This is a genomic window from Enterococcus sp. DIV1368d (assembly GCF_050542975.1).
In the GTDB taxonomy this organism is placed as follows: Bacteria; Bacillota; Bacilli; order Lactobacillales; family Enterococcaceae; genus Enterococcus_D; species Enterococcus_D casseliflavus.
Genome location: NZ_CP172939.1, coordinates 1,729,040 through 1,844,382 on the forward strand (window position 1 = coordinate 1,729,040; position 115,343 = coordinate 1,844,382).

Here is a 115,343-nt window from a genome sequence, read left to right on the forward strand (position 1 = left end):
ACGCGTCGTTGATTTCAAAAATACCGTCTTGATCATGACCAGCAACATCGGCTCTCAAGTCTTGCTAGATGGCGTGACGGCAGAAGGGACGATCCCAGAAACTGTCGCAGAAACTGTCCGTAATCTCTTGAGAGGCCATTTCAAACCAGAATTCTTAAATCGGATCGACGATACGATTTTATTCACACCGCTTAGTCTAAGCGATGTGACAGGCATCGTCGACAAGATCATCGCACAGCTTTCACAACGACTGGAAGTCCAAGATATACTGTTGACGATCACTGAAGAAGCCAAACGCTGGATCGCTGAAAATGCTTATGAGCCAGCGTATGGTGCGCGACCTCTCCGTCGGTTTATCACAAGAGAAGTCGAAACCCCATTGGCAAAAGAAATCGTTGCTGGCAGAGTCTTACCAAAGACCCAAGTCACGATCGAATTATTGAACGATCAGCTGGTTTTTGAAAATACGCCAATGACCGAGTAATAAAAAGAGAACAAATGAATAAATACAAAACGATGGTTGCCATTTCATTGGCAGCCATCGTTTTTTTGTCTCTTAACATATGACAAAAAGTTCTCCTTGCTTGTTGTTTGGAGGAAATTCGCACTTCGATTATACTGTTCTTATGGAGTAGGAGAGGAATGAAAAGATGAATACTTTTTTTGAAACGTTGAATGAGCGAAAAGGGGAATTGCTGACAGCTGTCTTTGAACATTTGTCATTGTCGATCATTGCGCTGCTCGTGGCGATCGTTATTGCTGTTCCTTTAGCTATTTGGCTGGTTAATCATAAACGGGCAGCGGAAGTCGGCCTACAAATAACGAGTGTGTTACAGACGATTCCATCACTGGCACTGTTAGGTTTATTGATTCCATTCGTGGGGATCGGAACGCCACCTGCATTGATCGCATTAGTTATTTATGCGTTATTGCCGATCTTTCAAAATACCTATATTGGCCTTTCGGAGATCGATCCATCAATCGAAGAAGCTGCTGCGGCATTTGGTATGTCTCGGATGCGCCGATTGATCAAAGTCGAGTTGCCGATTGCTTTGCCTGTCATAATTTCTGGGATTCGCACGGCGCTGGTCTTGATCATCGGAACAGCGACCTTAGCCGCTTTGATTGGCGCTGGCGGGTTAGGTTCCTTTATTTTGTTAGGGATCGATCGAAATGCGCCTGAGTTAACGTTGATTGGTGCGATCGGGTCTGCCTTGTTGGCGATTGTTTTCAGTACCCTGATCCGTTACCTGCAACATTTAAAACCGCGCTATACCTTGATCACGTTGGCAGCAATCATCTTGCTGATTGGTGGGGTTTCCTTTTCACAAAGCGGATTTTTTGCTCCCAAAACCATTACGATCGCAGGGAAACTAGGGTCTGAACCTGATATCTTGATCAACATGTACAAAGAATTGATTGAACAAGAAGACCCTGATGCCCAAGTTGAACTAGAGCCAAATTTTGGAAAAACCTCTTTCTTATTCAGCGCATTGGACAATGGTCAAGTTGATATATATCCAGAGTTTACTGGTACCGTGTTGGAGAGCTTAGTTGAGGTACCAGAAGAGCTTGCGAGTCAAAAACTTGACTCCGACGAAACCTATACCGAAGCAGTCAATCTATTGAAGGATCAGTTTGAGATGACCTTGCTTCAGCCGATGGCGTATCAAAATACCTATGCGTTGGCTGTCAAAAAAGAATTTGCTGAGGAAAATGGACTAACCACGATCTCTGATTTGAAGAAAATCGAAAATCAAATCAAAGCTGGCTTCACTCTCGAATTCATTGATCGGACGGACGGATATGCGGGGATCCAAGAACTTTATGGGCTAGATTTTCCAAGTGTCCAAAGTATGGAACCAGCATTGCGTTACCAAGCCATCAATAATGGCGATATCAATCTACTGGATGCCTATTCCACGGACAGTGAATTGCGTCAATATGGCTTAGTTATTCTAGAAGACGATCAGGAACTATTTCCACCTTATCAAGGAGCGCCTTTGATGAAAGAAGCCTTTGCCAAGGAACATCCAGAAGTCGTCCGTGCATTGGAAAAGTTGGCAGGGAAAATCACCGAAGAACAAATGAGTGAAATGAATTATCAGGTCAATGTCGAAGGAAAAAATCCAGCAGAAGTCGCACGTACCTTCCTGATAGACGAAGGATTAATTAAGGAGGGACAAGAATGACACCAATTATTGAATTTAAAAACGTCAGTAAAAAGTTTGATCAAAAACTAGTGATCGATCAATTAGATCTGAGTATCAATAAAGGAGAAATCTTTGTTTTGGTCGGTCCTTCTGGGAGTGGGAAAACAACGACTTTGAAGATGATCAACGCGTTGTCAGAACCGACAGATGGTGATATTTACTTCAAAGAAAAACGCATCAAAGAATACAATATTCAAAAGATGCGTTGGCAAATGGGGTATGTTCTCCAACAAATCGCTCTGTTTCCGACGATGGATGTCAAACAAAATATCGAAGTGATCCCAGAGATGTTAGGGTGGTCAAAAAAAGATCGCTCAGAAGCCGTGGATCGTTTGCTGACACAGGTCAAACTTGACCCAGAGCAGTACCGTCATCGAATGCCGAAAGAATTGTCTGGTGGAGAACAGCAACGGATAGGGATCTTGCGCGCATTAGCTGCCAATCCCGAAATCATTCTGATGGACGAACCCTTTAGTGCCCTTGATCCAATTTCTCGTAATTCCTTACAGGAGCTAGTCCTCGATCTGCACCAAGAGCTTGGGACGACGATTATTTTTGTCACGCATAACATGAAAGAAGCGGTAAAATTAGGGACGCGCATCGCTGTGATGAATCAAGGGAAGATCGTTCAATGCGATACACCAGAAGTCATTGTTTCACAACCGAAGACCGCTTTTGTGAAAAGCTTCTTTGAAGAAACCGGGGAAGATGAAGCAAAACTGGTTACAGCAGGAGATTTGATACGGATGAACTTTTTCAGCAATGACATCAATCAATCTGACCCGAAAATTGCAGCATCTACGCCATTAAATGAGTTGTATACTTTATTTGCGAGTCATGAGACGGTGGTGATCGAAGAAAATCACCAACTGATAGGGAGTCTACGTCGAAAAGATGTGTTTGCTTTCTTGAGTCGTGATCGAACGTAAACGATTCTTTTCTCAACGAGAAATATCATAAATTTTTTAAAATCGATGATTTCTCTTGCTCAAAGCAAAAATTCCACGTAAGATTGAGGAAGATATCTTTTGTCAAAATGGCAGAACAAGCTTTCGCTGATGACAAAAGATGCAGTAAAGGAGCGAAAGAGCAGCTATGGTAAAAATTCTCAAAGAAAATTGGTTACTGCTTTTCTTTATCGTCGCCGTGGTTCTCATCCGTCTGTTTGTCCTGACCCCTGTTCAAGTCAGTGGCCATTCTATGGACCCGACGTTGGCAGATAAACAGCGTTTGATTGCATCAAAAATCTCCTCCTATGACCGACAAGACATCGTGATATGTGTTGAACCAGATGATCCAAGTAAAATCGCTGTCAAGCGGTTGATTGGTTTACCCGGTGATACCATCGAGATGAAAGATGATGTCCTAACGATCAATGGAGAAGTATATGAAGAACCCTATTTAGATGAGTTTAAAGAGAAATTTGCAAACGATCAATTACAAGACGAATATTCTTATCGCGAAATGTTTCAGCAAATCGCCGCTGGTGCGGAACAGTTTACGGAAGATTTCTCAGTAACGGTGCCTGAAGGCAGTTATTTTGTGATGGGAGACAATCGTTTGATCTCTAGAGACAGTCGCAGTTTCGGGGTTGTAACGGAAGATCAAATGGAAGGGAAAGTGCTGCTGCGCTTTTGGCCATTGAATCAAATCAAACTATTTTAATCAAAAGAAAAAACATTCTTGCCAATGCAGCGAAAACGCCGCAACTGGCAAGAATGTTTTTTTAGATGACCCAAGCGACAAATGCAACCATTGAAAAGAACATTGTCCAAACCGCAATAATAGCTGATGCAATAAAAATAATTTTGATTGATAAAGGTTGGACAAATTTTCGGGCATCTTTAGAGAACGCATAGGTGATCGATGAAAAAATCAAGCAGCATAAAATAAAAAACACTGTTAGAACCATAAGCCTCTCCTTTACTGACGCAACGTCAAATGAATAATGTAATTATAACAGACCATGGTTTTTTGGGGAAATAAAAATGATTAAACGAGGGAATTTTTTTGTGGTTGTAATCGTTTTATAGGGAAATGTAAGAAAGGTCAAACCTTGATAGACAGCGAATCTATAAAAATAAGATGTGTTATTTAAGTATTTTTATAAATTTTTCTTTATGAATAAAAGAACAAAAGAAAAAAGCTAGTTGAAAAACGCTGGTTTCAACAAGCTTTTAAAGGTCGTTTATGATAATTTTTTAATCCGATAACTTTCAAAATAATCAGGTTTGCCTCGACCTTGCACATATGCGATCACGCCCATCAAGGCAGCACCAATCGTGTTGGTCAGTAAATCGCCCATCGTATCCATCAATGCTTCACGACCGATAAATGGGGTGCCATCTAAGGTTGCATAACGTTGGAGGTTCATTCCACCAACGGAATCGCAGATAAACTCCCAAAACTCCCAGAAGATACCACACAAGCCAGCAAAAGCAAAGCCCATCAGTAGGAATAACCAGGGAGAGACGTTTGAAACTTTGACTTCTTTCAACAGCAGACAGATCAACCCATAGCCGACAGCCGTCAAGACCATCGGGCTTACCGCATGCAGAATTTTATCCCAGAAAGCAATGGTTTCGATCAAATGTAAGATCGTCCCCATAAATACAGAGATCAGCAAGAAAAACCAATAAAAGTAGACGGTGGCATTTGGTAGCTGGATTTTCAAGAACTTTTTACTCATTTCTGGGACAAAGATCAATAAAATCCCAAGCAAGGCTTGGGCGAGGAAAATCAATCCTTGTGTTTGCGGATAGACCCCACGGAAAAATTCCCACAAAGAAAAACAAAACACGAGAATACCGAAAATAGTGAATACCTTTTGCAGTCGCTGATAATTTTGCCCCATTTAATTGTCCTCCGAAAGATAGTCGGCTAAGCCAGCTAAAAGGGCTGCTTCAGAGGAATAAATTTCCCCGTTTAGCTTGATCAAACCCACCGTATAAAGATTGACATAATGGAACTGATTTTCCGCAACGGTTTGTAATGCTGCCAGCTTTTGCTGATTGTCGGCCCCTTGTTGGCGACTATCCGTATAAAGCCCTAAAACAGGAATGCCTTTTGCATAAGCGACACCGATCTCAGAGGCAACCCCAGCATCGATGGTCAAACCATCTAGCAATGCGATCATCAAATCACTTTCCAGCACTTTTTCGGTATCTGCCAAAGCGATCATTTTGCTATCCGCATAGGCGGATTTATCATTGATCGCGGCATTTTCTTGAGGTAAATAAATCTCCAGCTGCGGATACTGCTGACGAATCGACGCAACGAGTTCGGCGTTGTAGCGCAGGTCACTAGCAGCAAACAGGGGAGCAGCAAAATATAGTTTCATTCAAAAACACTCCTTAATCATTCATAGTTGTACGTTTTGTTGATTCGTTGTTTAGAAATAATCACTGAAATAGGCTTCCATATCAGGGATGATCGATTCCAGTAATGCCAGTGTTTCTGAATCGGTATTTAGCCGTTCCACACGCTCTAAGTAAGCCGGACGGCGGTAATTCATCAACAGACACGACAATGTCTGAATATCCAGTTGGACCGCTTTTCCGATAGCTTCTCTTGAAACCACGATCTCCCCGTGATTGTATTGGACACCGAAGATCCCGTTGTTCCAATCGGCAACTGGGTCGGAAACAACAAAGTGAAAGGGTGTTTGGAAGGCTTCAAATGGGAAGTTTTTCAAAAACTGTTCAACATCGACGATCCGCGCCATGTAATAAGGCTCGATGGTTTCTTTGATTTGGCTATCGTCCAAGTAGAAGGACAGGGGTTCATTTGAATAAATGTCTCCTTTGACCCAATAAACCATTGAGAAATGGGCAGAGATAAAATTCCATAGACCATTGCGGGCTTCTTGATTCAAGTAGAACATTTCCTTTACATGGAAGACTTCTTCGGCTACCCAATAAAAAAGTACACCAGTCGGATGACCACTGGCATTGTAATAAACAGCCGCGGTGCGCTCTTCTTCATTTTCATAGCGCCAATACTCTTCCCAGTGAAAAGAGGTCCGCTGCAAGGCACCATGGTTGTCGCGGGAGAATTGGTTGTAGACAGTAAAGACATCAGGGTCATCCACTTCTTTGCGCTCTACGATCCCAGGGACTTCTTTGGTTTTCGGAAGCTGGGTATCACGAATTTTAAAGGTCAGCTTGTCGGACATAATCTCCCAGCCTTTGCGACGATAGTAGGGCACATTATAAGGATAAAGGTAGGAGATCCATTGCTGATCTTCCCGCATCGTTTCTAAGGCAAGCTTGATCAAGTCTTTCATCAGGCCATGGCCGGCATATTCAGGGTAAGTCCCAACACCGGTCACTCCGCCCATTTTGATCAATTTGCCGTGTATATTGACTTCACAAGGATAAACGGCGATTTGCGAGATCAACTTGTCTTCATTGAACCAGCCAAAGACCTTGGAAAGCTCTAAGATCGGGCGCTTGGATTTGATCATTTCCCGTTTGCTCTCATAGCCGCTTTCTTCAATATCCGATTCAGTGATCTGAAAAACGTAGCTTAACAGTTCGTTGAACTGATCAACGTCTTTTTCATCCACCGCTCGAATATGTAGATTTTGATGAAAATTATTGTCCATTCTTTCAACTCCAATTTATTTGCTAGCTCTAGTATAGCAAAACCTGAATGAATATGTCTAAATAACGGTTAAGAAAAATACTTTAACTATTGGCGTTTCGTTGGTATAATAGAAAAGCTGACTAAAAGAAATGAGGAACGTATCCATGAACATAGAAGAAATGAAAAAACGACAGGAGAAGATTCGTAATTTCTCCATTATCGCCCATATCGACCATGGGAAATCAACATTGGCGGACCGTATTTTGGAACAAACCCATACGGTGACGTCACGAGAAATGCAAAACCAACTATTAGACTCCATGGATCTTGAACGTGAACGAGGAATCACGATCAAATTAAATGCCGTTGAACTTAACTATACCGCCAAAGACGGCGAAACCTACATCTTCCATTTGATCGACACCCCAGGGCACGTCGATTTCACCTATGAAGTTTCCCGCAGTTTGGCTGCTTGTGAAGGCGCCGTGCTCGTCGTTGATGCAGCTCAAGGGATCGAAGCACAGACATTGGCAAACGTCTACTTGGCGTTAGACAATGATTTAGAGATCCTACCAGTCATTAATAAAATAGACTTGCCAGCTGCCGATCCTGAGCGAGTACGAACAGAGATCGAAGATGTGATCGGTATCGATGCCAGTGAAGCTGTTTTAGCAAGTGCCAAAGCAGGTATTGGGATCGAAGACATTTTGGAACAAATCGTTGAGTATGTCCCAGCTCCAGCAGGTGATATTGAAGCACCGCTAAAAGCGTTGATCTTTGACTCCGTGTACGATTCCTATCGTGGGGTGGTCTTAAACGTCCGCATCATGGACGGGATGGTCAAACCTGGAGATAAAATCAAAATGATGAGCAATGGCAAGACCTTTGATGTTACGGAAGTTGGTGTCTTTTCACCAAAAGCCATTCAACGAGATGCGTTGATGGTGGGCGATGTTGGGTATATCACTGCTGCCATCAAGACCGTTAAAGATACCCAAGTCGGGGATACGGTGACATTAGCCAACAATCCAGCAGAAGAAGCCTTAGCTGGTTATCGTCAAATGAATCCGATGGTTTATTGCGGATTGTACCCAATCGATACTTCACGCTACAACGACCTTCGAGAAGCATTGGAAAAATTACAATTGAATGACGCAGCATTGCAATTTGAACCAGAAACCTCTCAAGCGTTAGGATTTGGGTTCCGTTGCGGCTTCTTAGGCCTATTACACATGGATGTCGTGCAAGAACGGCTAGAACGTGAATTTAACCTTGAGTTGATTACGACTGCACCATCCGTAATCTATCATGTCAACAAGACAGATGGCTCAATGGTCGTCGTTGATAACCCAGCAGAGTTTCCTGAACCAGTCACGATCGACAACGTGCAAGAGCCTTACGTCAAAGCACAAATCATGGTCCCTAATGATTACGTCGGTGCTGTAATGGAATTGTCCCAACGCAAACGGGGAGACTTTGTCACGATGGATTACTTGGATGATTATCGAGTAAACGTCGTTTATGAGATCCCACTATCGGAAATCGTCTTTGATTTCTTTGATAAATTGAAATCCAGCACCAAAGGCTACGCATCACTGGATTACGAAATGTCTGGTTACCGAACTAGCAAGCTAGTGAAGATGGACATCTTGCTGAATACTGAAAAAGTCGATGCGTTAAGCTTTATCGTTCACCGTGACTTTGCGTATGAACGCGGCAAAGCCATCGTTGAAAAACTGAAAAAACTGATTCCACGACAACAATTTGAAGTACCGATCCAAGCAGCCATCGGACAAAAAATCGTTGCGCGTTCCGACATCAAAGCCTTGCGTAAAAACGTATTGGCGAAATGTTACGGCGGTGACGTTTCTCGAAAACGCAAACTCCTAGAGAAACAAAAAGAAGGGAAGAAGCGGATGAAACAAATCGGCTCCGTCGAAGTACCGCAAGAAGCCTTCATGGCAGTTCTGAAGATGGACGAGGATGAACCGAAGAAATAATCTGTTTTGACGGATACCAACAAGAGGAATAAAATGAAAGTACCTTCGAGAGAAGGTGCTTTTTTTGAATAAAAGGAAAAATCTAAAATGACCGAAGGAACATTCACTGGTTGTTTAGTAGATAGTTTCAATCGATTGATGCGTGGCTTTTGATGGATTGAAGATCGGAGATGATTTGCGCATGAAGGCGTTGTATTTTAATGAATTCGGTGATTCAACTGTTTTAACATATGGGGATTTGCCTGATCCCATCATTCATGAAAATGAGCTATTGATAGAAATGATGTATATTGGGTTGAATTTTGCAGATATTTATCGAAGAAAGGGCAGCTATCATATTGAATCCCGAGACCCTCTTATTAATGGCTATGAAGGGGTAGGGAGGATTATTCAAAAAGGAACATCTGTCTCCAAGTTTCAGCTAGGGGAAACGATTCTTTTTGTGGATGTTCCTTTTGCTAATGCAGAATTGGTGGCTGTTCCTGAGGAAAATGCCATCCGTATTCCATCAGATATACCACCTAAATTAGCAGCCAGTATTGGTCTGCAAGGGTTGACAGCTGATTTTTTAGCTCATGATCTTGGCAATAATGTGAATCATAGTAAGGTCTTCGTCCATGGGATAAGTGGTGGCGTCGGACAAATTTTATCGCAATTATTAACCGCAGATGGTCTAGAAGTTTATGGCGTCACTTCTACGGAAGAAAAGCGACAACTGGCTTTAGACCAAGGAGCAAAACAAGTCTTTTTAAGAAATACAGAATGGCAAGATACCTACACTAATAGAGGGAAGGTTGTCTTTTTTGGCATGGCCGGCGGAAATCCTCCAGCGATCGACTTTATTCCCTTGCTATCTAAATCAAAAAGTATTTTGACAGGAGATCTGTGGGATTACTTGACGAGTTTTCAAGAGCGGGAGAGAAGAAGCACCCGATTGTTTGACTACTTTAGCAAGGATCAAATGAAAATCAGTCAACCAACCATTTTTTCATTAGCTGACGGAAAAGCTGCCCATGATTATTTAGAATCTGGAAAAAGTATCGGTAAAATTCTGCTGCAACCATAAGAAGGTAAAAAACTAGATGTTTTTATTGCAAACGATACACCGAATGTTTGATTTTTCACTAAGGAATTTTTTTATATAATCGATAGTTCTCTTATGATACATCTTTAAGGATAAAAATAAATGTAAAATGAATAGAATATTGCAAAAAAATTATAGTTTATATCTATTCAGTGAGAATAAGATAAAACTTTGTGATACACAGTACATTTAATTTGAAAATATTTAATTACAGCGGTAAGATAAATATATCAAATACTTAAGGAGTGATATCTATGACAAACTATGAAGAAAAGGAAGCAAAAGCATTGGTAAAGATTGCAGAGGTTCTTGATAAGTTAGATGAAAATTTAGCTGAATTAGACACACTAGATGCAGATGCAAAAAAACATAGTATGAAGAAATGGATCGTTGAGAAAAAAGCGATTCATAAAATCAAAAAGATCGCACACGAAGCCGGTAAGTATGAAAAGTACGATGAAAAAGCACTACAAAAAGAAATTGATGAAGTTGAGAAGTATATGTAATTGAAGAATAATAAGAAATTGTCACCATTATTCAGCAATTGAAATCTGAATTGATAAAAGCCAGATTTCAATTGAAGATTTAGAATTGACAATGATCTCAATAAGCCCATGCTCTTATGAGTGTGGGCTTATTTGTGTCAGTCACAAGAAGTAGCTCTCTGAGAATAGTTGCGTTAAAAAACATGGGCCAAAATTTACTGATTGAAGGAATATTTAAGAAGATGCCAAAATTATTTTTGAAACGGTCTCCGAAACAGAGTGATGGGAAATATCAATTTTTCTTGAACGCAATTCAGTAAATTTTGGTAACCTATCCAGTGAACGCTGTAAATCAGATAGTGTTCGTTTCCCGGTGATTACATCTCCTTCAAAGTTGTCCTGCAATTTTTCTGGCGAGGCAATTAATGAGAAGTGTTGCACGTCAATATCTTCCAATGCGATGCCGTTCAAGACTCGATCCACAATTTTTTGCTCATCCATAACCCAGCAAAAATAAATGACGTTGATCATAGAGTTATTGATAAAAGAGTTTAACAGAAAATGGATATTGTTGATCACCATATCCTTATTTTCTTCATTGACGACAAACGGATTCATCATCCAGCACCAATCCCCGTCAAGGTAAACAGACTGCTTTGTTTGTTTGGATAGTTCTTCAGTTATAGTTGATTTACCAATTCCCATCGTACCGCTGATCAATATAAGCTTTTTCATTAGACTACCTCTACCTTTCATATAAAAAGTATTTTTTTCTCAATCCAAAAACGTGTTTAGATTTTTAACTGTGATCCAACCATTCTCTTTCCAAAGCCCAATCTCTTCAGAACAAGCTACTTTTTCACTCGGTCCTCATGCAAAAACAATTGAATTTTCTGTCCGTACAGTAGTTTTCGAGTCAAAGCAAAGGTTGCTTCCGCAAAGCCAGCTGTGCCGATATAACCGCAGATGCCATTTTTTTCTTTGTTATATAAATAAAAAATCTCGGCTTTTTCTATGTCTTTATAAAAGTCTACGAATAAGGTTGGAAAGTGAGTAGAAAGATCCTCCGTGGCTCTTGGATAATTGATCACCTGATGCCCGTTTTCAGTAAGTGTATTCGTTAGTTCTTCAAAATCCTTTTGAAAAGCGATACTTCCAGAAATAATTATTTTTGACATGCTATGGCTCCTTGTCGTTGATTTACTTCATTATATCAGGATGAAGGTGCTAAGTGAGGGTAATTTTGGCTAAGTTATATCATCTATACAATAAGAATGGGGTCGAAACGGTAGTTTGAATTTAGGTGATTTCTACTTGAAAAAATTATGCTTAATTGTCATTTAGCTTAAACGAATAAAATTAATAAAAGATAGACCTTCTGAATAAAGTATTTTATAGTATGATATTGAATGAAGGAATGTCCATCATATGACGGATTCCTTTCATACATTTGTAGAATCTATCAAGAAAAATGAAATCGTTTTAAATAAATCGAGAGGAGAGTGTTCTATGAATAAAGCAAAATTGATCGTTATTGACGATGAGAAAGTTAATGCTGATGGCGTCGCTAATTTAGTCAACAATTGTCAGCTCCCAATTGAGGTTGTCGGAGTCTTTTATTCTGGAATTGACGCTAAACACTACTTAAAAAACAATCAAGTGGACTTGATGATCACAGATATCCAAATGCCCGAGGTTACTGGATTAGATTTATGTCAACTAATTCACGAAAAAAATCCTCAAGCAAAAACGATTATTTTTACAGGTGTTGCGACCCTTGATTATGCAAAAAAAGCCATGCGTTTTGGTGTCAAACACTTTATTTTTAAACCTGTTTCGCCTATTGAACTTCAAGATAGTATTATTGATTGTTTGAATGATTTGGCAAATATACAAAACAATCAACTTTTGCTTTTGAAAGAACAACTCAATCATATCATTTTAAATAATGAAGAAACATCAGAAACGCTACCTGAATTCTCACTCATTATGTTTGAAGAACAGTTTGCCGACCGTCTTCAACCCGTTATTACCGCTCAATTAAGAAACAGTCAATGTTTATTTACATCTACAAATCTTAAAGGGGTTCAACTTTTCTATCTATTTCAAATCGAAGAGCTATCATCTATTTTATGTGGAATAGAGAGCTTTGATATACGATGCGTTATTTTTACAGCGGAAAAACAAAGACCCAGTATGATCACTAGTACCTTCAAAAAAGGGCAAATTAGTTTGGAAGATCGATTTTATTTTGACAAACTAACGATCATAGATGAATGTGATGTGACAGATAAAAATTATATAGGCTCAAAACGAATTCCTGAATTCCAGCCCTTGATTGATCTAATTAGGGATAATGAGTATACCAAAGCGAGGGAATTCTGCGTTGAACTATTGGAGCATTGTCGAGACAAGAAGGTACCAGCTCAAGATTTGAAAGATCGATTTTTATCATTTGTAAAAAAGGTTATCAATGAATTTGATTTTGACGATACAAAAGGGTACATAAATTTTTTAAATCAAATCAATGAAGTCACTTATTATTTACAATTGGTGGATCTTCTGGATGATTTATTAGACCGTGTGTCTAATTTAAAGAAAAAAGAGCAATTGAATGATACTATTTCAGCCAATATTAACTATATTCTTGAAAAGAACTATCATAATCCCGAACTTTCCTTGCGGTGGATCTCCAAAAATTTACTATTCTTGAATCCAGATTATCTTGGGAAAACCTACTTTAAAGAAACTGGTATGAAATTTAATGATCGGCTATTAGAGTTGCGCTTATCTAAAGGAGTTACTTTGTTGCAAAAAGGAAAAAAGGTTGCTCAGGTTGCTGAATTGATTGGATATGGGAATAATCCAGATTATTTTGGTCAATTGTTCAAAAAGAAGTATGGGGTATCTCCGAAACGCTATCAAAAAGATAGTTTGAACAAATCGGATAGGCTGATGAAATCATAAGTGATTTAAAAAAGAATTTTCACTATAAAGATCATAGTAAATAGAGAAAGTCTGATTTTTGAGTTTTTTCATCGACTTTCTCTATTTTTTTTGGTGAAAATATCGATTATCCTAATATTTGTAAACGATATCATGACAAGGGGGTAACAAAATGATTACAAAGAAAAAGAACTTGCTGATGCTGCTAGGGGTAGGTTTAACAGTTGGCACACTTCTAACAGGCTGTGGCAACAATTCTAATGGTAACAGTAGTGGGGATGATCAAGAAAATGTGACTATTCGTTTTTCTTGGTGGGGAAATGATGATCGCCATCAAGCCACTTTAGAAATGATTGAAAAATTTGAAGAACTGCATCCCAATATTTCTGTCAAAGCAGAGTATAGCGGTTGGGATGGGATTGAAGAAAAAATGGCAATCCAACTTGCTGGGGGAACAGAACCGGATTTAATGCAGATGAATTTTGACTGGTTCATGGTTTATTCTCCTGAAGGCGATGGCTTTTATAACTTAGAAGATTTAACTGAATATCTTGACTTATCAGGTTATTCGGAAGATTCTCTTGAACCTGGGAGGATCAACGGAAAGCTTAATAGTGTTACCTTCGGTGAGAATATCGGCGGTGTGGTTTACAACAAAACGACCTTTGATAAATTCGGTGTTCCTATTCCTGAAACTTGGGATGATTTAGTGGAAGCAGCGAAGGAATTTCCAGACGGCTACTATCCATTATCTGGGCTGGCTTTCCACCAAATTGCGCAGTACTTAGCTCAAAAATACGAAAAACCTATTTTTGATGAAGAAGGAAACTTGAACATGACTGTTGAGCAAATTCAAGAAGGTTTAGAGTGGAAACAAAGCATGGTTGATGCAGGTGTAATACCAACTCAAAAAGAAGTGATTGAAAACATTGGTAGTAACTCTGTTGCTACTGTAAAACAATTTATTGAAGGACAGTACGCGGGTCAAACGGAATGGATTCAAGGTGCTGCTAGCTTCAAAGAAGTTCTCGAAGAAAATGATCAAGAACTTGTAGTTGCGAAATACCCTAAAATTGATGCCAATCATATAGAAGGAGTAATCACTCAACCAACAATGTCATTTTCGATTAGTAAAAACACCAAGCATCCGGAAGAAACTGCAAAACTATTGAATTTCATGCTGAATGAAAAAGACGGGGTTCTTGCAATGGGAACTGCTAGGGGAGTCCCTGGTAATCAGAAAGCCATTGATATTCTCAAGGAAGCAAATATGATTTCTGATTTTGAACAATCGATCTTAGACGTTATGGCTGATACAAAAGGAATTTATCAAGGACCTTACTTCACACAATCCACTTTAACGGCTATCTACACTGACGTTCTTGAACGCTATGGTTTAGAGGCCATTAGTTCTAAAGAAGCTGCGGAGTCACTGGTTCGCCAAGTAGAAGCAGCCATTGAAACCATGAAAAAGGAGTAACTTAGGGGGAATTTAAAAATGAATGGAAAACACAAAAGAAATAGGATAGGGCTATTATATATTATGCCTTGGCTGATTGGATTAGTAATCTTCGTTATCTATCCATTCATTAGTTCACTCGTACTAAGTTTTACCAACTATAATTTGATATCAAAACCGACTTTTGTCGGTTTTGATAATTTTATTAAACTTTTTACGGATGATCCAGACTTTCTACAATCAATTTTAGCAACGTTTCGCTATGCCTTCTTCACCGTTCCGTTTCAGTTGATTTTTGCTTTGTTTATAGCATTTATCTTGAACTTCAAATTGAAAGGAATCAACTTTTTTCGTACCGCCTATTATATTCCGTCAATTTTAGGAGGAAACGTAGCGATAGCGGTTTTATGGCGCTTTTTATTTTCCGGTGATGGACTTATCAATCAATTGTTAACAACGATTGGTTTGGATCCTGTTGGCTGGCTATCTGAACCAGGGCCTGCAATGGCTGTCATTTCATTATTGAGAATCTGGCAATTTGGCTCTTCTATGGTTATTTTCTTAGCCGCACTTAAAGAAATACCAGTTGAATTATACGAAGCAGCCGAAGTTGATGGCGCAGGAAAATGGCGGATCTTTTTTAAGATCACAATCCCATTAATCACACCAACGATCTTTTTTAATCTAGTGATGCAGCTTGTTAACGCCTTTCAAGAATTTAATGCGCCATTTTTGATTACGAGTGGCGGACCATTAAAATCAACTTATTTAACATCGCTAATGATTTATGACAATGCCTTTCGTTTCTTCCAGATGGGCTATGCGAGTGCGATGAGTTGGGTCTTATTTATAATTATTATGATTTTTACCCTAGTTTTATTTAAGACATCGAATCGATGGGTTTACTATTCTGATGAAGGGGGCAAATAAGTATGGCATCAGAAATCAAAATGGATAGCTATAAGAAAAATGCTTTTGTGAAAAATAAGCAAAGAATCAATACCACCATTCGGTATACCTTACTTATCTCAGTAGCATTTCTAATGCTTTATCCAATTATATGGTTAGTCGGAGCGTCGTTTAAAACAAATGCAGAAATTTTCACCTCCATAAGTTTTATTCCGTCGAGCTTGGATTTTTCTTCCTACATTAAAGGGTGGGAAACTGGAACCCAGTTCACCTTTACGACATTTTTTATCAATACGTTTAAAATTGTCATTCCGAAAGTTCTTTTTACAGCCATCATGTGTCCAATTGTGGCTTATGGCTTTGCTCGATTTGATTTTCCTTTTAAAAAAATTCTTTTTAGTTTGCTGATCTCAACGCTATTTTTGCCGGGGGTCGTCACGCGAATTCCTTTATATATGTTGTGGAATCAATTAGGCTTTCTTGATAGCTATGTGCCATTGATCGCTCCCGCCGTTTTTGCACAAGAACCATTTTTTGTATTTATGTTGATTCAATTTTTAAGGGGAATTCCGAAAGAGTTTGACGAAGCCGCAACGATCGATGGGTGTAATTCTTTTCAAGTATTTACAAAAGTTTTATTACCCATTCTTCGACCGTCTGTTGTCACTATTTCCTTATTCCAATTTATGTGGTCAATGAACGACTTTTTAGGCCCATTGATTTACATTTCCAGTGTAGAGAAATTTCCTGTGGCAATTGCACTAAAGATGTCAATGGATGCTTCTAGTTCGATTGCATGGAATCAGGTAATAGCGATGTCGGTCATTAGCTTGTTGCCTTCGATCATTTTGTTCTTCTGCGCGTCTAAACAATTTGTGGATGGCATTTCAGCAGGAGGCATAAAAGGGTAAGGAGAGGAATTTATGGCAAAATATTTTGGGAAACTAATCAGTCCATCGACTATCGGTGCATTGATGGACGGGGTCTATCGGATCGTCAAATTGAATTTTTTGTTCAATTTGACGATTCTGCCTTGGATCATCCTCAACATTTATATTGCCTTTGTACCTGAAACTTTGTGGTTGTATATTCTTACTAGCATGTTTCTGTATCCAGCAATCAAGACTTTGTTTTGCGTAATTGAAAGCCCAATCTCTTTTAAGAGATATTTGTGGATTTGGAAAAAAAGTTTCTTTAAAGAGGTGAAACGAGGATTACTTTATAGCTTCCTTTTTTCGTTACTGACCATCAATATTTTTATTGCTTTTTCACAAGATCAATTTATCTACTATGCTCCAATTTTTTTGTCGTTATCGATGTATAGTTCAGTAGCGATTTTACACCTATTAGGCATGAATGAAAGCGGATTGAGTTGGAAAGATCAACTGAGAAGTTGTTTGTTTCGCAGTTTCCGATATTTCACTCATACGATGATTATATTTATCCTTTTTCTTACTTTACTTAGCCTATACTATTTTTTTCCTTATTTAAATTTTTTGTTTGCAAGTGCGATGATCCTGACAATGGTTCATTATATAAGCGATAAAAGCCTAAAAAAGTCTAGCAGAAAGGTGATTAAATGAGTTCAGAAAAATTCAACATTTGTTTTGCACCAGCAACACTTTCTGATGATCGGATATCGATCGTTTGGAAAAGTAAGCGCTCAGGTATTGCGGTTGCAACATATGATATCTTTAAAAACGGCAAGAATGTGGCGACACAAGAAGCAAAGAAAACCCATTATACCTTTAAAAATTTGATGCCTGAATGCAATTATCAGTTCCAAGTCATCGCGAATTTAGAAAATGGCAAAACTGTTTCTTCTGAGCTTTTATACGTGAAAACGTTAGATAAAAAAAGTGTGATTGATGTCACCGCTAGTCCATATTTTGCAGATCCTACTGGTGAAAAATGCTCAACGGAACGTCTTCAAAAAGCAATCAATGATTGTCCTAAAGGAGGAATTGTCCTCATACCAGAGAAAACGACAGTGTTGTCAGGGGCATTGCAGCTAAAAAGTGATATGACCTTTCAAGTAGACGGGACTTTACAAGGCAGTCTCGATCCAAAAGACTATACAATTTCACCAGATTCTGAATGTCCAGGCGAGTTCAATCAAGACGGATTAGTCCTTTCTCGCTACGAAGGATGGGAAATGTATTGCTACAGAAGTTTAGTTAATGCCGGGTGGTTAAATCCAGAAGATAGAAGGAACATTTACTGCCAAAATATACGAATCTGTGGCAAAGGTCGTATCGTTGGTGGAGGAAACTCTCTTGGTTATGCAATGCGAGAGATATACTCAGACAGTGAGCAATACCCAGAATACGAATCTGATGGTATACCCGGAAGAAGGACGAGAGGCCGACTTCTTAGTCTTATTCAGTGTAAGAACGTTCACATTACAGAAGTGACATTCGAAAACCCACCTTGTTGGACAATCCATATACTTTATTGCGATACAGTAACGACGAACGATATTTTAATCAGATCACGTGGTGTTGATAATGGGGATGGCTGGGATCCAGATTCTTCCAAAAATTTAATGATCTTCGATACGAGATTTGATACTGGAGATGATTGTATCGCTATTAAATCTGGAAAAAACCCAGAAGGAAATGAAATAGCTATACCAGCGGAAAAAATATGGATTTTTGATTTAGAGATGGTTGGTGGTAATGGCATGGCAATTGGTAGTGAAATGTCTGGTGGAGTAAATGATGTTTTGATTGAGAATTGCCTCATAAAAAATACAAATTATGGGTTAGATATCAAAGCGCATGGTAACCGAGGTGGGTTTATTCGGAATATCGAAGTTTTTAATTGTCAAATTGATGGTTGCTGTATCCATGAAGTTGCATATAATTCTGATGGTAAAGCGGATCAAGCATTACCGGTCATCGAAAATATTTCGCTCGTTCATTGCCAAATCACTGATCCCAATAAATCATTCTTTTAAAAGGATTTAGCAAAGGGAGTAGAGTTTCTTCTTTAAAAAACATTGTCTTGAAAGATATTATTCTATTCAATAGTCCGGATCAAAAAGCAAAAATTCAAGTAAACAACGTCGAGACATTAGCGCTTACTGATGTAAGACTAAGAAATGGCGGAAAACCATCGATCGAAGAACAGGAGTGAAAGGAAAAGAGGCAAATCAATTGTTTCTGAAGTGTTACTAAAATTTCGTCTGTAAGATTTAATGATAAAAAGTGTTTATACAAAATGAAACGGGTGATTACATGGAAACAACATTTTTCATTTCGAAAAATACTTCTGTCACGTCAAAACAGCTGGAAAATGAAGTGATTGGACATGCTTGCAAGATCTTGCAGCGTGACATTTCAACCGTTGTGACAGACACGAGGAAGGCAAATGAAATTGAATTGGTTTTACTTGATGAAAAAAATGAAAAGGATGATTTTCATATACTTTTCGTATCGCCAGATAAAGTAAAAGTGTGTGCTGAAACACCGTTAGGATTAATGTATGGGGTTCTTGAAATCTCTCATAAAATTTTAGATGTTCAACCCTTTTGGTATTTCATGGATATTCCTCCAATAAAAAAGCCATTTGTTGAATGGACAAATTTTGATTTAACATTGCCTGATTTTGCAACGGACTATCGGGGCTGGTTCGTTAATGATGAGTTGCTGCTGGATCAATGGGAAGATAATGGTTCAAATGAATATGTATGGGAACGGATTTATGAAACATTGTTACGTTTAGGCGGAAATGTCATCATCCCTGGAACAGATAAGAACAGTCATAGACATCGAGAAAGTGCGCAAGCGATGGGGTTGATCTATACACATCATCATGCCGAGCCACTAGGCGCTGAGATGTTTGCTAGAAGGTATCCTGGTTTGAAGGCTTCATACGAGGAACATTTTGAGTTGTTTCAGGAATTATGGAAAAAAGCCTTACACGAGCAAAAAGGTACCAAGGTTATCTACACACTTGGTTTTCGCGGACAAGGGGATTGTCCTTTTTGGGCAGAAGATCTCGATCGACAGTGGTCAGCAGCGGAAAAAGCAGCAGTGATCAACGAAATCGTCCATCTACAATATCAGATGGTTAAAGAAGTCGATCCTCATGCAGTATGTTCAATGAACATTTATGGGGAAATGACGGAATTATTTAATCTTGGCTTACTTGAGCTTCCAGATGATGTGATTGAGATTTGGGCGGATAATGGTTATGGCAAAATGGTTTCTCGTAGACAAGGGAATCACGATCCACGAGATGAGGTGCTAACAAACACACCAAAACCAAATCAATCAAGAGGAATCTATTATCACGTTGCCTTTCATGATTTACAAGCATCTAATTTCTTGACGATCTTGCCTAATAGCCCAGAATTTGTTTCTAGAGAGTTAATGGCGGTTAGAGAAGTCAAGATGGATAAGTTTGTCTTAGTTAATACAGGTAACATAAAACCGCATATTTTGTTCTTACAAGAAATAGCGAATTTCTGGCGAGCAGATTATCAGTTACGAACCAATCAAGAGATAATTTCAGAGCATGTAACACAATACTATCAAAATCAGCAAGAAGAGATCCAAGCTGTCTATGAAGCTTACTTTGAAGCGGTTATCCGCTATGGAACACATGAGGATCAAACCGCTGGGGACGAGTTTACCTGTTATTTGATTCGAAAAATTATTCAATCCTGGCTTAAGCAAGAAACAAAAATTCCGAGATTAGAATGGTTGACGGGTAGTCGGAAAATCAAGGAGCAAGTCACAGAAATTTTCTCTATGGTAGGAGAAAAGATAGCAGCCTGGGAGAATCTATTGCTGAGATGCCAGCAGATTACATTATCCCTTCAGGATAAACATGCGCAAAATGCTCGCTTTTTTAATGATATTTACCTCTCAGTAGCTGTTCAATGCAAAACATTAAAAGCACTGCTCCACTTGTTAGACGCTTATCAGATGCTTGATCGGGAAGAAATGGTCTTTGTATTTATAAAAGTTTTCGATGCGTTAGAAGAAATCCACCAATTAATTCAAATATTGAAGGAAAATCCTAGTGATAAATGGTATGATTTTTATGAAAACGACGGCTATACTAACCTAACATTGACAAAAGAGATGATCGAAAGTCTGTTGTCTTACATTCGCATCATTGGTGATGGTCCAGATCAAGACCAGTGGGAGAGAAAATATATTATGGACTCCACTGAATCAAGAGTTATGTTGCTTTCAAATACTAAAAAAGCGTTGACGGATGAAAAGTTAGCAAGAAAAATCAGAGTAAGTTTGCGAGATGTACGAAATTAGTTTTTCAAATAGACTTATGTGTTAGCTTTTCAAGTTTTCTTATTATAAAACAGCTGAGGATTGTACATGATAAAAAAATGTCGTGAATTTTACCATGATCTTTCATATCAAACCAAATTAAGCATTCTATTTTATGTTTTATTTTTAGTGGTAACTTTATTACTCCTCTTTATCGGATTATTTTTTATTAAGATGTTATCCACTGAAATTTATAATAATAATCAGGAAAAACTCTCGATTTTATCAATGAATGTAGAAAATGAATTAAATACGATTGCAAAGATTCCCACAGAAATTCATCGTAACGCCACAATACAGAATGCTCTGGAAGAGTCAATCAATACTGAGTTAGCCCTTTCCGACTTATCAAGTCTTCAACGAAAAGCCCTCAAAGAATTGAATTGGATAATCGCTGATAAACCTAATGTGAAATCAATTGAACTTCTAAATAATAAAAATGAACGAATTTCGGGTACTACTTCTCATGATCAGAATTTTTTTGACGGAAAAAGTCTGCTATCAATCGTAGAAGAGAGTCCTAGAACTGCTAACAGTGGCTCGTGGTATTTCGATAAAGAACTAAAAGAATCGGTGTTTGTTCAAACAATTTTTAGTACTCGGGGAAGCTCAAAGATGGCGCCAATCGGGACAGTGGTCATTTCTGTTAATACAATGTTTATTCAAAACTTTCTCAAAGAGTCACCTGTCTTTTCAAGAGAAGACTTCTTTGTTTTAATCAATGGCAAGTCGATTTCCTCAACAAATTGGGACGGACAGGAAAGCTTTCTGCCTTTTATTCAACCCAAGGCGGGGCAGGCGAGTCGTGAGAATAAATATGAAATTGGAAAAATCAATGGGAACAATGTCTGCTAATGCTAGAATAGGTCAAAATGAAATTACATTTTATTACTTTATTCTGAACCATTTGCTCGTTGAACAATTAGTCAAAGCTGAAATTTTTATTATTATTACAATCATTTTTGTATTTAGTATCAGTATTTATTTCGGGAAACGCTACTTACAAAATCTGATTGATCCTATTAATCGTCTAGCAAAGCAAATGAAAAAATTCAACGGGGAAGCAGATTTAAATGATTTAAAAACTATTTCTCAGTCAACTAGCGGTCCAATCCGTTCTGATGAAATCGGTGTTTTATATGCGAGCTTTAATAAATTGATCCATCAAATCGAAGAACTAGTGATCAACGATTATCAGTCAAAGCTATTAACTAAGGAAATGGAATACAAATTTCTTCAGGCTCAGTTAGATCCACATTTTCTTTACAATACACTGAATTCGATCAATTGGATGGCTTTAGGCAAAGGCGAAACAGAAATTTCTGAGATGGTCACTTCCTTAGCGTTTCTCTTTCGAAATAAATTGGATAGTGGGGACTCTTTTTGGTCTTTACGAGAGGAAATGGAAGTAATCCAAGCATACCTTAATATCCAATCTAACCGTTTCGATACCAGATTGATTTTCAAAAGCGATATCCGAGATGATGCCTTTCGGGTTCGAGTGCCAAAACTAATCATACAGCCTCTCATAGAGAATGCCGTGAAATATGGTGTAGAAAAAGTTAATCGCCCTGTCACTATTCTTTTGAAAATTGTTGTCCAAGAAACTACCATAAAAATAGCTGTGAGTGATGATGGTCCGGGATTTGAAAAAAGCAAAGATTCTACAAACCATTCGACTGGTTTAGGGCTTGAAAATATCCGTTCAAGAATTCAACTTGTGTACGGAAAAAAAGCAACTCTCAGCATTCATTCTAAGGCCTACGACAACACAACAGTCACTATTTTACTGCCCAAGGAAATAGAGGATAGGAATATAGGAATAAGTGACTAAGGAGAATCGAGTCATTCAAACCATTGACATTTATTTGTCTTTGGTTTTTTTCGTTCAAAATGTGTTGACTGATGAAATAGAAAATATTAAGGTTAAAATAGCTTTTTATATAAAATACAAAGATGAAAGTTTTTAAATGTGATGAAAATGCTTTGGTTTATCTTTAACTTAGACTAAAAAAATGGACTTTAATTCATCAAGCTTTTTGTAGAAAGTAGTGATGTTGAAGTTTATCTATGGAAATCATAAGGAGCGTCTTTTGAAAAACACCTTACTCTTTTACCTAAAATTAGAAACAAACAGCCTAAAGCATCGCTTTATAGTAGTATTCTTGCTGTTATTGCCGCTATTTTTTGTTTTCATTCAAAAAAATGTGACAGAAACAGTCGCAGCTATTGCTCAGGCACGACTATCATCTATCGATATCGCCTTGCAAAGTTATCAAAAAATTGATTTGACCGATGTCGAGAATACCGATGAGCGTTACCTTAGTCTTATCGATCAATCCAACGCTTTAGCAACCATGACACAATCTGCTATGTTAGAAAATCGCCAACGGTATCTGTCTGCCAGTATAGATTATGGTGAAAAAATGGAAACGTTCTATGAGCAATATGCCGCTGAAAGTGACCAATCCCTGTTTCCAAAACAGGCAAAAGTGGTTCAAGAAACAAGTGAGTTCACACAAGTACTTGCCAAAAGCAACGAATTTCATTGGAATCAGCAAGGATTTAGTGACTACTGGAAAACCGTCTTTTTACTCTATGGCGCACTACTTTTTTATTTGAATGTTTTCTGGTCAGCAGATCTTTTTCTTTCAGAAGTGAAACGACCGCAGTTTTCCAACAGCTTACCTTTTAGAAAACGAGACCGAATTTTTATTCCTATCATCATTCGACTGGTAATTTGCACCATAGGGACCAGCTTGCTTTTGATCAGTGCTGTTTTTTGTTCTTTCTTTTTTGATCATGTTGATTTTTCATATCCTTTTGCCTATTGGTTGCGGGAAATTCAAGCAGTTGAATTTCTTCTCTTTTTGCTCTTGTATTTTCTGATGACGATTGTCATCACTGGCTTTGCCATTTGTTTGACCTCGTTCATTTTTACTGTAACGAAAGACGTCTTACAAACCTGCTTACTTGCTAGTTTACTTGGGGCATTACCGCTGATTGTTCCTAGTCGGATCTGGCTGCTTACACCATTTCAATTTCTGAATGTCTTCCAGCTGCTTCAAGGAGACTATGCTTTTGCCAGTGATTGGTCATTCTATTCTTTTTATTTCGCTCTGATCCTCTTGCTCATCTATACGGTCGCTCTTTTTTGGTTGACCACACAACGATTGAAAGAGGGATTAAGGAAATGAGTATCTGGATGTTCGAATTAAAGCGACAGTTTCGCCAAAAAAGAACATATGTCTCTTTTTTCCTGCTTTTCTTCTTAGGTGTCTACTATACATTGCAGGTCGCATCCACTTTCGAGCCGATCGATAAAATCAATCGACCTGTTATCAACACCAGAGTTGCGGAAAGACAGACATTTCTAGAAAATACTACTGTGGATGAAAATACTCACTTTTATGTTCATTATGCGCTGAGTGTATTTCCGATTTGGAACAAATGGGATCAAATGCGATTAGCAGCGATCGATGATCATGATTGGCGGCAATACGCTGAAGCCACGAGTGAATGGTATCGATTTTCTGACGAGCAGCTATTCGCAAACGATATTGGGGTTCTACGTTACGACATTCCTTATTATTTAAACAATAATCCGAATGCAAAAATCGATGGACAATACGACTATCAAAAAAATATCTTGAAATATCAGGAATTTGCCCGCTATGAGGGGGAGGTGACAGCACAAGCCTTGGAGGAAAAAACGGCTTTGCAGGCATTGCTCAGAAGCAGTGAAACGATCTTGCCAATGGCTTTGCTTTTCTTTTTCATTTTAGGAATTAGTGATAGTTTTACACGGGACCAAAAACATGAGACACTGCTTGCGACATTTCCATTGCGCAAGTCTCGCAGATTTTTAGCCAAAGCTGCAGCTGGGTTAGCGTATGGACTCAGCTTGCTTTTACCAGTCATGGCTTGCGTTTTTCTCTATAGCTTTACCCATGAAGTTGGGCGCTTAGATTATCCAGTGGCGGTTTATTGGACGAGTAGTATCGAAGTGAATTTTGTTTTATCGACGTTGGGAAACGTGTTGCTTCGTTGCCTTGCTCTCTATGTGTTGTTCCTGATTCTTGGTTTTCTATTTGCGTTTTTACTAAATAAGTGGTTTTCTTCTCAGATTATTAGTGCGATGTTTTCATTGCTGCTGCTTGTTTCCAGTAATTTTTATCTGGTTCGAGGTGGCGGAGCATACAATAGCTGGCATTTTTTCCCCACTTCTTTTGTTAGTATTGGGAAGGTCGTATTGGGGAGAAGCTGGTTTGATTATTATGATCCTCGGATGCGTTTTGATTTCGGAGTCAGGGTCTTATTAGCCTGGATCGTTCGTTTAACGGGTTTGCTTCTGCTTACCTATCTGATTGAAGGGAGACGAAAAAAATGTTGAGCATTCAGAATTTATCCGTCAATTTTGGAGATAAGCAGATCCTAAAAAATATTTCCTTTGAATTGCCAGAAAAGGCGATTATTGGTTTAGTAGCGCCAAATGGTACTGGCAAGACCACAATGATGAAAGCAATCCTGGGACAAGTACCGTGCTTTTCTGGTGAGATAACATTAAACGGCGAAGATTTCACTTCGCTAAAGAAAAAAAGCCGTTTATTAGAAAATGTATCTCTATTACCAGATCAAAGTGAATTGTTTGAGGAATTTACCGGTATTGAACATCTTGAGCTATACAAAAGTATTTGGAAGTCATCAAAGAAGGTTGAAACGATCATTGCTCTGCTACAAATGGAAGATTATGCAAAAAACCGCGTAGCGACCTATTCATTAGGCATGCGTCAGCGGCTCTGTTTTGCGATGCAAGTAATCGGGGATACGTCATATATGTTCATGGACGAAGTGATGAACGGACTGGATCCTACCAATGTTTTATTGGTTTCGACTATTTTGCAGCAGCTGGCTGCAGAAGGAAAAGCGATCATGGTTTCTTCTCATATTTTGTATAATTTGGAGGAGATCTCTCAGCAGATCTTATTTCTGAAAGATGGGGTTATGTTTGAATACAATGATCCTAAAAAATCATTGATGGAAAAATATCAGGAGATTTATGTGAAGGACCAATAATAAAAGGACAACCGGCAATTAAAAAGAGAGAAGCAAAAGACAACTCTTTTTTGCTCTCTCTTTATTCATTTTGTTCTTCGAAAAATGAAAAACATATCCAACTATTCGGTTCTGGGGATGTTGAAATCCGCAAAACTTTTTAATAGTAACTTTGAATCATTAAGAACGGATGATTTAGTAAGGATTTCCCGATGAGTCGGTATCGATCACAGCGCCTTCAGGTGTTACTCGGAAAAATCCTATTGTCCCCGATCCGCCTTGATTACGAATCGAAATGCTTGTACCCCGGAAAAGATAATCAGCACCAACCATCCCGAAAAATGCGAATGTATAATCGTCATTTTTCATTTCTGGTCTAGCGGCATACAGCATTTCTAATGCTTGATCTTCCATAGAAAGCGTAGCGTCAGCATTCGCTTGTGTATTTGAATCAGTCGCAATATCTGATGATTGGATTTGTGTGTTCTGTGTAACAGATGATTGGCTGGGAATTGTTCCAGTTGTTGTTTCAGCTATTGATTCATTTGTAGAAGAGGAACTGGAAAGAGTACTTTCACTTGTAAGCGAAGTGCGAGTAGTGCTTTCTTTGGTTGATACACTATCCGAGGTACCTGTGCTACAAGCTGCAAGACCCAACATTGAACATAAAAAATAGGCAATAAATATTTTTTTCATGTATTTTCTCCTTTTAAGTAAAATTATACCAACTTATTTCTTTTATCTTAATAATACATCTATCTCATTCTAATTACTAGTAAATAGAATGAAGAATCTCAGATTTTTTTTACTATGTCTCATTTGCTTAAACAGTATTCTCGCTTCCTCAGGTTTCACAAAGGAAATGATTATCGAGCTCTTTAGACGAAAAAGAGACCATTACAGATCGAAGTGATCTCTTTTTTTATTCATTTCGTTTCAGTTCTAAAACCATATTAAACCAAGGGACATTTGCGTGCTGTGAAGCAGAAAGACCTTCTAAACTAAAACCGTGTTTTTTGTAGAAAGGGATCAATGGCTCCAAACAGGTCAATGTAATTCCAGTTCTTTGCTGCTCCTTACACTGCAGGATAAGTTGCTTCAAAAGTTTTCCACCAACCTTCAACTGTCGATACTCGGGTGCAACAGCTAAACTAAGAATGCTTTGATAACCGCCAGAAGGAGGATTTAGACTGGTTTTTTCGAATAGTTCATCATATAAATACCGCTCCTGGATAATCGGTCCAACAACATAGCCAATCGGTTGATCGTCGTTATTGATTGCAACCAAAAAACTATCTTTAATGATTGAAATACGCTCTTTCATCGCTTTTTCTGATGCTGCCTCATCTACCGTAAAACTAGCTCGCTCAATTTCCATTATAGACTTAAGGTCTTGTAATAGCGGGGGGCGAAAAGAAATGTTCATGTGTGCTTCTCCTTAATTTTCCTAATAGACGGACTGATTGCTTATCAAAAAACTCACATTCAAACATATAGCAGAAACGAAAGCGCTGGTTCATCTTGTCTAGTCGCTATAGTTTATCAGAATAGACGTTTTTCTACTTAAATCAGCTGTTGATAATTCGCATCGATCGTTTCTATTAAATGGGTGATATGGGCAACGACCGCTTTTTGAGCAGCACTGCCATCATTTGCTTTCAGCGCTGCCAATATCTGCTGATGTTCTTGGATCGATTGCTCAATTCGTCCGGGAACGAGATTCGTTCGAAGCTGCAATCGCTGCAATTGTGTTTTGATTTGTTTGACTAAGGCAACTGCCTCCTGATTCTCTGAGGCACGATAAATAATTTCATGAAACTGTTGATTGCATTGTGAATACCCTTTCAGATTATTGGAGGCTGCAAATTCCTTCATTTGCTCAATCAGATCTTCAAGTGCTTTGATATCGGAGGTAGAAATCGTCTTGGCGGTCCGACGCAAAATCGCACCTTCTAGAACCTCCCGAATTTCCAAATAATTCTTGATTTCCTGCAATTCAAAGGCTTTAATTTTTGCTCCTTTGTTTGGTTCCAAAATAACTAGATTCTCTTGTTCAAGCTTAAGCAACGCTTTTTTTATGGTATTACGGCTGGCACCAATACTTTGTGCTAAATCGTTCTCAATTAATTTCTGAGAAGGATGAAAACGTCCATCCATGATGCGCGTTTTTATATATTCATAGGCTTTATCAACGGGTAATGCTGCTTTTTGTTCCATCTCTTCACCTGCTTTTTTTATTGTTGAAAAATGTTGTTCAACAATCTTCTAGACTTACTATACAGGGATTTTCCGTTGTATGTCAATGATTTCCTCTAGGGGGAACAAAAATGGATCAAAAAAAGAATCACCAAAAGCTGTTGACAAAGAAAAGAGTGAATTGTAGAATGAAATTGTTCAACAATAATGTTTAACGTTATTCATTGTTGGATCGTTGCTAGCAAGAAGAAAAACCGTTGTTTTATTTTTTAGACTTTTGTAATCGCTTACTGTCCGGAGGTAAGAAGGTTGGTACTAGAAATAGAACACAAAACTATTAAATAATGAGGTGGAAAAATGAAACAGAAAATGAGTCATGAAATTGCACACTTAAGTCATGTAGAACTGGTGACACCGAAGTTATCCGAAAGCACCAAATTCTTTATTGATGTATTAGGAATGGAAGAAGTCCATCAAAAAGACGACTCTGTCTATTTACGTTGTTGGGGTGACTATGAGCTTTATTCTGTCATTTTGACTGCTTCAAATACTGCTGGAATCAAGCACACAGCGTATCGAACGACTAGTCCAGAAGCGTTAGAAAGACGAGCGAATGCCTTAGAAAAAGCTGGTTTTGGTGTTGGCTGGATCGAAGGGGATTATGGTCATGGTCGAGCATACCGTTTTAAAGGTCCCGATGGACATCTCCACGAGCTCTACTACGAAACAGTAAAATATGTTGCGCCACCTGAACTTAAGCCTTGTTTGAAAAATCAACCGCAGAAATTTACTGGTCGGGGAGCAGCTGTAAAACACTTAGACCACATCAATTTCTTGTCCTCAAACCCACCGGCTGATGGCGACATGATGGAAGAGTTACTTGGAATGCGTCTCACGGAACAGATCAAATTTAAAGACGGATCACGTCAAGCTGTCTGGTACAGTCCAAATAACAAGTCTTATGTGGTTGTTTTCACAAAAGATGCAACCGCTTCAAAAGGACGTTTCCATCATATTGCAATGGCGGTCGATTCGTTTGCTGAGATCGCACGTGCGGCTGATATTTTCTGTGAGAATGACATTCACATCGAATTTGCACCAAGTAAGCATGCGATCAATCAAACGTATTTTGTTTATTGTTATGAACCAGGTGGAAATCGCATCGAGATCGCCGCAGGAGGATATTTAGTATTGCAACCGGACTGGGAAGTCATCTCATGGGACGAAGAGGAACGCGCTCGTGGACAGGCTTGGGGCAATAAAACTGTTTCGACCTTCCATACGTACGGCACACCTCATGTTGAGGAATAATCCTTATAAATAAAAGCAGCATTTCCACAGAGAACATAGAAAAGAGGAATAAAATTGGAAGCATCATTGATCGATGAAAAGACACGCTTATTAGTTGTTAGTGCCCATGCCGGAGACTTTATTTGGCGCAGTGGCGGAACGATCGCCAAATACATCAAGTATGGCGCGCACGTCTCACTGGTTGTTTTGAGCTATGGCGCTCGAGGTGAGTCAAACGACTTATGGAATGAACCAGGTCAAACGCTGGAGCAGGTCAAATCAGTTCGGCGTTCAGAAATTATGAAAGCGGCAAAACATTTAGGGGTTACGGATTATGAGCTATGGGATTTGCAAGACTATCATATGTCGGTAGGCGAAGTCGAAATGGATCGAATGGTTCGTAAGATGCGCGACGTTCAACCACATATCATTTTGACCCATGGACCAAAAGATGCGTTTAATCCTGATCATGAACTTGTTTCTAACTTTGTTTTTGAGGCGAGCGTTTTGTCCACCTCAAACGGTGTCCAGATCGATGACACAAAACGATGCAAGCAAAGTCGGCTTTTCGGGTTTGAACCACACCAATCAGAGATCAGTGGCTTTCAACCAGAAGTAATCATTGATATTACTGAAACCTATGAGCAAAAACAAGCAGCAATGAACTGCTTCAAAGCACAGGAACATTTGATCAACTATTACAGTGCCAAAGCTTTGCTGCGGGGCAATCAGGCAAGACGTTGTTCAGGAAATAACGACTATCAATATGCAGAAGCATTCACACGTTTCTTTCCATATGTAGGAGGTGCCTTTAACTAATGAATAAATATATTTTAAAAAATATCTACCGCCCATCAGAAGATACGTTAAAGGACTATCGGAAATATGATGTTTCCACTGTCTATGAAGCACAGGACAAAACTGGCCTGATGTTGCCTTATATGCGACCATTGATCGAAGGTCAGCAAATCGTCGGGCCTGCGGTGACAGTCATCTGTCCACCAGGGGATAATCTTATGGTTCATGCAGCGATCGAGGTTTGTCAGCCAGGAGATATTTTAGTGATCACGACGACCAGCGGCGAATATGTCGGCGGTATGATCGGCGAATTGATCGTTACTGCTTTGATGAAACGCGGTATACAAGGAGTGGTGATCGATTCTGCTGCTCGGGATGTTGCGCAAATTCGTAAACTAGGTTTTCCAGTATGGACAAGAGCGATTTACTCCAAAGGAACGTTCAAAAATAAAGGTGGTTGGGTCAATGCACCGGCAGCTTGTGCTGGACAAGTCGTGCGGGGCGGTGATTTGATCATGGCTGACGATGATGGGGTAGTCGTCGTTCAAAAAGAAAACCTAGCGGCAACTTTAGCAAGCGCAGAAAAAAGAATGCGAAAAGAAGCAACGGTCAAAGAGCAAATTGCGGCAGGTATCTTAAGTATGGATTTCCATAATTTGCGTGGGCGTTTATCAGAGCAAGGGGTCGTTTATCTTGACCAAGTCGATGATGAAAACAAGTAGGTGATAACCATGACAAAAAGACAAGTGATTCAAATCAACGGTTCTGCGCATGAAAATCCAATACCAACAGCAGTTAAAATTGGAAATATGGTCTATACTTCTGCACTTATGGGTACCGATCCTTCTTCGGGACAAATGCCAGAAACTGTAGAAGAAGAAGTCGCACAACTATTTACCTATATCCTTGAGATTATGGAAAAAGCAGGTGGGAGTAACGAAAATATTGCCCATCTCAGCGTATCAGTGACAGATCGATCATACAAAGAAATTGTAAACAAAGAATGGCTGAAACTATTCCCTGACCCTGATAATCGACCTGCAAGACATACCACCGTTCATTCATTGAAACCGGGGGTTCACGTTCAAGTGGAGATGGTCGCTGTTCTTTGATATTAAGTGAAAGTAGGGGAAACCAAGCATGCCCACAGGAGTACTAATTAATGTTTCATCTGTTATCGTTGGAGGAATCGTCGGCGGGATAGCAGGAAAAAAGCTAAGTGCAGAATTTAAGACCCAGATTACCTTGATCTTTGGGGTTTGTTCAATGTCGATGGGGATTTTTACTTTAGGTTTAATGCAGAATATGCCAGCCGTGGTCTTTGCGGTGGTGATTGGAACAGGGTTAGGATTGGTTTTGAAATTAGGTAAGTGGATCAATCATGGTGCGTCTTTGATGGAGAAACCGATTGCTGCTATGGCAAAGAGCAAAGAAAGCACACTATCACAAGAAGAGTTTGTCTCCGCGTTAACTACAGCGATCGTTTTATTTTGTGCCAGTGGAACCGGCATATATGGTTCTTTAGATGCTGGGATGACAGGGGATAACACTATATTGATCTCAAAATCGATTCTGGATCTTTTCACTGCTGCGATTTTTGCCGCAAATTTAGGTTATGTGGTTTCGATCATCGCTCTACCGCAATTTATTATCTTTTTCCTGTTGTTTTTGGGGGCGAAACAGATTTTGCCTTTGACAACGCCAGAAATGATCAACGATTTTCGAGCGGCGGGGGCATTTCTTATGATCGCTACTGGATTTCGGATGATGAAAGTCAAAGAATTCCCAGTAGCAGATATGATCCCAGCAATGATTTTAGCGATGCCTATCAGTCATCTTTGGACCAACTTCATTGTTCCACTGATCTAATGGTCCTTATTAGAAATAACTGATTCGGGTGATCGTTTTTACTAAAAAGTACAGTGAGGCATATTTTTGCCCATTGTACTTTTTTCTGCTTAAAAGGATCGTTTGGACAATTAAAGGAGCGTTAGTTAAATGTAACTGAAGAAAGTTTGCATAACGCTTCTTTCGATCAGTTCTTGTCAAATGAATAGCGATTTCAGCTTTTCCAAATAGTCTAGAGGGATCGGGGTTCTGGTGAGATGAAAAAAAAACTCGCAAAGCTTCCTGTCTTGCTAAAGACACTGATTCTCTGTACGAATCAGCGTTCGCTCTATTTTAAAGAAGGGAATTAGGAATAAAACGGCATCTAAAAAAGAGGAAGCTTATAAAAAAAAGTCAAATTAATGATAATAAATCGCAATTCTTCATTTTATTCTAACAAAATGACAATTTTCTTAGGTGTTCATCACAAATCTATCACATTTCCAAGCTAAAGTTTGTTATTATCTGAAAATTTTCATCATTCAGATAAAAGCTTCTTCATTATGAGCAAATTTTTTATAGTTAGTTGATAGAAAACAGGACGAGCGTATGTGTTTTCGATCCAAATTACACACCAGTGCGTCTAATTTCTATATTTGCTGGTATTAAGAAGAGCGCAAAAAAAAACCTTAAGTTACAGGGGACGAAATGGAGGATAACATGAAAAAAAGGAAAACAAGCTGGGCTCTCGTATTGTTAACAAGTCTGATGGTATTAGGTGCTTGTGGTAGTGGAGGCCAAGACCCAACAGATAGTTCGGGAGGGAATGTGTCAGGGGGAGCTAGTTCTGATCCTAATGTATTAGTGGTCGCATCAGGTGCGGATCCAGTGACATTAGATATCCATCAAACGAACGACCAAGCAACTACCAGGGTAGCAAGACAGATTTATGAAACACTGATCAAACAGACGAACGATCTTGAGTTAGTGCCAGGGTTAGCAACAGAGTGGGAAGAAATTGAAGAGAACCTTTATGAGTTCAAGTTGCGAGAAGATGTTGTCTTTCATAATGGGGAAGCGATGACAGCTTCTGATGTTGCCTACACCCTTCTACGGGCGGTGGACTCACCTTCGATCAGTCATATCATTGGTTCGATCGATCCTGATACGATCGAAGTGATCGATGATCATACGATCCATATCGGGACAAATGGTGCCTTCGGGCCTTTCTTGACTCATTTAGCACATCCTGCGGTTGGAATTTTGAGTGAGAAAGCTGTGGAAGAAGCTGGTGAAGATTATGGTATCAGCAGCGTTGTGGGAACGGGGCCCTTTGAATTTGTTGAATGGGCAACCGGTAGTCACGTGACCTTGGATCGATTTGACGATCACTGGGATGAGCCAGCGGGAATGGAAAGAATTGAGTTTCGGACAATTACAGATTCAAGTGTTCGTTTGATTGAACTAGAGTCAGGAACCGTCGATATTGTTTATGATATCGCTCCTTCTGATAATGAAAAGGTTGAAGAAAACGATGAATTAACTTTATTAGCGACAGAAAATTTAGGAACGGAATACTTAGGTTTCAACGTTCGAAATGATACACCATTGCAAGAAGTAGGGGTACGTCGCGCGATTGCCCATGCTATCGATGTCGAATCGATTATTCAAACGGTTCATATGGGGATCGGGACTCAAATGAGTGGACCGATCAACGAATTGGTTTTTGGATATAATGAAAACTTGGAAGCTACTCCTTATGACGTTGAATTAGCAAAAGAACTATTAGCAGAAGCTGGTTATCCAGATGGCGGGTTCTCTCTTTCGTTGTATGTCGGTGATAACAATCAAGAACGAATCCGTGTCTCGCAGGTTGTTTCCGCTGCTTTAGAAGAATTAGGTATCACTGTTGAGGTCAACCAAATGGAGTGGGGAGCATTTTTAGATGCTGCAGCAGCTGGTGAACCAGATATGTTCTTACTAGGTTGGACAACGATCACAACAGATGCTGACTATGGATTGTATCCACTGTTCCATTCAAGTAGCTTTGGCGAAGCTGGAAATCGTACGTTCTATCATAATGAACGGGTAGATGAATTACTTGATGCAGCTCGTAGCACTTCTGACCAAGAGGAACGCTTGGCCTATTATCATGAAGCGCAAGAGATTATCAATGATGAGATGCCATGGGTTTACTTACAAACCAGAGAAAATGTTTCAGGTATCCGCAACTGGGTGCAAGGGTTCGAACATCATCCAACTGGAAGTTACTTCTTAGATACGGTGTCAAAAAACTAAATTGGATTGAGAGTATAAAATAAAGAGCCGCAATGGCTCTTTATTTTGAGGAGATGAATAGATGTTCCAATATATTGTAAAACGAATTCTGTGGTTGTTTCCTATCCTGCTAGGCGTCTCTTTTATTGTATTTACGATTATGTATCTATCACCTGGAGACCCTGTAACAATGGTGTTGGGGGAAGGAGCGACTCCTGAACAATATGAGGCTATGCGTGTGCAAATGGGGCTTGACCGTAGTTTTATCGAACAATTTTTTCATTATATAAAAAATGTTGTCGTCGAATTTGATCTTGGGAGATCGTATGTTTCTGGCCGGGTGGTCATGGATGAAATCCTAGTCCGTTTGCCCAACACAATCAAATTATCAGTATGGAGTGTGTTATTTGCCTCGCTGATTGGTATTCCACTGGGAGTGATCTCTGCTTCGAGACCTTATTCCAAGGTTGATAATTTCGTGATGTTTCTTTCACTAGTTGGGGTTTCTATGCCAACCTTTTGGCAGGCACTCCTTTTAATTATTCTTTTTACTTCTACCCTGGGCTGGTTGCCAGCATCTGGTTTTGATACTTGGCAGCAAATGATCATGCCAGTATTTGCATTGGCTTCCTCATCAATTGGCACGATCGCCCGGATTACAAGGTCGAGTATGATGGACGTTTTAGACCAAGATTATATTCGTACGGCAAAAGCCAAAGGAGTAAATGGTTCAAAGGTGACATTCCATCATGCCTTAAGAAATGCCTTGATTCCCGTAGTGACAGTCATTGGTTTGCAGTTTGGGGCTTTATTAGGTGGGGCTGTATTGACCGAGACTGTTTTTAGTATCAATGGGATCGGGACAATGATGGTGAATGCGATCCGTACAAGAGACACAATGATCGTCCAAGGCGGCGTTTTATTTATTGCATTTATTTTTACGATGGTTAATCTATGTGTCGATATTCTCTATGCATATATCGATCCGCGAATTAAAACCTCATATGATTAAGGGAGGAACTCATGTTTTCTAGAAAAAAGGCCATTGCGAAAACGCAAGCACTTGCAGGCGTACCAGAAGGATCGAAACAAGAGATTTGGCTTTCCTTAAAAGCAAATCGCCGAGCAATGTTTGGGTTACTATTTATCACGTTACTGACGATTACTGCGATTTTTGCAGACTTTATAGCTCCCTATGGTATGCGGGAGCAAAATCTAGCCAATGCATTGCAATTTCCAAGTCGTTCTCATTGGTTTGGGACAGATGACTTGGGACGTGACGTATTGTCTCGTTTGATTTACGGCACGAGAATATCGCTGACTGTAGGCGTTTGTGCGGTGTTACTGGCACTCTTTTTTGGTGGCATCTTAGGTGTCTTATCCGGTTATTTCAGAGGGTGGATCGATACGCTGATTATGCGTTTTTGTGACATCTTACTATCCATCCCTTCTATTTTGTTGGCAATCGCCATCGTGGCTTCTTTGGGATCCAGTCTGCCGAACATGATCTTGGCGATCGGGTTGGCGAATATCCCCATTTTTGCTCGTATTATTCGGGCAAGTGTGATGGCGGTCAAAGAGAAGCAATTTATTGAAGCTGGAAAAGCGCTAGGCGCAAATAATGGATTGCTGATTTTCAAACACATCTTGCCAAATATCCTTTCACCAGTCATCGTGCATTCATCAATGGGCGTTGCCACAGCAATTTTATCTGCTGTTGGCTTAGGATTTATTGGCTTAGGTATGGAGGCTTCCGTTGCGGAATGGGGAACGATGTTAAATTTTGGACGAGGCTATATCCGAACACATCCCTACCTGACGATTTATCCAGGGATCGCGATCATGTTGACCATTTTATCCTTCAATTTGATCGGTGACGGAATCCGAGATGCCATCGATCCGAAGATGAGAGAGAGGTAAGCAGTTATGGACACGATCATGCGCGTCAAGAATCTACAAAAGTATTTTCCTGTGAAGAAGAAAAACTTTTTTGGGGTGGGAAAAGACTATGTGAAAGCAAATAAAGATCTTACGATCGATATCTATGAAGGAGAAACATTAGGCATCGTCGGTGAAAGTGGTTGTGGAAAATCGACCTTTGGACGCACGATTATTCAGCTCCAACGACAAACCGGAGGCTCGACCCTTTACTATGGAGAGACGATCGAAGATTTCATGCCTCGTTACGTAAAAAAAGTCTATCAACAACTGCCACAAAAGATGAAACAGTTTACTGATTCTGTCAATGAGCTCCAGTCGATCGAATCAAAACTCGCTGCCGATTCAGCTGCTGATGTAGAAGCAACAACGGAACGGTTGCGTCTAAAGAAAATCGCTTTTGAAAATGAATATGGCAATACCCTACGATTAGTCGGAGGCTTGATTTTGCATGATGATCTGCAAAAGGTCAGTAAGCTTCTTTCGTCTCGTTACGAAGCTGCAGCAAAAGTTGCCGCTAGCAAGCGAGCGTTAACATTTAATCAGCAAAAACAAGCGATGAATGGGGCAGTGGATCAAACAGAGCTCATGAACTTGGAAAAAACGATCGCTGAACAACAAAATGATTTAGCAGCTATTGATAAGCAAGTCGCACAACTAAAAAATGAAGTCATGAACAAAAAAGACTTTTCATACTACGAAGAGCAGCTTGATTCTGGCATCGATCTAGCTGCTTTGACTCAAAAGGAATCAAGAGTTTTACGAAAAGACCTGCAAATTATCTTTCAGGACCCTTACTCCTCACTAGATCCACGGTTAACAGTGGGTGATATTATTGGAGAAGGTTTGTTGATACACAAATTTTTTACTAGTAAAAAGGACCCAAACTATGAAACCTATATTCTTGATATCATGGAAAAATGTGGGTTAAAGAAAGAATTTATTCATCGCTATCCGCATCAATTTTCTGGTGGACAACGACAACGAATCGGGATTGCTCGTGCCTTAGCTTTAAAGCCCAAATTCATTGTTTGCGATGAAGCTGTTTCAGCATTAGATGTTTCGATTCAGTCACAGATCATCAATTTGCTTCATGATTTGCGGGAAGAACTCAATTTGACTTACTTGTTTATCACCCATGATCTTGGAGTCGTAAAATTTATTTCTGATCGGATCGGTGTGATGTATTTTGGGCATCTTGTAGAATTAGCTTCAGCTGAGACGATTTTTTCTAACCCGATCCATCCGTACACACGGCAATTATTAAATGCCATTCCAACGCTAGACGAAGAGTATCGCCCATGGGCTCTTGATGAAACCCATCCTGATTTGGCATTCAACTATTCAAAAGAAACTGATGCTGATCCAGATTGGGTAGAAGTCGAGCCAAATCATTTTGTGAAGTGTACGCGAAAATAGTTTTTTTAGAACATAGGAATTGAAACATGGTTGAGGAGTCAATCAAACGAACTATAAGCATGATACGATTGGTTTAATGGGAAAAAATCAAAAGGAGACCAAGATGGATTTACTAGAAGTTGATAATCTGCATACGTATTTTGATACGAAACGGGGAACTGTCAAAGCTGTCAAAGGCGTTACTTTTTCATTAAAAAGAGGGAAGACATTAGGAATCGTTGGAGAAAGTGGGAGTGGCAAAAGTCAAACAGCCATGTCGATCCTTCAACTTTTTCAACGAAATCAATATATAGCGGAAGGGCAGATCCGTTTTGAAGGAAAAAATATCCTCGAATTAAGCAAAAAAGAGCTTTTGAAAATTCGTGGAAATGATATTTCAATGATCTTTCAAGAGCCTATGACAAGTTTGAATCCGGTATTTACAATCAAAGCACAACTGACAGAAGCCTTGAAACTTCATCAGCACGTCGACAATAAGACGGCGACTTTACGGGCATATGAGCTGTTAGAAGCTGTCAAGATCACAGATCCTAAACGAGTAGCCAAGCAATATCCTCATCAGTTATCTGGAGGAATGAGTCAGCGAGTAATGATCGCAATGGCATTAGCCTGCAATCCGAAGCTATTGATTGCCGATGAACCGACTACCGCACTCGATGTGATCATCCAAGCAGAAATCCTTAAGTTAATGAATGAGTTAAAAGACAAGCTGGATACAAGTATTTTGTTTATTACCCATGATTTGGGTGTCATTAGTAAAATGGCCGATGATGTGATCGTGATGCATGGGGGAAAAATCGTCGAGAGTGCCCCAATCAATGAGATATTCAAAAATGCTTACCATCCGTACACAAGGCGCTTACTTGCTGCATTTTTAAGAACCGACATTCGAAACAAGAAAACAGCGCCTGATGATTTTTACAGTAAGGAAAACAATGTCTTTGATTTCACCACATTTAAAACAGAAGAAACAGCGGACCCCGATTGGGTTCAGGTAGGAACAAATCATTTTGTCGCTGCCAGTTTGAGAAAAATCGATAACTAAACGAAAAAGTCGTAAAACAAAGCTTTGTTTACGGCTTTTTTCAGTATGCTGGGAAGGAAATTTTTTTGTGAGGAAGTTGTGAGAAAGATGTAAAAAATAGGGGAAGGTTTGCTCAAGAGCCTTGCCTTAAAGTCCACTTCAAGAATTATACTGGAACTACCATTTTTGATGGGAAAAGAAAGGAGCAATTCAATGAACAAATGGACAAAAGGACTTTTTCTGACAATGATTTTTCTAGCAGGATGCAGCAGTGATTCAATGAATGACGAGCCAGACATCGGTACAACGGAAACAAGTACTAGTGACACCGTTACGCAACAAATGAGAGAAACAGGGATTGATGGGGAGGCCGATATTTTGATTGCCTATTTCACAAGACCAGAAAATTTAGAGCATGAACCAGCGGTCGAAGCAGTTTCTGGAAGTAGTTTTAATGTAATCGATGACACCTTAGTAGGAGATGTCCAGGTGCTAGCAGAAATGATCGCTGAACAGACCGGCGGTGCGTTGTTCTCGATTCAAACAGAAGTAGGTTACCCTAACGTTTACGATGAACATACAGCTTTTGCCACTAGAGAGGTGGAAGAAGATGCCAGACCAACGTTGAAGGCTGACGTTGCCCAAATGACTGAAGTGGATGTTCTCTTTATCGGCTTTCCCGTTTGGTGGAACCGTGCCCCAAGAGCCGTTTTAACATTTCTTGAAACCTATGATCTTACGGATAAACAAATCATTCCTTTTGCAACCCATGGGGGAAGTGGACTGACCAATAGTCAAAATGAACTTCAAACGTTGTATCCAGCGTATGACTTTCTTGAAGGCTTTGCAGCAAGAGCGGGAAGTGTTGAAGACGCTGAACCGAATCTGTTGAATTGGCTCGATGAACTAGGATATTAGCAAAATTCAAGTTTAGTAGCCGTTTCTCAATTAGCTAAATGTTCATGATGTACCACAAACCGAAATTATCATAATATAATTATGGTAAACTAATCCAGTTGATTTATGAATCATTTGGGGATGCGCTGATGGATTAGGAGCAAGAGCTTCTACTTATTCCCGAGAATAGTCAATTTTTCCGATTTATTCGTTCTAGGTTGACTACAATTCTGTTATTTAGGATAAGAAAGGTAGATCATGACCAAAGAGACGATGAAAAGAATCACACCAATAACCGACAATGGCAATACAGGACCATTCCACGGACGTTTGTTCAGCAACGCGCGCACTCTAAAGATAAATCCGCAAGTCCGAGTAAAGCGATCGCTACACAAAATAAAAGAATTGATAAATTTAACATCGTATTCCTCCAAATCATTGTATGAGTACTCATACCAAGATACTCATATATCCTACGCCAAAAGCCGTAAAAAGCAAGCAGCTGACAAAACTGTTCGTTTAAGCGAACAGTTTTTACATGTTGTTGACGAATTTTTTTACAATTCTGCAATTTCCTACGCTTTTTTAGCTAGATTCGCTGGAACAGTGATTCTTTGTTATCATAAGAATTGAAAAGGAGACTGGAGAGGGAGGTTCTCTTTTGTTTCGAACACTTTGAATGCAAAAGACAAAATGAGGAGGAGATTTTGTGGAAATTCGGTTATTAAAATATTTCTACACGATTGCGGAGGAAGGGACGATTTCTCAAGCTGCAGAAGTGCTCCACATCACACAACCGACATTGAGTCGACAATTAAAAGAATTAGAAGACGAGTTAGGGACGGCACTATTCACTCGCGATAATCGTAAAATGGTTTTAACGGAAGCGGGGCGTTTTTTAAAAAGCCGTGCAGAAGAGATTTTGAGTTTGACAGACCAGACAATGCAAGCGTTTGAAGACCGTAAAAAACATTTATTTAGCGGTCACTTCACGATTGGTTGTGTGGAAGCAGATAATTCCGATACGCTTTCCTTGATGTTGGAAGAATTTATCAATGATTATCCTGATGTTCGCTTTCATATTCATAGTGGTACAGGAGATGACATCAGCGATCGTCTGGAGAAAGGCTTGTTGGATCTAGCGATCTTGATCGAACCGATTGAAATCGAGAAGTATGAAAAAATCGTTCTTCCACGAAAAGAAACATGGGGCTTTTTGACATCGGCTGATTCTTTTCTTGCGCATAAAGAAGAAATAACACCCGAAGACATCAAAGGTGTGCCTTTATTGATCTCCAAGCGTCCAGAAGTACAACAAATGTTCAGCCAATGGTCGAAGACACCAGTGGAAGAATTGCCGATCGTGGGCACCTACAATTTAATATTCAATGTCTTTTCCTTAGTAGAAAACCATGTTGGCTCGGCATTGACCATCAGCGGAGCAGTCGGAGAACGAAGGAGTGAAGCAATTAAGTTTCTGCCTTTAGTACCACAAATCGAGACCAGCTGTGTATTGGTTTGGAAAAAGAATCGGGTGCTGTCGCCAGTCGTTATCGAGTTTATTCGGCGATTTCACGATTCCTTTCAATAAGCTCAGTGTAAACATCAAAAGAAGCGGTGATATCCGCTTCTTTTTTGTATATCGAAACCAGCTATGCTTTGTAAGCATAAGGTCTTGTGTGAAAAAGCATTAGCCAATCCAACTCGATTGGCTTACCATTAAATCTATCAGGAAACAAAGAGTAGGAGGTGACAAAATGGCGGCAATACTTGTTTGTTCACGAGCTGGTGAAAATCTGATTGAGGGACAGCTCAAAAAACTGGGCATAGGAAATACGCAGATTTTAGCAGAGAAGCTGTCAGAGCAGCTGCAATGCCCCCTTTATCCCCTTGCCCCTGTGGAACCTTATCCTGAAAGCTATCAGGCGATGGTCGAACAAGCACAAAAAGAAAAAGCTACGAATGATTTTCCCCGCTATCAAACAGTACCGTCTGCGTTTTTTAAAGAACGGATACTATTTGTTGGATTTCCCAACTGGTGGGAGAGCTATCCGAGGATCGTGGCGAGTTTTTTAAAAGACCATTATTTCGATGGGAAGATTATTTTTCCCTTTTGTACTCATGAAGGCTCAGGATTCGGCAATAGCCTGGAAGACTTTAAAAAAACTTGTCCTGAAGCCCTCATATATCCTGGATTAGCCATCCGTGGTTCACGAGTGAATAAGGCGGATACTGCCATTCAAAATTGGGTGAACCAGCATTTCATCACAATAGAAGAAGGAGTCGATCGATATGGTAAAGAAACAAACTGCAGGAAGAGATAACCTAGGGACATTTGCGCCGAAATTTGCGCAATTAAATGATGATGTGTTATTTTGTGAAGTTTGGTCACGTGAGGCAGAGTTGGCTCCTCATACGAGAAGTTTATTAACGATATCGGCCTTGATTTCGGGTGGGAATTTTGAACAATTGACTGCTCATCTAACGATTGGCAAGGAAAACGGGATCACTGTAGAGGAAATTGCAGAAGTAATCACTCATCTGGCTTTCTATGTTGGCTGGCCTAAAGCTTGGTCTGCTTTTAACATCGCCAAAACGGTTTATCAAGAAGAGCTAGCTGAATTGGAGGAAAAATAAATGTCAGAACTCGATGCAGCAAAAGAAGCTGGAATCTTTTCACTGGGCAACACAAATGACGCCTATGCACAATATTTTAGCGGTCAGAGTTACTTGAATCCTTTAGTAGCTGATCCAGCGATTCCAGTCAACGTTGGCAATGTGACTTTTGAACCAGGTTGCCGCAACAATTGGCATCGGCATATTGATGGTGGGTATCAATTGTTGTTGGTGACTTCAGGAGAAGGCTGGTACCAAGAAGCAGGCAAGAAACCGCAAAAACTTACTGTTGGGGATGTCGTAGTCATCAAGGAAGGGGTCAAACATTGGCATGGTGCAGCAAAAAATAGTTGGTTTGCCCATGTAGCGATTACTGCTGGTGCTTCAGAATGGTTAGAAACAGTCAGTGATGAAGAATATGATCGATTGCCTAATGCATAAGCGATGATAAGTCAGCCGTACTGGAAGGCGTGTAACAAATCTTATGGGGTCTCACCTGACTGGCAGCCAATAGTGTGGCGAGTCAAAAGAGATCGAAGTGATCAATGTGAATGAATGTACGGTCGAGCCGATGATTCAACCGTTGTAAATAGGAAAGAAAAAGGAAGTGTCCACTTGCACAACTAACGTGCGAATGGACGCTTCTTTTTGTTTAGCCAAGATAAAATTCAATCAACGTTTTTGCAATCAATTTTGTCATGGGATGACCTTTAGTAAAGCTTGATGCTAAATAGATCGTCCTTGATAAGGGGAAATCTGCTAGTTCACGTAAAACGAAAGGTGCCTCATCTTCATAGCCCCAAGTAATTTTAGGAAAGAACGTGATTCCTAGCCCTTGATTGATAAGGGAGCGCAACGTCGCCGGATCGTCCGTCGTTGAACCGATAGCCAAACTGATTTTTTTTGCTTCAAAAGCTTCGTCGATGGTTCTACGCAGCGGGCTGTTTTCAACCAGCATCAGCAAAGGCACGTGTTGGATATCGGCAACTTGCAAGTCTTTTTTTTCTGCCAAGGGATGCTTTTTGGGGATCGCCAGTAAGATGGGTTCCGTGAATATTGGCAGATTGGTCAAGCCGTTCTTTGGCTCAGAGGTAATGTAGAAGGCTTGTTCTTTGTTGGTCTCCTTACTGCCGTGCTGCTTGATCGAAAGTTGGATCTCAGGGTGCTTTTCAACGAATGTCGCCACCAAGTTGGGCAAGGAAACAGAAGCGACTTCAGAGTAAATCGTCACTGCAGGGACCATTTCTCCATTTAAGGCTTGGATCGCACTCATTCCTTCGTCGAAACGTGCTAACGTCTCAACGACATAGGGATAAAATTCTTCAGCATACATCGTCAACTCGATATGCCGACCGGCATGATAGAACAAAGGAACGCCTAGTTCACTTTCTAGGTGTTTCATGGCACGGCTCAAGGCAGGTTGTGAGATGTATAATTCTTGTGCAGATTGGGTAATATTTTTCGATTCGGCTACTTTTTTAAAGTAGCGTAAATGATCAAGGTTCATCAGATACTCCTCTTTCCATACCTTTTGGTTATGGATATTCACGAAACTGGTATTTTTTATTATAACAAACTTCCGTTATTATGACACAGGAAAGAGAAATTGTTTAGGAGGTGTTTCATGAGTACAGGTTTCTTATACCCAGGACAAGGCAGTCAGACCAGCAAGATGCTTGAGGACGTGCCTGCCAGTTATTTCCATCGGCTAGAACAGGCGACAGGCTTTGATTTACACCCTGTATCGGGGGATCTCAAACAAGATACCGTCTCTATTCAGTTGGCGCTTTTAGTAAAAGCGGCTTTTTACACGGACCAGATGAAAGCATCTGGTGTGCAACCTCAGCTTGTGGCGGGGCATTCGATTGGCGCTTTTTCCGCTGCGTTAGCTTGTGAAAGCTTGAGTTTCGAAAATTCCGCTAGCTTGGTCTATCATCGGGCGACATTGATGAAAGAAGCCTATCCGACTGATTATGCCATGGGGGTACTGGTTGGTGTAACGAGAAGTGAAGCAGAAGCGCTCGTGGCAAAAACATTTGATCCTGCTGCTCCCGTCTATTTATCAAATGAAAATTGCCCCATGCAGCATACGATCTCTGGTCATATCAAAGGCTTGCGCAAGACGCTAGCTCAAGCGAAAGATTATCATGCGCAAACCGCCAAACTTTTAGCAGTGCCTGTCCCGTCCCATTGTGTGTTGATGACAGAACCCGTGAAACGGTTTGCGCCATTTATGAACACGGTATCCCTTGATGTGCCTATCTGTCCGTACCTCAAAAATACGGATGGGCGGATGACCATGAATCCTGAAGAGATCCGTCGTGATTTGCTGCAAAATATTGCTTATCCGGTGCAGTGGAACAAGATCATGGATGTTGCCTACGAAGCAGGACTTGATTTGGCACTTGAATTTCCTCCTGGCAATACCCTAACAAAACTGATCCAAGCAAAATTTGGTGAAAACAAAGCGATCCGTGTGATCAATTTGGATCAACATGGCTTGGATGATGCTTTATTCCTATATAAAAAATGGAGATGAATAGAATGGAAAAACCTGCAAGAAACTGGGCAAGTAAACGTGAAAAGAAAGCCCAAACCATGAAAAAAATCGAGCATCTTCTCGATGGAAAATATGTCCCAACGGAAGCGATCATTGAAGTCTTAGAACAGTTGATCTGTCCGGGAGACAAAGTGGTCCTTGAAGGCGACAATCAGAAACAAGCAAGCTTTCTATCAAAAAGCTTAGAACAAGTCGATGCTCAAAAAGTCAACAATTTGCATATGATCATGTCGAGTATCTCCCGTCCAGAACATTTGACGATATTTGAAAAAGGCATTGCAGCGAAAATCGATTTTTCTTATGCAGGCGCACAAAGTACGCGCGTTGCCCAAATGATTGAAGACAAAACCATGAAATTAGGGGACATTCATACGTATTTGGAATTATATGGTCGCTTATTTATCGACTTGATTCCGAATGTGGTCCTTGTGGCGGCGGACAAAGCCGATCGCCAAGGAAATCTTTATACAGGTTACAATACGGAAGAAACGCCAACGATCGTCGAAGCAGCAGCCTTTAAAGATGGGATTGTGATCGTCCAAGTTAATGAAGTGGTCGATCGTTTGCCGCGGGTCGATATTCCCAGCGATTGGATCGATGTTGTCGTGGTAGCAGATCAACCGTATCAATTAGAAGCCCTCTTTACGAGAGATCCGCAAAACATTACGGAATTACAAATTTTGATGGCGATGATGGCATTAAAAGGAATCTATGCAGAACATGAAGTACAATCGTTGAATCATGGGATCGGTTTTAATACCGCTGCGATCGAGTTACTTTTACCAACCTATGGAGAAACGCTTGGAATCAAAGGAAAAGTAGCGAAAAACTGGGTCTTGAATCCTCATCCAACGATGATTCCAGCTATCGAATCTGGTTGGGTCGAAAGCATCCACAGTTTTGGTGGGGAAGTTGGTATGGAAAAATATATTGCCGCTCGACCCGATGTATTCTTTGTCGGAAAAGACGGCACGATGCGCAGCAATCGAGCATTATCACAAACTGCAGGTCAATATGCCATCGATATGTTTATCGGTTCGACCTTACAACTAGATTATCAAGGAAATTCTTCTACAGTGACGAAAGGCCGCTTATCTGGGTTTGGTGGTGCACCAAATATGGGGCATAATCCGGGGGGCCGTCGGCATTCGACTCCAGCTTGGCAATCATTGCGGGATGAAACAGATCCTTTAGCAAAAGGACAAAAATTAGTCGTTCAAATGGTTGAAACGTATGGTTCCAATAAAAAACCTGTTTTTGTAGAAACGTTAGATGCGTTGGCTGTCCAAAAGCAAGCTGGTTTAGCCAATGCCCCAATTATGATCTATAGCGAAGATACGACGCATATCGTGACAGAAGAAGGCATCGCTTATCTTTATAAAGCAAACTCAAAAGAGGAAAAACAAGCAGCAATCGCAGCAATCGGTGGTGTAACCCCACTAGGAATGACCAGCACAAAAGCTTCTCTGGATGCCTTGCGCAAAGCGGGAATCGTGAAATTACCAGAAGACTTAGGGATCAAACGCAGTGATGCCAAACGATCATTGCTAGCAGCTCAAACCGTTGATGATTTGATCGAATGGTCCGATGGGTTGTATGAACCGCCAATGAAATTCAGAACGTGGTCTTAATAAGAGCAAGAGGAGAGAAGAAGAGATGGAAAAATTAGCTTATACGTATCAAACAACGAAACCAGTCACCAAAAAAGTCCATGTTGGCGTGGTTGGTTCTGGAGACTTGGAAATTCTGCTTTTTCCAACAGACAAACAAGAAACCACCGTTTCAGTGTGTACAGGAAGTGACGGCTTTGGCGATGTGTGGCAAAATGTCTTGACGCGTTTTTTTGAGCGCTATCCAATCAGTGCGCAAATAGTGATCAACGACTTTGGTGCCACTCCCGGTGTGGTTTACCTACGATTAACCCAAGCAATGGAGGAACTAGCAGATGAAGAATAGTTTTGTAGAATTAAATGCTCGAGAACGGGTGCACGCATTATTGGATGCCAAGAGCGGTCGTGAATTGATCGATCCATTCGACCAAATGATCGCACCCAATCTGGTGGCTCAAGACATCGTGCCACAAAGTGATGATGGGATCGTTGTGTGTCGTGGAACGATTTCTGGAGAAAACGTGGTCGTGATCGCTATGGAAGGAAAATTCCAAGGTGGCGGGATCGGTGAAGTTTCTGGTGCTAAAATCATCGCTGCATTGACGCATGTGTTGGAAGAAAACCAAAAGGGCAATCCGATCACACCGATCATCATCCTCGATACTGGTGGCGTACGCCTCCAAGAAGCGAATTACGGCTTATTGTCGATCGCAGAAATCGGCAATTTGATCGTTGCAATAAAATCGTATGTGCCAGTGATTGGGTTAGTGCCAGGTCGGGTGGGTTCTTTTGGCGGTATGTCGATTACCTCAGCACTTATGAGCTACTTGATAGCGACGAAGAAAGCCCGTATCGGTTTGAACGGTCCTGAAGTCATCGAACAAGAAGCTGGCGTGAGAGAATTTGATTCCAGTGATAAAGATTTGATTTGGAATACCATTGGCGCCAAACAACGTTTGGAAGCACAAATGATCGATGAACTAGTGACTGACAGTGTCGAATCGATCCAAGAAGCTGTGATTGCGGCGATGGTTGAAAAGAAAGACAGTCATCGCAGCGAAAAAAGTGGTTTTTATCTTTCTCTTTTAAACGAACTTGATCTATCAAAGCCGCTGACTATCGAGGCATACAATAAGGCTCTTGCAGCGCATAAAGCAACTGAAGTGGCACCTATTACTGTAACAGAAGGCCAAGAAGCTGCTGCTGACAGTATCGGTTATCATTGGTTTTCAGCATTGACGAATCTGCAGTTCCCAACCTCAACTAGTGCAACAGTCTATGCAGCTGCATCTGACCTTTTTACTGAAGAAGTCGTTGTTACAGCAATCGTGCCAAACCCAAATAATCCGATGTATCGGGTACGCAATGGAGAAGTTGGGTTAGTCGAAGGGTATGAGATGGGCCACCTGTTAGAGACTGTTTATCAAGAAGACAAAGAGAAAGCAATCAAACGGCCAATCATTGCGGTCATCGATGTCCCTAGCCAAGCGTATGGCTATAATGAAGAATTGATTGGTATTCATGCAGCTTTAGCAAATAGTGCGGCAGCTTATGCCAAACTACGCCAAGCGGGTCATCCAGTGATCGGTTTTATCGCTGGTAATGCGATCTCTGGGGCTTTCTTAGCGCATGGCTTGCAATCAAGTCGTCTGATCGCATTAAATAGTGAAAAGATCACTGTTCAAGCAATGTCGAAAGAAAGTGCAAGTCGGGTCACCAAACGGTCGATTGCAGCGATTGAAGCCGCGGCGGAAAAAGTACCAAGTATTGCTTATGATATCAAAAATTATACGAAACTTGGGGCAATCTTCACTTTCTTATCCTCCATTACGGATCAGTCTGTCACCTCTGAAAGCAAAGCGACTGTAATTGAAGCGATCAATGAGGCGATTGATGATGTGCGTAAAACGAATGACACGATGTTGACCAGTCGCTACACCAATCCGATCGCTAAAAAGAGCGGCCGGCTTGAAACGAATAACGTATTTGAAAAAATGAATGCAGAATGGAATGAGTAACGAATGAACCGTGCCCACGATATCGTTCAATTGGATAAAGAAGTTCTTGATATGATTGATATTCCCAAATGGTTTTCTGAAAAAGAACAGCTTTTTGCGACCGTCCGTCGTGGGAAACCCCGTAACCCCAGCTATTTACCAGTGGGGTTGCGCGGGGAAAAGCGGCAAGAACGGTTTGCCTTTGAGGCGCCCTGCAACATGATCAAACGAACGATCCATCCTTGGGAATTGATCACTCGTGAGAGCTTTCGATTCAATGAAGTAGCCAATTATCCAGTTTACCGCAACTATCAACAAGCACAACTTTTATTGAAGCACTATTCTTGGGGAATCGGTGGCAGCTTGGGTTTTGAATTGGCTGCAAAACAGGCAGCAATCAAGCCGACAAGTGATTTAGATCTGTTGCTTTATGCCGACACGAAAGAAAAGCTGCCACTGGAACTATTGGAAAAGCAGGCAGCCTTTTTTCAACAGATCGATGTTCAAGTTATCACAAAACAAGGCGGGTTTGCCTTAAAGGAGTATTTGGACCATCCATCAAAAAAAATCTTAGTAAAAACAGACGAAGGGCCAAAACTCACCACTGAGATTTGGTAATTATTAGAAAAGTGAGCGAAAAACATGTTTGAGAACAACGATTTAAAAATCAACATCAGTGATTTCCAAAAAGTATTTGCCGTGACAGCAGTAATGATGCAAACGATTTTGACTTTTGCCTTATCCAATACCCAAGATGAAAAGACTGCAGCATTCATCGGTACCTTTTATGTCTTGGTGAAATTTACCGCACCCCTGTTTATTTTTGCTATTGTTTATAACATGGTTAAGACAAGTCAACATCTGTCTTATCTAGAATTTTTGAAAGAAAAGTTTTTTGAACTTGTCGTGCCATATGTGCTTTGGACGACGGCTTATTTATGGCTCTTTCCCGCTGTCCAACAAGGAAAACCTTATACTGATACAGCAACGTTTTTACTGAAATATGTGACAGGGGATGCGGCGCCACACTTATGGTATACGATCATGATGCTACAGATCCAATTGTTGATGCCGTTTTTTGTCTGGTTAGGCTACAAAGTGTTGACGAAGAAAAAAGCTGTTTGGCCGGTGTTGATCGTCGCAACTGCTTTGTATGTCGCTTGGTATGTGTTTTACGATCGCCAAGTTTTTGAAGGACCGCATCATGAAAGCTGGTATTTATTGGATCGGTTTGTCTTTAGCTTTGTGATCTATGGGATCTATGGCGAAGCCGCTTTGATTTATCACGAAACCGTCTATCGCTTCCTATACAAGATTCGCTACGCTTTCTTGCCAGTGGGCTTAGCATTAGGGCTATTATCTGCCAATCATCTGCTACATTATGCAGGTGATCTAAGTTTCGCTCATGCACCGTATTTAAATACATTACAAAGCTTATATAGCTTAGCATTGATTTTTGCAGTTTTTATGTTTGGGTCAACTATGATCAAAAACAATGCCCCACAGTTAGGGACATTTAAGTGGCTGTCTACTTATGCGTATCGAACCTATCTTGCCAATGTTTTTGTCTTTCAAGTCTTGTTGCTATGCTTCAAAGATTTGTTGCTGCAACTGCCGATGGGCATCATGATCATCGTCGCTTATTTGGCAACTGCCAGCTGTGGTTTTTTAACAAGCTATGTTTTGCATGTTTTATGGGTAACGATCAAAGGTCAAATCAAAAACTAGAGGAGGAGTTGGATGATTGCATTAGCTGTAGGAGAAAATTGTCGACGACTCTCCCAATTGGTAGAAGAAGCCTTGATTGCAGAAGTGACATTGTCCCCAAAACCGGGATTAGTGGATGCCATTGATTCAGGTGCCCATCACGATATGGATCAAGGACTATTTCTGCGATCAGCTCGAGCATTGACGCCATACTTTGAAGAAATGGCCTTGGTGTCTTGGGGAAGCAGCATGTCTCAAGAGTTGCGGGAAGCAATCGCTGCAATCGGTCGGAAGGCAGAACAGGCGATGTTGGCAGCCACTGGTGGCATCAACACTCACAAAGGAGCCATCTGGGCATTAGGCTTGCTCATCAGCGCCGTCAGTAGCCAACTTAGTCGCAAACAGCGGATTTTTTTACCAGAAGTCTTTTCTGATATCCAATTTCTCACTGCATTTCCTGATCGTGCGCTGACTCAACAAACAGAAAGTCATGGCAAAACTGTTCAAGCCAAATATGGACATCTCGGTGCGTATGGGGAAGCTGCTGCTGGGTTCCCTCATGTTCAAATCGCTCTAGCAGATTACTTTTCTCGGGATTGTTCCAATGAGACTGAAAAAAGGCTCCACATGCTGTTGGCGATCATCGCTACGCTGGACGATACGTGTATTTTATACCGCAGCAATCAAAAGGTACTGGCACTAGTTCAGCAACTCGCACAAAAAGCCAATCAGCAAGCGTTGCCGAACCCAGCATTTCATGCACTAGCAGCCTTCTGCCAGTCAGAAAATGTGTCTCCCGGCGGCAGTGCTGATCTGTTGGCTGCCAGCTTCTTTTTATTGTCCATCAACTCGGTTTTACCCGTAAACGAAGGAAAGACCGTTTACCAATAACTCTTTTCCTTAGAAGAAAGGCAACGATTCTTCTAAGGATTTTTTGTTTCATTTTTTCGCTCGATTAAGAAAAATAAAATCTCTTGCTATTTGCATAGTTTAATGATTAGATAATTCTTAGGCACTACTGAAATGCTTCGTTGCTCCATTGCAACGAATAAAGGAGTTACAGATGAAATACTATAATGCTTTTCTTCAAAATCTTGTGTTGCGGCGCTGGACGGTCCTGTTTATGCTTGCGGGCATTCTTTTTTTGTTTCGCAGTCTGATGACCATTCTTTTGCTGACCTTTATCTTTACGTATCTGATTTATCGGCTGGTTCTTTTGCTCCATCGAAAAAGTCATCTGCCCATTAAGCTTACGAGCATCCTGACTTACAGCTTGATTGTTTTTATTCTTTATTTAGTAGCAACAAATTATGTACCCATCATCATCAAACAATCCGTCCAATTAGTCAATTCCGTTGCTGATTTCTACCAACGGACAGACTCCAATAATGAATTGATCGAATATGTCTTGAATTTATTGCAGACCAGCGAATACATCCAGAAATTACAAAGCGGCGTTCTAGTCGTGATCAATTATCTGTATAATTTCGGTGAGTTGGCATTGACGGTGCTGATCTCCTTTCTGCTTAGTTTCTTCTTTATGATCGATAACAAAAAGACCGTTGCGTTTTCTCGGCTGTTTTTGCAAGGGCGAGGGGCGTGGTTCTTTGAAGATGTTTACTATTTAGGAGCTAAGTTTACGCGGGCTTTCGGAAATGTTATTGAGACGCAGTTGGTGATCGCCTTAGTCAATACAGCGATCACTGTCTTCGCCTTAGCGGTGATGGGCTTTCCGCAACTATTGAGTTTGGCGTTGATGATTTTCTTTCTCAGCTTGATTCCTGTTGCTGGTGTGATCATCTCGTGTATTCCATTAACGTTTATTGCCTATTCTATCGGCGGATTTAATGATGTGATCTACATTTTACTGATCATTGTGTTTGTTCATGCGTTGGAATCCTATATCTTAAATCCCCGCTTGATGGCTAATAAAACAGAGATCCCGATGTTTTACACGTTTATTCTCCTGTATCTTAGCGAACACCTCTTTGGTTTGTGGGGCTTGATCATCGGGATCCCATTGTTCACTTTCTTTTTAGATTTAATGAATGTGAAAGAGATTCCGCGATTGCGTAAAAAAACCGATGACACCTTGCAGGACCAATAAAAATGATTGCTGTAAAGGATGGCAATTGATAGAAAAAACCATCTCTGCCGATGAAAGGCGAGATGGCTTTTTTATTTCGCAGCAATTTTTTTCGTAAAGGAGACAAAGCAGATTGCTGAAGAAGGGCTTTGAAACCTGCCTGTTGGGGAATACCCCAAAGAATGATAAAAGTGAACCAGCTTGGGTTCTTGCAGGATCGTATTCAAACGAATCGTATTTGTTTGTACGTTCCTTTCAATCAAGATCATTGTTTGTCTACCAATCCCGCGGTTCTCGTAGGAGGGAAGAAGGGCGATGGAAGATAGCTTCGTCGTATGTTCCTGCTCAACCGTCAGTTTTAGGAAGCCCACGGTTTTCTGAGCGGTCATGATTAAATAATAAGTGGTATTCGACGCAGAAAACTTTGCGTTTAGCTTCTCGAAACTTTGTAAATAGGGAGAAGTTTCTTTGTCTTGATAACGGAGAAAGAGTGGTTTGAAGGCCGCTTTTTGTATCAAGTAGATTGAAAGCAGATCGGAAAGCTTCGCTTCTTTAAGCTGAATGAGCATGCACACCTCCATAAAAAATCAGACATCATTTATTGAAAGACATTGATTCGGCTTAGCAGATCCTGATGGAAAAGCCATCGATTAGCAGTCTTTCATTGGCTCGTTTCTGTTTTGATCCTTCCCTCAACCACAGGTTCACAAACGAAGAGATCCGCAGGGGTTCGTGCCGTCGTTGTTTTATTGAAAAAGATCATTTATCGATGTCACTAAGTCGTCATAGGTTTGACCGGTAGCGATTGCATAAACGGAAAGCAAAAAGACGAGTGCTGCTGCCAACACGTAAAAAATACGGAGGCGATAGTCGTCACCTGTCCGGCGATTTTTTACAAAAGTAAAAACCGTCACAGCTAGATAAGCGAAGGTCAATAAACAAATAAGATACGTTATAATTTCTGGTGTCATGGGCGTTTTCCTTTCTTTTTCTATTTGTATAAAAATATACTCAATAAATATAATATAGCCATTTCGATACCGTCAAAGAGAGCGCTCGATTTTTGATACAAAAAAACTGACCGAGTGTTAGCCACTGGTCAGTTCTATTCAAAAACGATGGGGCATGATCTTAATTGTCTTTTTTTTCCGCATCTAGTAAGCTTCTTAGTTCATCAGCTAAAGCGATACAGGTAATGCTATCTGTTAAGGACATCAGGGGATTTTCGAGTTGTCCTTGTGCAAGAGCGGTATGAACTGCTTGAATCTCCGAATGGAAATCATCGATCTCGTACCCTATATCATAGACCGTGTCTTCTTGGTCAATCGTCACGGTAAAAGAAGCGGGGCGATGGAAGTTGGGGATCGTGATTTTCCCTTTTGTTCCTTGTAATTCCGCCACCGTCTCTTTTGTTTGGTCAAATCCAGTCTCAATCACTGCAACAAAGTCTTCACTGACAAAGCGTGCTTCAACGTAGGTATCAACCCCAGTTTCATAAAGGCTGTAATCGATCAGTTCGGCAGTTAAATTTTCTGGTGAAAAATCCTGGATAAAGGCTAAGTTATAGATCCCCATATCCAGTAAAGCACCCCCTTGTTTTGGCAGATAATGGTAAGAACTGCCTTCGACTGGTAAATGGCGGCGAAAAGTAGTCGTGACACTTGTTAGTTCACCGATATGACCACCTCCCACAAGTTCTTTTAGTTTGCGATACGCCGGCGTGAAGCGTGGCTTCATAGCTTCCATAAAGAAGACTTCGTGTGCTTGGGCTTGTTTTTGTACGTCGCGCATTTCTTGTGCAGTCAAGGTTGCTGGTTTTTCACATAAAACAGCTTTTTTCGCTTGAAAGGCTTTGATGATCCATTCATAGTGATACAAATGCGGCAAAGCAATATAAACGACATCGATAGTTGGATCATCTAATAGGTTTTGGTAGTCATCAAAGACGACGTCACACGGAAATTTTGCTTGAAACGCTTGCGCTTTTTCCATCGTACGACAAGCAACCCCATAAAGCTGGGCGTCTTGAAAATTTTCTAAACTTGCAGCAAAGCGATTGGCGATATTTCCGGCACCAATAATTCCCCAATTGATCATTTCATTTCCCTCTTTTCTTCAGTTGACGGGTATTCTGAGAGAATCCCTGATTCCAAAACAGTTTGTTTTTTTCTTAACTCGACAATATTTTTTTGGTATTCTTTGGCATACAGCAAGGCAAACAGTGAATCTAAAATATACTCAAAGGCGACCTGTGAAGAAAAGGTGCCGACTTTGAGAAAATCACGTTCATCATGAGAAGCGATGATCGCATGGGTCGCTAATGGGATGATTTTCGCATAGGCGTTTCCAGAAATCACGATCACTGGTACCCCGACATCACGAAAGTGCTGCATGATTTTTTCGTATTGCGTATTTTTCCCACGGTAGGTAATAAACACGGCACAATCATTTTGCGTGACGTTCGATGCATTCCACGCATCATCCCCATATTCATCAGCTACGATCAGATACTTATTGATTTTGACCAACTTATTTTGAAAACTTCTTGCTCGGATCTGAGAATCGCCGCGAGCAAATAAGAAAATCCGCTGTGCAGCTTCCAACGATTGTACCACTGCTTCCATCGTTTCTGGGGCGACCTGAGCATGGGTTTTGTGGATCGAGTTGATCGTTAGATCGGCCATTTTTTTCAAAATATCAGGTGTTTGATCCTTAGGCGAAAAGGGAAAATTCGCGTCAACAAAGGTTGGGTTGAACATCTGATTATGGGCAATTTCAGCCAGACCTAAGCGAAAACTTTTAAATCCTTCATACCCCATCTTTTTGGCTAGACGAATGACGGAAGAGTGGGATGTGTATGTATGCTTGGCGATGACTTCAATCGTCAACGAAGGCACATCATTGATATTTTGCAAAATATAATCGGCAATCCGTTTCTCCGTATTGGTCAATCCTTCTTGAAGCCGTAATTTATCTCCTAATAACATCAAACCACCTCTTTCTAATCATAGCCTAGGACAAAGAAAACCAAAAGCAAAAACTGTACCTTTTTGTCAATTTGGTAAAAATGTTCAGAACCACTCAGCAGTTTGCGAAAAAGTCTGGTCAAAAGAACCTGTTTTTGGCAAAAGACTTCTCATTTCGAAGGATATCAGCAATAATCAAGCTATCAATTCATAGGAGGCGTCATAATGTTAACTATCGCATATCTCGGAAACGGAAAAAGCACCAATCGCTACCATCTGCCTTTTTCAACCAAGCTGCAGGATAAGATCAAAGTAAAGACGATCTATTCACCAAGCGGAAAGCTTACCTGGCCAACACTAGAAGGTGTTCATTACACCTCTGACTTAGAGGATATCTACCGTGATCCTGAAATTCAATTAGTTGTGGTCACGACCCCCAGTCATTTGCATTATGAATTAGGCAAGGATGTCTTGCTTCATGGGAAAAATGTCTTGATCGAAAAACCTTTTACGGAAACTTCGGCACAAGCAAAGGAATTGTTCGCACTGGCGCAGGAGAAAGGCTTGTTTGTGCAATGCTATCAAAATCGCCGCTTTGATTCCGATTTTTTGACCACGCAAAAAGTGATCGAAAGCGGCGTGCTCGGAGATCTCTTAGAAGTAGAGATGCATTTTGATTATTTTCGTCCAGAGATTCCACGGTCAGTGACCGAATTTTCATTGAATACTAGCTACTTGTACGGACACGCTTGTCATACACTGGACCAAGTGATCTCCTATTTTGGACAACCAGACGATGTCCATTATGAGGTTCGGCAATTGCTTGGAAAAAATCGCATGAATGATTACTTCGATTTGGATCTGTTTTATGGTCGAATGAAAGTCTCAGTCAAATCTAGTTACTTCCGATTAAAAGAGCGGCCTAGTTTTGTCGTTTATGGCGAAAACGGCGTTTTTGTAAAACAAACCAAGGATCGACAAGAAGAGCATCTAAAACAGTTTTATCTCCCAGATCATGCCGATTTTGGGATCGATTTGCCAGAGCACTATGGCACACTAACTTATATGGATGCTAACGGGAACTACCATGAAGAAAAAGTCATCTCTGAAATTGGTGATTATAGCCGTGTGTATGAGGGCGTCTATGAAACGATCATCCATGGCAAAGAGAAAATCGTGAAAGACGAAGAAACGATTTTACAAATCGAAATGCTAGAAACAGGCATCAATCAAGTGATTACTGAGTCATAAGGCAGGGTGATTATGGGGCTTTTGACAAGCAAAGCGCCTGAAGGCATCAACTGACTCAACGTAAAGGAGTAGATCCGAATCGAACCTTCAGAAATCCTGCAAGAAGAACAGCAGCTGCAGTTTGCTCATTTTGACAATGACCTCGCATTGCGGTTGGTTATTGCCATCGATCAGTACGTTAAAAGGAACTACCCGAAGCCGGTAGGGATCAAAGTTGTTCATCAAGGCTTGCCGATCATTCGATTTTTAATGGCAGGGCGAAAAGAGAGCCCTTGGCTTGAAAGAAAAGAACGAACGGTACTAGAAAGCGGGCATAGTTCACTGTACGTCTATGCGCAAAAAGATAGAGATATACAATTTGCTAAATGGGCACAAGACGAACATTATGCAATTTGTGGTGGTGGTTTTCCAATTATCGAAGACAGAAAAGTCACTGGTGCTATCTGTGTGTCAGGTTTGGCTCATTTAGAGGATCATAAAGTGATCACCGAAGTATTGAAACAAATGATTTAAGAAGATAGAAAAGGGGAAGCAAGATGAACTTAGCGATTTTAGGGGCAGGCATGATCGTCCATGATTTTTTAACGGTGGCAGGGGATGTCCCACAACTTGAACTGTCCGCTATTTTTGGGACAGAAAATGATTTAGAAAAAATGAATCACTTAAAACAGCAATACAAGATTCAAACCGTCTACACAGAGTTAGGGGCATGTTTGGCGGATCCATCCGTTGACACCGTGTATGTCGCACTGCCCAATCATTTGCATTATTCCTTTGCCAAAGAAGCAATCCTCGCTGGCAAACACGTCATTTGTGAAAAGCCATTTACGTTGCAGACACGAGAATTAGTAGAATTAGCAGAATTGGCTGCTGCCCACAAGGTGCTTTTGATCGAAGCCATCACAAATCAGTACTTAGCCAACTATCAAGGAATAAAAGCGCAGCTTGAAACATTGGGAGAGCTGAAAGTGATTGAATGCAACTATTCGCAGTATTCTTCTCGTTATGATTTATTCAAAGAGGGGACCGTTTTACCTGCTTTTAACCCGAAAATGGGTGGTGGGGCATTGATGGATATCAATATCTATAATATTCATTTTGTCGTCGGGCTTTTAGGAAAACCAAAAAGTGTCCGCTATTTTGCTAATGTCGAACAGGGGATCGATACTTCTGGTATGCTGTTTTTAGACTATGAACAAACAAAAGTCGTTTGTATTGGCGCCAAAGATTCGACAGCGACGATTCGTTCAACGATCCAAGGGACGAAAGGATCGATCATCGTCAATGGGCCGACGAATATGCTTGCCAGCTATGACGTTGAACCGGTCCATGGGGCAAAAAGCCATAAGGATCGCAGCGTTCACGGACATCGTATGTTTGAAGAATTTGTCCGTTTTGCACAAGCCATTCACGAAAATGATCAGGCCTTTGTCAAGGAACGTCTTGCCCATAGCAAGCTGGTGATGGAAGTCGTGGAAAAAGCATTGGCAGATGCCCAGATCGTATTAGGATAATCGCATCAATGAGGAAAGACACCAGCTTCTTAGAAAAGTTGCTGGTGTCTTTGTCTGTTGTCTTATTTTTTCTTCTTTAAACTCAATAAGGTTAGTGGGATACCCAAGGTGAGGTAGCCGACAATCGTCATCAAACAGACCACCAGCCAAAAGTTATCTACTGCTAGAAATGCAATCAGGCCATATGCCACCAGAATCGAGAGAAAATAAAAAAGAAAGAGCTGAAAAAAACGTTTAAAACTCACAGTCATTCATTCTCCTTTGTCGTTAAACTGACAAGAAAAGTATACCACATCAAACGCAACTTCAAGGTCTGATTGTGATCATTCGCAGGAGCCGCAAAAGGCGAATTATTTTGTTGGCTGACCGTGATTCGCTATACTTGAAGGGAAGAGCAAGCGCAGGAATATTTTTTTAGGAGAAGGAGGAGACAGATGAAAAAGGTGGATGTACTGATTATCGGAGCGGGTCCAGCTGGAACGGCTGCTGCCTACGGGTTAAAAGCCAAAGGTAAGACAGTGGCGATCGTTGAAGCCGATTTATGGGGTGGCACTTGTCCCAATCGCGGGTGTGATCCGAAAAAACTACTGATGCGAGGTGTAGAAGTCAAAACAGAGGCGAAACGTATGCAAGGCAATGGTGTTCAAGGACAGGTAGCCATTGATTGGCCGGCACTGATGGCGTTTAAGCGCTCGTATACCGATCGGGTGCCAGAGTCAACCAAACAAGGGTTACTAGCAGAAGGGATCACTACTTACTACGGACAAGCCGCTTTTCGTGATGCCCATACGGTCGTCGTGGACGCAGAAGAGATTCAAGCAGAAAAAATAATTATTGCGACAGGACAGCGTCCAGCCGTACTGCCCATCGTCGGCAAGGAGCATCTACAAAGCAGTACTGATTTTCTTTCCTTTGAAAAGATGCCAGCAACGATTGCTTTCATAGGTGCTGGGTATATTACCTTCGAATTGGCGATGATCGCTCAAGCAGCAGGTGCTGAAGTTCATGTGATCCATCATAATGACCAGCCGCTAAAAGGATTTGATGCTGAATTGACCGCAGAAATGGTTCGTTCAATGCAGGACCAAGGCGTTTCGTTCCACTTTAATCAGAACACGCAGCGAATCACGAAAGAACAAAACCACTATACGATCCAGACACAAGCATTGTCTCTCACCGTAGAAGCAGTGATTGGTGCCACGGGACGCAGACCCAATAGCGACCAGCTGCAATTGGAAAAGGCAGGGGTAGAAACGTCAAAACAAGGGATCGTAGTTAATGAGTTTTTGCAGACTAGTCAAAGACACATCTATGCAATCGGGGATGTGCTAGCGAAAAAGCAGCCCAAACTGACGCCTGTTGCCAGCTTTGAAGCCGCCTATCTTGTCGAGCATATAGATGATCAGAAAACACCCATCCGCTATCCGCTGATCCCTACGCTGGTTTTTGGTGCGGAAAAACTGGCAAGAGTCGGGATCAGTGAGCAAGAGATTGCCGATAATGCCTCAGAATATCATAGCGAGGTGATGGATCTTTCTTCTTGGTATACCTATCGACGAATCAATGATCAAGATGCAAAAATCAAATTGGTTTATAACACATCTGATACCATCGTTGCGGTCACGATTGTTTCTGCATTGGCCGATGAGTTGATCAACCACTTCGTTTTTGTGTTGGAGAATCAGCTATCGAAAGAAGCGCTGGCCCAAATGATTTTTGCCTACCCAACACCTGCTAGCGATTTGTCCTATTTTCTATAAATAATCAAACAAGCCTGCGCTAGTTTCCGCTAGCACAGGCTCTAAATTATTATGTCCGTATTGACTATAGTCCGTGAACCTTAAATGAACCTTAAAGTTAGGCTGGATTTCATTTAGGCAATGTCTTTGTTTTCTAGTAACCCTAGGTTTAGGCTTTTTTTGACAGCCGGCGGACAGCAGCAATCAGTAAGATCGCCGACAAGAAGAGCCCGACCAAATAGATGATGAAAATAGAATCTGGCTCATAGTGCCGATAATTGAATATTTTTACCATAAAAAAGAGAAATGGGATCGCTGCAATAAGGGTTGAAACGAAACGTTTCCGCCATTGTATGAAAAACGATCCAATCACTAGAAAAAGACAAAACGGGATCCAAAAGACCAAATGTCCGATAAGTTCGATTTTTCACACCTCCTAGCAAGTAAAATCATCATAACGTTTCTTCCTAAAAAGCAAGCGTGAAGGAAAAAATAATCCCATTAGGCATGTATGAAATTATGAGTGGAGTCTTCTGAAAAGTTCACAAGAAATCTGAGAATTTCAAAAGGAAATGAAAAAACGAACGGTTAGGAATATCCCAATTGTCCGAGACGAAAAATACCTCTTGCAGCATTCATTTTGACTTGAATCCTGCAAGGGGTACTCTTTTGTAGAAAATCTGGTGCTTTATTCAATTGATACCAAAGAAATGCTTAGGAAGGAGCAGCAGTCCTTTTTTATGGCAAAATGTTCTTACTATAAAAAAGGGAAATGACCATACCTATGTCCAACAGATCCTTATAATAAAATCCTTTCAGTGGGCCAATGTGTAAGAAAAATCCGAGAATCATTAATACAAACAGCAGCAGGAAAAGCAGGTTGAAAGCGGTCATCAAGCGAAAACTGAAATGCCAATTACTCAGGAAATACTGATATTTCGCTGCTCGGTAAACTTTGTTTTGAATCGGAATTTTCTTGAGTGCAGGGATCGATTCGTGATAGGACGTAAATAATTCGTAGTCTTTTTTCGTCAGTACTTCTGAGAAAATGTGCGTCCCTGCCTGAAAGTCGAAATAGCCCCAATGGAATTGTTCTTTATCCTCTGGTGATTCGTGCTTCATCAGCTTTCTTGGCTTGATCGTGAACGCCTTGATGGTCTCATAGGGGTAACTGAAATAGGTGTTACTTTCTAAATAGTCGATGATGACCAGAAAAAGCATGCGGGTTTCTGTGAAAACCAACAAACGATTCCCGCGGGTATCATGAAAGATGTCACGGTATGCTTTTGCTTTCTCGGTTGTTGCATAGGCATAGGCGCCAAGCCCTTGATTGGCGAAGGCGAGGTTTCCATCTGGCGTCAAAGGCAGATAGCCAAGAATCGTTTCGTCTTTTGCTAAAAGCGTCCGAAGCTCCTCTAATAGATCTTGCAAGAAAACATATTGTTTGGACAGCTCGAAGGTTGCTGCTTTTTCTTGTTCAGATATTTTTGTCAGTGAATTGTTTTCATTTAAGACTAACTGTTTAAAATCCATCGATAGTCATCCTTTCTTTTAAGCGTTTGCGGCCACGGGAAAGACGATTGTAGATCGCTGAGACATTTAAGTCCGTCTGCTCTGCGATGGTTTCGGGTGACTCTTGGTAAAAATAGTAGAGCAGAAAGATCCTTTGATCGAGGGCTTCAAGGTCTTCAATAAAGCCCAAAAAGTTTTCCTTTGTCAAAGGTGATTCTTCAATAGCTAGTTCCTGCTCATCAACAGGTTTTTCTTCCAGTGAGCGCTTGTTCAACTTCCGCTTGTGGTCAATCGCACGACTACGACTGATCAAAAGCAGCCAAGTAATCAAGCGGCTTCTTTCTGGTTGGTACGCAGCAATCTTTTGCCAAACCTCGTAAAAAACTTCGTTCGCTACATCTTGGCGCTCGCTCACTTCATGCGGTTGGGAGAGGACACTATGAATCGTCCTCAGCATGCTATCACCATAAACAGCTAACAGTTCTTCTAAGCCGGCATAGTCTTTCTTTTTGATTCGTTCAATGATTTCTTCATCCTGCACCTTTTTCACCCCTTCACACTATATACGAAGAATGTTTGCCTTTTCTATCAGAAAAAGAAAAAAACCTCTGTTAACGAGGTTCATGTTCTTTGGCCAGAAGATCTGTTGACAAGCGCTGGGCCAAATATTCCCAAAGAATGCCGCCAAAAAAAGCGCCTATCATATAAAGAATGACTGCTTGCAGCTCCAATGGATTATTTGCTAGCCAGAAAGAAAATAGCGAGCCGATGATGAATAGGTAGCTGCCAAAAAGCACTTGCCGCCACGAGCGTTTTTTAACAAACTTGCTAATGAGAAAGGTTGAAAGGATCATCAAGAGAATTTGGATGAATGCCAGCGAAGGCAAAAGTGCAAAGTCAGAAACAACCATTTCCCAAAATTGTTGAATCAAGAAAAAGAAAGCAAAGAGAATGAGCCCGCTTGATAATGTACTAAGCCGCAAGGAAGATTTTTTTTTTCGCATTGGTTTACTCCTTGAAAGGTTTTCTTTATTATAGCAAATTTTTAATTAAATAATGTAAAAAGATGAACGAGAAGATCTGCAAAAAAACTTCTCCTACATGTGCCTACTTTTAGTATACTTGAAAGAAACGAGTGGATGGACTCGATACATAAGGAGGATTTCATGCCAACGATTCTTTTTGCGCCTGCGGTATTCAACTTGGCTGAAACGACAAGAATGATCGAAGTCGCTAAACAAATGCAAGGAAATCACCACTGCGAGTTCTTTGGTTTTTCAAAAACCTTTGCTTCACTTATCACTGAAAGTGGCTTTACGTACCATTTGCTGACGCCGACTCTGACAGAAAAACAAGAGGAACAGATCATAAAATTAGATCAACTACGCTCAATCAAAAATCCCTTCACCAAAGAGATGGTTGCCGCGCGTATTCTGAGCGAACAAAAGCTGATCGATAAACTTGCTCCTCAGGTCATTGTAACTGGATCGAATGTCACGATCTTTCTATCTGCTCGCAGCAAACAGATTCCCTTAGTCTACGTAAAACCCTATGCGATGAGCGATCCCTTTTTTCGATCAGATAGCGCATTTATCCCTTCTAGTTTGCGTTTCTTCGGACCGCTAAGGAAACCACTTTGGTATTGGATAAGAAAACAATTGGTAAAATCCCGCTGGATGCCCCGAGCATTCAAACACGCTGCTCAAACAGAAAAACTTTTTATGCCTGAAACGAGCTTACGAATGATGGACGCTGATTTAAATCTCATCACCACTCCTGATTTATTTTTAACGAAAGAGCAGCTGCCAGAAAATTATCAAATCGTTGGGCCGATTTTTGCGAAGCTCGGGTCTTCTTTACCAGACGAAGTGTTGACTTTTATTCAACAAAAGCGGCGGGAAAGAAAACGAATCGTTTATTTTGCGATGGGCAGTTCGGGGAATCCGCGCATGGTGCGAAAAATCTTAGCTTTCTTGCGAAACCGTTCGGAACTAGCGATCATTGCTCCGGTTACACATCTACTCAAGGGGAAACACAACGACTCAGAGAATCTGTTCTTGACCGAATATCTGCCAAGTCATCTATTGCATGAGCATATCGATTTTTCTTTTATCCATGGTGGGGAAGGGACTGTTCAAACAGCTTGTGCATCTGGGAAGCCGTTTATCGGAATTGGGATGCACTATGAGCAATGCTGCAATATTCAGTACTGCGTGGCGTATGGCAATGCAATCGCGCTGACAAAACCATTAACTGAGAAAAAGCTGGAAGCTGCCCTGACTGAGGTTGGTGCTCCGAAGATTTGCCAACAAGCCTATCAGTTAAAGAAGGATTTCCCGACAAATGGTCCTCAGAAAGCGATGCAGGAGATTGAACACTTTTTAGAAAAAAACAATTTTTCTAAATTTTCCTATTAAAAAAGAGCGATTATCATTGAGATAATCACTCTTTTTTAATAGAGATCTACTAGCATCAGCAAGCCTGGGACCCACGTAGTGAAGATACCACAAGCGATCGCAAAATAATGAATCTTACGACCAAAGTTTACCTTCACGATCGTATCCAAAAAGCCGCAAAACCATAACGCTCCCCATGTTAACCAAATCAATGCAAAGAGGGGATCTTGCTCCCATTGCCAAGAGACCCAAGCAAAAGGTAAGGTATTGATGGCTACGAATAGTGCGAAAATCCCATAAATACGTAGATCTAAATCAAAAAGGTAAATGATCCCTACCAACAAATACGTGAAGGCAAAGAGAAAGCCAGTGCCTGCTTCATAATAAGCGCCTTGAAGCATATAGATTAGATTGATAATAAAAGATAACGTACCTGTAAAAAGATTGATCAAAGCAAGTGAGCGGTAGTCAATGTGAAGTAAGCTGCCCCAGCCGTTGATTATCAAAGTAATTCCTACAAAAAATAAACCGATCCCTAACATAAAATCCTCCTTTACTTAAATTTAGAATAACAAATTCTAAGAAAAAATAATAGCTCTATTTATTTTTAGGTCAATAAAAAGGAAAATAATTTTGAAATTTGCTATTTTTTGCTGCTAAATTTGATAAAATCAATACCAAAGAGCGCTGCTAGCCGATGCTTTTCTCGTTAAGGGGAAAATTTCAGCGTATAAAAAGAACTTTTACTCGTTAGAAGAAGGGGAAAAGAGACAGATCAATAGATTTTCAGTGTATTGATCGGACAAAAAGCAGACCAGGTAGCAGTTTATCGGTTTTTACGAATTTGCAGCAGTGAAGACTGTTTTGCGGAAAGGAGGACTTATGCCTAGAAAAGATCGAATCTTACTTTTCATTGACGAATATATGCAAGCTCAAGGTTGCGCACCTACCATACGAGAAATCTGTGCCAATGAAGAAATAAAAACGACCTCTTTGGTTTATCGTCATTTGCTGCGTCTCGAAAAAAGAGGCCTAATTTACCGAGCTTATCGCTTTAAGTCACGTTCGGTTCGTTTTACAGACGAAGGGAAGGCCTATGTCAAAGCGTTGCGACAAGCACTTTTAGCAGACGAAAAACAAACGCATGACAATGAAGAATAGCTTAACACCAAAATAAAAAAGCCTAGAGGCTTTTTTATTTTGGTGCACGGTAGCCAGCAGCTTCCGCTTCAGCGATCGTTTTGAACCATTCTTTCGGATTCGTCGTATCATCATAGTATTTAGATCCTGGCAAATGATAGATGCCGCTTCTTGATCCTTTGATCAAACCATTTCCTTGTTGATCGACATATTCTTTCTGTTTCTCCTCTGTTTCACTGTTTTGAGAAGTGGCTGTTGTCGTGTTGTTCTCACTACTTGTAGCATTCTCCTGTTGCGTCATATCTTCATTTGAAATCTCGCTGCTGCCATCCGCATAGTTGATCGTGACACCATCTTGGATGTTGAAGATATAATAGTTGAATTGGATCGTATCGTCGCCAATAGATTGGGCTTGCATCTGTACCCCACGGGCAACCAGCTCGTCATCACGATAGATTGGAGTGACAGAATATCGAACATAATGGTTTTTGTCTTGCTTGAGATAGTAGTTGATATCCATTTCTAACCGCAACATCTCTGGATTGTTCAATTGACTAGTTCCCGTGATCAAATTCTTCCAGTTTGCATTTTCGCCAGCTAAAGCAAACCCAATCAAATGCGTCCGATTATATAAATATTTCCCATTGGGGAGCTGTTTATTACGCCAGCCTGTCGGTTTCACGCTGGAGATATCGCCACGTTTTTCCGTAGGCATTAAGGATTGATTCAACATTGCTTCAGCCGAAGTCGCTCGATTGAGGTGGTCAAGGTCGCCGTATGCTTCCCAGGCACCATTTTCAAGTGAAAGGTCGTCTTCTGAAAACTCAGGGATGTTCTGATTGACTTCAATCGTTTGGGTGCCTTGGTAAGTTAACTGTGCCAGCTCATCTGCACGAATATCCTTAGCAGAAGTGACTGCCACTTCTGATGATGGTGTTTTGTGATTTGGGAATAGATCATTACTGTGTAGGAAACTAAATCCGACTGCTGCGAGTGCGAGAAGCGCAGTGACCGATCCGATAAATGTTTTTTTCTTTGCCATCTTTTTTTGCCTCTCTTTTCATTGATGTATAGTTAGCATAAACGGGGAGTAAAAAAACTGCAACCCATTCATCATACCATTTGCATGGAGCGTTTTACAGAACTTTCAGGTTTCTTTTGCTTTTTGATCTCAAATGTTCTTAACCCACTTTCTTTACCAAGGGAACATGCCTGAATGGTTTTTTTTATTTGCAAGTCATATTTTTCATGTTTTAAAAAAACTATGTGATATAATGAATAAAGTTGTTGCTATTTCCCTTTGATGCTTGTTTTAATAACAGGCATCTCCAGCTGCGGAACGAAATTTCAGCTGTATAGCACGCAACCTTCAAACGAAAGAAATCTGGACAATTTTCTGAACGATTTCCTTTCTTTCTTTGAGCAAAATTACAGGAGAAGGAGTGTATCCCATGAACCAGCAAGAAACCATCTTACATTATTTAAATCAGAAAGACTCTGAAAAATTAAAAGAACTCGTATCAGGAATGGAAGAGCTGCCGTTGTTACAATTGTTCAGCAATTTATCCGCGGATGAAAAAGTGATCGTTTTCCGACTATTACCGAAAGATAAAGCACTTATCCTGTTTGAAGATTTGACACCAGCTACACAACAACACTTATTACGCTCTTTCACCGATGAACGGGCAACCGAGTTTGTGAACGAAATGGCACCAGATGTCCGAGTAAGACTCTTGGATGAGTTGCCAGCGACCGTAACACAAAAACTTTTACAATCAATGGCACCGGATGAACGTGCTGCAACAAACCTCTTACTAGGGTATGAAGCCGAAACTGCGGGTCGTTTGATGACACCGGAATTCATCACATTGAAAAAAGATATGACGGTCAATCAAGCGTTAGAAAAAGTGCGAATGCAAGCCAAAGAAAAAGAAACGATCTATACGCTTTATGTTACTGATCAAACGAAAACGTTAGAAGGTGTTTTGTCGCTGAAAGATCTCTTAATGGCACAAGGGGAGCAACGCATCAGTGAGATCATGTCCCAAAAAGTTATTTATGTGACCACGGACACCGACCAGGAAGAAGCAGCCCGTTTGCTAAATGAACTAGATATCATTGCGCTGCCAGTCGTAGACAAGGAATCACGAATCGTTGGGATCATTACCGTCGATGACGCGATCGATGTCATCGAGCAAGAAACAACGGAAGACATGTTTAATGCCGCTGGTTTAGTCGATGTTGCTTCTAATGAAGCAGACCGTAGTAATGTTTTGATCAATGGCAGCCTGTGGCAAATCTGGAAAGTCCGCTTGCCATTCTTAGTGATCACGCTTGTTGCTGGGCTTTTAGCTGGGGTCGTCATTGATGAATTTGAACAAACGTTGGAGTCGGTGGCAGCCGTTGCGATTTTTATTCCTTTGATCATGGATATGGGTGGAAACGTTGGTACACAATCCTCTACTGTATTTGTTCGGGGAATGTCGTTAGGGCATATTGATCTTTCAACCTTCACCCGCCATTTCTTTAAAGAAGTTTGGATCGGTTTGAGTCTAGGCTTGATCGTCGGGATCATCTCTGGAACCGCTGCTTCACTTTGGCAAGGGATCCCGATGTTAGGGGTCGCTGTTGGGATTTCATTAGTTTTTGCTATGACCTTAGCCGCAGCACTTGGCTTTTTAGTCCCGTTTGTACTTATTAAACTAAACATCGACCAAGCAGCCGGTTCGGCACCGATCATCACCTCGATCAAAGATATTGCTGGCTTGTTTATCTACTTCGTTTCAGTAAATGTTCTTTTGGGTCATTTGCTTTAGCATACTGTCCGTTCCAGTGGTATAATAAAGCGACATCGCATGATGAGCACAACATAGAAAGGGGAAATGTCCTATGACAAATCAAATGAAGCAACATCAACTCGGAGGTTTCTCTTTTTAAGTGCGGCCTCCTAATTAACTGGAGGGAAATCATGGAAAAACAAGGAATCGTGGTCTTTCAGGCTAAGGATATCGCAAAAGTCCGCCTGACCACAGGAGAAGAATGTTTAGCAACCGTTTCAGGAAAATTTCGTCAACAGGCACGAGTGCCAAAGGATTATCCTATTGTTGGTGATTTTGTCCAAGGGCAGGTGTATGATCAAGATCATTTCTTGATTGATGCTTTGCTCCCACGAAAGAGTTTTTTACAACGAAAAGTAGCTGGAAATCGGACGGATGAACAAGGGATCGCTGCGAACATCGACACGGTTTTTATTGCAACCAGCGCCAATGAAGAATTCAATTTCGCTCGGTTAGAGCGCTTTGTCACGATCGCTTGGGACAGTGGCGCTAACCCAGTGATTCTCTTGACCAAAGCCGATCAAGTCACAGCTGATGAAAAAGCAGAGCTGTTGCAAGCATTAATCGATGCTTTTGGTGTGAAAGCATTCGCTACTTCTATTTATGAACCGAACGAATTGCTGACAGAAGCCTACTTTTCAGACGGAAAAATCAGTGCATTTATCGGTTCGTCAGGCGTTGGGAAGTCCAGCTTATTAAATCAGCTCATGGAGCAAGCCGTTCAAAAAACCAATGACATACGAGAGGATAGTCGAGGACGACACACGACGACGAGTCGCCAGTTGTTCACACTGCCCTCTGGCGCAATGATCATCGATACTCCTGGCATGCGGGAAGTTGGCATCAGTACCGTTCGGTCAGCTTCGATCGAGCAATCCTTTGAAGCGATCAGTCAATATGCTGAAGGTTGTTTCTTCAGAGACTGTCAGCATGAAACAGAACCGAAATGTGCGGTCAAAGCAGCTATTGCTGCCGGTGAGCTTTCAGAAGCAGCCTTCGCTCGCTATCGCAAAATGGAAAAAGAGCTGGCGTATTTGAAACGAAAAGAACAGATCAAAGAAATGAAAAAGTAATAGTTAGCACTCCTTTCTATAAGAGGAGTGCTTTTTTGTACGTGTCAAGAGCGCCTTGTTGAGTAAAGAAGAGGAGAGCCGCAGCCAACGTTCTTGTGTTTTCACGAAAAGGCGGCCAATTCCAAAGGGCACTACATGCTAAGTGGTTGAACTAAACTAAGATCGCCTGCCTGGTTACAAGCTGTCGTCAAGAAAAGCAGGATAAAAAAACACAGTGGGGTGTTGTCCCACTGTGTTTTGAGCAATGATTTGCCCCTGCCAAGGTATTTCTAGTATAAAGCGTTGATTCTTAAATAGCAACTCGAAAAAAACGCCTCATTCAGCAGAGCGCAGAATTTTCGTCATGGCTTTTCCTTTCGCCAATTCATCGATCAGTTTATCTAGGTAACGAATTTCTTGAACTATTGGCTCTTCGATCTCTTCTACCCGAATCCCGCAAATCACACCAGTAATCTGTTTTCGTGCAGGATTGAGCTGAGGGGCTTGCTTAAAAAAGTGTTCAAAAGAAACATCATCAGCCATCTGTTGGAGTGTTTCTTGGTCATACCCAGTCAGCCAGGTAATAATCTGATCTACTTCTTCTTTTGTCCGATTTTTCCGTTCTGCTTTGGCAATATACAGAGGATAGACTTTCGCAAAACTCATTTGGGTAATCTTTTGATTTTTCATGATAAACTCCTTTAGTCTTTACACAAAGTATACTTCATTTTTTTCTTTTTGCCGAGATTTTCAACGTTTGTTGTGTGCCAAAATAGGCGAGGGGACTAAAGGATGATTTTTTCTTCTTGTTCACGAAACCCCAATACCTTTTGTCGTGACTCGCCATCCCAATAGAGCAAGTCCAAATTCTTATGCAGCATTAGCTGTGTATATAATTCTTTCAGAGTCAAAGCAGGCTTTTTGGGTTCGAAAAATAAAATCAATTGGTTATGACTATCTTGTGCGATCGTCGTAAAAGGAATCAGGTTTTCTTTGTAAGTTAAATAAATTCCTTGGTAATCTGCTGCACTCGACGACGTTGTCAGTGCTGTCAAGAGGTCTCTTGCTCTCATAATGAACCCGCCTTTACTGTTTTTTGTCGATAGGCATCGATATCCAACATGATTTTTGTTTTGCCGTATACCGTATACTTTTGCACCACGAATTGGTGGCGCTTATTCCAATAGCCACCCACAGTTAGAAACATGCCCTCATCAACATCGCCTAAAAAATTCAAACTGTGCTTCGCAATCAAACAGTTGGTGGTGCCTAGTGTAAAGCGGACCAAAGGGGAGGGGGCAAAGGAGACGATCCTTATTTTTGAGACAGCGCCTTTTTGTGTTTGCATCAGGTATTCCTCCTTTAGTAAGTAGTAAAAAGCGGATCATTCGTTGAGATCAAACCATTTTTTCTCTTCATAAAAAGCAACATGACGAATCTCATCATAATGAATTTTTTCTGTGGTTTCTCCCGTCAAATAAATGCCCAATGTGTCGTATCCGTTGATTTTTCCGACAATATCTGGGGGATAGCCACCTTCTTCATTGACTTCTTCTCGTTGGATCGCCACAGTTAGATTCTTTTTCATCGCTTCGAATAAGCATTGATTGATTTCTTCCGTTGTGAGTGACGGCTTAGGCGGACAATCAAACGTGCGTGTCGGCTCTTCTTCAATTTCAGTTGTATGCTCAGATAAAAAGAATCCTTGCCACTTTAGCTTTTTCCGATCTTCATATGGTTGCAGCATACCCATAGCAATCACCTCTTATCTATATAATACAAACATACGTTCTCTTTTGTAAAGCGAACAGATTTTTAAATTTCTGATTCTTCTATGAAACATCTAAAAAGTGCATCAAACAAGGGGATAGTGGCGGGTATCGTTTTTTTATACTATATATGTTATAATTTATCCTGAAGTAATCATGAACGTTTTAGAAAATAGCTGGCGAAAAAGGAGAATAGTATGTCTGGATTAATCGTGGTCCTGCTTACGATCTACTTTGCAAGTAGGAAAGATAAAGAACAGTGGCTTTTTGATCCCAAACGATTGACTATTCTGGCGCTTATGTTTGTGATCGTCGGCATAAGTTGGGGCTTAAATGACAAAATAATGAAGGATCCTCGGAACCAAAATATTAGAAGTGATTTACTGTTTAATTATTCGTTCCCCTTATTGATAGGTATGCTAGGTCTATTTATCAAAGAAATACCACGGTGGGGACGGATCGTGACTTTGTCATTTGGCTTTATGATTTTTGGGTATTTAGCTATGCACTATTTGATAGGGTTTCACAACCCGTATTGGGAAAATCTACAGCTAAGTCCATTGTATTGGCTACCAAGTGACTAGCCATACGAAAGTATCGCCAATGGAAACGAAAAAAAGCACTCCCTTTATTGAGTGCTTTTTTCGGCTAAATCACTGCAGCAAGATGTTTCTTTTCCCAAAAAATGGGTTGAACCTAAGTAGCAAGGGGGATCATATAAGGAGAAGTCACGACTGTTTGAATCAAACCGATTGATTCTTGACTAAACCGTGTCTTTTGATCATTGCCAAAGTAAAATATGCGACGAGCGTTCCTGCAATCCCAAAAAGTAAATCGATTCGATCAGGGGTGTTCATAAAGCCCAAGACAGTCTCGCTCAATAGATTGGCAATGAGTAAGAGCAGGGTCAATAGCGTGACGGCTTTAAATGGCGCACCTACGAGAAGCCAAAAGTACCCCAGTAAGCCAATAATCAAACTAATCGAAAAATTGGAGATATGAAGATAAAAGTCAGGATACATCGAAGTAAAGAAAGAAACGTCCAAGTACTTTGATAAGTAGAGGAAGAGGGCTGTGAACACGAAAAGCAAGTAGAGGAGTGACGCCCAGATTTTTGGTAAAAAGACTAGCTTTAATTGCTTCTTCTTTTTCATTATTATTCTCCTTTTAAAATTGTCAGCTTATACGGATGGAATTGCTTTTATCGGGTGTTAATTACACAGTGGAAAAAACAAGCTGCAAACCAGGCAAATCAGTAGTCTGCAACTCATTAATGGTAAAATGAGTTGAGGTGATAAAATGACAATAATAAACAATCAGCGATTATGGTTAGGTATAGGGATAGAAATTATTTTGCTCATATCATTCAGCATGATTATGTATTTCATCCTGACGAGTGGCAACTTGAAGCAAAACCCGTTCAGCAGTCGACGAAAAGGAAAAATAAGCTTATGGGTAGCTGCTGGTTTGATTTTACTTGCCATGATTCTAGTATTCCAAGGAATGATCAACGGCGCTTTATTCAGACTTTTTTAGCAAAATATGGACGTTTATGTCGACCTATGAACATTACAATTATATTAAATAACGAAATACCCTAAATTATCTACATGATTTTAGGGTTCTTTTTTATCGAATCATGTAATAGATATTTGCTGGCATTTGCAACGTCTAACTACTTGTGTAAGAACTTTGAAATGGATTGGCTATATATGAATAAAGTTCTAGGTAAAAGCTCAAAGATTTTCAACATGATTATAGCATACAATCAAACCGATTGGTTCGTGAATCAAGGCTGATAGCTTGATTCTGTATTTGCTGAGATAAAAAAGACGAATCCGTATGTAACTTGCTACAAGACCGTTAACAATCTGTTGATTAGTAAATCCAAAAAGAATCTGAAGAAACTTGTAAAATAAGAAATTCTTAGCTTTAGTTAAATTTTAGATGAATTAGAGACAATTTTCTGATAAAAGTCATTCGGAGGGAGGTAAAATGATGCAAAATTGACTTGAACTGTCTAAAATATCACGAACTCTTTTTCGAATATAACTTTGTATAATATATATTATGTAAACTAAAATATAAAATTTTTCGAACACCGTATTTAACTGGTAATTTTACGGCTCTCCTCCCTCTTATTTAGGAATATTTCCTTTAAATTCACCTAATTGGCAGCATAATCCAAAAAAATGGTTATTTGAGCGATAGTTTTTGTTTGTTCTAGGTCTGATAAGAAAATCAACTGACAAATTATACCTGTACCTTTGTCTGTATTTGATCTTGTTGATTCTTGAATCTTTGAATTCAAGGTTTGTTTGCAGCTGCTGGCCAAACTCAATGAATCAGTCAAGTATCGTTGTTCACGATCTTATCAGTAATGATTCGCACTTAACCCAGCAAATTTGTGCTAACTAATAGCCTAATGGGAATCTTGATCACAGGCAAACCAGCAACGATAAACAAGAAACATTTCGTTGCGTTCAGTTTTCACTTAAACGGATCAGATTCCCATAGCGAGTCCTAATCAAGGGTGCACAGTCATCTAAGTACAAGTTTCGTTTTGTTGCTGCCAATAAAGCAATGACAGCTACGGAAAGTTTCAAACTATGTAATACAGGATCGCCGAAAAGACAATGATCAAAATGACCAAGACAACGATTAGTTGATTTAAACGTCGAATAAGCAGGTTTTTCTTGTTTTTTTCAAATTCTTTTCCTTCATTTCGATAATATTCTCTATCTTTTGTTCCCACGAGCGCCAACTCCTTTTCCCTGATTTTATCACTATCCTGAAAACAATGGGTGCAATCAAGGTGTTTTGTACAATAAATGGCAGTATTTTGTTAGAGCCTACAATCGTATGCGTATAGCGACTAAATAAGACGACTGACGAGTTCCAAGTGATTCATAACGGCAGCTTTCCGAATAACGCCCATACCAGGAAACGCCCCTTGCTGATAAGCAGCAACTAATAGCTGCAGCCCAGCTGTTTGCGTAGGATACTCTTCCTCATGCTGTAACAAAGCTTCCATGACTTCGAAAAACTTTTCTTTCTGACTTGGTAATTCTTCCTCAGAAAATAAGTGAACGATTCGCAAGTCTTGCTCTGCTGTCGGATAGATCCAATGCAAAACCAACCGTTTTGAGGGATAACTGTGCTCATAATAAATTTTGCTATCGACAGAAAAATCACTAAATCCCGCATAGCCCAATTTATGATAAAGATGATGGGTTTTTGAAAATCCTTCGTCTGGACATTCTGTATAAAAACTATTTTTAGGTAAACGGGTAAACGGATCTTCCATCAGTAGTTTCGGGCCGTTGATTTTATTTAACAAACGAAACTCTTTGCTTACCAGCACCGGCAGCGTATTTTCCCGCCAATCACTAGCGAGTGCTTGGTCCGCTTGATGGATGATCCAAAGATCAGGCTTTTCTTCCACTGTCTCAATGGGGCGATCTACGATCATTGCTTTAGGGGCAGCAACATTTTGCAACTCTGCTAACCCCTCTGCCGTCAGAAAAGCTCCCGCCTGTGGATTGCGAACCAGATAAAAAGGATGCTGCTTCCTTTGAAACAGGTCAATGGTCGTCCAAAACGTTTTTGATTGCTTGACTGGTTCAATGATCGGCTGGATCGCGTCTGACAAACAATCTTGTTCCAACAGTGCTTTCAACGCCAATAAATCAAATTGTTTTCCACGAATATACGGGAAGTACATCTTCTTCTCTCCTTCTTACTCGCCTGATAAAAAACGTTTTTCCAGCGCTTCATAGGCTGATCTCGTAGCGGCCAATTCTTCTTTCAAGGCTTCGATCGCTTGCAGCTGAGTATCTTCAATAAATCGATCATAGTAATTGACTCCACCACCGAACAAGTCATACTCAGGCTGACGTTTCTTCAGTTCTTGGTACAAACGTTCTGTTGAAAATACCCGCAATCCTCGAGCAGTCTGTTTTGCTTTGCCGACTTCTCGCGCTTGTGCCGAAATCAACCGAAACAATAAGGCATTTTCTGGAACCTGCAGCTCTTGCCGTTGGGGCTTCTTTTCGACACTGAAATACCCTTTGCTGCCCGATTCTTTTTCAAGAAATGCATGATAGACCAGAACACCAATTGTAGGTCCAATCTGATCTTTGACTTTCTCATACAATGCCTTGGGTAAGACAAAATAATTATAATTCCCAATAAAGGATAGTTTTGCTTTTGAGCGAAAATCTGCCAAACTAACTTTGAGTTCGTAGCAACGCCATTCAAACGTGTTTTCAGTCGTCAAGCGACAACTCAAAGTATCCACGATGCCGTGATCATCTGGCATGACTACCTCTTCTACCACAATATCACTGTTTTCCCGACAATAATAATAAAGTGCCTCTTCCATTTCTAAAGTTAAGGATGTCTTCACAAATTCACGACCTTTGTCTTGTTTCACCTATTATAAAACATATGTTCGCATTTTGGAAGAAGGAAATAAAAGCAGCCTATCATCCTCTCACCCATTCGGGCATCCGTTAACGAGAATCTCTTCAACCGTCTTCTTTGTACCGCGGAATCGTAACAAAAAAAGCAGCAAGAGCACACCAAGTTGAGCGATTAATAGACCTTTAAAGGGAAATTCAAAAGTAAAGCCTGCGGGAAGATGAAAGAAATGGAAAAAATCCTGCAGTGCTTTTTGACTAAGCCACAGACCGCTGACAAGCCCTATCAAACTAATAACAATGCTTTGAATGCCTACAAAGAAAAGCTCTTCAAAGGTGATTAACAACGGAGACTGTCCTAACAACAACCGAATACTCAGAGATTGCTGCTCCTCCCCCATCAAATGAAAACGATACATGTGATTGCAGTGCCATAAAAAGGCGGCGATCAAGCCTATAGTTAGAACGCCTAGTACGAAGCGTAGCAACTGCAAAAAGAAAAGCCAACTGGCATACGTGAGATCCATCTGATTCTCACTGCTATTTGTTTCATATTGTAGCCATTGATGAAAAAACACTAGCCAATGCTCTGCAAAGATGGCGATGATCAGTAGAAGAATCGCCAATACACCACTCATCAGCAAACTGCGCCTACGAAGTGCTGCGTGCCAGCCGAATTGGCAAGGATAGTAGAAGTACCGCCATTTGTTCATGATAACCCTCCTTTTGGCGTCTATTTTACAGAACTTTCCAAATTTAGACAAATATCATCTTGTTTACATAATATAATTATAATCAAAAAAAGAGTGCGGCATGCAGTCCACACTCTTTTCCCTTTAGCTATCGACGTTTACAAATACCTTGTCAGTAGCTGCAACAAACGCTGCGGAAATTCTGTTAGATTGGAAAGATCAATAAAGCGTTCTTCCCCATAAATCGCTTTGATCACCTCTTTGTCTTGCCCAATAGCAGCTGCAAGAAACAGCACCCCTTGTCGTTCATAGTCAGCGATCACCTGCTGAATATCTTCTTTGGCTTTTACCCCTGTATAATCAGGAAGAGCTTTTGGCTGGCCATCACTGATATTCAAGAGTAATTTAGTGGTTGCCGGCTGATGAGCGAGCTTTTCAGCTAGCACACGCAAGACAGCTCCATCACGGTTATTTTGCCGAGGCTTCATTGTCATGAGTTTCTCTGGCACAAATTCAAAGCCTTCATTAAATTCTTTGTATGCAAAAAGCGAGGTTTTTTCACGAGCGGTCACGTCCGCTGTGTCGCCATAGATCATCAATGGCAAAGATAAACGTTCGGCAAAAGCATTCACCGCTAAGACCGCCTGTTGGGCATACAATATCCGATCTTCTCGAATCATCGAACCTGATTCATCGATGCGCAAAGCAAGAGCTAAGGAAGGCTGTTCGTGAGGTGGATTCTTCTTGTCAAAGGTCCGGAAATCCTGATACGCAACCTTGCTGGCATCAAAGCGTGTACCACTGTACTTACCTTTACTGTATGCCGAAGCTTGTTCGTTTTCCAATACTTCTTGGGTTTGCTTGATCAATGACTCTACGATCGGCAGCAACGGCTGCAAACGCTGTTGGGCTTCAGTCGCTTTTTCTAAATCGACGGGTGGTCGATGAACGATCAGCCCTTCTTTGGCATGGATCGATTCTTTCAATGCTTGTCGTGCTGCCTTTGATGCCGTGGTTTTCTTTTCTTTCTCCTGGGCTTCATACGCTTCTATGGACAAAGAATGAGAAGCAGGAGCTGCCTCTTGTGTCTCACTCCCAGCTTTTGCTTGGCCATCATGACTATTGCGTTCTAGTTCTTCTGAAAACGTCGCCTCAGTTGCTGCGCTTTTCGCTTCTTGTTTGTCAGAATCACTGGTTTCCATCGTTTCCGCCTCAGTTTCTTGATTGACGGTCTCAAGGACTTGCTCATTTTTTAGGATGGGCGTGCCTTCTTCCACTACATTGCGTTGGTCAGCCTCTTCGCTGCTGATTCGGCGTCCTTTGATTTGTTCTTTAAAGGCATTTAGCGGTTGTCCAGAAAACAAAAGCCGCAATTGCGCCAATAATCCTGAAGCTTCTAACGCCTGTTGTAACAGAGAAAGCTCATTTGGATCGGTAGTGATTTTGTAGAGCACTTTGCTATCAATTGCTGTAAAGGGATCTTGTCCTTGTTTGACTGCATTTAACCAATAAAAATAAGAACGCATGCCCGCCACCCCTTTGATGGCGTTGGCTTTGGCGGTCACGTCTAGTAATCGTATGATTTCAGCCATTTTCTCTGCAGTCGTTTTGTCCGGATAATTGGTTTTGGCAATGCCTCGCTGCACCATGACTGCTAGCTCAGGTAAATCCATTTTTTCAGCGTGCTGCATCCGATCTCGCAAGGATTCGTTCAAGGGGCGGTTACCTTGGTAATTCCGATTCGTTGTGATGATCACCACACAGTCAGGGTGTCGTCGAACAAAGCCAGTCGGGATATTTAGCATCCCGTTTTGTTCAAGGGCCGAGTTTAGTGCCACTAGTACCGAAGCATCACGAATGACCGTTGGCTCTTGAATCTCAAGCAAGTAGCCTTTTTCCAGCGCCCGTACGATTTCGGAGGGATAAAATTTGTATTGAATCGTCGGTTGCTGATCACTGGTTTCAATCCGTTCGATCAGTTCCGCAAATTTCGCCCGTGCCCGCTCACGAGTCAAGGAAAAATGCCGCTGGATCAATGCCAAGACATCTTCAAAACAATCACTTTGATAAATCGCATCCAGCAAGTCCTTGTCCTCTTCTTGGTCGGTGTTGATCACTGGTAACAAAGCACCAAATACATCTGACTTATCCATATCCGCAAAGCAGGTGATTTTGGTGTAGGGCAGTTGCAAGTCGGCAGAAAGTGCCTTTGCCAACTGGGTCTTACCAGACCCAGCATCGCCTTCCAGCAACACATTGAAGATCTTCATCTCTGGATCCGCCCAATTCAACGCGATCTCTGAAGCAATTCGTAGTTCTTCAGCACTGGTCTGATGACTTTGTGGTTTTTTCCAAATCATGGTTTGTTCTAATTTGCTAAAAGCGCGTCCTTTCGTTACAACAAAAGACGGTTGATTTTGTGTCATGGCAATCTGCTCCTTTTCTTAATAACCTAGCTCATCTAAAAGCCGCTTTAGGATTTTGAAGCGTTCGCCGTATAGCTCGCCATCTTTTTGCAAGGAATCATAAAAAAGTAGAATGTCTTCATCGATCTTAGGATTTTCGGTGTCTACTTCAACGGTCATACGATTTCCTTGTAAGCCAATGATCTCGATCAACGGATTTTCAGGATCGTAAAACTTTTCATGGCGATAAGCCTCTTGAAAATACAAACTAGATTGCGCCACTAAGATTGCTAGATCTAAGATTCTAGTGAGCGGTAGTTCTTCTGACTGACGAGACCATTTTTCACCTGTGTGGCGCCAAACCTTGCCTGAGATATCGACTTTTCCCCGGTCGTTCCATTGTGCCAATCCGAGGGAAAGACCTTTTGCATCCGTATGTAACGCATTTTTTCCGTCAACAGTATCATAGTCTTCCACTTTAATGACGGGCTTATGTTTCAAGTTTTCTGGTATTTTCATTGTTCTCACTCCTTGTTTAGTAAATTACTAATTTACTAGATAGAGTAAGTATAATGAGGAAGCTGGTTTGGAACAAGCAAAAGGTCTTTTCTAGTAGCTAGGGACAGATGTCTATAGAAAAAGCACTTGATAAGAAGCATCTAAAAACAAACGCTCTTAAAAAGTGCTTTTTATGACGCATTACTTCACTAACTCAATTGATTGAAAAAATGGCGCAACGCTTGTTTTCTCTGATGTGTAAGCTGCGCTTTAGGAATGCCTTGGATCGCCCCTTCAATGCCGTAGAGCATATGCAAGCAAGCGCCCGCATCGCATTGTTGGCGGATAGCTAGAAAAACCTCTTCGACCGTTTTTGTGCGTAGTTGTTCAGGAGTATTGATGCCGATACGTACCAGGTGATCCGCTAAAACCTGACCTACATTTGGTAACTTTTGCAGTTCATTCATAGGTTTCTCCTTTTTGATTGTTGTCATCCTGCCCGTCTTCCTCTTGACGAACCAATGCATAGAGCTTCATATCGAACAGCTGCTGGTTTTTCTCCGCATGCTTTCGCAAGACGCCTTCTAACGTAAAACCTGCCTTTTCCAACACACGACAAGAGGAATGATTCTTCGCAAAAGATTCTGCAGACATACGAACAATAGTTGATGTAGTAAATACATAGTCACATAGTTGCTGAACAGCTTGGGTCATCAAGCCTTTTCCCCAATACTCTTGTGCAATAGAGTAGCCAATCTCAGCCGTTCTATAATGGATATTTTCTTTGCGAACAGCACGGATACTGCCGACTGCTCGGTCATCCACAGTGATCGCAAAGGCAAATTCTGCTTCCTCCACAGATCGAATATAGGCTTGTGCATCTGCGACCGTATAGGGGAATGGCAACCCATCTCGTAAATAATCGTGGATGTTTTGATTATTTAACGCATGGGCTAAATCTTGCGCATCGCTCATTTGCCACCTTCTTAAGGAACACTTCATAGCAATTCCTCCTTTGTCAGTCCTTCATTTTGATCCTATTGTACGAGTTTGCGTGTTTTTTTACAAGCGAATCTCAAAAAAGCAGAAAAAAGAACCAGCTAGACAAACGTCTAACTGGTTCTTACATACAATGTCTTGAAAAGATAAAGGCGTGAATGAACATAGAAAAAATAATAATTATTGCGCTGAAATAGCGATCCCAATGGCTTTTTCTCCTAAATGCGTGCCGATAACTGGTCCGAAGTGACCAATCTCAATTTCTGCATTTGGGTATTTCGCTTGTAGCTTCGCTTTTTCTTCTTTCGCTACTTCTAAATTATTGGCGTGGATTACATAAAATTTAACAGGCAATGCGATTTCTTGCTCCCGTTGACCAATGATATCTTCTGCGCGATTGAATGCTTTTTTACTGGAACGAATGCGCTCGTAAAGCACAATTTTTCCTTGATCAAAGGTCAAGATCGGTTTGATTTTTAATAATCCGCCAATCAAGGCTGCCCCATTGGTTAAGCGACCGCCGCGAACCAAGTTATTCAAGTCGTCCACGATTAGATAGGCATAGGTATTGTCTCTGATAGTGTCCAGATGGGAAATGATCTCTTCTACGGTTTTGCCTTGACTTGATAGATCAAGAGCGGTTTCTACCATGTGACCCATCGGCATACTTGTGATTTTCGAATCGTAAGGAATGATTTGAACGCCTTCGATTTCATCGGTGATTCCATAAAGCGTTCCGATAAATCCAGAGATCCCGCTTGATAAGTGGATACTAATGATCGTGTCGTAACCGCGATCTTTCAATGACTCATATAAGGCTAACACTTCCCCTAATACCGGTTGAGAAGTGGTTGGGAATTCTTTGCTGTTTTTCAGCAAAGCGTAATACTCATCAGCTTCAATGTCGATACCTTCATTGTAGACTTTTCCATCTAAAATAACAGGAATCGGTATGATAAACAAATCTTCATGGTTTTTGATCCGTTCCGGCAGATAAGCTGTACTGTCAGTAACAACGGCTAATTTCATTCTTTTTCCTCGTTTCAACAAATTTCAAACGTCATTAATAATATAGCATAAATTTACTTACTTTCAAATGGTTTTCAGAACTTTTCATTCTGCTTACTCATTAAGAAAATTCCTGATCGCTTGTTGATTGGTTTCAAGATTGACGACTAACACACTTCCGGCACTCACACTTGAACCGTATTGCCAAGAGTCAGCGACTGGGACAGTCAAGCTGTCGACTCCTCCCGCCCCTCGAGCAATCGAGAAGGTATTTTTTAATAGGAAAGACATTGGCAGGTTGGTGGAAGCATAGCCTAAGACTTTTCCAGCTGCATAAGGCAATTTTAAAATAGCTAAAGGATTTTTCATTTCGCTAAAGATCGCATCCATTACTTGCTGCTGTCGTCTTACACGACCGAAGTCACCTTCTTCGTCCATCCGAAAGCGTGCGTATTGCAACAGCTCAAGCCCATTCATTTGTTGTTGCCCTTGCTTGATGGCAACTTCAAGATTTTTACTCATATCTTTTTCCGCGTTGATAGCAACGCCTGAGGGAAACAATGTGTCGATCACTTTTTCAAAGGAACGAAAGTCAACTTTTGCATAATAGTTGGTTTCTAGCCCGAAGTTCTCCGCTAACGTTTGTCTAACCAAATCAGCACCACCAAAGGCATAAGCCGCATTGATCTTGTTTTCGCCATAACCGGGAATCGTAACTAAAGTATCCCGCATAAAGGAAAGTAGCTTCGGTTGCTTACTGGGACCATCTAATTGCAAAACCATAATAGTGTCTGCTCGTCCAGCTTCTCCTTCACGACTATCACTACCAATGAGCAATATATTCCGAGCACCATTTGCAGCGGCCGTACCATTAAAGGACTCTTCATCAGTCGTAGCAAAAGCAGCGTCACTTCTTGCGACTTGCTGACCGACAAGAAACGCAATCAATGAATAGGCAAAAAGCACCAATAGTACCCGAACCACAATACGCAGAACTGGGTGCTTCCGCTTTTTCTTTTGTTTGGGTTGCTTGGTCTTCTTAAGCTTTGACGGTTTTTGTTTGCTTTGTTCCTGGCTTTGATGCATCGCAGGCCTCTGAGCAGATAGCGGAGGGATCGCGCTTTTTCGTCCCTCAGATTTTATTGCTCCTACTTGTGACTGTTCTCGAGAACTTTGAGCCGCACGAGAGTCGCTTGCCCTAGGATGCTCGGTGTTTTGATAAGGAATGTCTCCTACTCGCTCATCAGCAGAAGAAGTAGAATCACTCGGTCTGACGCGCTGGTTTCTTCTTTTGGCTTCTCGACGGGCAAAGATACTTTCTTTGGCTGCCTGACTGGATTCCTTTTCTAGCCGTTCATGCAGTTTTTTATTTTTTTCCATCCTGCTCATTGCTTCTGATCCTCCAACTAAAAAATAGCTCTCTGTCTATAAGGATACCCTAGACCTTATAGAAAGAAAGCTATTTTCTGAAATTTTAACCTTTTTCTAGGAAATTTCTTCATATTTTACCTTAGATGCTTTGATGCACCTTGTCGTAAGCTCACAAATCCTGCTTGCTCATAAAATGATTTCACTTGGTTTGCCGACCAAAAGTTTAGTGAGAGATCATCGAAGCCTTTTTCCAGCGCAACATTTTCAGCAAATACCAACAATTGTTTTCCAATATGCATCCCTTGGTACCGAGGGTCAACAGCGATCGCTGCAATTTCCAGCCACTTTCGTTCATGCATCATCGCATTTTGTGGCAAACAGACCTCTTGAAGATGCACAAAGCCACAAGGCTGGTCCGCCAACCAAGCGATAAAAAAGTGGTGGCTTGGCTCTTGCAGCTGCTGTGTGATTGCTTGTTCAAATCTTGACTGATCAAAGGGCTTAAAAATCGTTGGGTACCATTGATGGTGCTGTGTTTGGATCTCTTTATGAAACGTTGCTAAAAGGGTTTCATCATGGCTAAATTTTATTTTGACTTGAGTCATTTTTTGTCACTTCCTCAACAACATTTACGGAATACACGCCGAGAAGATGGACTTGACCACCCAACAACTGAATCTCTTCAAAGGCATTTACAATCAGTTGCCACGGCTTGTCCATCACCAGATCGATCACGAAAAAGTATTCCCCTAAGGTGGTTTTTGAAGGCCGCGATTCAATTTTGCTTAAATCAATTTCTCGCCAGCCAAAGGTTGCTAAGATTTTGTGCAAGATCCCCGGTCGATTTGCTGGGAGCGTCACAAAAATCGTTGCTTTCTCAGCAGTCTGCTCTGGTAATTGGGTGTTTGCTGCTTTCTTCGTCAAAACCCAAAAACGGGTTTGATTAAAGGCAACATCTTGAATATTGGTTTTTTTGATCGTTAATTGATAGGCCAATGCCGCTTCTTTGGAAGCAATCGCCGCAACTGCTTCTTCTGGATGTTTTGCTACGTAGGCTGCTGCAGTCGTTGTGGAAGCAACCGCCTCAACAGTAGCTCCAGCAAATCGGGCTTCGATGAAGTCGGCACATTGCGCTAAGGCTTGCGGATGAGAAATTATCTTAGTGATGGGACGGTTGTCTTTTGCTGATTGCTGAGAAACTAACAATTGATGATTGATCGGTAAAATAACTTCCTGTTCGATGCTCAACTGATTTTGACGAAAGAGCGTATCAATCGTGGCATGAACAGATCCTTCTAATGAGTTCTCGTTCGGAACGACCGCGCGATCGATCACGCCGTTAGCTAGCGCTTGAATACAAAGCGGAATCGATCCATAGGGGATACAGGTATTTTCCGGATAAGCTTCTTGCGCAGCTAAATGCGTAAAGGAACTTTTCGGTCCTAAATAACCAATCTTCATTTTATGCACCCGCTTTGATCAAAATTTCCTGTACGATTTCTTCTGGTGCTTTGTTCGTCGTTTCAACGATCAATGAAGCAGTTTCTTCATAAAGAGGGATCCGAGGACGGTAAACAGCCAATATTTCTTCTGGTGATTTTGAGACGACTAAGGGACGAATGCTGCCATTATCCGCCTTTAAGCGATGAATCAGCTCCTCGGGATCTGTTTTTAAATACACGACGAGCGGCATCTCTTTTAAAAGTTGACGATTTTCTTCTTTTAATACGATGCCCCCACCAGTGGAAATAATTTGTTCCTTTGCCAAAGTTTTAGCTAAAATATCCGTTTCGATTTTGCGAAAGGCTTCCTCACCGTGTTGGTCGAAAAATTCTTGAATGGTCATGCCGATCTCAGCAACGATCAAGTCATCAAAATCCACATGAGACTGTTTCGTTTCTTCAGCCAAAAGACGACCAATCGTGGTTTTTCCAGCACCCATAAATCCAATTAATATCACTTTTTTCACTCGCTGTTTCCTCCTTTAGCCAAACGTGCGACATCCTCAAAAAAATCAGGATAAGAAACTGCTACGGCTTCGGCTTTTTCTAATTCTACCTCTTCATCTGTCAATAAGGCGGCAATTTGCAGCATCATGCCGATGCGATGGTCCCCCCGACTTGACACACGTCCGCCATGCAAAGGGGTTGGACCGTTGATGATCAACCCGTCCTCGGTGGGAGTGATGTCCGCCCCAAGTTTTGTCAACTCTTCGGCAGTTGCATCAATTCGGTTGGTTTCTTTTACTTTCAGTTCTTCCGCATCTTTGATCACCGTTTTGCCATGAGCCTGCGTGGCTAACAACGCAATGATCGGCAATTCATCGATCAAGCGTGGGATAATATCGCCAGCGATGGTTACTGCCTGCAAGGTAGAACTTCGAACGGTAAGGTCAGCTGATTGATTCTGATCGTCTTGATTGGAACAAGCAATCGAAGCACCCATCTCCTCTAGCACGTCAAGAATTCCTGTACGAGTGGGGTTGATCCCGACATTTTTTAAAACGATCTCACTTTCTGGCATAATCGCGCCGGCTGTTAGGAAAAAAGCAGCGGAGGAAATATCACCAGGAACAACTACTTCTTGTCCTTGGAGTGTTTGAGGTCCCGTCACAGTGATCGTTTTGCCTTGTGTTGTGATGACGCCACCGAATTGACGGATCATTTCTTCAGTATGGTTACGGCTCGCCTCTTTTTCAATAATCGTCGAGGTACCTTGTGCTTGCAATGCCGCAAAAATCAGCGCCGATTTTACTTGGGCACTTGCTACGGGCATCTGATAATTGATGGGCTGTAAAGAAGCAGTACCATTAACGGTGATCGGTGGGAACTCCGTCTGCTCATGCCCTCTCACATTGGCACCCATTTCTCTTAATGGCAGCATCACGCGATTCATTGGTCGTCTATTCAATGAGTCATCACCGAATAAGGTAGTTGTAAATGGCTGTCCAGCCAAAATCCCCATCATTAGACGAATCGTTGTACCAGAATTACCGATATCGATTGGTTCGTGGGCAGGCTTAAGGCCATTGAAGCCCTGTCCTTCAATCGTGATCGTCTGACCGTCATCATGGATCGGAACCCCTAATGATTGAAATGCATGAAGGGTGCTATAGCAGTCTTCTCCACGTAAGAAATTTCGGACAGTCGTTGTTCCTTCAGCTAACGCCCCGAACATGATACTGCGATGCGAGATCGATTTGTCAGCAGGGACCGCTATCGTCCCTTTTAAATGTGTTGCTTTTTTTAGTTTCATCCCAGCCTCCTATTTTTTTCGACACGAATAGGTCGTCTTGTTTTGGATCAGCTGCTCTGCTTGCAGCAAATCATTTTGCGTTTTAAATGAAATCTGTAAAACACCAATGATGTCTTCTCGAGTTTCAAGAATTTTTAAGTTGATCAAAGAGAGCTGATGTTCGCTCAATAGCCCCGTCACTTCAGCGACAACACCAGGATGATCCGGTACATCGATGAATAGATCATAAAATGCCGGGATCGCGCCATTTTGATGAACCGGCAATTGATCCCGTGTTTCCTTCGCGGATTCAAAGAACCGAAAGATCGCCCGTTCGTCTTTTTCTTGCAACCAGTGAGCCATGGTCGTCATTTGTTTTTGCCACTCATCGATCAGCTGCAGCAGTTCCTGTCGATTACTCAATAAGATATCGGTCCACATGCGAGGATCTGAAGAAGCGATGCGAGTGATATCGCGAAAACCGCCTGCTGCAAGTTGTTGCGCTCTGGGGTGGGCTTGGTTGAAAGCGTCTGCCTGATTGACTAATCCAGAAGCAATAATATGGGGCAAATGGCTCAACATCCCTGTGATTTGATCATGCTCTTTTGGCGCAAGCGCCACATATTTGGCTCTAGTGCCGCGAAAAAGCTCTTGCAGCTCTTCCATCCGCTGACTTTTCGTCGGTGTGAAGATATAGTAAGCATTCTCGAAAAGGTTCTCATCGGCTGCTGTGATCCCTGATTTATGAGAGCCAGCCATCGGATGGCCCCCAATAAAATCAAAGGAAAAGGACTCGGCGAATTGGGTGATTTCCGCTTTGGTACTGCCGGTGTCTGTTACTAGCACCGAAGGCTTTAATGAAAGTGTCCCCAGTTCGGCAAGATATTTTTTGGTGATCTCTACCGGCAATGCCAACAAAATCACGTCGGCACGGACAGCACCTTCTGAAAATAAAGGGGGCACTTCGTCTACTAAACTTGTCGCTAATGCGATCTCATTGGTTTCCTGACAATCCCAGCCCATCAAATGCACTTGCGGATGTGCCTTTTTGATACATTTTGCTAAGGAAGCGCCGATCAATCCTAGACCGGCGACAAAGATATTTTGGTTCATGAAAAGAATCCTCATTTCTACTGGAATTTTTGCTGGTTCTTTAATCAGTAGGTTAACAAGTATTCTCGATACGCCTGAACAGATGCAGTCAATTCTTCGAATGAATCACTTGGGAACTTTTCTAATAGTTCATTGGCCACCACTGTCGCCACCACACTCTCACAAACAACACTGGCTGCTGGTACAGCGGTGCTATCTGAGCGTTCGACGCTTGCTTTATACGGTTCTTTGCTGTCGATATCCACACTTTGCAACGGCTTGTACAAGGTCGGGATCGGCTTCATAACACCACGAACCACGATTGGTTCACCGTTCGTCATGCCGCCTTCAAACCCGCCAAGGTTGTTGCTGCGACGGGTATAGCCTCGTTGTTCGTCCCATAAAATCTCATCCATGACTTTGGAACCTGGCAAAACACCAGCCTCAAAGCCAACGCCGAACTCAGCACCTTTAAAGGCATTGATGCTGACCACGGCTTGGGCGATTTTCGCATCAAGTTTTTTGTCCCATTGCACGTAACTACCTAAACCAGCAGGAACGCCGCCAACAAGTACTTCCACTACACCGCCGATCGTATCGCCATTTTTCTTCGTTTGATCGATCAGCTGCTTGATTTCTTCTTCGACTGACGGATCTAACACCCTTACTTCTGAAGCTTCAGAGCGTTCTGCGATTTCTTTGACGGTCAACCCTTCAGGAATTTCCGCTTTGATGCCGCCTAACATTGTTACATGACCTGCCACATCGATGCCAAGCTTCTTTAAAATTTTCTTCGCGATTGCTCCGATGGCTACCCGCATAGTCGTTTCCCGGGCAGATGAACGTTCCAAGACGTTTCGTAAATCTTGATGATGGTATTTCATGCCGCCGACTAAGTCAGCATGACCAGGTCTTGGTCGTGCCACTCGTCTTAGTTTGCGGTCTTTTTCTGGTACCTCTTCGATCGCCATGACCTTGGTCCAGTTTTTCCAATCTTTGTTCTCAACCACTAAAGTCACAGGAGAGCCTAGTGTTTTTCCATGACGGATACCCGAAGTGATACGGACTTGGTCTTTTTCAATCAGCATCCGTCCCCCACGGCCATAGCCGGTTTGTCGTCTCGCTAATTCAAAATTAATGTCTTCTGCTGTTAATGGCAATCCTGCCGGTAAACCTTCGATAATGGCGGTCAACTCTGGTCCATGTGATTCGCCTGCTGTAATATAACGCATGATCCGTTACCTTCCTTTCTTATAATAGGTAGTCTTTGATTTTTTCAGTCGGGATCGTCACGATTTTCGCCTGTCCGATCGCTTCTAATAGAATAATCTTCAATTGTTGCCCGCGGGCTTTTTTATCATGAGTGATTGCTTGGTATAATTGCTCTTTATCTATTTCACTTGGTGTGATCGGCAAATGAAACTTCTCAACCATTTCTGTAAGCTGCTGGGTCGTACCTTTTGGTGTTAATCCGATGGCTTCTGCATGACGGGTGATCATGATCATCCCCATTGCAACCCCTTCGCCATGACTGGTGTCAAACGCGGCTGTTCTTTCTAAGCCATGCCCGATCGTATGACCGAAGTTCAGTGTCAGACGACTGCCATGATCAAAAGGATCTTCTTCTACTACTTTTTGTTTTACCTTTAAAGAAGCAGTGATTACTTTCTCAGCATGTGCCAAAAGATCGACTTCATCTTTCAAACCTGCTAACGTTTGCCAAAGCTCAGGATCTGCAATAGCGGCTGACTTGATGATTTCAGCAATGCCTTCTTGGACGCGTTTGAGGGGCAAACTTGTAAGTAAATCTGGATCGATCATCACACCGGCTGGTTGTGCAAATGTCCCGACGAGATTCTTGGCACTGCCAGTATTTACAGCTGTTTTTCCGCCGATACTTGAATCGACCTGTGCCAATAACGTCGTTGGAATCTGCAAGAAATCAATGCCGCGCATATAAGTAGAAGCAACAAATCCTCCAAGATCACCAATCACACCGCCACCAAGGGCAATGATCCCATCGCTTCTGGTCATTCCGAGTTGGGCAAGACCATCATATAAATTAGCTGCTTGCTCTAGTGATTTGCTTTTTTCGCCAGCTGGTACGACTAACAGTGTTGCCTCAAACCCTGCAGCGGTTAAGGAATCGACGATTTGTCCGCCATACAGGGGTGCGACGTTGCTGTCTGTAATGACGGCAATACGCTGTTTGTCCCACAACTGTTGCACCCAGGTTCCGACTTTTTGAAACGCCCCTCGTTTGATGAGGATATCATAGGAATGTTCTTCTAAATGAATGTGTAACATTGATTTTTGCACCTCTTTTATTGGTTGTCTTGACGCTTAGTCTTGCAACGCTTTGATTTCTTTCATCGCTTTTTCCATGATATGGACTTCTTTCATCATGTTCATGTACGTTTTTTCATTAAGTGATTGAGGACCATCAGACCAAGCATTGGCTGGATCTGGATGGATCTCAACGATCATCCCATCGGCGCCAGCAGCAACACCCGCTCTAGCCATAGGCGGTACGAGATCCCAGATACCTGTTCCATGACTAGGATCAACGATGATTGGGAAGTGGCTCAGTTTTTTGATGATTGGTACCGCACTTAGATCAAAGGTATTACGGGTTGCTGTTTCGTAAGTTCGGATCCCACGTTCAATGAAAATCACTTCACTTTTATCTTGAACGGCGATGTATTCCGCTGCATTCAACCATTCGTCGATCGTGCCAGAGATGCCTCGTTTAAGGCCAATTGGTTTCCCAGTTTTCCCAACGGCAGCTAGCAATTTGAAGTTTTGCATGTTCCGAGCACCAATCTGCAAAATGTCACTGTATTCCGCAACCATATCGATATGTCCTTCGTCCATGACTTCTGTGATGACTTTCATGCCCGTTTCATCCGCTGCTTGACGAATGTATTTTAGCCCTTCTTCTTCCAGCCCTTGGAATGCGTATGGCGACGTGCGTGGTTTGAAGGCACCACCACGTAAGATTTGTGCACCACCAGCTTTAGCGATTCGGGCACATTCACGAATTTGGTCTAAGCCTTCAATCGAACATGGACCAGCCATCGTAACAAAGTTGCCGTCACCGATTTTCACGCCATCTACATCCACAACCGTATCTTGCGGATGGAACTCACGAGAGGTCAATTTGTAGGTGTTTGAGATCCGAATGGCATCTTCGACACCCTCGTAGCTGCGAAAAGCAACATCTTGGATGCGGCGGGTATCCCCTTTTAAGCCGATAACGACCTGTTCTTTTCCTTGGTTGACTTGAACATCTAAGCCTTCTTTTTTGATTCTTGTTACAACAACTTCAACTTGTTCTGGCGTAGCGCCTGGTTTCATAATTACGATCATTTTTTCTTCCTACTTTCGTTTTTTTCTGTTTTTTATTTTTTACATGGATTCGATGAGTGCTTTGACTTTTTCAACAGGCATCGCTTTGCCAGTCCAAAGTTCAAATGCGGCTGCACCTTGATAGAGTAGCATGCTTAAGCCGTTTGCAGTTTTGGCGCCGACTGCTTTCGCATCTTTCAAAAGCTGCGTTTCTCTTGGATTATAGATGACATCATAGACAGCTAATGATTCCCGCAGGAGTGTTTTATCTTTCAGAGGACTTTCGGTATCATTTGGTTTCATTCCCACGCCCGTGGCATTTACCAATAAGCTGCTTTGATCGATGGCTGTTTTTAAAGCCATCTGATCTTCTAAGTCGGTTAAGGTAATTTCACAAGCTGTTTTTTGTGCAATCTGTGTTAATTTTTCTTGGATGATTGGATAAAACTCATCCTTGCGGTTAAAGACATGGATCGTTTTGACGCCGTCTAGTGCGGCTTGGCTAATGATCGCTGTCGCCGCTCCACCAGCTCCAATCACCGTCATGGTGTCGCCAAGGATGGATACTTGAATGTCCTCAAGAGCTCGCATAAAGCCGATGCCGTCTGTATTGTGCCCAATCAAGCGTCCTTCTTGATTGACGATCGTATTGATTGCGCCGATCAACTCGGCTGCTGGTGAACATTCATCCATCAGCGCTACAGCCGCCATTTTATGAGGCATCGATAAATTGACACCTAAGAGGTCCAACTGACGGATGCTTTGGATACTAGCGGCTAAATCATCCGGCTCAACATCAAAGGCCAGATACACGGCGTCGATCCCTTGTTCTTCAAAAGAAAGATTGTGCATCGCTGGAGAGATGCTGTGTTTGGCTGGTTTGGCAAATAGTGCCGCCAACCGTGTGTGTCCGGTTATCATTTGTTTCATCTGGTTCATTCCTTTCAACAAAAAAAGATGTCCACCGTAAATTTAAGAATCTACAGTGAACACCTTCAAACATTACATAACGACAGAGCCGATATGTGAATATAAAAAATAGCCACTATAGATTTTACGATCTACGTGGCTGCGAATTCATTACGAAATGCTCTAGCCATCATAGATACAAACTTAGCGTTTGTACCCATGCCTTCATGAATACAAACCTATCTAAAATAGCTAAAGTAATATTTATTCAGTTGTGTGGGGTTCGTTAGCAATAATTTTTGCATAGTCGTTCGCTCCAAACTGATGTAAGATTGACCTAAGTATAGGTTTAACTTTGAAAGATGTCAATGATTTTTTCTTATTTTTTTCATTTATTTGATTGTTTTTTTTGAAAACACTGTTCTATCAAGGGTTTATAAGTCATCCTCAAAGAACAATAATAGTTCAGGTAAGCTTAATTGCGCTTTTTCCTCTGCTGAAAGATCTTTGACGATCTCCCCTTTTCTGAGCAGGATCAAGCGGTCTCCGTATTTTAATGCATCTTCCATCCGATGGGTGATCATTAGACAGGTCAGGTTTTGTTCTTCCACGCGTTTTGCAGTGATTTGCATCAGCTGTTTGGAGGTCTTTGGATCTAACGCAGCCGTATGTTCATCTAGCAACAACAGTTTTGGAGTTTGGATCGTTGCCATCAATAAACTTAGTGCCTGTCGTTGACCACCAGATAAACTGCCCGTTGGCGTATCCAAATGATTTTCCAACCCGTTGCCGATTTCTTTACAAAGTGCAAAGAACATTTCCCTTTGTCCTTGGAGTTGTCGAAGACCAAGTGACCGTTTTTGCCCTCTTTTTTGGGCTAACAGCAGATTTTCTGCCACTGTCATACGGGGAGCAGTGCCCATTTTCGGATCTTGGAAAACCCGCGCCAAAAAGCGTGCGCGTTTTTCTTCCGAAAGTGTAGTCACATTTTGATCATCGATCATCACTTGCCCACTCGTCAAGGGCATGGTGCCTGAGATGCAGTTGAATAACGTGCTTTTGCCGGCGCCGTTTCCTCCAACGACCGTGACAAATTCTCCTGGCTTTAAAGAAAGATCGATTTTATTCAAGAGTACTTTTTTCTCATTTGGTCCGTTGCCGACAACTTTAAAGGCTTTTTTTAAGGCTAACATTATTCGTCCTCCGTTTCAAAACCAGTGCGTAGATGCAAGGCTTGTTTAAATTGAGGGATCAACAAGCAGATCGTCAAGACGATTGCAGAGAAGATCTTCAAGTAGGTCGTATCAAATCCAGCTTTGATCACAAATAGGATCAATAATTGGTAAATAATGCTGCCAATCACAATAGCGATCAAACGTTCCAGCAAGGTCAGTTCCCCGTATAACACTTCACCAATGATGATTGACGCCAGTCCGATAACGATCACACCGATACCTTTGCTTATGTCGGCATAGCCGTCATTTTGCGCAATCAATGCGCCTGAGAGTGCGATCACGCCATTGGAGACGATCAATCCAATGATTTTCATTCGATCGGTATTGATCCCCATCGATTTTGCCATATGCTCATTATCACCTGTAGCGATGTAAGCTTGACCCAAATTTGTATGGAAAAAGTAAACCAAGACGCCCCCGATCAACAAGACCATGATCAATCCAATGATCACCGTATCATAATAATTCGGTAAATTCATTCTAGTAAAAAAATCTTGAATTTTCGGTTGGTTTAATAAAGAGAGGTTGGGTGAGCGCATCACAAACAGCATGACCGAGTTCAATGAAGACATCACCAAGATTCCAGCTAAAATCACGGGAATTTTGCCTTTTGTATAAAGAAGTCCTGTCACACAGCCCGCACACATCCCAGCCAATACTCCTAAACAAGTCGCTAAGACGGGCGACACCCCATGGGTGATCGCTGTCACACAGACAGCACCGCCTAACGGAAAGGACCCTTCCGTCGTCATATCCGGGAAATTTAAAATTCGATAGGTCATAAAAATCCCTAATCCCAGGATTCCCCAAAGTAGTCCTTGCCCTATTGCTGAAACAATCATCATTCTTCCTCCATATTCTTACAAGTTTTCTCTTTCAAGACCCTCTCGATGATCGCAGGTGGTCGCTGTTCTTGGTTGTTACTCGTCACTTGCTTCGCTTTCTGGCGTCGTTGTAATCAGTTTCGCCTCGTCTTTGAGGTTTTCTGGGATAGTGATGCCCAATAACTGCGCCTGAGTTTCATTGATGATCGTTTCGCCATCGCTGAATGTATAGATCGGTGTTGTCGCAGGTTCTGCTGTCCCATCAAGAATTGCTGCCACCATCTTCCCAGTTTCCACGCCTATCGTAAATTGATCTTGTCCGACCGTTGCCAAACCGCCTTGTTCCACCATCGTGTCTACGGAAGTAATGATTGGTGTTTTTGATTTATTGGCTTCTTGAACTACGGTCTGCATAGCATTTGCGATCGTATTGTCTAACGGAATATAGATAAAATCGACTTCCCGTGCCATCACTTGGACCATTTGCGCAATTTCATTACTTGAAGGAACGGCATACGATTTGCTGGTCAAGCCATTTTCTTCGGCAGCAGCTTCTGCTTCTGCCACTTGGTATTTCGAATTGTCTTCGGTCGAAGAATACAAAATACCGACTGTTTTTGCCTCTGGCAGCAAATCTTTTGCTAGTTTGATTTGTGCAGCAACTGGTGCTTTATCGGAAACACCAGTGATATTGCCGCCGGGTTGATCCATATCTGCCACCAGATTTGCCCCAACTGGATCAGTGACCGCTCCTAAAACGATCGGTACATCCTGAGTGACATTCGCCAACGCTTGTGCTGCGGGTGTTGCTACCCCAACCAAAACGTCGGCATCTTTATTTAGCAGCTGCTGACTCATCGTTGCCAATTTGCTTTGATCCGCTTGACCGTTCTGGAATTCGATCGTCAAGTTGTCCCCTTCGGTATAGCCTGATTCTTTAAGGCCTTCTTTGATCCCCTCGGTGATCGCATCCAGTGCTTCATGACTGACAAATTGTAGGATCCCGACTGTTTTTTCAGCTTTTTCTACTGGTTCCGAAGTCTCACTAGCTTGATTGGTCCCACTTCTCATTCCTAACTGATAGACAAATGTCGCTCCTAAAAATAATAAAATAACGGCAACCGATGCAATTAATCCCTTGTTTTTCATTTTTCATTCTCCTTTTTCTGCTTACGTTTTTCGTGTTTTTCATTTTATGGTTTTTGAGAACAAAAAAAGCAACTGCCTATGTGACGGCAATTGCAAGTAAGCAAAAGCCGCATAGAAGCTTGTCCTATGCGGCGATAAATTCAACTACCAGCATAGATACAGCACTTTAGAAGGTTCTCTAAAAAGTTGTATCTATGGAATGAGGTCCCATCAATACAACTATCTACGCCAGTTTTGCCATGATTTCACTTGCAATGGAATAAATAGTTTCATGATTGTTCCTCCTTCTCAACTTGTTTTCTTTCTTGATTGAATTCAGTTTAGCTTATTGATAAAAAAACGTCAACAATTTTCTGTCAAATTGTCAGATTTTTTTATCGATCATTGGCCGAAGAACGAATCGTCCACATCGGTAAACGATTCAATTCTGGGATGAATTCCGTCGTTGGCTGCTCAAATGAATCAAAGGTAAAGCGATTTTTCTCAACCCCTTCTTCATAAAAAACAAACGTCACTTTATCAGGGTCAACGCTGTATTCATTGGAGAAAAAAGCCGCATCATAGACGATTGGATAATAAAAAAATGTCCGATTCAGCTCATCTTCTTGCGCTTGGATCAGATCAAATACTTGATCGAGTTGAGGTCCGTTGGGCTTACTAAACATCACCGAGATCGCTCGTGTTTCACGAATCGTCTTGTCTGCAGTCAGATAAGGCAATGGCTGTACTTTTTCTGACGGCAGCTTGTCAAAAGCGATCCGATCCACTAAAGAAGCATTGATACGATTTTGAGAAAAGACGATCAAACCTGCGAAGACCAGTGCGAAAAGAATTCCCCCGATCAGCGTGAAAATCGTTTTTTTCTGATCTCGATAAAGATCATCTAAAAAAGCTTGCCAGCTTTCAACTATTTTTTCTTTCGTGTAATGAACAAAGTTCCTAACTTGTTCCATAATTTGCCCACCTTTTTTTAAAATCCTACTATTAATTCATACTATCAATTCCCTTCTAGAACGTCAAGAAACTTCACATTTCTACGATTATTCGGTAAGATAAAAGAAAACGGTAAAGGAGTCATTATGCATAATCTAGCTGATTCATTGATGTCTGGAGCCAATCCAATCTTCGATTTCATCGTTGTCTGTTTGAACTTTCTCTCCATTTTTGTCATCGTTTGGGGTGTATTGATCGCAGGCATTGACTTTGTGCGCTACGAATTAACAGAAAAGGATCGATTGGTGGCAGCCAGAGAGAATAATTTTATCCGCAATTATTTAGGGAGCTATGTTTTATTAGGTCTGGAGATCTTGATTGCAGCAGATATTATTGAGACGATCATCCACCCTACTTTCGAAGACATCGTCCGTCTAGCTGCCGTCGTTATTATTCGGACAGTCATCTCTTATTTCTTGAATAAGGAAATCGAGCGTGCACTGCAAACCACCGATCACCAACCTACCAAGAAAAAGGAAAGCTAGCTGCCATGGCTTTTCTTTGGATTCTTCGGTATAATAGATAGGAATATTTGACATTGGAAGGATCAATCCCTCAGTCAAACTATCCTTAAAAGAAAAGAGGGAAACAATATGTCTTTTGATGGTGTCTTTACCCATTTAATGGTCAAAGAATTACAAGATCAATTAACCAGTGGACGTGTAAACAAAATTCATCAACCTTATGAAAATGAGGTCGTATTTGTGATCCGTTCCCAAGGGAAAAATCACAAACTTTTGCTATCCGCACACCCCACCTATGCTCGTGTACAATGCACAACGATCGCCTATAGCAATCCAGAAACCCCACCGAATTTCTTGATGATGCTACGGAAATATTTAGAAGGGGCGATCTTAGAATCAATCGAACAAATCGACAATGACCGTGTGATCCATTTTCATTTCACGCGACGAGATGAATTAGGTGATTTGCAAGCCCTCGTCTTGATCGTCGAACTAATGGGCCGTCACAGTACGATTTTATTAATGAATAAGACGAGTGGAAAAATCGTCGATACGATCAAACACATTGGTCATTCCCAAAATACGTATCGTACCTTATTGCCAGGTGCTGTCTATGTTGCACCACCAAAGCAATCGACGCTTAATCCTTTCACAGCCTCTCGCACCAAGATTTTTGAAGAATTATCTACTCTTGATCCATTGACGGCAAAAGAACTTCAACAACGATTCCAAGGCTTAGGCCGCGATACAGCAGAAGAATTGATCGCTCGAATCAATGCCAATCCCAATGAAAAACTGCGTCAGTGGGAAGCTTTCTTTACAGAGCTTACCCAGGAGCTAGCACCAAGTTATCTCCAGTCAGAGAAAAAGGAATATTTTACACCAATTCCCTATCCATCATTGATCGATGCGACCACCACTGTCACCCATTATCAGAGTCTGAGCGAGCTTTTAGATGCGTTTTATCACGACAAGGCGGAAAGAGATCGGGTCAAACAACAAGGTGGCGAATTACTAAAGAAGATTGAGAATGAACTGAAACGGAACCAATTGAAGTTAAAGAAACGCCAACAAACGTTGATCGATTCAGAAAACGCCGAAGAATTCCGTCAAAAAGGTGAGCTTTTGACGACCTTTATGAATCAAGTCCCCCGTGGTGCTGCATCAGTTGATTTGGAAAATTACTATGATGAGAATCGACTTTTGACGATCAAACTCGATCCTGCTCTTTCTCCCAATCAAAATGCTCAGAAATATTTTCAACGTTACCAGAAATTAAAAAATGCAGTGAAACTGATCCATCAACAGATTGCCGAAACGAAAGAAGAAATCGCGTATCTCGAATCCGTGTTAGCCCAATTAGAAATAGCCTCTCCCATGGATCTGGCGGTTATTCGGGAAGAACTGATCGCACAAGGCTACGTCAAAAATCGGGCGAAACAGCGTAAAAAAGCTGCTCCTTCGCAACCAGAACGATTTCTTTCTTCAGACGGAACTGAAATTTTCGTCGGAAAAAACAATTTACAAAATGACCAACTGACCTTAAAAACAGCTCGTAAGAGTGATATCTGGCTGCATACCAAAAATATTCCTGGCTCTCATGTCATCATTCGTTCGGATGATCCTAGTGAGACAACCTTAATGGAAGCTGCAGAGCTTGCCGCATATTTCTCAAAATATCGTCAATCTGCCCAAGTACCAGTGGACTACGTGCAAGTCAAACATATTCGGAAACCGAATGGTGCCAAGCCTGGATTCGTCATTTATGAGAATCAAAAAACACTTTTTGTGACACCTGATGAGGGAATTTTGAGATTAAAACAGTCCTAGCTGTTTCTAAGTTTATTCGGATCAAAAAATCATAAAGTAATCAATCAAAAAACCGATCACAAGCGCGTGCCTCTTCGCAGCGCTTGTGTGATCGGTTTTTATGCTTTTTCGTTCTATCTACTGCTCTTTCAGCAACAATTTTGCTTAGCTTGTATCACAAAAGGCAAGCCTTCTCAGAATTCAGCCATCAACATATCTGCTAGATTCGCTAGAATGGCAATTGAACATCACCTGCAGCTAATAGGCTCTGCTGGCTAATAAATCCCGCCATCCTCCATAGTGACTTTCTTCTCAAAATCAAAATGATACAGCTTTTCCCAGTGATTGATATTCAACGTTCCTTTGGTCAAACGGATCGCTAGAAAACAACAGCCTTTATCATCCTCATTGTTAACTTCGTCGTACCAGACAAAGGCTTTGCGAATTTTGCTTCTTAATTCTGCATTTTTAGGGTCTAGCACCCACCCTAAATTCTCTCCTTGACCGATCGCAGTAAACCATTCACCACTGACAGCAATCGCAACTGCTGAATTCTTACTGATTTGCTTCAGTTTGTTTGATTGCTCATGAGTTGACACGTAAAAAACGCCGTCTTCATAAAAAGCATCTACTTCTCGGACGACTGGCTGTGTTTCTCCCTTGTCATTCTCGTTACAAGCAGTCGTGGCAAGGGCGATCACATTGTCTTTAAAATGTCCGAATTTTTCTTCAAGTAGTTTTACTCCTTCTTCAAACTGAGTCATTGTACTGTTCCTCCTTACATCTCACTTCTTTTTTTAAAAGGAATCCATAATTCAACATGAACGACATGATTTTCTCTTTCTTGATAAAGCTCAGGGAAAAAATCCTCAGCAATCCACCCATTCTTCTTTAACCAGAAACGGGTATAGCGCATCGCTTTCCCCATATTGATGATCAGTTGCTCTGAAATCGTATCAAAACTGCAAACAACGTAATCCCGAGCCGGTAGCGTCCATTCACTGAAGGTCGATCCCTGTGAGCAATCACCTACTTGGCCAACAAAGTAACTTGAATGACCTTCTGGCGCATCTCCTGGAAACGAAACACCGATCTGACAGGTGGCTTTTCCCGGTTGATTGGCAATTTTTTGAAGAAATTCATGCCAAATTTCTTCAATCGGGTCGATCCCTGTTCGTTGCCCCAGCATTTTCCCATAGTTGAATGGATAGTAACCGACAATACCATAGAAGACCAGCGGATGCGGATTGCTTTTTTTCTGGATTTCTAAAACAACCCCTTCACTGATCAATGGGATACCCTCTTCCGTCACAATATAGCCTAATGAAAGATCTGGCTTATCAAAGTTTTGTAAGCCAATGGGCTTTCTCTGGTAAAGCGAGGGTGAAATTCTATAGACCGTTTTAAACGTTCTCGAAAAAACGGCATGACTGCTGAAGCCGACTTCAAAAGCGACATCAATGACTCGCTTCTTTTGGTCTTTCAATAAAAGCGCACCTCTTGCCAAACGACGCAGTTTTATATATTCTCTAATAGAAATTTTAACCAAACGAGTGAATAAGCGCTGATAATAAAAAACGGACAATGATGCAACTTGCGCCAACGTTTCGATCTCTAATGGCTCGGTAAGATTGTCTTCAATATAATCGATTGATTTTTGGATTGCATCCCATGCATGCATATGAATTTCCTTTCTTTTACTATAAAATAATTCGCTAAAAAAGCTTTACCGTGTCTGCTCTTTTTCAATTAATTTAATTGTGTTTTATTTCACAATAAAACGAATACTTAAAACCTGCTTATTGATTAGTTTAGCATAGCCTTTGTGCTCGATGGCTATGAAAATAAAAAAAGACGAGGATTTTCGTCTTTTTTTCGTTCGTTTTTAAACGATTGTATTGTTAGAAGGTTCCCACTACGTCGGGTTTTATAGGATAATCAGAAGAGAAGTCCGAGAAAAACTACGCAAAAGGGACCATTTTTATAAATCAATAGAAATAAATAGGCCGATCTTTGCGGTCTTGTAATGGGCGATTATTATTTTCTAATACTTCTTCGCGGAATTCTAAAATGAAGCGACGACTCATCTCACCAATCCAGTCAAAGACAAACCAGTTGATTGGCCCTTTCGTTGGCGGGGTCGTCAAGGAACCCACATAATGAAAATGATGAGTGCGCTCTGGCAAGAACATGCTCGGATCAAACCATTGGGTATGGTTCTCAAAGTCCCAGATGCTGTCGTCTTGCTGATTGCAGATCCAGTTGAGTTTATCCGTCAGTTTGAATAAGATACCCACCACCAAGTTTTCTCCGTCCTCATTCATATGAACGAGGTGAAACTCTAACTCTTGCTGCTCGTCATCGATAATGTGTTCAGACGGCATGTGAAAATGAATATCCGTCAAATAGTAGTTGATCCCTTTAAATGTGACATAGCTTTCTTTGTTATAAGGAACGAAGTGAATCGTATTTTTGAATTCTTTTTCCGTGAACCGCTCTCGTTTATAGTGAAAAGCCAAGTCCTGATCGATGGGTTCTTCGGTCTCATCGTGGACTAAAGCGATTGGGGATTGGTAAGGAAATTCGGCACCTTGTGCATACCAGTCGCACAAAGTGTGCCAATGTTCAGGTCCATTGTCTCCAGAATAACTCCAGGGAACGTCCATATTTCTTTTCAAAAAAAACAGCCTCCTAATTCAAGTTGACAGCAAGGTATAGCCCTTCCTATCAAAAAACTTTCTCCCAATGCTATCAGAAAATAGGTAAAAATAAAACGAATATGCTTGGTCATTCCCTCACATATCCGTTTCTTATTTCAATTCCTTATTCACTCAACCAGGCAGCAGGATCTTTACGCCACTCTTGTAACAGGGCAACATCAGACTCTTGAATAGCACCCGTTTCTAAAGCCGACTCAATCAACGCTGTATAGTTTGTCAAAGTCACATAGGATAAACCTGCTTGATCAAAATTTTCTTGGACTTGAGGCAGCTCGTAAGTAAAGATCGCAGCGACGCCTAATACATCGGCTCCTTCTCTTTTGGCTGCTTCACAAGCTTCTAAGACACTGCCACCTGTTGACAATAAATCTTCAATGACGACCATTTTTTGATTTGGTTTAATACGCCCTTCAATTTGATTGCCTTTACCGTGTTCTTTTGCTTTGCTGCGAATATAAACCATTGGCAAATCTAACAATTCAGCGACCCATGCAGCATGGGGAATCCCAGCTGTTGCGGTCCCTGCAATCACTTCTGCTTCTGGGTAAGTCGTTTTGATGACTGCAGCTAAGCCTTTCGCAATGGCGCGACGTACATGTGGATAACTCATAGTGATTCGATTGTCGCAGTAAATAGGGCTTTTGATGCCGCTTGCCCAAGTAAATGGTTCATTCGGTCGTAAGAAAATCGCCTCGATGTCTAAAAGATCTTTGGCAATTTGATTGGATTGTTCTTTCATTGGCTATCTTCCTTCCATTCTTGTTTTATTTGCAGATAACTTTCATACGGTGCCTTAGATTGGGTGATTGGACGTCCCACAACGATCATGGTAGCCCCTGCTTTACGAGCTTGTGCAGGTGTCATGATCCGTTTTTGATCACCAACTTCACTGCCAGCTGGTCGGATACCAGGCGTCAAGCGGATGAAGGCATCCGTTGTCCTTTGTTTGATCTGCTTTGCTTCGTGAGCGGAGCAAACAACACCGTCTAACCCAGCTTTTTGGGCACAAGTGGCGTAATGGATGACACTTTCTTGCAGTGACGTCATGATCTGCTGATCATGATGCATTTGTGCCTCACTAGTGGAGGTCAATTGGGTAACTGCAATCAAATCAGGAACTTTGTGTCCTGCGGGGGTTCCTTTTTGTAGGCCTATTTTTGCAGCAGTCATCATTTCGATCCCGCCGGCTGCATGAACATTCGTCAAAGCAACTCCTAACGAAGCTAAGCGTTCCATTGCTCGTCCTACTGTATTGGGAATATCATGTAGTTTTAAATCTAAAAAGATATCATGGCCACAGTCTTTTAACCAAGTAACGATCGCTGGTCCTTCTTGGTAGAAAATCTCCATTCCCACTTTCACAAACAACTTTTCCTCTATAGGAAATTGCGCTAAAAAAGTTTCAATAGCCTGTTTGTTAGGAAAATCTAAGGCAATAATTGGCCGTTCACTCATCACATGTGCTCCTCTCTCACTTCTTTTATCAGCTGTTCCAAAGAAGGGATCCCTAATTCTGCCATTCGGATAGGCAATTCTTCAATCAACTTTGGGCAAATGTAAGGATCGGTAAAGTTTGCGGTTCCGACTGCAACAGCACTAGCACCTGCCAGATACATTTCAAGGACATCATCCACTGACATCACGCCCCCCATGCCAATAATTGGTAATTGAGAAACTTGCGCCACTTGTTTGATCAGGCGAATCGCCACTGGTTTGATTGACGGACCAGACAAGCCCCCCGTTTGGTTAGCTAAAATTGGTTTCCGTGTTTTTAGATCGATCCGCATGCCTAAAAGTGTATTGATCATCGTAAACCCGTCGGCGCCGCCTGCTTCGATCGCTTGCGCAATTGGGACGATATCCGTCACATTCGGCGAAAGTTTGACATAGATCGGCACTTGCGAGACTTTTTTGACCGCTTCAGTCAATGCACCAGCAACCGCAGGATCGGTTCCGAACGTGATGCCGCCATGCTTGACGTTCGGGCAAGAGATATTCAATTCGATCGCTTTGACATTTTCTGCCTGACTGATTTCCTGACACACAAGAACATAATCTTCGACGGTCGAACCAGCAACATTCGCGATGATTGGCAAATCGGGGTGTTTTTGAGCTAAGTCGGGTAAAATTTGATTCATGACCGCTTCTAACCCAGGATTTTGCAACCCGATGGCATTCAACATACCGCTAGGCGTTTCTGCTACCCTTGGGGTCGGATTGCCGAAACGCGGTTCAGGTGTGGTCGCTTTGATCATCACCGCACCTAATTGACTGATGTCATAATATTTATCATATTCTGCACCAAACCCAAAACAGCCGCTGGCAGGCATGATCGGATTTTTCAGGCTCAATCCGGGTAGCTCGACATTGATCGACATTAAATGACCACCTTTCTCGCCTGAAATACAGGCCCTTCGTCACAAACTTTGACACTTTTTGTGCCTTGTTCATCATCTTTCGTATGGCAAACACAGGCATAACAGGCACCCATCCCGCAAGCCATTCGCGCCTCCATTGATAATTGAACATCTGGAAGGTCTTCGAAAAGCTGGGCGGTGGTTTTTAAAAGACCGTTATTTCCGCAAGCAAAGACCGCCGCAGGTGTTTGCTCTGCAGCTAATAACAGGTTGCCAACATTTCCTTGTAAACCCGCGCTGCCATCATCGGTAGCGATCCTCGTATCTCCCAGTGCGCGAAATTCCTCTTCATAATACATGACGTCTTTGCTGGCAAAGCCCAAAAAGTGAATGACGTGGACGCCTTGTTGCGTCAGGCGTTTCGATAATTCATAGAGCGGCGGTACACCGATACCGCCACCGACGATAAATGCAGTGTCCCCCTGGTTTAAATGATGATAGCGAAACCCATTTCCTAACGGCCCCATCACATCGATTGGATCACCAACAGTCATTTCTGAAAAAATTCTTGTGCCATCTCCTTCGACCCGATAAATGATTCGGCATTCTTTTTTCTCAGCATCAATATGATTGATACTGATCGGTCGGCGAAGAAGAAAGGCATTTTGAGGAACCCGCAGGTGTAGAAATTGCCCTGGGGTCCTCATCTCATTGACTAATTCACCCGTCAATGTCATTTCAAAAATCCGCGGTGCCAGTTGACGCTGTTTGCTGATGGTCATGATTTCTTGCTTCATCAAAAAACTCCTTTATCTGCGTTAAATTGCTTTTGTTGAAAAACTGCGGGATTCCATCACTTTTAGAATCGCATCCGCTGTATCAAGAGAAGTAAAGGTCGGTACACCATGTTCCACCGCTTCTCGGCGGATGATAAATCCGTCTTCCGTTGCATTTTGGCGATCTTTGTCCATGGTATTGACTACTACTTGGGTCGTTCCTTTACGGATCAAATCAACAACCGTTTCTTCTGCTTGCTGTTCGGAAATCTTGGCAACCCGAGTCACTTGTAGTCCTTTTTCTTCAAAGTAATCGGCGGTTCCATTGGTAGCCAATAAGGTAAAGCCGACCTCTACGAAACGCGCTGCCAGCGCTGTGGCCTCTTCTTTGCTTTCGTCTGCAACGGTGAAAAGTGCTTTTCCAAATTCAGGAATATGCAGGCCTGATGCCTCAAAAGCTTTATAAAGTGCTTTTGCCAAATCTTTGTCTGATCCCATTACTTCACCCGTTGATTTCATTTCAGGGCCTAAGTAAGTATCGACTTTTAAAAGTTTTGTAAAGGAGAAGACAGGTGCTTTGATGTGTACTTCATTTGGTGTTGGCGCAAGTCCGTCTTGATAACCTAACGCTGTGATCTCATCTCCGAGAATCGCCTTCGTGGCAATTTGTGCCATTGGGATCTCTGTTACCTTGCTTAAAAATGGTACGGTTCGGCTAGCACGAGGGTTTACTTCAATGACATACACTTTGTTCTCATGGATGACAAATTGGATATTCATCATACCGATACAATTTAAACCTAATGCCAAGCGTTTGGTATATTCTTCGATCGTTGCAATTAATTCATCCGAAAGATTTTGCGGTGGATAGACCGCCATTGAATCTCCTGAATGGACCCCTGCACGCTCGATATGTTCCATGATTCCAGGAATCAAAACAGTTTTGCCGTCACAGATAGCATCGACTTCACATTCTTTACCGACCAAGTAACGATCGACCAAGACAGGATGTTCTGGTGATGCTTTCACTGCATGACGCATATAATCTTCTAAATCGGCTTGGTTTTCCACGATTTCCATCGCACGTCCCCCTAAGACATAACTTGGGCGGACTAAAACAGGATAGCCGATTTCTTGAGCGATGGCGATCGCTTCTTGTTCGTTCGTCGCTGTATCCCCTGGTGGTTGCGGAATATCTAGCGCTTGTAATGCTTGCTCAAAGAGATCACGATTTTCGGCACGATCAAGATCTTCAATGCTGGTGCCTAAGATTTTGACCCCAGCTTTTACTAAAGGCTCTGCTAAGTTGATCGCCGTTTGCCCGCCAAATTGGACGATGACCCCAATGGGTTGTTCCAAATCGATGACGTGTAAGACATCCTCTAAGGTCAATGGTTCAAAGTACAGCTTGTCGGAGATAGAAAAGTCAGTCGAAACCGTTTCAGGATTACTGTTCATGATGATCGCTTCATAGCCAGCAGCTTGGATCGCTTTCACCGAGTGCACTGTCGCATAATCGAACTCCACCCCTTGTCCGATTCGGATCGGTCCAGAACCTAGGACAAGAACAGATTCTTTTTCACTGCGCTTGCTTTCATTCTCAAACTCATAGGTGCTGTAGAAATAAGGTGTTGCAGATTCAAATTCGGCGGCACATGTATCTACCATTTTGTAGACGGGCAAAATCTTTTGCTCATGACGCAGCGTACGGATCTCAGCTTCCGTGGTTTCCCACAGCTCAGCAATCTTTTTATCCGTAAAGCCATTTTGCTTGGCTTTTTTCAACACATCAAGGGATTGTGGTTCGTTTGCTAATGCTCGTTCGATCTCAAAGATGTGAAGCATCTTATCCAAGAAGAACAAGTCGATTTTCGTCATTTCGTTCAAATCTTCGATGGTGTACCCTCTTCGGATGGCTTCCATGACGTAGAATAGGCGATCATCCTGCGCCTTGATGACTTTTTCCATCAGATCATTGTCAGAAAGAGCTTCTAATTCTTTCATTTCGATATGGTGTGTGCCGATCTCCAATGAACGAACGGCTTTTAATAATGACTCTTCAATATTACGACCGATCGCCATCACTTCACCAGTCGCTTTCATTTGTGTTCCTAATCGACGTTCCCCAGTTTCAAACTTGTCAAACGGCCAGCGAGGAATTTTTGCGACGACATAGTCAAGGGCGGGTTCAAATTCTGCATACGTCGTTTCTGTGACTGGATTTTTCATTTCATCCAATGTTAAACCGACGGCAATTTTCGCTGCCAGTTTGGCAATCGGGTACCCTGTAGCTTTACTTGCTAACGCAGAGGAACGTGAGACCCGTGGATTTACTTCAATGACATAGTAGTTGAAGCTATGAGGATCAAGCGCCAATTGAACGTTACAGCCACCTTCGATTTTTAACGCGCGGATGATTTTTAATGAGGCATCCCGTAACATTTGGTATTCATGGTCTGACAAAGTTTGGCTCGGCGCAAAGACGATGGAATCGCCGGTGTGGATACCGACTGGATCGAAGTTTTCCATATTACAAACGACGATCGCGTTGTCAGCAGAATCTCGCATCACTTCATATTCGATCTCTTTATATCCAGCAATACTCCGTTCAATCAAGCATTGGGTCACTGGCGAGAGCTTCAAGCCGTTTTCAGCGATTTGGCGAAGTTCTTCTTCATTGTTACACATGCCGCCGCCCGTTCCCCCTAGCGTAAATGCTGGACGAACAATGATTGGAAAGCCGATTTTTTTCGCAAAATCAACTGCTGCTTCCACCGTTGACACGATTTCGGATTCTGGGATCGGTTGATCCAATTCTTCCATTAATTGTTTGAATAGATCTCTGTCTTCTGCCTGGTCGATTGCTGCTAATTTGGTTCCTAGCAACTCAATTCCTAATTCATCCAAAATACCTGAGTTGGCTAATTCCATCGCCATGTTCAAGCCCGTTTGTCCACCTAATGTCGGTAAAATTGCATCAGGTTGTTCTTTACGTAAAATCCGTGAGACAAACTCAAATGTGATTGGTTCAATGTAGACTTTGTCAGCAATTTCTTTGTCCGTCATGATCGTTGCGGGATTCGAATTGACTAACACCACTTCGTAGCCTTCTTCTCGTAATGCTAAACAAGCTTGTGTACCAGCATAATCAAACTCTGCCGCTTGTCCTATAATAATCGGTCCAGAACCGATAACCATGATTTTCTTGATATCTGTACGTTTTGGCATATTAGTTCTGCTCCTTCCATGCATCGATCATCTCTAAAAATTCGTCAAATAAGTGGACTGCATCATGCGGGCCCGGTGCCGCATCTGGGTGGTATTGGACACTGAATGCTGGGTAGCGGCGATGACGAACCCCTTCGATCGTGCCATCGTTCACTTCGACGTGGGTTACCATTAGTTTTTCTGGATCGATGGATGCTTCATCCACAGCAAAGCCATGGTTTTGTGAGGTAAAATCGATCCGACCAGTGGCGATCTCTCTTACCGGATGGTTTAATCCGCGGTGACCGAATTTCATTTTATAGGTATCTGCCCCATTCGCTAATGAGAAGAGCTGATGGCCTAAACAAATCCCGAAGATCGGTACCTTGCCTTGAATCCCTTGTATCATTTTAATTGCTTCTGGCAAGCTTTTAGGATCACCCGGTCCATTTGTCAGCATTACACCATCTGGTGCGAGGTCTAAAATTTCTTGCGCTGTCGTATTGTATGGCAAAATCGTTAAATTGCAGTTGCGGCGTGACAACTCCCGTAAAATACTGTGCTTCAAGCCGAAGTCGATGACCACGATATTGCGACCCGTTCCAGGACTTGGATAAGGTTTTGAGGTAGAAACTTGTGCCACTTGATTGGTTGGTAAAACCGCCGCTTTTAATTGATCAAAGGCATGGTCAAAGACATCTCCTGCATCAACGATACTCGCTTTCATGGTCCCATGTTGACGGATCTTTCTTGTCAGCGCGCGTGTATCGATTCCTGCGATCCCTGGAATATTTTTGCGTTTTAAAAATTCATCTAACGTCAGCTGTTTCCGCCAATTGCTCGCTAGACGCGCGTGTTCTTTCACAACGACCCCTTTACAAGTCGGTGAAATTGATTCGTAGTCGTCTCGGTTGACGCCGTAATTTCCAACCATCGGATACGTAAACGTAATGATTTGTCCGTTAAAGCTTTGATCCGTAATGGCTTCTTGATAGCCCGTCATGCTGGTGGTAAAAACAATCTCACCAAAAACATTGATACTGGCACCAAAGCCTTCGCCTTCAAAGTATGTTCCATCTTCTAAAATAAGCCAACGTTTCATATTATTGCCCACCTTTTTGCCATACTAATTTTCCATTTACAAATGTATAACTTGTATCCCCATATAACGTCCATCCACCGAAAGGCGTATTGACTCCTTTTGATAGAAATTGCTTAGGATCCACGTTATAAGCTGATTCTAAGTCAAAAATCGCGAGATCGGCTTTGTCTCCGACCATCATCGTTCCGGCGCTTAGACCAAAGATTGATGCTGGTTTCACGGTCATCCAATCCACTAGTTGTTGCAAGGTAAAGCGTCCTGTTTTGACAAAATGAGTGTACAACAATTGGAAGGCATATTCTGATCCGACGATGCCAAATGGTGCTTTTAAAAAGCTTTGCATTTTTTCTTCATAGCCATGTGGGGCATGATCCGTCGCGATACAATCGATCGTGCCATCCAGCAGACCTTCGATCAACGCTTCACGGTCTTCTTGCCCACGTAACGGTGGGTTCATTTTCCAAAAGCCTTCATCGGCAGGAATATCTTCATCGATTAGAAGTAAATGATGAGGAGAAACTTCGGCTGTCACATGGATACCAGCTTTTTTGGCATCTCGGATCACTCGAACACTTTCTTTGGTCGAGACATGGCAGACATGGTAATGAGCACCCGTTGCTTCCGCCAAAAGTACATCACGAGCGATTTGAGAAGCTTCCGTTACACTCAAGATCCCCGGTAGTCCAAGTTCTTCTGCTTTTTTACCAGCATGCATCACGCCGCCAAAGAGTAAGGAATCATCTTCTGTATGGGCAACCAAGGCCAAGTCATTTTCGGCGGCTTGCTTCATTGCCAAATACATTGTGCCAGCAGTCTGAACCCCGACACCGTCATTTGTTAAGGCAAATGCCCCCGCGGCTTTCATTCCAGCTGCATCCGTCAACGTTTCGCTGCGCAAGTTTTCGGTGATCGGGGCGTATTGTAAGACATTGATTGACGCATCTGCGTTGATTTTTTCGTAAACAGCTGCTAATTTTTCCGGTGTATCGGGAACTGGGTCAAGGTTTGGCATTGCGCAAACTGTCGTGAACCCACCGCGAGCTGCTGCCATGCTGCCCGTTTCAATTGTTTCTTTGTATTCAAAGCCTGGTTCTCTGAAGTGTACATGAACATCCACTAAACCTGGCGTGATCAATTGCTCTTTGGCATCGATGACTTCGTCAAAATCTGTTTCGGGAAATGCTGTACCGATCCCGCGAATGATTCCTTCTTCGATCCAAATTGCTGCAGGAACACAGTGATTGTCTTTTTTGATGATTTTACCGTTTTTAATGAGTGTTTTCATGTAAACTTCCTCCTCTAATTCTTTCCTTTTTGCCTGTTAGGCCTTACCGTTCAACACCGCTTCAAGAATCGCCATTCGAACAAAGACGCCATTGGACATCTGTGTGATGATTCGTGAGCGTAAGCTTTCAACTAAGGCATCAGCCAATTCCACATCGCGATTGACCGGCGCTGGGTGCATTATGATCGCATGCTCTTTCATTCTTGCGGCGCGTTCGACGGTCAACCCGTGATTTTTTAAGTATTCTTCTTTTGAAAAGCTTTCCGTTCCATCATGGCGCTCGTGCTGGACACGAAGCATCATCATAACATCGACTTCTGCGACCAATTCGTCTAATGGTAGCCAATGACCGTATACTTCAAATTCTTCGTCATACCATTCCTTTGGACCTGAGAAGAAGACTTTCGCTCCGAGACGCTTCAACATTTGCATGTTTGATTTTGCGACCCGTGAGTGGGTGATGTCACCTACGATTGCGACTTTCAAGTCGTCAAAATGCCCAAACTCTTCATAGATCGTCATCAGATCTAGCAAGCATTGAGTTGGGTGTTGGCCGCTGCCGTCCCCGCCATTGATGATACTGCACTGGATCGTTTTGCTTTGGATCAAAGCGTCGTAGTAATTTTCATCGCCGTGGCGAATGACCGCAACGTCTACACCTAAAGCCGACATCGTCAAGACCGTGTCATACAAGGTCTCGCCTTTTTGAACAGAACTGGTGGAGGCTTCAAATTCGATGACTTCGATCCCTAGTTTTTTCTCAGCAACATCGAAGCTTTTGTGGGTTCTGGTACTGTTCTCAAAAAAGAGATTTGTTGCGAAATATTGTTCTTTTTGGGGCATCCATTTCGCCCCTCTTTTGAATTCTTGTCCTCTGCGGATGAGTCCCATCACTTCACGGTCCGTCAATGCTTCTACCGTCAAAAGATGCTTTAAGCTGATTCTTTCGGATTGAATAATCATGAATGAATTCCTCCTTTGATTCTGTTTAAACGATGAGTTGGCACAAGTTATTTTTCTTCGCTGCGAGAGCTGTCAGGTAAAATAAGATTCAAGAAGATCCCTAGGACAGTTGCTAACGCCATTGCGGATAATGTGAAGGTACCGACCGTGAAGACAAGACCGCCGATTCCTACCACAAGGATCACTGACGCAATGATCAAATTCTTCTTACGATCAAAATCGATTTTGTTGTCGATCAAAATTTTCAACCCGCTGGCAGCGATGACGCCAAAGAGCAGGAAGCTGATCCCTGAGATGACTGGACCAGGAATACTTAAGATCAATGCGCTTAGTTTTCCAACGAAGCCTAGTACGATGGCTAGAACTGCTGCACCACCGATAACGAACACACTGTGGACGCGTGTAATTGCTAAAACCCCAATGTTTTCTCCGTAACTTGTCACTGGGGGGCCCCCAACGAGACCGGCTGCAATTTGAGCAAACCCATCTCCCAATAGTGTTCGGTTCAAGCCTGGCTCTTCAAAAAAGTTCCGCTTCGTTAATTTGTTCAAGACCATCAGATGACCGATATGTTCGGTCATGGTAACAAAAGCGATCGGCGCCATCGTTGTGATTGCATTCAGATACAGTTTTGGTTCATAGTTAATGAAGGGAATCTCGAAGCTCGGCATGCCAAACCAGTTGGCGTCAATGATGGGCTGTACATCGACGATTCCCGCTGCTAAGGCGATCAAGTATCCGCCCACGATCCCCAGAAGGATCGGAATCAGTCCTAAGAACCCTCGCAGAAACATATTGAAGAAAATCGTTAATCCTAAGGTAGCCAAGGCTACCAGAATGTACTTGAAATCGTAGACTGAGTCATTGTACATCGCATTCTGAGCTGCGTTAGCGGCTAACCCTAATCCAATCACCATAATCACAGGACCGACAATGATCGGTGGTAAGATCTTATCCAACCAAGCAGCACCCGCACGTTTAATGATCATCGAAACGATCACGTAGACCAACCCAGTCGTGATGGCGCCTTGTGCGATAGCTGGGTAGCCGTCAGATTTCATCAGCATCTGCATCGCTGCGATAAACGCAAAGCTGCTGCCTAGATACGCTGGAATCTTCCCTTTCGTCGTAACCAAGTAAACCAATGTTCCAATACCTGAACTAACTAGAGCGATGCTGGGGTTGATCCCAACGAGGATCGGAACTAAAACGGTTGCCCCAAACATCGTGAAAAGATGTTGTAAGCTTAGGCCTAACCAAGGCAGTGCTTTGGGCCGATCTTTGATGTCTAAAACTGCGTCTGGATTACGAAATTCTTGCTTCTGCATGTTGCTGTCACTCTTCTTCCTAGTCGTTTTCTTTATTGATCATGATCCGGTCAGAACCATCGGATTCTTCCATCTCCACGATAATTTCTTCACTTAAAGCAGTTGGAATATTTTTTCCAACAAAATCTGCCCGAATCGGCAATTCACGATGACCGCGGTCAACTAAAACGGCGAGTGAGATTCTTTTTGGTCGACCAATATCCATGATGGCATCCAAAGCTGCCCGAATCGTCCGTCCTGTAAACAAGACATCATCGATCAAGATGACTTCTTTGCCATCAATGGCAGTCGGGATGTCTGATGAATGGATCTCTGGATCATCTTCTGTCTTTTTGTCATCTCGGTACAAGGTGATGTCCAATTCACCGACAGGTACTTCTACGCCTTCTAGTTGTTTTAAACGTTCTGCTATTCGTTGCGCGATATAGATGCCGCGGGTTTTGATCCCTACCAGCACCAAGTTATCAATGCCTCGATTTCTTTCAATAATTTCATAGGTGATCCGCGTTAACGCTCGTTTCATTGTTACTGCATCTACTACTTCTTTCGCTGCCATATGTTATTCCCTCCTAATTTTGAACATAAAAAAACTCCTACCTGCTTGAGGTAGGAGTCATGTTTTCCGATCGTTGCCTAAAATCCCATTCTGTGGATTTTGGGTACACGTTATCATCTAGTAAGGGTTCGAATCTCCAACGCGGGAGTCGTCTGCTTACTCATTCCTTCTTAGCCTCACGGGACTACATTTAAAGGAGCTATTTAGTTGTTACAATTACTATACAGTTCTCACACAAAAAAATCAATCATTTTTTCGCAATTTTTTTAACGTGTCCGCGAACAGCTCTGGTAATGGCGCTTCAAAGACCAGCGACTCGCCTGTTGTTGGGTGGGTGAAGCCTAGAAGCTTGGCATGTAAAAACTGCCCATTGCCTTTTAGCGTGCGCTTAGGTCCATATAGCGGATCGCCAGCTAGCGGAAAACCGATGTACTGCATGTGGACTCTTATTTGATGGGTTCTTCCAGTTTCCAATTGCAATTCCACCAAGGTAAATTGATCAAAGCGTTCCAACACGGTGAAATGAGTCACTGCGGGTTTGCCATTCTCGATCACGGCTTGCATTTTCCGATTAACTTTCGAGCGGCCGATCGGTGCATTGATGGTGCCTTTTTCGTGGCTGATATTGCCATGGACCAATGCTACGTACTTGCGTAACGATGTTTTGTCTTTCAATTGTTTCGCTAACGACTCATGTGCCTGATCATTTTTGGCGATCATTAACAGACCCGACGTATCTTTGTCGATTCGATGAACGATTCCTGGCCGAACAACATCATTGATCGTGGATAAATCATCCATATGGTACAATAACGCATTGACCAAGGTGCCATTGGGATGCCCAGCGGATGGATGAACCACCATCCCTTGCGGCTTGTTGATGACTGCCACATCAGCATCTTGATAGACGATCGTCAAAGGAATATTTTCTGGTTGTAAGTCTACAACTTCAGGTTCTGGTACTTGGATGATCAAGTGATCACCTGCTTTTACCTTATAATTTGCCCGAACCGTTTCGCCCTTCAATGTGACCGCATCTTCTTTTAGCCACTGCTGGATTTGTGACCGACTATGATTTGGCAAGCGTTCAGCCAACACTTTGTCGACCCGCCCTTTTTCTTCTTTAATGATTACTTCAATTTGCTTTTCCATTTGATTCTCCTTGTTTCCCTTTTGCTTCGTCATCTACCAGTGCATAAATAAAAATCAAGATCACCCCGAACACTAATGACATATCAGCGATATTGAAAATTGGGAAATTGATAAAATCAAGCTGGAACATATCGACCACAAAGCCATGCTGCAACCGATCGATAAAATTACCGATCGCCCCACCTAGAACAAACGCCAGTCCGAAACGAAACCATAGACTGCTTTTTTGGTAGCGAAACAATAGGTAAACAACAACAGCAACCGCGATAACGGTGATGATCGCAAAAAAGGTGATTTTTCCTTCTAGAATACTCCAAGCTGCGCCCGTATTCTGAAGATAGGTCAGGGACAACACATTGTCGATCAGAGAATGTGTTTCACCCAGTTGATAATTGGCAACGATCCAAATTTTCAGCCATTGATCCAAGCCAATGACAACAGCACTTAACAAAAAAAACAACGCGATCATAAATTTTCCACTCTTTCTTCTTTAAAAATATCTCGCGGACGGATGATGCCCAAGAGATTTCCATTCGGATTTTTATCCTTGGTGATCAAAACCGCCTCAAGCAGGGCATTTTTTTGAAACAATTCTTCCACTTCTACGATGGTCGTTTCAGCCGACACGAAACAATAATTCGATCGTTTCCCATCTCCTGCTAATAATTCATCTGCCGTTCTGCCTGCCAACTTGATTTCACCATGGAGGCTTTCTTTCGCTAACCAGTATCCCAGCATCCGCAAGGTGATCAATCCCAAAAATCGACCATTATCATAGATCGGAAATTGTGAATAGCGCTTTTGGGCAACGATTTTCAATAACTCTGGTAATGGCAGGTGCTTTTCAAAACCAGTCACTCGTTTCGCAAAACGCGGCATGACTTTTTCAGGTGCCAGTAAGGAGCGTTCAATTTCTTGGATGCGATTGACAACCCATTCATTCGGTTCTGCAATGACAAAGTTTTCTCCGATTTTTTCATGTACGATGGCATTGCGCAGCTGAGCCATTTGTAATAGATCATCTTCTGCTCTTCTGACATTGATATTTTTGCTTTTTGACAAGCGACGAACCATTTCAGAAAAACCCATATTCCGCGGATTATCCAATTCGTCACGAAGCCGCTTTTCGATTCGATTAAAACTGCTCAAAAATTGATCTGCACCACTAGCCATGAGGAACCTCCTTGATAAGATACGCTTTTTTTAAATAAATCAAAACAAAGACAAAATATGCCACTAAATACACACCGACAAAAAGCAACGAGTAAAGGGAGATGGATAATAAGCCCAATACCCCCATCATGAGAAAAAGGCTTAAATAAAAGCCGATATATATTCTTTTAAGCGCAGGATTCATCACGACCTCCAGCTTGAGCGCTGATTGGTCTTTTGGTAAATGAAAAGGCTGACTTTCTAAAAAAAACATGCGCACACGAATCGGCGTCTGCTCAGCCAGCGCCAAAAAAATCGTTTGCTGATGATTGATGGCAGCGATTCTTTTTTTTCCTTGCATGACCTCCAAGGGACTGCCCATTCCATAAAAACCAGTCCTCCTAGTTAGTTGTAGCTCCATTGACAAAGATCACCTCAATTGGTTAAGTATACTTGATTATCAAAAGAAAGAAAATAGACTTTTGCTTGCTTCCTTGATTATTATAACAAGAATCCCTACTTTTATCTTCCATCACGTCTAATGAACGAGAAAAAGACGAATGCCGCTTGCACCCGTCCTTTCAAGTCATCTCTTTCCGTTTTTCCGTTTCAAATGCCGCGAATGCCTTCTTTGTTTGTGATAGCTCTTTTAAAAAAGACCGATCGCTTGGCCATCAGAAGTCACGTCCATATTGATGGCGGCAGGTTTCTTCGGTAATCCTGGCATCGTCATCACGGCACCAGTCAAGGCTACGATAAAGCCAGCCCCTAATTTTGGCACGAATTCGCGAATCATTACTGTAAAGTCATCTGGTGCGCCCAATCGCTTTGGATCATCACTAAAGGAATACTGGGTTTTTGCCATACAGATCGGCAGCTGATCCCAGCCTTGTTCTTTGAAGCTTTGCAACTGTGCCTTGGCTTTCGGCGCAAACTCAACCTCTGCCCCGCCATAGATTTCCCGCACGATCAAAGAAGCTTTATCCGCTAAAGGCAAATCGTCGGTATACAAGCGTTGATAGTTGGCAGGTTTTTCCTCGATTACTTGAACCACTGCTTTTGCTAAATCCGTTCCACCTGCACCACCGTCTGCCCAAACGGCTGTCCGTGCGATGGTGACGTCGATTTTCTGGCACATGGTTTCGACTAATGTTCGCTCCGCTTCGGTGTCTTGTGAGAACTCATTAAGCGCAACGACAACTGGAATCCCGTATTTACGCATGTTTTCAACATGTCGCTTTAAATTACTGAAGCCTAACTCTAATGCTTTTAAGTTTTCTGTCCCTAAATCAGCCACAGCGACCCCACCATGCATCTTCAGTGCTCTGATCGTCGCTACTACTACGATCGCATCTGGTGCCTTTGATAAGTTCGGTGTTTTGATATCAAGAAATTTCTCTGCCCCTAAGTCAGCACCAAACCCAGCTTCGGTCACCGTGTATTCGCCTAAGTGCAAAGCCGTCTCGGTTGCGATGACACTATTACACCCATGAGCGATATTTGCAAAAGGTCCGCCATGGATCAGCGCAGGGGTTCCTTCAATCGTTTGAACGAGATTCGGTTTGAGGGCATCTTTTAAAAGTAAGGCTAAAGCACCTTGGACCGCCAGATCTTTTACGTAAATCGGTTGTTTCTCAAAAGAATAACCAATTAAAATCTTTCCTAATCGCTCTTTTAAATTATGAATGCTTGTTGCCAAGCACAAAATCGCCATGATTTCACTAGCAACGGTGATGTCAAAACCGTCTTCTCGGGGAACGCCTTGTAACGGTCCCCCTAGACCGACGATCACTTGTCGTAACGCTCGATCATTCAAATCGACAACCCGTTTCCATGTG

At 41.7% G+C, this 115,343-nt stretch carries 119 protein-coding genes (2 of these 119 running past the window's edge); 53 read left to right on the top strand and 66 right to left on the bottom strand.

The window, feature by feature from the left end; all coding sequences use genetic code 11:
* The 4 genes from clpB to lepB form a co-directional block, all read left to right on the top strand.
* Positions 1-484 carry the end of an ATP-dependent chaperone ClpB gene (gene clpB, locus IGJ44_RS07975; protein ID WP_430606527.1) on the top strand. The gene continues 2,120 nt to the left of window position 1, outside the view, so the window shows 484 of its 2,604 coding nt (coding positions 2,121-2,604); the start codon falls outside the window, past its left edge; its stop codon occupies positions 482-484.
* 166 nt (positions 485-650) lie between these two features.
* Entirely contained in the window at positions 651-2,192 is a 1,542-nt protein-coding gene (locus IGJ44_RS07980; protein WP_074535934.1) for an ABC transporter permease/substrate-binding protein, read from the top strand.
* Entirely contained in the window at positions 2,189-3,142 is a 954-nt protein-coding gene (locus tag IGJ44_RS07985) for an ABC transporter ATP-binding protein (RefSeq protein ID WP_077454512.1), read from the top strand. The genes IGJ44_RS07980 and IGJ44_RS07985 overlap by 4 nt, the downstream gene beginning before the upstream one ends.
* A 166-nt stretch (positions 3,143-3,308) precedes the next feature.
* Positions 3,309-3,878: a signal peptidase I gene (gene lepB, locus IGJ44_RS07990; protein WP_074535930.1), complete on the top strand. Its 570-nt coding sequence runs from the start codon at positions 3,309-3,311 to the stop codon at positions 3,876-3,878.
* Between the two features lie 61 nt (positions 3,879-3,939).
* Here the strand turns inward: lepB and IGJ44_RS07995 are convergent, their stop codons facing one another.
* The 4 genes from IGJ44_RS07995 to IGJ44_RS08010 form a co-directional block, all read right to left on the bottom strand.
* Entirely contained in the window at positions 3,940-4,125 is a 186-nt protein-coding gene (locus tag IGJ44_RS07995) for a hypothetical protein (RefSeq protein ID WP_005226019.1), read from the bottom strand.
* A gap of 276 nt (positions 4,126-4,401) precedes the next feature.
* Positions 4,402-5,067 (bottom strand): hypothetical protein, encoded by a 666-nt coding sequence (locus IGJ44_RS08000; protein WP_005226020.1) that lies wholly within the window; start codon positions 5,065-5,067, stop codon positions 4,402-4,404.
* Complete coding sequence (locus tag IGJ44_RS08005) at positions 5,068-5,553, bottom strand: nucleoside 2-deoxyribosyltransferase (RefSeq protein WP_010748216.1); 486 nt, start codon at positions 5,551-5,553, stop codon at positions 5,068-5,070.
* 51 nt (positions 5,554-5,604) lie between these two features.
* Positions 5,605-6,819 carry a GNAT family N-acetyltransferase gene (locus IGJ44_RS08010; protein ID WP_008380051.1) on the bottom strand — a complete coding sequence of 405 codons (1,215 nt, stop codon included), beginning with the start codon at positions 6,817-6,819 and terminating at the stop codon, positions 5,605-5,607.
* Positions 6,820-6,964: 145 nt separating this feature from the next.
* Between IGJ44_RS08010 and lepA the strand changes: the two genes are divergently transcribed.
* From lepA to IGJ44_RS08025, 3 genes are all read left to right on the top strand, one after another.
* Positions 6,965-8,800, top strand: coding sequence for a translation elongation factor 4 (gene lepA, locus IGJ44_RS08015; protein WP_074535928.1), 1,836 nt, complete (start codon positions 6,965-6,967; stop codon positions 8,798-8,800).
* Between the two features lie 181 nt (positions 8,801-8,981).
* Positions 8,982-9,866: an alcohol dehydrogenase catalytic domain-containing protein gene (locus IGJ44_RS08020; RefSeq protein ID WP_430606531.1), complete on the top strand. Its 885-nt coding sequence runs from the start codon at positions 8,982-8,984 to the stop codon at positions 9,864-9,866.
* 272 nt (positions 9,867-10,138) lie between these two features.
* The gene (locus tag IGJ44_RS08025) at positions 10,139-10,390 is read left to right on the top strand and encodes a hypothetical protein (RefSeq protein WP_074535924.1); all 252 of its coding nucleotides are present in this window, start codon (positions 10,139-10,141) and stop codon (positions 10,388-10,390) included.
* Positions 10,391-10,603: 213 nt separating this feature from the next.
* Here the strand turns inward: IGJ44_RS08025 and IGJ44_RS08030 are convergent, their stop codons facing one another.
* On the bottom strand, positions 10,604-11,104 hold the full coding sequence (locus IGJ44_RS08030; protein ID WP_167827296.1) for an AAA family ATPase: 501 nt from the start codon (positions 11,102-11,104) through the stop codon (positions 10,604-10,606).
* Positions 11,105-11,220: 116 nt separating this feature from the next.
* Complete coding sequence (locus tag IGJ44_RS08035) at positions 11,221-11,547, bottom strand: hypothetical protein (RefSeq protein ID WP_240934934.1); 327 nt, start codon at positions 11,545-11,547, stop codon at positions 11,221-11,223.
* Positions 11,548-11,878: 331 nt separating this feature from the next.
* Between IGJ44_RS08035 and IGJ44_RS08040 the strand changes: the two genes are divergently transcribed.
* The 11 genes from IGJ44_RS08040 (at position 11,879) to IGJ44_RS08090 (ending at position 26,059) form a co-directional block, all read left to right on the top strand.
* A complete protein-coding gene (locus tag IGJ44_RS08040; protein WP_167827295.1) occupies positions 11,879-13,336 on the top strand; it encodes a response regulator transcription factor in 1,458 nt (485 codons plus the stop codon).
* A gap of 151 nt (positions 13,337-13,487) precedes the next feature.
* On the top strand, positions 13,488-14,795 hold the full coding sequence (locus IGJ44_RS08045) for an ABC transporter substrate-binding protein (protein WP_430606534.1): 1,308 nt from the start codon (positions 13,488-13,490) through the stop codon (positions 14,793-14,795).
* 18 nt (positions 14,796-14,813) lie between these two features.
* Positions 14,814-15,704, top strand: a complete 891-nt coding sequence (locus tag IGJ44_RS08050; RefSeq protein ID WP_167827293.1) for a carbohydrate ABC transporter permease — start codon at positions 14,814-14,816, stop codon at positions 15,702-15,704.
* A gap of 2 nt (positions 15,705-15,706) precedes the next feature.
* The gene (locus IGJ44_RS08055; protein ID WP_016609493.1) at positions 15,707-16,594 is read left to right on the top strand and encodes a carbohydrate ABC transporter permease; all 888 of its coding nucleotides are present in this window, start codon (positions 15,707-15,709) and stop codon (positions 16,592-16,594) included.
* Between the two features lie 668 nt (positions 16,595-17,262).
* On the top strand, positions 17,263-18,642 hold the full coding sequence (locus IGJ44_RS08060; RefSeq protein WP_430606536.1) for a glycosyl hydrolase family 28 protein: 1,380 nt from the start codon (positions 17,263-17,265) through the stop codon (positions 18,640-18,642).
* Between the two features lie 280 nt (positions 18,643-18,922).
* Complete coding sequence (locus IGJ44_RS08065) at positions 18,923-20,965, top strand: glycosyl hydrolase 115 family protein (RefSeq protein ID WP_205821436.1); 2,043 nt, start codon at positions 18,923-18,925, stop codon at positions 20,963-20,965.
* A 66-nt stretch (positions 20,966-21,031) separates the two neighbouring features.
* Positions 21,032-21,838 (top strand): hypothetical protein, encoded by an 807-nt coding sequence (locus IGJ44_RS08070; RefSeq protein ID WP_430606538.1) that lies wholly within the window; start codon positions 21,032-21,034, stop codon positions 21,836-21,838.
* Positions 21,801-22,817: a sensor histidine kinase gene (locus IGJ44_RS08075; RefSeq protein WP_430606540.1), complete on the top strand. Its 1,017-nt coding sequence runs from the start codon at positions 21,801-21,803 to the stop codon at positions 22,815-22,817. Before IGJ44_RS08070 ends, IGJ44_RS08075 begins: the two co-directional genes overlap by 38 nt.
* Before the next feature lie 259 nt (positions 22,818-23,076).
* A complete protein-coding gene (locus IGJ44_RS08080) occupies positions 23,077-24,180 on the top strand; it encodes a hypothetical protein (protein WP_430606542.1) in 1,104 nt (367 codons plus the stop codon).
* Positions 24,177-25,376 carry a Tat pathway signal sequence domain protein gene (locus IGJ44_RS08085; RefSeq protein ID WP_430606544.1) on the top strand — a complete coding sequence of 400 codons (1,200 nt, stop codon included), beginning with the start codon at positions 24,177-24,179 and terminating at the stop codon, positions 25,374-25,376. The genes IGJ44_RS08080 and IGJ44_RS08085 overlap by 4 nt, the downstream gene beginning before the upstream one ends.
* Positions 25,370-26,059: an ABC transporter ATP-binding protein gene (locus IGJ44_RS08090; RefSeq protein WP_167827288.1), complete on the top strand. Its 690-nt coding sequence runs from the start codon at positions 25,370-25,372 to the stop codon at positions 26,057-26,059. The genes IGJ44_RS08085 and IGJ44_RS08090 overlap by 7 nt, the downstream gene beginning before the upstream one ends.
* Positions 26,060-26,233: 174 nt before the next feature.
* On the opposite strand, the gene IGJ44_RS08095 is transcribed toward IGJ44_RS08090, so the two are convergent.
* From IGJ44_RS08095 to IGJ44_RS08105, 3 genes are all read right to left on the bottom strand, one after another.
* Positions 26,234-26,734 carry a hypothetical protein gene (locus tag IGJ44_RS08095; RefSeq protein WP_010748304.1) on the bottom strand — a complete coding sequence of 167 codons (501 nt, stop codon included), beginning with the start codon at positions 26,732-26,734 and terminating at the stop codon, positions 26,234-26,236.
* 226 nt (positions 26,735-26,960) lie between these two features.
* Positions 26,961-27,464 carry a GNAT family N-acetyltransferase gene (locus IGJ44_RS08100; protein ID WP_086295329.1) on the bottom strand — a complete coding sequence of 168 codons (504 nt, stop codon included), beginning with the start codon at positions 27,462-27,464 and terminating at the stop codon, positions 26,961-26,963.
* A gap of 137 nt (positions 27,465-27,601) precedes the next feature.
* A complete protein-coding gene (locus tag IGJ44_RS08105; RefSeq protein WP_167827287.1) occupies positions 27,602-28,255 on the bottom strand; it encodes a GntR family transcriptional regulator in 654 nt (217 codons plus the stop codon).
* Positions 28,256-28,591: 336 nt separating this feature from the next.
* On the opposite strand from IGJ44_RS08105, the gene IGJ44_RS08110 reads away from it, so the two are divergent.
* The 16 genes from IGJ44_RS08110 (at position 28,592) to IGJ44_RS08185 (ending at position 42,761) form a co-directional block, all read left to right on the top strand.
* Complete coding sequence (locus IGJ44_RS08110; protein ID WP_430606546.1) at positions 28,592-29,545, top strand: catechol 2,3-dioxygenase; 954 nt, start codon at positions 28,592-28,594, stop codon at positions 29,543-29,545.
* A 54-nt stretch (positions 29,546-29,599) separates the two neighbouring features.
* Entirely contained in the window at positions 29,600-30,343 is a 744-nt protein-coding gene (locus IGJ44_RS08115; RefSeq protein WP_205821434.1) for a PIG-L deacetylase family protein, read from the top strand.
* Positions 30,343-31,044 (top strand): 4-carboxy-4-hydroxy-2-oxoadipate aldolase/oxaloacetate decarboxylase, encoded by a 702-nt coding sequence (locus tag IGJ44_RS08120; protein ID WP_167827285.1) that lies wholly within the window; start codon positions 30,343-30,345, stop codon positions 31,042-31,044. Before IGJ44_RS08115 ends, IGJ44_RS08120 begins: the two co-directional genes overlap by 1 nt.
* A gap of 9 nt (positions 31,045-31,053) precedes the next feature.
* Complete coding sequence (locus tag IGJ44_RS08125; RefSeq protein WP_167827284.1) at positions 31,054-31,434, top strand: RidA family protein; 381 nt, start codon at positions 31,054-31,056, stop codon at positions 31,432-31,434.
* A gap of 28 nt (positions 31,435-31,462) precedes the next feature.
* Positions 31,463-32,191, top strand: coding sequence for a DUF554 domain-containing protein (locus IGJ44_RS08130; RefSeq protein ID WP_015509665.1), 729 nt, complete (start codon positions 31,463-31,465; stop codon positions 32,189-32,191).
* Between the two features lie 678 nt (positions 32,192-32,869).
* Positions 32,870-34,447 (top strand): ABC transporter substrate-binding protein, encoded by a 1,578-nt coding sequence (locus IGJ44_RS08135; RefSeq protein WP_167827283.1) that lies wholly within the window; start codon positions 32,870-32,872, stop codon positions 34,445-34,447.
* 61 nt (positions 34,448-34,508) lie between these two features.
* A complete protein-coding gene (locus IGJ44_RS08140) occupies positions 34,509-35,438 on the top strand; it encodes an ABC transporter permease (protein WP_167827282.1) in 930 nt (309 codons plus the stop codon).
* Between the two features lie 11 nt (positions 35,439-35,449).
* The gene (locus IGJ44_RS08145; protein ID WP_060791898.1) at positions 35,450-36,346 is read left to right on the top strand and encodes an ABC transporter permease; all 897 of its coding nucleotides are present in this window, start codon (positions 35,450-35,452) and stop codon (positions 36,344-36,346) included.
* Positions 36,347-36,352: 6 nt separating this feature from the next.
* The gene (locus tag IGJ44_RS08150; protein WP_074535885.1) at positions 36,353-37,783 is read left to right on the top strand and encodes an ATP-binding cassette domain-containing protein; all 1,431 of its coding nucleotides are present in this window, start codon (positions 36,353-36,355) and stop codon (positions 37,781-37,783) included.
* Between the two features lie 103 nt (positions 37,784-37,886).
* Positions 37,887-38,828: an ABC transporter ATP-binding protein gene (locus tag IGJ44_RS08155; protein WP_074535883.1), complete on the top strand. Its 942-nt coding sequence runs from the start codon at positions 37,887-37,889 to the stop codon at positions 38,826-38,828.
* Between the two features lie 192 nt (positions 38,829-39,020).
* The gene (locus tag IGJ44_RS08160) at positions 39,021-39,725 is read left to right on the top strand and encodes a flavodoxin (protein WP_175445284.1); all 705 of its coding nucleotides are present in this window, start codon (positions 39,021-39,023) and stop codon (positions 39,723-39,725) included.
* A gap of 237 nt (positions 39,726-39,962) precedes the next feature.
* Positions 39,963-40,337, top strand: coding sequence for a hypothetical protein (locus tag IGJ44_RS08165; protein ID WP_430606552.1), 375 nt, complete (start codon positions 39,963-39,965; stop codon positions 40,335-40,337).
* A gap of 76 nt (positions 40,338-40,413) precedes the next feature.
* Positions 40,414-41,295, top strand: coding sequence for a LysR family transcriptional regulator (locus tag IGJ44_RS08170; protein ID WP_074535877.1), 882 nt, complete (start codon positions 40,414-40,416; stop codon positions 41,293-41,295).
* Between the two features lie 166 nt (positions 41,296-41,461).
* Positions 41,462-42,028, top strand: coding sequence for a flavodoxin (locus IGJ44_RS08175; RefSeq protein ID WP_074535875.1), 567 nt, complete (start codon positions 41,462-41,464; stop codon positions 42,026-42,028).
* Positions 41,997-42,341 (top strand): carboxymuconolactone decarboxylase family protein, encoded by a 345-nt coding sequence (locus IGJ44_RS08180; protein WP_430606555.1) that lies wholly within the window; start codon positions 41,997-41,999, stop codon positions 42,339-42,341. The genes IGJ44_RS08175 and IGJ44_RS08180 overlap by 32 nt, the downstream gene beginning before the upstream one ends.
* Positions 42,342-42,761, top strand: coding sequence for a cupin domain-containing protein (locus IGJ44_RS08185; protein ID WP_074535872.1), 420 nt, complete (start codon positions 42,342-42,344; stop codon positions 42,759-42,761). It begins immediately after the preceding gene.
* Positions 42,762-42,972: 211 nt separating this feature from the next.
* On the opposite strand, the gene IGJ44_RS08190 is transcribed toward IGJ44_RS08185, so the two are convergent.
* Positions 42,973-43,827, bottom strand: coding sequence for a LysR family transcriptional regulator (locus IGJ44_RS08190; RefSeq protein WP_010748320.1), 855 nt, complete (start codon positions 43,825-43,827; stop codon positions 42,973-42,975).
* 117 nt (positions 43,828-43,944) lie between these two features.
* Here IGJ44_RS08190 and IGJ44_RS08195 point away from each other — a divergent pair, with 117 nt between their 5' ends.
* From IGJ44_RS08195 to IGJ44_RS08230, 8 genes are all read left to right on the top strand, one after another.
* Entirely contained in the window at positions 43,945-44,859 is a 915-nt protein-coding gene (locus tag IGJ44_RS08195) for an ACP S-malonyltransferase (RefSeq protein ID WP_074535870.1), read from the top strand.
* A gap of 5 nt (positions 44,860-44,864) precedes the next feature.
* Positions 44,865-46,511: a malonate decarboxylase subunit alpha gene (gene mdcA / locus IGJ44_RS08200; protein ID WP_074535869.1), complete on the top strand. Its 1,647-nt coding sequence runs from the start codon at positions 44,865-44,867 to the stop codon at positions 46,509-46,511.
* Between the two features lie 25 nt (positions 46,512-46,536).
* Positions 46,537-46,836 carry a malonate decarboxylase subunit delta gene (locus IGJ44_RS08205; RefSeq protein WP_005226050.1) on the top strand — a complete coding sequence of 100 codons (300 nt, stop codon included), beginning with the start codon at positions 46,537-46,539 and terminating at the stop codon, positions 46,834-46,836.
* Positions 46,826-48,508, top strand: coding sequence for a biotin-independent malonate decarboxylase subunit beta (gene mdcD, locus IGJ44_RS08210; RefSeq protein WP_074535867.1), 1,683 nt, complete (start codon positions 46,826-46,828; stop codon positions 48,506-48,508). Before IGJ44_RS08205 ends, mdcD begins: the two co-directional genes overlap by 11 nt.
* Before the next feature lie 3 nt (positions 48,509-48,511).
* On the top strand, positions 48,512-49,105 hold the full coding sequence (locus tag IGJ44_RS08215; protein WP_074535866.1) for a malonate decarboxylase holo-ACP synthase: 594 nt from the start codon (positions 48,512-48,514) through the stop codon (positions 49,103-49,105).
* Between the two features lie 24 nt (positions 49,106-49,129).
* Positions 49,130-50,215: an acyltransferase family protein gene (locus IGJ44_RS08220; RefSeq protein ID WP_074535864.1), complete on the top strand. Its 1,086-nt coding sequence runs from the start codon at positions 49,130-49,132 to the stop codon at positions 50,213-50,215.
* Positions 50,216-50,227: 12 nt separating this feature from the next.
* A complete protein-coding gene (locus IGJ44_RS08225; protein ID WP_074535862.1) occupies positions 50,228-51,085 on the top strand; it encodes a triphosphoribosyl-dephospho-CoA synthase in 858 nt (285 codons plus the stop codon).
* A 172-nt stretch (positions 51,086-51,257) separates the two neighbouring features.
* The gene (locus tag IGJ44_RS08230) at positions 51,258-52,301 is read left to right on the top strand and encodes an AI-2E family transporter (RefSeq protein ID WP_034857450.1); all 1,044 of its coding nucleotides are present in this window, start codon (positions 51,258-51,260) and stop codon (positions 52,299-52,301) included.
* Between the two features lie 71 nt (positions 52,302-52,372).
* Here IGJ44_RS08230 and IGJ44_RS08235 read toward each other — a convergent pair whose 3' ends face one another.
* From IGJ44_RS08235 to IGJ44_RS08250, 4 genes are all read right to left on the bottom strand, one after another.
* The gene (locus IGJ44_RS08235) at positions 52,373-52,849 is read right to left on the bottom strand and encodes a GNAT family N-acetyltransferase (RefSeq protein WP_074535861.1); all 477 of its coding nucleotides are present in this window, start codon (positions 52,847-52,849) and stop codon (positions 52,373-52,375) included.
* Between the two features lie 177 nt (positions 52,850-53,026).
* On the bottom strand, positions 53,027-53,251 hold the full coding sequence (locus tag IGJ44_RS08240) for a hypothetical protein (protein WP_074535859.1): 225 nt from the start codon (positions 53,249-53,251) through the stop codon (positions 53,027-53,029).
* Between the two features lie 160 nt (positions 53,252-53,411).
* A complete protein-coding gene (locus IGJ44_RS08245) occupies positions 53,412-54,377 on the bottom strand; it encodes a Gfo/Idh/MocA family protein (protein ID WP_074535858.1) in 966 nt (321 codons plus the stop codon).
* Positions 54,374-55,267, bottom strand: coding sequence for a MurR/RpiR family transcriptional regulator (locus IGJ44_RS08250; RefSeq protein WP_074535856.1), 894 nt, complete (start codon positions 55,265-55,267; stop codon positions 54,374-54,376). Before IGJ44_RS08250 ends, IGJ44_RS08245 begins: the two co-directional genes overlap by 4 nt.
* Positions 55,268-55,471: 204 nt before the next feature.
* Here IGJ44_RS08250 and IGJ44_RS08255 point away from each other — a divergent pair, with 204 nt between their 5' ends.
* From IGJ44_RS08255 to IGJ44_RS08265, 3 genes are all read left to right on the top strand, one after another.
* Positions 55,472-56,497: a Gfo/Idh/MocA family oxidoreductase gene (locus tag IGJ44_RS08255; RefSeq protein ID WP_430606561.1), complete on the top strand. Its 1,026-nt coding sequence runs from the start codon at positions 55,472-55,474 to the stop codon at positions 56,495-56,497.
* Between the two features lie 114 nt (positions 56,498-56,611).
* A complete protein-coding gene (locus tag IGJ44_RS08260; RefSeq protein WP_080542651.1) occupies positions 56,612-57,010 on the top strand; it encodes a heme-binding protein in 399 nt (132 codons plus the stop codon).
* A 23-nt stretch (positions 57,011-57,033) separates the two neighbouring features.
* Complete coding sequence (locus tag IGJ44_RS08265; RefSeq protein WP_074535855.1) at positions 57,034-58,011, top strand: Gfo/Idh/MocA family protein; 978 nt, start codon at positions 57,034-57,036, stop codon at positions 58,009-58,011.
* 62 nt (positions 58,012-58,073) lie between these two features.
* On the opposite strand, the gene IGJ44_RS08270 is transcribed toward IGJ44_RS08265, so the two are convergent.
* On the bottom strand, positions 58,074-58,262 hold the full coding sequence (locus IGJ44_RS08270) for a hypothetical protein (protein WP_005226063.1): 189 nt from the start codon (positions 58,260-58,262) through the stop codon (positions 58,074-58,076).
* A 183-nt stretch (positions 58,263-58,445) separates the two neighbouring features.
* Between IGJ44_RS08270 and IGJ44_RS08275 the strand changes: the two genes are divergently transcribed.
* Positions 58,446-59,771, top strand: coding sequence for a dihydrolipoyl dehydrogenase family protein (locus tag IGJ44_RS08275; RefSeq protein WP_074535853.1), 1,326 nt, complete (start codon positions 58,446-58,448; stop codon positions 59,769-59,771).
* Between the two features lie 717 nt (positions 59,772-60,488).
* Here IGJ44_RS08275 and IGJ44_RS08280 read toward each other — a convergent pair.
* The 3 genes from IGJ44_RS08280 to IGJ44_RS08290 form a co-directional block, all read right to left on the bottom strand.
* The gene (locus IGJ44_RS08280) at positions 60,489-61,283 is read right to left on the bottom strand and encodes a hypothetical protein (protein WP_016609351.1); all 795 of its coding nucleotides are present in this window, start codon (positions 61,281-61,283) and stop codon (positions 60,489-60,491) included.
* A complete protein-coding gene (locus IGJ44_RS08285; protein WP_016609350.1) occupies positions 61,273-61,812 on the bottom strand; it encodes a sigma-70 family RNA polymerase sigma factor in 540 nt (179 codons plus the stop codon). The genes IGJ44_RS08280 and IGJ44_RS08285 overlap by 11 nt, the downstream gene beginning before the upstream one ends.
* 61 nt (positions 61,813-61,873) lie before the next feature.
* A complete protein-coding gene (locus tag IGJ44_RS08290) occupies positions 61,874-62,266 on the bottom strand; it encodes a hypothetical protein (protein WP_074535847.1) in 393 nt (130 codons plus the stop codon).
* Positions 62,267-62,428: 162 nt separating this feature from the next.
* Here IGJ44_RS08290 and IGJ44_RS08295 point away from each other — a divergent pair, with 162 nt between their 5' ends.
* Complete coding sequence (locus IGJ44_RS08295; protein WP_074535846.1) at positions 62,429-63,679, top strand: glycosyltransferase; 1,251 nt, start codon at positions 62,429-62,431, stop codon at positions 63,677-63,679.
* A 35-nt stretch (positions 63,680-63,714) separates the two neighbouring features.
* Here the strand turns inward: IGJ44_RS08295 and IGJ44_RS08300 are convergent, their stop codons facing one another.
* Positions 63,715-64,200: an AmiS/UreI family transporter gene (locus tag IGJ44_RS08300; protein ID WP_005226071.1), complete on the bottom strand. Its 486-nt coding sequence runs from the start codon at positions 64,198-64,200 to the stop codon at positions 63,715-63,717.
* Between the two features lie 340 nt (positions 64,201-64,540).
* Here IGJ44_RS08300 and IGJ44_RS08305 point away from each other — a divergent pair, with 340 nt between their 5' ends.
* Positions 64,541-64,819 carry a LexA family protein gene (locus tag IGJ44_RS08305; RefSeq protein WP_074535845.1) on the top strand — a complete coding sequence of 93 codons (279 nt, stop codon included), beginning with the start codon at positions 64,541-64,543 and terminating at the stop codon, positions 64,817-64,819.
* A 34-nt stretch (positions 64,820-64,853) separates the two neighbouring features.
* Here IGJ44_RS08305 and IGJ44_RS08310 read toward each other — a convergent pair whose 3' ends face one another.
* Positions 64,854-65,840 (bottom strand): DNA/RNA non-specific endonuclease, encoded by a 987-nt coding sequence (locus tag IGJ44_RS08310; RefSeq protein ID WP_074535843.1) that lies wholly within the window; start codon positions 65,838-65,840, stop codon positions 64,854-64,856.
* A 409-nt stretch (positions 65,841-66,249) separates the two neighbouring features.
* On the opposite strand from IGJ44_RS08310, the gene mgtE reads away from it, so the two are divergent.
* Positions 66,250-67,614 (top strand): magnesium transporter, encoded by a 1,365-nt coding sequence (mgtE, locus tag IGJ44_RS08315; RefSeq protein WP_074535841.1) that lies wholly within the window; start codon positions 66,250-66,252, stop codon positions 67,612-67,614.
* A 152-nt stretch (positions 67,615-67,766) separates the two neighbouring features.
* A complete protein-coding gene (rsgA, locus tag IGJ44_RS08320) occupies positions 67,767-68,708 on the top strand; it encodes a ribosome small subunit-dependent GTPase A (RefSeq protein WP_074535839.1) in 942 nt (313 codons plus the stop codon).
* 315 nt (positions 68,709-69,023) lie between these two features.
* Here rsgA and IGJ44_RS08325 read toward each other — a convergent pair whose 3' ends face one another.
* The 4 genes from IGJ44_RS08325 to IGJ44_RS08340 all read right to left on the bottom strand — a co-directional run bounded on the left by IGJ44_RS08325 (position 69,024) and on the right by IGJ44_RS08340 (position 70,440).
* Entirely contained in the window at positions 69,024-69,377 is a 354-nt protein-coding gene (locus tag IGJ44_RS08325; RefSeq protein WP_167827279.1) for a DUF2200 domain-containing protein, read from the bottom strand.
* A gap of 95 nt (positions 69,378-69,472) precedes the next feature.
* Entirely contained in the window at positions 69,473-69,760 is a 288-nt protein-coding gene (locus tag IGJ44_RS08330) for a hypothetical protein (protein ID WP_005226077.1), read from the bottom strand.
* Positions 69,757-70,035, bottom strand: a complete 279-nt coding sequence (locus IGJ44_RS08335) for a hypothetical protein (RefSeq protein WP_010748343.1) — start codon at positions 70,033-70,035, stop codon at positions 69,757-69,759. Before IGJ44_RS08335 ends, IGJ44_RS08330 begins: the two co-directional genes overlap by 4 nt.
* Positions 70,036-70,071: 36 nt before the next feature.
* On the bottom strand, positions 70,072-70,440 hold the full coding sequence (locus tag IGJ44_RS08340; RefSeq protein WP_074535836.1) for a hypothetical protein: 369 nt from the start codon (positions 70,438-70,440) through the stop codon (positions 70,072-70,074).
* Between the two features lie 213 nt (positions 70,441-70,653).
* Here IGJ44_RS08340 and IGJ44_RS08345 point away from each other — a divergent pair, with 213 nt between their 5' ends.
* Entirely contained in the window at positions 70,654-71,040 is a 387-nt protein-coding gene (locus tag IGJ44_RS08345; RefSeq protein WP_074535834.1) for a hypothetical protein, read from the top strand.
* A 159-nt stretch (positions 71,041-71,199) separates the two neighbouring features.
* Here IGJ44_RS08345 and IGJ44_RS08350 read toward each other — a convergent pair whose 3' ends face one another.
* From IGJ44_RS08350 to IGJ44_RS08465, 24 genes are all read right to left on the bottom strand, one after another.
* Positions 71,200-71,610 carry a hypothetical protein gene (locus IGJ44_RS08350; protein WP_074535832.1) on the bottom strand — a complete coding sequence of 137 codons (411 nt, stop codon included), beginning with the start codon at positions 71,608-71,610 and terminating at the stop codon, positions 71,200-71,202.
* A gap of 1,448 nt (positions 71,611-73,058) precedes the next feature.
* A complete protein-coding gene (locus IGJ44_RS08355; protein ID WP_010748347.1) occupies positions 73,059-73,211 on the bottom strand; it encodes a hypothetical protein in 153 nt (50 codons plus the stop codon).
* Positions 73,212-73,331: 120 nt separating this feature from the next.
* A complete protein-coding gene (locus IGJ44_RS08360; protein WP_086295391.1) occupies positions 73,332-74,180 on the bottom strand; it encodes a sce7725 family protein in 849 nt (282 codons plus the stop codon).
* A gap of 15 nt (positions 74,181-74,195) precedes the next feature.
* Positions 74,196-74,864, bottom strand: coding sequence for a hypothetical protein (locus IGJ44_RS08365; protein ID WP_074535825.1), 669 nt, complete (start codon positions 74,862-74,864; stop codon positions 74,196-74,198).
* 87 nt (positions 74,865-74,951) lie between these two features.
* Entirely contained in the window at positions 74,952-75,590 is a 639-nt protein-coding gene (locus tag IGJ44_RS08370; RefSeq protein WP_074535823.1) for a hypothetical protein, read from the bottom strand.
* 137 nt (positions 75,591-75,727) lie between these two features.
* Positions 75,728-77,995 (bottom strand): AAA family ATPase, encoded by a 2,268-nt coding sequence (locus IGJ44_RS08375; protein WP_074535821.1) that lies wholly within the window; start codon positions 77,993-77,995, stop codon positions 75,728-75,730.
* Between the two features lie 18 nt (positions 77,996-78,013).
* Positions 78,014-78,493: a DUF6530 family protein gene (locus tag IGJ44_RS08380; protein WP_005235941.1), complete on the bottom strand. Its 480-nt coding sequence runs from the start codon at positions 78,491-78,493 to the stop codon at positions 78,014-78,016.
* Between the two features lie 188 nt (positions 78,494-78,681).
* Positions 78,682-78,939 (bottom strand): TfoX/Sxy family DNA transformation protein, encoded by a 258-nt coding sequence (locus IGJ44_RS08385; protein ID WP_086295395.1) that lies wholly within the window; start codon positions 78,937-78,939, stop codon positions 78,682-78,684.
* Positions 78,932-79,474, bottom strand: coding sequence for a GNAT family N-acetyltransferase (locus tag IGJ44_RS08390; RefSeq protein WP_179190638.1), 543 nt, complete (start codon positions 79,472-79,474; stop codon positions 78,932-78,934). The genes IGJ44_RS08385 and IGJ44_RS08390 overlap by 8 nt, the downstream gene beginning before the upstream one ends.
* A gap of 177 nt (positions 79,475-79,651) precedes the next feature.
* A complete protein-coding gene (locus tag IGJ44_RS08395) occupies positions 79,652-80,500 on the bottom strand; it encodes a DegV family protein (protein ID WP_005235946.1) in 849 nt (282 codons plus the stop codon).
* A gap of 93 nt (positions 80,501-80,593) precedes the next feature.
* Entirely contained in the window at positions 80,594-81,868 is a 1,275-nt protein-coding gene (locus IGJ44_RS08400; RefSeq protein ID WP_430605625.1) for an LCP family protein, read from the bottom strand.
* A gap of 116 nt (positions 81,869-81,984) precedes the next feature.
* The gene (locus IGJ44_RS08405; RefSeq protein ID WP_086295401.1) at positions 81,985-82,455 is read right to left on the bottom strand and encodes a GNAT family N-acetyltransferase; all 471 of its coding nucleotides are present in this window, start codon (positions 82,453-82,455) and stop codon (positions 81,985-81,987) included.
* Positions 82,430-83,311, bottom strand: coding sequence for a prephenate dehydratase (pheA, locus tag IGJ44_RS08410; protein WP_086295403.1), 882 nt, complete (start codon positions 83,309-83,311; stop codon positions 82,430-82,432). The genes IGJ44_RS08405 and pheA overlap by 26 nt, the downstream gene beginning before the upstream one ends.
* Position 83,312: 1 nt before the next feature.
* Complete coding sequence (locus tag IGJ44_RS08415; RefSeq protein ID WP_008379901.1) at positions 83,313-83,819, bottom strand: shikimate kinase; 507 nt, start codon at positions 83,817-83,819, stop codon at positions 83,313-83,315.
* The gene (gene aroA, locus IGJ44_RS08420) at positions 83,816-85,105 is read right to left on the bottom strand and encodes a 3-phosphoshikimate 1-carboxyvinyltransferase (RefSeq protein ID WP_167827277.1); all 1,290 of its coding nucleotides are present in this window, start codon (positions 85,103-85,105) and stop codon (positions 83,816-83,818) included. Before aroA ends, IGJ44_RS08415 begins: the two co-directional genes overlap by 4 nt.
* A gap of 9 nt (positions 85,106-85,114) precedes the next feature.
* Positions 85,115-86,197, bottom strand: a complete 1,083-nt coding sequence (locus IGJ44_RS08425) for a prephenate dehydrogenase (protein ID WP_167827276.1) — start codon at positions 86,195-86,197, stop codon at positions 85,115-85,117.
* Between the two features lie 44 nt (positions 86,198-86,241).
* On the bottom strand, positions 86,242-87,408 hold the full coding sequence (gene aroC, locus IGJ44_RS08430; RefSeq protein WP_167827275.1) for a chorismate synthase: 1,167 nt from the start codon (positions 87,406-87,408) through the stop codon (positions 86,242-86,244).
* 19 nt (positions 87,409-87,427) lie between these two features.
* A complete protein-coding gene (aroB, locus tag IGJ44_RS08435) occupies positions 87,428-88,483 on the bottom strand; it encodes a 3-dehydroquinate synthase (RefSeq protein WP_015509713.1) in 1,056 nt (351 codons plus the stop codon).
* 36 nt (positions 88,484-88,519) lie between these two features.
* A complete protein-coding gene (gene aroF, locus IGJ44_RS08440) occupies positions 88,520-89,545 on the bottom strand; it encodes a 3-deoxy-7-phosphoheptulonate synthase (RefSeq protein WP_005226100.1) in 1,026 nt (341 codons plus the stop codon).
* 39 nt (positions 89,546-89,584) lie between these two features.
* Entirely contained in the window at positions 89,585-90,454 is an 870-nt protein-coding gene (locus tag IGJ44_RS08445; protein WP_167827274.1) for a shikimate dehydrogenase, read from the bottom strand.
* 413 nt (positions 90,455-90,867) lie between these two features.
* On the bottom strand, positions 90,868-91,626 hold the full coding sequence (locus IGJ44_RS08450; RefSeq protein WP_005226102.1) for an ABC transporter ATP-binding protein: 759 nt from the start codon (positions 91,624-91,626) through the stop codon (positions 90,868-90,870).
* On the bottom strand, positions 91,626-92,510 hold the full coding sequence (locus tag IGJ44_RS08455; protein WP_010748362.1) for an ABC transporter permease: 885 nt from the start codon (positions 92,508-92,510) through the stop codon (positions 91,626-91,628). Before IGJ44_RS08455 ends, IGJ44_RS08450 begins: the two co-directional genes overlap by 1 nt.
* Before the next feature lie 78 nt (positions 92,511-92,588).
* Entirely contained in the window at positions 92,589-93,641 is a 1,053-nt protein-coding gene (gene trpX, locus IGJ44_RS08460; RefSeq protein WP_010748363.1) for a tryptophan ABC transporter substrate-binding protein, read from the bottom strand.
* Between the two features lie 374 nt (positions 93,642-94,015).
* A complete protein-coding gene (locus IGJ44_RS08465; protein ID WP_010748364.1) occupies positions 94,016-94,594 on the bottom strand; it encodes a hypothetical protein in 579 nt (192 codons plus the stop codon).
* Between the two features lie 126 nt (positions 94,595-94,720).
* On the opposite strand from IGJ44_RS08465, the gene IGJ44_RS08470 reads away from it, so the two are divergent.
* Both IGJ44_RS08470 and efbA read left to right on the top strand, forming a co-directional pair.
* Entirely contained in the window at positions 94,721-95,119 is a 399-nt protein-coding gene (locus IGJ44_RS08470; protein WP_010748365.1) for a DUF1622 domain-containing protein, read from the top strand.
* 108 nt (positions 95,120-95,227) lie between these two features.
* On the top strand, positions 95,228-96,928 hold the full coding sequence (gene efbA, locus IGJ44_RS08475) for a fibronectin-binding protein EfbA (RefSeq protein ID WP_074535799.1): 1,701 nt from the start codon (positions 95,228-95,230) through the stop codon (positions 96,926-96,928).
* A gap of 254 nt (positions 96,929-97,182) precedes the next feature.
* Here the strand turns inward: efbA and IGJ44_RS08480 are convergent, their stop codons facing one another.
* From IGJ44_RS08480 to IGJ44_RS08565, 18 genes are all read right to left on the bottom strand, one after another.
* The gene (locus tag IGJ44_RS08480) at positions 97,183-97,671 is read right to left on the bottom strand and encodes a pyridoxamine 5'-phosphate oxidase family protein (protein ID WP_430605627.1); all 489 of its coding nucleotides are present in this window, start codon (positions 97,669-97,671) and stop codon (positions 97,183-97,185) included.
* Positions 97,672-97,685: 14 nt separating this feature from the next.
* Positions 97,686-98,588: an AraC family transcriptional regulator gene (locus tag IGJ44_RS08485; protein WP_074535797.1), complete on the bottom strand. Its 903-nt coding sequence runs from the start codon at positions 98,586-98,588 to the stop codon at positions 97,686-97,688.
* Positions 98,589-98,895: 307 nt separating this feature from the next.
* Positions 98,896-99,573 carry a carbonic anhydrase family protein gene (locus IGJ44_RS08490; protein ID WP_074535795.1) on the bottom strand — a complete coding sequence of 226 codons (678 nt, stop codon included), beginning with the start codon at positions 99,571-99,573 and terminating at the stop codon, positions 98,896-98,898.
* A gap of 157 nt (positions 99,574-99,730) precedes the next feature.
* Positions 99,731-100,366, bottom strand: a complete 636-nt coding sequence (gene pyrE / locus IGJ44_RS08495) for an orotate phosphoribosyltransferase (protein ID WP_074535794.1) — start codon at positions 100,364-100,366, stop codon at positions 99,731-99,733.
* Positions 100,363-101,082, bottom strand: coding sequence for an orotidine-5'-phosphate decarboxylase (pyrF, locus tag IGJ44_RS08500; RefSeq protein WP_074535792.1), 720 nt, complete (start codon positions 101,080-101,082; stop codon positions 100,363-100,365). Before pyrF ends, pyrE begins: the two co-directional genes overlap by 4 nt.
* Positions 101,082-102,005: a dihydroorotate dehydrogenase gene (locus IGJ44_RS08505; protein WP_005226113.1), complete on the bottom strand. Its 924-nt coding sequence runs from the start codon at positions 102,003-102,005 to the stop codon at positions 101,082-101,084. Before IGJ44_RS08505 ends, pyrF begins: the two co-directional genes overlap by 1 nt.
* On the bottom strand, positions 102,005-102,781 hold the full coding sequence (locus tag IGJ44_RS08510) for a dihydroorotate dehydrogenase electron transfer subunit (protein ID WP_005226114.1): 777 nt from the start codon (positions 102,779-102,781) through the stop codon (positions 102,005-102,007). Before IGJ44_RS08510 ends, IGJ44_RS08505 begins: the two co-directional genes overlap by 1 nt.
* Positions 102,782-102,802: 21 nt before the next feature.
* Positions 102,803-105,988 (bottom strand): carbamoyl-phosphate synthase large subunit, encoded by a 3,186-nt coding sequence (gene carB / locus IGJ44_RS08515; RefSeq protein ID WP_074535791.1) that lies wholly within the window; start codon positions 105,986-105,988, stop codon positions 102,803-102,805.
* 1 nt (position 105,989) lies between these two features.
* A complete protein-coding gene (locus IGJ44_RS08520; protein ID WP_005235984.1) occupies positions 105,990-107,069 on the bottom strand; it encodes a carbamoyl phosphate synthase small subunit in 1,080 nt (359 codons plus the stop codon).
* Position 107,070: 1 nt separating this feature from the next.
* Positions 107,071-108,354, bottom strand: coding sequence for a dihydroorotase (locus IGJ44_RS08525; protein ID WP_074535789.1), 1,284 nt, complete (start codon positions 108,352-108,354; stop codon positions 107,071-107,073).
* Between the two features lie 36 nt (positions 108,355-108,390).
* On the bottom strand, positions 108,391-109,317 hold the full coding sequence (locus tag IGJ44_RS08530; protein WP_005235988.1) for an aspartate carbamoyltransferase catalytic subunit: 927 nt from the start codon (positions 109,315-109,317) through the stop codon (positions 108,391-108,393).
* A gap of 47 nt (positions 109,318-109,364) precedes the next feature.
* A complete protein-coding gene (locus IGJ44_RS08535; protein WP_005235990.1) occupies positions 109,365-110,645 on the bottom strand; it encodes a solute carrier family 23 protein in 1,281 nt (426 codons plus the stop codon).
* Between the two features lie 19 nt (positions 110,646-110,664).
* Positions 110,665-111,201 carry a bifunctional pyr operon transcriptional regulator/uracil phosphoribosyltransferase PyrR gene (pyrR, locus tag IGJ44_RS08540; protein WP_005231374.1) on the bottom strand — a complete coding sequence of 179 codons (537 nt, stop codon included), beginning with the start codon at positions 111,199-111,201 and terminating at the stop codon, positions 110,665-110,667.
* Between the two features lie 243 nt (positions 111,202-111,444).
* Complete coding sequence (locus IGJ44_RS08545; RefSeq protein WP_074535788.1) at positions 111,445-112,353, bottom strand: RluA family pseudouridine synthase; 909 nt, start codon at positions 112,351-112,353, stop codon at positions 111,445-111,447.
* On the bottom strand, positions 112,337-112,822 hold the full coding sequence (lspA, locus tag IGJ44_RS08550; protein WP_005226122.1) for a signal peptidase II: 486 nt from the start codon (positions 112,820-112,822) through the stop codon (positions 112,337-112,339). The genes IGJ44_RS08545 and lspA overlap by 17 nt, the downstream gene beginning before the upstream one ends.
* On the bottom strand, positions 112,819-113,526 hold the full coding sequence (locus IGJ44_RS08555) for a CBS domain-containing protein (protein ID WP_005226123.1): 708 nt from the start codon (positions 113,524-113,526) through the stop codon (positions 112,819-112,821). The genes lspA and IGJ44_RS08555 overlap by 4 nt, the downstream gene beginning before the upstream one ends.
* Positions 113,519-113,926 carry a hypothetical protein gene (locus IGJ44_RS08560; RefSeq protein ID WP_074535785.1) on the bottom strand — a complete coding sequence of 136 codons (408 nt, stop codon included), beginning with the start codon at positions 113,924-113,926 and terminating at the stop codon, positions 113,519-113,521. The genes IGJ44_RS08555 and IGJ44_RS08560 overlap by 8 nt, the downstream gene beginning before the upstream one ends.
* Before the next feature lie 228 nt (positions 113,927-114,154).
* Positions 114,155-115,343, bottom strand: the 3' portion of a protein-coding gene (locus tag IGJ44_RS08565) for a formate--tetrahydrofolate ligase (protein WP_074535783.1). Its footprint extends 482 nt past the window's final position; 1,189 of the gene's 1,671 nt are visible here — the last part of the coding sequence; its start codon lies beyond the right edge, outside the window; its stop codon occupies positions 114,155-114,157.

Excerpts from the sequence above, each read along its gene's own strand:
- IGJ44_RS08245 (WP_074535858.1), bottom strand. The coding sequence starts at position 54,377 with ATGATCAATTGGGGAATTATTGGTGCCGGAAATATCGCCAATCGCTTT.
- IGJ44_RS08555 (WP_005226123.1), bottom strand. The coding sequence starts at position 113,526 with ATGGCTAGTGGTGCAGATCAATTTTTGAGCAGTTTTAATCGAATCGAA.
- IGJ44_RS08110 (WP_430606546.1), top strand. The coding sequence starts at position 28,592 with ATGAAACAGAAAATGAGTCATGAAATTGCACACTTAAGTCATGTAGAA.
- IGJ44_RS08010 (WP_008380051.1), bottom strand. The coding sequence starts at position 6,819 with ATGGACAATAATTTTCATCAAAATCTACATATTCGAGCGGTGGATGAA.
- IGJ44_RS07980 (WP_074535934.1), top strand. The coding sequence starts at position 651 with ATGAATACTTTTTTTGAAACGTTGAATGAGCGAAAAGGGGAATTGCTG.
- IGJ44_RS08185 (WP_074535872.1), top strand. The coding sequence starts at position 42,342 with ATGTCAGAACTCGATGCAGCAAAAGAAGCTGGAATCTTTTCACTGGGC.
- IGJ44_RS08395 (WP_005235946.1), bottom strand. The coding sequence starts at position 80,500 with ATGAAATTAGCCGTTGTTACTGACAGTACAGCTTATCTGCCGGAACGG.
- IGJ44_RS08510 (WP_005226114.1), bottom strand. The coding sequence starts at position 102,781 with ATGAAGCAAGAAATCATGACCATCAGCAAACAGCGTCAACTGGCACCG.
- carB (WP_074535791.1), bottom strand. The coding sequence starts at position 105,988 with ATGCCAAAACGTACAGATATCAAGAAAATCATGGTTATCGGTTCTGGA.
- IGJ44_RS08325 (WP_167827279.1), bottom strand. The coding sequence starts at position 69,377 with ATGAAAAATCAAAAGATTACCCAAATGAGTTTTGCGAAAGTCTATCCT.
- aroB (WP_015509713.1), bottom strand. The coding sequence starts at position 88,483 with ATGTTACACATTCATTTAGAAGAACATTCCTATGATATCCTCATCAAA.
- IGJ44_RS08300 (WP_005226071.1), bottom strand. The coding sequence starts at position 64,200 with ATGTTAGGGATCGGTTTATTTTTTGTAGGAATTACTTTGATAATCAAC.
- IGJ44_RS08465 (WP_010748364.1), bottom strand. The coding sequence starts at position 94,594 with ATGGAACAAGTTAGGAACTTTGTTCATTACACGAAAGAAAAAATAGTT.
- IGJ44_RS08055 (WP_016609493.1), top strand. The coding sequence starts at position 15,707 with ATGGCATCAGAAATCAAAATGGATAGCTATAAGAAAAATGCTTTTGTG.
- IGJ44_RS08040 (WP_167827295.1), top strand. The coding sequence starts at position 11,879 with ATGAATAAAGCAAAATTGATCGTTATTGACGATGAGAAAGTTAATGCT.
- IGJ44_RS08485 (WP_074535797.1), bottom strand. The coding sequence starts at position 98,588 with ATGCATGCATGGGATGCAATCCAAAAATCAATCGATTATATTGAAGAC.
- IGJ44_RS08270 (WP_005226063.1), bottom strand. The coding sequence starts at position 58,262 with ATGACTGTGAGTTTTAAACGTTTTTTTCAGCTCTTTCTTTTTTATTTT.
- IGJ44_RS08090 (WP_167827288.1), top strand. The coding sequence starts at position 25,370 with ATGTTGAGCATTCAGAATTTATCCGTCAATTTTGGAGATAAGCAGATC.
- IGJ44_RS08035 (WP_240934934.1), bottom strand. The coding sequence starts at position 11,547 with ATGTCAAAAATAATTATTTCTGGAAGTATCGCTTTTCAAAAGGATTTT.
- IGJ44_RS08305 (WP_074535845.1), top strand. The coding sequence starts at position 64,541 with ATGCCTAGAAAAGATCGAATCTTACTTTTCATTGACGAATATATGCAA.
- IGJ44_RS08385 (WP_086295395.1), bottom strand. The coding sequence starts at position 78,939 with ATGAATGAACTGCAAAAGTTACCAAATGTAGGTCAGGTTTTAGCGGAT.
- trpX (WP_010748363.1), bottom strand. The coding sequence starts at position 93,641 with ATGAAAAACAAGGGATTAATTGCATCGGTTGCCGTTATTTTATTATTT.
- IGJ44_RS08235 (WP_074535861.1), bottom strand. The coding sequence starts at position 52,849 with ATGCTCATTCAGCTTAAAGAAGCGAAGCTTTCCGATCTGCTTTCAATC.
- mdcA (WP_074535869.1), top strand. The coding sequence starts at position 44,865 with ATGGAAAAACCTGCAAGAAACTGGGCAAGTAAACGTGAAAAGAAAGCC.
- lspA (WP_005226122.1), bottom strand. The coding sequence starts at position 112,822 with ATGATCGCGTTGTTTTTTTTGTTAAGTGCTGTTGTCATTGGCTTGGAT.
- IGJ44_RS08265 (WP_074535855.1), top strand. The coding sequence starts at position 57,034 with ATGAACTTAGCGATTTTAGGGGCAGGCATGATCGTCCATGATTTTTTA.
- IGJ44_RS08560 (WP_074535785.1), bottom strand. The coding sequence starts at position 113,926 with ATGGAGCTACAACTAACTAGGAGGACTGGTTTTTATGGAATGGGCAGT.
- IGJ44_RS08160 (WP_175445284.1), top strand. The coding sequence starts at position 39,021 with ATGAACAAATGGACAAAAGGACTTTTTCTGACAATGATTTTTCTAGCA.
- IGJ44_RS08195 (WP_074535870.1), top strand. The coding sequence starts at position 43,945 with ATGAGTACAGGTTTCTTATACCCAGGACAAGGCAGTCAGACCAGCAAG.
- IGJ44_RS08525 (WP_074535789.1), bottom strand. The coding sequence starts at position 108,354 with ATGAAAACACTCATTAAAAACGGTAAAATCATCAAAAAAGACAATCAC.
- IGJ44_RS08105 (WP_167827287.1), bottom strand. The coding sequence starts at position 28,255 with ATGGAACAAAAAGCAGCATTACCCGTTGATAAAGCCTATGAATATATA.
- IGJ44_RS08490 (WP_074535795.1), bottom strand. The coding sequence starts at position 99,573 with ATGGACGTTCCCTGGAGTTATTCTGGAGACAATGGACCTGAACATTGG.
- pyrR (WP_005231374.1), bottom strand. The coding sequence starts at position 111,201 with ATGGCAGCGAAAGAAGTAGTAGATGCAGTAACAATGAAACGAGCGTTA.
- IGJ44_RS08345 (WP_074535834.1), top strand. The coding sequence starts at position 70,654 with ATGTCTGGATTAATCGTGGTCCTGCTTACGATCTACTTTGCAAGTAGG.
- rsgA (WP_074535839.1), top strand. The coding sequence starts at position 67,767 with ATGGAAAAACAAGGAATCGTGGTCTTTCAGGCTAAGGATATCGCAAAA.
- IGJ44_RS08030 (WP_167827296.1), bottom strand. The coding sequence starts at position 11,104 with ATGAAAAAGCTTATATTGATCAGCGGTACGATGGGAATTGGTAAATCA.
- IGJ44_RS08450 (WP_005226102.1), bottom strand. The coding sequence starts at position 91,626 with ATGTTAGCCTTAAAAAAAGCCTTTAAAGTTGTCGGCAACGGACCAAAT.
- IGJ44_RS07995 (WP_005226019.1), bottom strand. The coding sequence starts at position 4,125 with ATGGTTCTAACAGTGTTTTTTATTTTATGCTGCTTGATTTTTTCATCG.
- IGJ44_RS08290 (WP_074535847.1), bottom strand. The coding sequence starts at position 62,266 with ATGCGAAAAAAAAAATCTTCCTTGCGGCTTAGTACATTATCAAGCGGG.
- aroA (WP_167827277.1), bottom strand. The coding sequence starts at position 85,105 with ATGAAACTAAAAAAAGCAACACATTTAAAAGGGACGATAGCGGTCCCT.
- IGJ44_RS08380 (WP_005235941.1), bottom strand. The coding sequence starts at position 78,493 with ATGAAAATACCAGAAAACTTGAAACATAAGCCCGTCATTAAAGTGGAA.
- IGJ44_RS08275 (WP_074535853.1), top strand. The coding sequence starts at position 58,446 with ATGAAAAAGGTGGATGTACTGATTATCGGAGCGGGTCCAGCTGGAACG.
- IGJ44_RS08405 (WP_086295401.1), bottom strand. The coding sequence starts at position 82,455 with ATGACTCAAGTCAAAATAAAATTTAGCCATGATGAAACCCTTTTAGCA.
- aroC (WP_167827275.1), bottom strand. The coding sequence starts at position 87,408 with ATGCGTTATATTACAGCAGGCGAATCACATGGACCAGAGTTGACCGCC.
- IGJ44_RS08215 (WP_074535866.1), top strand. The coding sequence starts at position 48,512 with ATGAACCGTGCCCACGATATCGTTCAATTGGATAAAGAAGTTCTTGAT.
- IGJ44_RS08370 (WP_074535823.1), bottom strand. The coding sequence starts at position 75,590 with ATGAACAAATGGCGGTACTTCTACTATCCTTGCCAATTCGGCTGGCAC.
- IGJ44_RS08340 (WP_074535836.1), bottom strand. The coding sequence starts at position 70,440 with ATGGGTATGCTGCAACCATATGAAGATCGGAAAAAGCTAAAGTGGCAA.
- IGJ44_RS08025 (WP_074535924.1), top strand. The coding sequence starts at position 10,139 with ATGACAAACTATGAAGAAAAGGAAGCAAAAGCATTGGTAAAGATTGCA.
- IGJ44_RS08180 (WP_430606555.1), top strand. The coding sequence starts at position 41,997 with ATGGTAAAGAAACAAACTGCAGGAAGAGATAACCTAGGGACATTTGCG.
- IGJ44_RS08120 (WP_167827285.1), top strand. The coding sequence starts at position 30,343 with ATGAATAAATATATTTTAAAAAATATCTACCGCCCATCAGAAGATACG.
- IGJ44_RS08390 (WP_179190638.1), bottom strand. The coding sequence starts at position 79,474 with ATGAAGTGTTCCTTAAGAAGGTGGCAAATGAGCGATGCGCAAGATTTA.
- IGJ44_RS08335 (WP_010748343.1), bottom strand. The coding sequence starts at position 70,035 with ATGCAAACACAAAAAGGCGCTGTCTCAAAAATAAGGATCGTCTCCTTT.
- IGJ44_RS08135 (WP_167827283.1), top strand. The coding sequence starts at position 32,870 with ATGAAAAAAAGGAAAACAAGCTGGGCTCTCGTATTGTTAACAAGTCTG.
- IGJ44_RS08085 (WP_430606544.1), top strand. The coding sequence starts at position 24,177 with ATGAGTATCTGGATGTTCGAATTAAAGCGACAGTTTCGCCAAAAAAGA.
- IGJ44_RS08310 (WP_074535843.1), bottom strand. The coding sequence starts at position 65,840 with ATGGCAAAGAAAAAAACATTTATCGGATCGGTCACTGCGCTTCTCGCA.
- IGJ44_RS08000 (WP_005226020.1), bottom strand. The coding sequence starts at position 5,067 with ATGGGGCAAAATTATCAGCGACTGCAAAAGGTATTCACTATTTTCGGT.
- IGJ44_RS08520 (WP_005235984.1), bottom strand. The coding sequence starts at position 107,069 with ATGAAACGTTGGCTTATTTTAGAAGATGGAACATACTTTGAAGGCGAA.
- efbA (WP_074535799.1), top strand. The coding sequence starts at position 95,228 with ATGTCTTTTGATGGTGTCTTTACCCATTTAATGGTCAAAGAATTACAA.
- aroF (WP_005226100.1), bottom strand. The coding sequence starts at position 89,545 with ATGATCGTAATTATGAAACCAGGCGCTACGCCAGAACAAGTTGAAGTT.
- IGJ44_RS08050 (WP_167827293.1), top strand. The coding sequence starts at position 14,814 with ATGAATGGAAAACACAAAAGAAATAGGATAGGGCTATTATATATTATG.
- IGJ44_RS08505 (WP_005226113.1), bottom strand. The coding sequence starts at position 102,005 with ATGTCGATCAATGTCGAGCTACCCGGATTGAGCCTGAAAAATCCGATC.
- lepB (WP_074535930.1), top strand. The coding sequence starts at position 3,309 with ATGGTAAAAATTCTCAAAGAAAATTGGTTACTGCTTTTCTTTATCGTC.
- IGJ44_RS08375 (WP_074535821.1), bottom strand. The coding sequence starts at position 77,995 with ATGACACAAAATCAACCGTCTTTTGTTGTAACGAAAGGACGCGCTTTT.
- IGJ44_RS08045 (WP_430606534.1), top strand. The coding sequence starts at position 13,488 with ATGATTACAAAGAAAAAGAACTTGCTGATGCTGCTAGGGGTAGGTTTA.
- IGJ44_RS08190 (WP_010748320.1), bottom strand. The coding sequence starts at position 43,827 with ATGAACCTTGATCATTTACGCTACTTTAAAAAAGTAGCCGAATCGAAA.
- IGJ44_RS08250 (WP_074535856.1), bottom strand. The coding sequence starts at position 55,267 with ATGTTATTAGGAGATAAATTACGGCTTCAAGAAGGATTGACCAATACG.
- IGJ44_RS08240 (WP_074535859.1), bottom strand. The coding sequence starts at position 53,251 with ATGACACCAGAAATTATAACGTATCTTATTTGTTTATTGACCTTCGCT.
- IGJ44_RS08470 (WP_010748365.1), top strand. The coding sequence starts at position 94,721 with ATGCATAATCTAGCTGATTCATTGATGTCTGGAGCCAATCCAATCTTC.
- IGJ44_RS08530 (WP_005235988.1), bottom strand. The coding sequence starts at position 109,317 with ATGATTATTCAATCCGAAAGAATCAGCTTAAAGCATCTTTTGACGGTA.
- IGJ44_RS08020 (WP_430606531.1), top strand. The coding sequence starts at position 8,982 with ATGAAGGCGTTGTATTTTAATGAATTCGGTGATTCAACTGTTTTAACA.
- IGJ44_RS08125 (WP_167827284.1), top strand. The coding sequence starts at position 31,054 with ATGACAAAAAGACAAGTGATTCAAATCAACGGTTCTGCGCATGAAAAT.
- IGJ44_RS08545 (WP_074535788.1), bottom strand. The coding sequence starts at position 112,353 with ATGGAAAAGCAAATTGAAGTAATCATTAAAGAAGAAAAAGGGCGGGTC.
- IGJ44_RS08175 (WP_074535875.1), top strand. The coding sequence starts at position 41,462 with ATGGCGGCAATACTTGTTTGTTCACGAGCTGGTGAAAATCTGATTGAG.
- IGJ44_RS08130 (WP_015509665.1), top strand. The coding sequence starts at position 31,463 with ATGCCCACAGGAGTACTAATTAATGTTTCATCTGTTATCGTTGGAGGA.
- IGJ44_RS08075 (WP_430606540.1), top strand. The coding sequence starts at position 21,801 with ATGAAATTGGAAAAATCAATGGGAACAATGTCTGCTAATGCTAGAATA.
- IGJ44_RS08100 (WP_086295329.1), bottom strand. The coding sequence starts at position 27,464 with ATGAACATTTCTTTTCGCCCCCCGCTATTACAAGACCTTAAGTCTATA.
- IGJ44_RS08330 (WP_005226077.1), bottom strand. The coding sequence starts at position 69,760 with ATGAGAGCAAGAGACCTCTTGACAGCACTGACAACGTCGTCGAGTGCA.
- IGJ44_RS08065 (WP_205821436.1), top strand. The coding sequence starts at position 18,923 with ATGGAAACAACATTTTTCATTTCGAAAAATACTTCTGTCACGTCAAAA.
- pyrE (WP_074535794.1), bottom strand. The coding sequence starts at position 100,366 with ATGAAAGAACAATCCAATCAAATTGCCAAAGATCTTTTAGACATCGAG.
- IGJ44_RS08165 (WP_430606552.1), top strand. The coding sequence starts at position 39,963 with ATGACCAAAGAGACGATGAAAAGAATCACACCAATAACCGACAATGGC.
- IGJ44_RS07985 (WP_077454512.1), top strand. The coding sequence starts at position 2,189 with ATGACACCAATTATTGAATTTAAAAACGTCAGTAAAAAGTTTGATCAA.
- mdcD (WP_074535867.1), top strand. The coding sequence starts at position 46,826 with ATGAAGAATAGTTTTGTAGAATTAAATGCTCGAGAACGGGTGCACGCA.
- IGJ44_RS08060 (WP_430606536.1), top strand. The coding sequence starts at position 17,263 with ATGAGTTCAGAAAAATTCAACATTTGTTTTGCACCAGCAACACTTTCT.
- IGJ44_RS08205 (WP_005226050.1), top strand. The coding sequence starts at position 46,537 with ATGGAAAAATTAGCTTATACGTATCAAACAACGAAACCAGTCACCAAA.
- IGJ44_RS08425 (WP_167827276.1), bottom strand. The coding sequence starts at position 86,197 with ATGAACCAAAATATCTTTGTCGCCGGTCTAGGATTGATCGGCGCTTCC.
- lepA (WP_074535928.1), top strand. The coding sequence starts at position 6,965 with ATGAACATAGAAGAAATGAAAAAACGACAGGAGAAGATTCGTAATTTC.
- IGJ44_RS08005 (WP_010748216.1), bottom strand. The coding sequence starts at position 5,553 with ATGAAACTATATTTTGCTGCTCCCCTGTTTGCTGCTAGTGACCTGCGC.
- IGJ44_RS08225 (WP_074535862.1), top strand. The coding sequence starts at position 50,228 with ATGATTGCATTAGCTGTAGGAGAAAATTGTCGACGACTCTCCCAATTG.
- IGJ44_RS08535 (WP_005235990.1), bottom strand. The coding sequence starts at position 110,645 with ATGCAGAAGCAAGAATTTCGTAATCCAGACGCAGTTTTAGACATCAAA.
- IGJ44_RS08155 (WP_074535883.1), top strand. The coding sequence starts at position 37,887 with ATGGATTTACTAGAAGTTGATAATCTGCATACGTATTTTGATACGAAA.
- IGJ44_RS08230 (WP_034857450.1), top strand. The coding sequence starts at position 51,258 with ATGAAATACTATAATGCTTTTCTTCAAAATCTTGTGTTGCGGCGCTGG.
- IGJ44_RS08350 (WP_074535832.1), bottom strand. The coding sequence starts at position 71,610 with ATGAAAAAGAAGAAGCAATTAAAGCTAGTCTTTTTACCAAAAATCTGG.
- IGJ44_RS08140 (WP_167827282.1), top strand. The coding sequence starts at position 34,509 with ATGTTCCAATATATTGTAAAACGAATTCTGTGGTTGTTTCCTATCCTG.
- IGJ44_RS08360 (WP_086295391.1), bottom strand. The coding sequence starts at position 74,180 with ATGTACTTCCCGTATATTCGTGGAAAACAATTTGATTTATTGGCGTTG.
- IGJ44_RS08220 (WP_074535864.1), top strand. The coding sequence starts at position 49,130 with ATGTTTGAGAACAACGATTTAAAAATCAACATCAGTGATTTCCAAAAA.
- IGJ44_RS08255 (WP_430606561.1), top strand. The coding sequence starts at position 55,472 with ATGTTAACTATCGCATATCTCGGAAACGGAAAAAGCACCAATCGCTAC.
- IGJ44_RS08400 (WP_430605625.1), bottom strand. The coding sequence starts at position 81,868 with ATGAGCAGGATGGAAAAAAATAAAAAACTGCATGAACGGCTAGAAAAG.
- IGJ44_RS08445 (WP_167827274.1), bottom strand. The coding sequence starts at position 90,454 with ATGAAACAAATGATAACCGGACACACACGGTTGGCGGCACTATTTGCC.
- IGJ44_RS08145 (WP_060791898.1), top strand. The coding sequence starts at position 35,450 with ATGTTTTCTAGAAAAAAGGCCATTGCGAAAACGCAAGCACTTGCAGGC.
- IGJ44_RS08150 (WP_074535885.1), top strand. The coding sequence starts at position 36,353 with ATGGACACGATCATGCGCGTCAAGAATCTACAAAAGTATTTTCCTGTG.
- IGJ44_RS08455 (WP_010748362.1), bottom strand. The coding sequence starts at position 92,510 with ATGATTGTTTCAGCAATAGGGCAAGGACTACTTTGGGGAATCCTGGGA.
- IGJ44_RS08070 (WP_430606538.1), top strand. The coding sequence starts at position 21,032 with ATGATAAAAAAATGTCGTGAATTTTACCATGATCTTTCATATCAAACC.
- IGJ44_RS08280 (WP_016609351.1), bottom strand. The coding sequence starts at position 61,283 with ATGGATTTTAAACAGTTAGTCTTAAATGAAAACAATTCACTGACAAAA.
- IGJ44_RS08295 (WP_074535846.1), top strand. The coding sequence starts at position 62,429 with ATGCCAACGATTCTTTTTGCGCCTGCGGTATTCAACTTGGCTGAAACG.
- IGJ44_RS08095 (WP_010748304.1), bottom strand. The coding sequence starts at position 26,734 with ATGAAAAAAATATTTATTGCCTATTTTTTATGTTCAATGTTGGGTCTT.
- pheA (WP_086295403.1), bottom strand. The coding sequence starts at position 83,311 with ATGAAGATTGGTTATTTAGGACCGAAAAGTTCCTTTACGCATTTAGCT.
- pyrF (WP_074535792.1), bottom strand. The coding sequence starts at position 101,082 with ATGAGTGAACGGCCAATTATTGCCTTAGATTTTCCTAACAAACAGGCT.
- mgtE (WP_074535841.1), top strand. The coding sequence starts at position 66,250 with ATGAACCAGCAAGAAACCATCTTACATTATTTAAATCAGAAAGACTCT.
- IGJ44_RS08480 (WP_430605627.1), bottom strand. The coding sequence starts at position 97,671 with ATGACTCAGTTTGAAGAAGGAGTAAAACTACTTGAAGAAAAATTCGGA.